Below are 87593 nucleotides of genomic sequence, written 5' to 3' on the forward strand. Positions count from 1 at the left end.
CGTGTCGTGTCGTGTCGTGTCGTGTCGTGTCGTGTCGTGTCGTGTCGTGTCGTGTCGTGTCGTGTCGTGTCGTGTCGTGTCGTGTCGTGTCGTGTCGTGTCGTGTCGTCCAAGTCTAAGCATCGTCAACCCTCCTGTCAAGCTCTTTATAATTAAAATTATTTTTTTCTAAATAAACTAATTCAATTTTAATATAAAACTCATTATAAAGCAATGATTATTAAAATGAAATTGAAGGTGAATTTGGAATTCTTTCCGTGAAACAATACCGTTTTCGCAATAAAGCCCCACCAAACACGTGAATTTGGTATTCTTTCCGTGAAACAATACCGTTTTCGCAATAAAACCCCACCAAACAAGTGAATTTGGTATTCTTTCCGTGAAACAATACCGTTTTCGCAATAAAACCCCACCAAACACGTGAATTTGGTATTGTTTCCAAGGGGCATAAGGTTAATAAAAAGATGATTTCAAATCCATGAAATGAAATCATCTTTTTAATATTATTATTAGTATATTCATCAATTCAAAATGAAAAATTAACTGATAAATATTTTAAAAATTATAGATTAACAACAATCAATTTTTCTCGTGTCATCGCATCAATTGTTTTACTGATACCATGCACACCCATGCCTGAATTTTTAATCCCTAGAAATGGAAAATGATCTGGTCCACGCTCAGTACGTCCATTAATTTGAACTGAACCCGCTTCAATTTTTCCAGCAATTTCGGCTGCGCGAGAAAAATTTTCGCTAAAAACTGATGCCTGCAAGCCATACTCAGATTCATTGGCAATACGGATTGCTTCATCATCTGATTTAACACGAATGATTGGCAAAACAGGTCCGAACGGTTCCTCCCAAGCAATTCGCATATCGGTTGTTACATGGTCAAATAAGGTAGGATAAATTAAGTTAGCTTCCCGTTTATTACCAGTTAATAAAGTAGCCCCATTATTAATACTATCTACAATCAAGCCTTCAACATAGTCCGCTGAGCCTTCATTGATTAAAGGCACAATTACTGGATTATCCTCTGGCATACCGACCGTTAATTTGTCGACCTCTGCCTTTAGACGCGCTGCCAATTCATCAGCAACAGCTTCATTAACTAAAACACGCTTAATCGCTGTACAACGCTGACCAGAATAGCTGAACGCACCACTCATAATTTCTGAAACTGCCTTATCTAAATTAGCATCCTCACAAACAACTGCGGGGTCCTTACCACCTAGTTCAAGCACCATTGGTTTCATCGTTGAAAAGCTAGATAAATGACGACCAGTGGTCGCCCCACCAGTAAATGAAATCATATCAATGCCTTCATGCTCTGATACATAGTCACCAATATCAGAGCCTTTACCTGTAATCAGCTGTAAAATGTTTGCAGGAAAACCAACCTTATCAAAGGCTTCGATAATCTTAACTGCTGAAATCGCACCTTGCGTCGCTGGCTTAAAAACCACTGCGTTACCAGAAATCAAGGCTGGCGCCAATTTGGCAACTGACAGGTTAACTGGATAATTAAAAGGTGAAATTGCTAAAACAGTCCCCATTGGTACACGCTTGACAAAGGCAATCTTATTCTTTGAGCCACCAGGATAATTTTCACCACTCATAGCCGAAGGATTTGAATGAATATATTCCTCAACTGTGTATTTGATAAACTCTGCTGTCCGAACAACCTCCTTTAGTGCATCGTTATGCGTTTTCCCTACTTCCTGCATGATAATATCTGCAATTGCTGCCTTATCTTTCACCAGCTCGTCTGCCCATTGATTTAATAAGGCTGCTCTTTCAAATAGATCACGGTCTGCCCATTCTTTTTGCGCTTTTTTCGTTGCTGCAATTGCCTTATCAGCTTCAGACTTTGAGATTGCTTGAACTTTCCCAATCACTTCATCCTTATATGGTGAGACAATTTCAATTGTATTGCCTGATTCTGAAACTTTAAAATCCCCACCAACATAATAAGGATATTCTTTAATACTAATTTGCTCTATCATAATGCCTCCGAAAAATTTTCTGAAAATTCAATTTTTTTATAAATTGATACTATCTTAACTTAAAAAAAACAGCCATGCAAGCTTTATTTTATTGGGTTTTTACGTTTTAAAGTTTGTGAATTTATTTTGATGTTCAAAATATTTTTTGTGATCGTTTACATTGTGATTAATTAAACAGTTTATCAGTTTAAAATAATTTATAAAAACAAAAAAACACAAACTTAAAAAACAAAAGTTATTTATAATTGTTCATAATATCACTTGGTTTATTAAAAAAGAAGCAGTGAATTTGAAGTATTCAATTCACTGCATTTACATTCATACAATTTAATACTGGTCTATTGCCAATAGGATGGTCGTTTTTTTTCATAAGCCGTAATCAAAGCTTCAGATTGAAGCGTGATGCCAATATCATCTAAGCCATGAACTAGCTTATGTTTCCAAATTGGGTCAATTTCAAATTCAAAAACACCTAACGAAGAAGTAATTGTTTGTTCAATCAAATTAATTTCTATTTCTTCTTCAGCTGGTAATGTTTCCAATGCTTGACGTTGTTCTAATGGTAGAATGATTGGCAACAGACCATTTTTTAAAGCATTATTGTAAAAAATATCTGAAAAGCTGCCTGCAATCACTGCTCGAAAGCCATAATCGGCAATCGCCCACGCTGCATGCTCACGAGATGAGCCAGAGCCAAAATTATCACCAGTTACCAAAAATGATGCATTTCGATATTCCGGGAAATTTAAAACAAAGGTTTCGTCTTCTGTCACACCATCATCCTGATAGCGCCACTCAAAAAACATATTTTTCCCAAAGCCTGTTTTTTCTGTACTTTTTAAAAATTGTTTAGGTATAATTTGATCGGTATCAATATTATCATTCATTAAGGGCACGGAAGTCCCTGAAACAATTGTAAATTTTTCCATTATGCCCCTACCTCACTTACTATTTCACGAACATCAACGAATTTACCAGCAATTGCTGCTGCCGCTGCCATCGCAGGACTACACAAATGCGTTCTGGCATTCTTACCTTGACGACCCTCAAAATTTCGATTACTTGTTGATGCGCAATGTACACCTTCAGGCACTTGGTCAGGATTCATACCTAAACACATTGAGCAGCCCGGCTCACGCCATTCAAAGCCTGCATCTTTAAAGATTTTATCTAAACCAATCGCTTCAGCCGCATGCTTTACAGGACGACTTCCAGGTACAACAATTGCTGTTAGCTTATCAGAAACTTTTTTACCTTTAACAAATTTGGCCGCAAGCTCTAGGTCTGAAAGACGTGCATTAGTACAAGAACCGATAAATACATAGCCTAAATCAATTTCCTCTGGTCTCTGACCAGGCGCCAAATCCATATAATGATACGCGCGTTCATCATTAAAATCCTTGATTTCAGGGAAGGTTTCGGTAAATTCAATCCCCATCTCAGGATTTGTACCCCAGGTTACCATCGGTGCCAATTTTGAAACATCAATTGTAATCACCTTATCATAGTTAGCATCTGGATCACTTGGCAAAGTGCGCCAGTCAGCTACAGCTGCATCAAAATCCTTGGGTGCAAACTCACGCCCCTTAACATAAGCATACGTTTTTTCATCAGGATTCATCAAGCCCATTTTAGCACCAAACTCAATTGACATATTACAAATCGTCATCCGTTCTTCCATTTCAAGCTCACTAATGGCTTCGCCTGTAAATTCAACCGCATAACCAACGCCTGCATCAACCCCATACTTAGAAATTAGCGCTAAAATGTAATCCTTGGCATAAACACCATGCTGCGGTTGACCAACAAATTCAACCTTCATCGTCTTAGGCTTACTTTGCCAAATCGTTTGTGTTGCAAAAACGTGTTCTACCTCACTTGTACCAATCCCAAAGGCAATGGCACCAAAGGCACCATGAGTCGCTGTATGTGAATCGCCACAAACAATGATTTTACCCGGTTGAGATTGCCCAATTTCTGGACCAACCATATGGACAATTCCTTGCTTTTCAGAGCCATGTGTTGCCACGGTCACGCCAAATTCCTTCGCGTTTCGACCCAATGTATCAATTTGATTTTTGGAAATGGCATCCGAAATATTAAAAATATCAACGGTTGGTGTATTATGATCCATCGTCCCATAGGTTAAATCGGTACGGCGTACCTTACGACCAGCAGCCCTCAGTCCTGAAAAGGCCTGTGGACTAGTTACTTCATGAATTAAATGTAAATCAACATAAAGCAGCTGTGGCTCGAAAGCCTCACCAGTTATCACATGTCGATCCCATAGTTTTTCAAAAATTGATTGTCCCATATTAACGCTCCGTTTCTTTTATCACATCAATCACCGCATCAACAAATTCTGTTGTTTTTGCTGTACCACCTAAATCACCAGTTAAAATACCTTGATTCATTACAGTATCGCAGGCATTTTCAATTAATTCAGCTGAACGAATCTCATTAAAGCTTTGTCTAAACATCATTGCAACAGATAACAGCATAGAAACTGGATTTGCAATATTCTTACCTGCAATATCTGGTGCTGATCCATGAATAGGTTCATATAAGGATGGTCCAGCTTCTGAATGACTAGCGCTTGGCATCACACCTAATGAGCCCGGTAAGACGCTTGCTTCATCCGATAAAATATCACCAAAAAGATTTTCAGTCACAATTACATCAAATTTTTTAGGATTAGTAATCATAACCATTGCACAAGAATCTACTAATTGATGTTCCAATTCAACATCAGGAAATTCAAGTGCGACTTCATCTGCAATTTTACGCCATAACTTGCTTGTAGCCAAAACATTTTGCTTATCAACTGAGGTTACTTTCTTCTGACGACCTTGCGCAATGACAAAAGCCTTGCGAATAATGCGACGAATTTCTTTAACATTATAATCATTGACATCACGAGCAGAATCAGAGTTTAATGTATGTTCACCAAAATAAATACCACCAGTTAATTCACGGACAACAATAAAATCAGCGCCAACAACAATTTCTGGTTTTAGTGGCGATAAGTGTGCCAAGGCTTTATTAACAGTAATTGGTCGTAAATTAGCAAATAAGCCGAGTGCTTTTCTGAGGGCTAATAAGCCTTGCTCAGGTCGAACCGCTGCTGTATCATATTGTGGTCCACCGATAGCTGCTAATAAAATGGCATCAGCTTTCTTTACAGCCGCCAAAGTATCATCTGGTAAAGGATGACCGACCGCATCAATCCCAGCACCACCAAATGGCTTTTCTTCAATGCTGTATTCAAAGCCTGTTTTTTTAGCAACAGCTTCTAAGACCCTTAAGCTTTGTACCATAATTTCTGGACCAATACCATCACCCGGTAAAGTAACAATTTTATACATTAATATCCCCATTCCATCATTCATTTATTAATTACTAATTATTAATTATTGATTACTAATTAGTAATCGTCAGTTTTAAATTCTCTTTTTGAACCACAATATTGGCATTCATATAAGCTAAGGCAGAGGCCTTTAAAATATCGTAATCAATTCCAACTGCATTAAAAATAGTACCGGTTTCTGGATTTTCAACTGAGACACGAACCTCAGCCTGCGCATCCACACCACTTGTAATAGCAGCAATTTCATATGAATTCAAAGCAACATTTTGACTGAATACCTCATCAATTGCTGCGAATATTGCTTCAACCGAGCCCTTACCTGTTGCCGATTTAGCTACCGTTTCACCATTCACATTGACAAGGTAGACCGTTGCTTCCTGCTCACCATTTGAATGATATGAAAGATCCAAGGTATTGAAAACAAAGGAATCTGTCTGCTGTACTGTTTGACCAGCTATCAAAGCTCTTAAGTCAGCATCTGAAATATCATTTTTCTTATCTGCCAAATCTTTAAAATCACTAAATGCTGCTTTCAAATCATTTTCTGATAATTCAAAGCCTAGCTCCTTCAATTTTTCATTAAACGCATGGCGCCCAGAAAGCTTACCTAGTGGTAGACTCGAATGTGCAACACCAACCATTTCAGGCGTAATAATTTCATAGGTGCTTGGATTTTTTAAAAAGCCATCTTGATGAATTCCTGACTCATGTGCAAAGGCATTGCCACCAACAACTGCCTTATTTTTAGGTACTGCAATTGCTGAAAAGCGTGAAATTAAGTCACTGGTGTTTTTAGTTTCTTTTAATACAATTCCCGATTCGACTTGATAATAGTCTTGACGTATTTTAAGTGCTACCGCTACTTCTTCTAAAGCAGTATTTCCTGCACGCTCACCAAGTCCATTGACCGTTCCTTCAACCCGTCTTGCACCATTTTTAATTGCCGCAAGTGAATTCGCAGTCGCCATTCCTAAATCATCATGACAATGCGGTGAATAAATAATCTCGCGATCAGTCTTAATGTTTTCAATTAAATATTTAAAGATAGCACCATATTCTTCAGGGTTTGAATAACCAACCGTGTCTGGTACATTAATTACACTAGCACCTGCGTCGACCGCTGCTTGAACTGCCTCAAGCAGGAAAGCTTTTTCTGAACGTGTTGCGTCCTCAGGTGAAAATTGCACAATTTCAAATTTTTCACGTGCATAGCTAACATGCTCTTTAATTGATGCCAATACCTGTTCAGGTGTCATCTTTAATTTATATTCCATATGTACTGGACTAGTTGCAATGAAAACATGAATTTGAGGATATCGTGCATCCTTTAATGCTTCGTAAGCCTTATCAATATCATTTTTGACTAATCTTGCAAGTCCAGTTACTGATAATTTAGTAGCTACTTTAGCAATTTCTTGAACCGCTTTAAAGCTTTCGTTTGAAGAGGCCGGAAAGCCTGCCTCAATCACATCTACGCCCCATTTTTCTAATTGTAAGGCAACAGCAACCTTTTCTTTCGTTGAAAAGCTAACACCCGGTGTTTGTTCCCCATCTCTAAGTGTTGTATCAAAAAATTGTACCTTCTCCATTTGTGATTGCCTCATACTTTCTTTTATTTTTTCCTACAAAAAAACATCCTATCGGCTAATAGGATGCTGTTTCTTTTCCATCCTATTAAGCAAACGCCAAACAGGACCCATAGACTAGAAAATTAAAAATCTAGCTTATGAGCCCTCCGTTAATAATAAATTATTATTAACAAGTGCGTTCATGTTTGCCTCCAAAGAATGTTTTATTCGTATTTAATTGTTTTCATTATACCCTTTCTCAAAATAATTGCAAGGAATTTTCTGAAAATTTATCGTTTTCATTAATTTCTATTTGAATGAAGCAGTTATCTCATTCTGATTATTTTGATAAAAGATTAATCAATGATAAACTAAATAAATAGGAGGTTTCAATTATGACTAAACTAACGATTCCGCAGGAAGAATTAATTATTTCTACCATTTCTGAAGCTGTCAGCCGTTCAATCACCTTAGCTGAGGTATTAACCGAAGTAAACAAAGCTGAGGATGCCCGAAATATTATTGCTTTGAATGAGATAAATAATTATTATTTAATTGCCAAAACTGGTTATTATTTAAAGGTTGATGAACCTTCAATGATTTATATTGATTTATTTAATATTTTTGATAAATTATATTTAGAACTAAGGCATGCATTGGCATATGATGGTGGTAAATTAAATCATCCAGAAGAATTTTCTGGATTGCTTAATGATGTTCGGCACTATTTTGAAGCGTTAAATACTGCCTTTATCGAAAGAAAAAATACTTATCTTAAAAAGGATTGAAAACAAATGACTAAAGATGAAGTAATTTTAAGAATCAAAGAAGAATTAAAAATGCCCGGTTTTAATGCTAATATCGAGGATAAGGAATATTCAGAAGCAGACTATCTTAAACTAAAGGCTGACCTGCTTAAATACTATCAGGACTATGTTGGTGGTATCGAAGCTGATTTTCAAGGTGGCCTAGATGGGCATATTGGTAGGTAACAAAAAAGCGCTCTTCTGGCGTAAACAGAGGTCAAATCGTGGCGCAATTAACAATCAATTGTAACCGCAAAAAAAAGTTTTAGCTTCTTAAAATTTAGAAGCTAAAACTTTTTTTAATAAATCAACAAATGATAATTATTAGTGAGCTGTAATCAAGATAATTACTGAAGCTATTCCCCAACGATTTCGTTAATCTCATGCTCTAGTACATCTAATTTAGCTTCTGCTGTCTCAAATGAATCCGACTGCGTTGCCAAATAGAATTTGATTTTAGGTTCAGTACCAGAAGGTCGAACGGCAACCCATGAACCATCAGCTAGTTGATATTTTAAAACATTTGATGGTGGTGTCGTTAGCTTTTCTACTTGACCGTCTACAATTTTAGTCAACTCTAAAAAGTCTTCCGTAATCACCACATTGGTATTATTTAATTTTTCAGGGGCAGATTTTCTAAACTTATCCATGATGTTTTTAATCTTAGCAGAGCCATCAATGCCTGACAGGGTCACTGAAATCGTTCTTTCGGCAAAATAACCATATTCTTTAAAAATATCCTGTAAGCCATCATATAAGGTTTTGCCCTGTGACTTATAAAAGGCAACTACTTCGGCAGTCAGTAAAGCTGCCTGAATTGCGTCTTTATCACGCACAAAAGGTTTGATTAGATAGCCATAGCTTTCTTCAAAGCCAAACATATAGGTATTTGAGCCGGTTTCTTCAAATTGTTCAATTTTTTCAGCAATAAATTTAAAACCAGTTAAAACATTTTGTGTTTCGACACCATAGCTATTGGCGATAACTGTTGGTAATTCACTGGAAACAATTGATTTAATAATAGTTGCATTATCTGGTAATGTGCCAGCTTGCTTATGCGCTTCTAAAATATACTTAGTTAGAATCGCACCAATTTGATTACCTGATAAAACTGTATAGTCTCCATCCTCAGTCCGAACAGCTACGCCTAAGCGGTCAGCATCTGGATCGGTCGCAATCAAAACATCAGCATCTTCTTTTTTACCTAATTCAATTGCCAAATTAAAAGCTGATTTCGCCTCTGGATTAGGTGATTTAACTGTTGGAAAATCACCATCCGGAATCGCTTGTGCCTCAACGACTTTAATTTGCTCAAAGCCGGCTTGCGCCAACGCCTTGCGACCAAGCATTTCACCAGTACCGTGCAACGGTGTAAAGACTAGCTTTAAGTCCTTACCGACCGTTTTAATTAATTCTGAATTAATCGTTACATCTTTAATTAATTCCAAGTATTTATTATCAATTACTTCACCGATAATTTGGATTAAACCGCTCGCTTTTGCTTCTGTCTCATCCGCCACTTCGATTGTTAATGGACTTTCGATGCCACGAATAAATTCAGTTAGGGCGTCTGCATCATGTGGCGGCATTTGCGCACCATCTTCACCATAGACCTTATAACCATTATACGGTGCTGGATTATGAGATGCAGTAATCATAATACCTGCTAGGGCATTTAATTCACGCACTGCAAATGAAAGCTCCGGCGTTGGTCTGAGGCTTTCAAAAATAAATGACGGAATATCATGCTTTGCAAGTACCTTACCCGCCTCCATTGCAAATTCAGGTGAAAAGTGACGAGAATCATAAGCGATTGCAACGCCACGTTTTTTTTCTGCTTCGCCCTTAGATGACATTAATAATGCTAAACCTTCGGTTGCCTGACGAACTGTGTAGATATTCATACGATTAATACCAACACCAATAAAGCCTCGCATTCCAGCGGTGCCGAATTCTAGCGGTGCGTAAAAAGCGTCTTCTAGTTTTTTTTCATCATTGGAAATTAAAGCAAGCTCCTCTTTTAAATTTGAAGCTAAATGATTAAATTGTTGCCATTCTTGATAATTATTTTCCCAAGACATAATACCCTCCTCTATTGATGTACTACAGGTCAATTATATACTTTTAGCTAATAATATTAAAGCGATTGCAGGGATAATCTAAAAATTACAAATACTTACTTGCTTCACGAATACTGAGTTTCGATAAACCCAAAGTATTTTGTATGATAAAATTACGAACCCAAGCTTTATCGGTTTTGGAATATTCACGTAAACTCCAGCCGATTGCTTTGTTAATAAAAAATTCCGTTTGATTTAAATTATTAATAATGATTTGGCTTAATAAATCGGTGTTTGTTCGTTCTTTCCTCAATAATTGATGATCAATTGCAATTCGTCTCAGCCAAATATCATCAGCAAGAGACCAGCTTAGCATCAATTGGTCAACGCGTGAGTCCTTTAAGCCAATGTTGCCAATCACTCGGTCAAAGCCGTCAATTGTATCCCACCATTGTTTATGCTTAACAAAATAAAATAAATAACTATCAATGTCCTCATACTTCAGATAGGCTTGCAGCCGTGCCAAATAATCGATTACAAAATATTGACATTCACGGTGCGGATTTTCAAATGCTGTCTGCAACAATTGCCAATCAATAATTTTATTTTTTTTAGCCTCCTTCAAGTCTGATTGATAAATTTTCTTTCGAATAGGTGTTTGAATCCCATAAAATTTAAATTGATGACGCATATATTTACTCATTTGTATAGCACGCTCAGAATTCGCCTGCTGTTCAAATTGATGAATTAATTCTTGATAAATCATAGCGCAGCCCTTACTTACTCACTTTTTGATAAACATTAACCACTAAAACAGTAATCACACCTGCACAGACAGCTTCAAAGACACCGTTTGTTAAAATAATCGCTAAAATCGCATTGTATAAAACATTCACATTTTTGCCAACCATTACTGCATAAGGCTCTTTAAAGATAAAAAAGATGAGATTCATTACAAGAATCGTATTGGTTAAAGAGCCTGCAACACCCGCAATTACACAAGCTAGCCTACCTCTTTTTTTAAATAACTGAAAAACATAATAGGCAACAATACCAATTAAAATTCGAGGCAGCAATGCAATGATAATCGCACGCCAATCACCATTCGCCGTCCCCGGTACAGCAACTAGTGGTGAAAAAATAAAATTACCCTGTAATGTTGCTCGAAACAGGCTAATCAAGCCAAAAATACCACCCAAAACGCCACCATAAACTGGACCTAACAAAATACCACCAACAATAACTGGAATATGCATAATAGTCGGATTCAATGGTGGAATTGGAATAAATCCTAATGGTGTAAATGCCAATAAAAAAAGCAGTGCCACTAAAATGGCTAAAGTCGTTGTTTTTCTCGTTTGTGTCATGTCAAAATCCCCTTCACGCTTTCAATAATTTTATCAACTTCAGCTAATGCGCCTTTGCCTAAATCACCACAGGCTAATAATGCCGTTCTTGGCTCAATTTCTGTATAACCGAAGACTTTCAGTCGTGAGATATTCTCTTGAGTTATCGGATTTTCATACATTTTAGTATTCATTGCAGGTGCGATGACCTTTTTAACGTCCCCCCCTAACGCTAAAGCAATACTCGTAATGCTGTTATCCGCGAAACCATAGGCAAGTTTTGCAATTGTATCTGCTGATGCAGGCGCCACTAAAAATAAATCCGCCTTTTTCGCTAATTCGATATGATTCACTTTCCCAGCTACCTTTTCAGCCATGACATCAATTGTCACAGAATGATTAGATAGAACTTCAAAAGTTAGTGGTGTAATAAAATGTGTGGCTGCTTCACTCATAACAACATGCACCTCAAAGCCCGCCTTGACCAGCTGGCTTGTGATATCTGCTGCCTTGTATGCCGAAATACTACCGGTTACTGCTAGAACAATCGTTTTCATAAGCTATATCTCCTATTTTTTGTAGAATTAATTCACTAATTTCTTGCTTTGTTTCCACTCGCTCAACCTGATCTTTGCCAACCATAAAACCGATATGTTGGTTTGGAGAAATTTGAGTCAAATCATTAGCTAGAATATAATCGGCATGATTTTTGATTATGGATTTTTGAGCAGCTTCAATCAATTCAGCATCTGAAACATCGACTAGCAGCTTAAAACCAATTAATAGAATTTGTGGCTGCCACGCTTTAATTTGTTGAATAATTTTTGGATTTTGATTTAATAAAATTACCTGCTGCTCGGCCTTTGATGAAACTTTTTTAGATTGATTTGCAATTGTTTTTAAATCAGCATTGTCACGAACTAGCTTGATAAAATCTTCAAGATCAATCATTGCCTGAGGTGCATAATCACTAACTGCCATTGCATGAACGATGGCCTGGCTCTTAGGTACTTCCTCAGCAAGACAGTGAGCAAGCTCGGCGGTTGTCTCAAGGATCATTGTTATTAAGTTTTTATGTTTATTGGGCTTAACAGCATTTATGGTCGTCACCAAAACAACTTCATGTCCCGCTGATAATAATTTTTCTGTAATTAATTTTCCTAGCGCACCTGTTGAATGATTGGTAATTTTACGAACCTGATCAATTGGTTCACTGGTGCCACCGCTTGTTACAATAACTCTCATCATACCTCCTTTAATCAATGCAAGATGCATATAAACTGAAACTTTATAATCCTCAGATTGAAAGAATACTTAATTTTATAATACTATTTTTGTTTTGCAAGATAAAGTTTATTCATCTTTTCAAATCTATCGCATTCATTATTTTTAATTAATAAAAAATAATTTTAAATCAATAAAAAAAGCAATCAATAAAATGACTACTTTTTAACAGATAGTTATAGCATAATTTATTTTCAAGCTTTATAATCAATCGACAAAAACAATCGATTCTGCAATTTTTATATTTGGAGCTAAGGACTGAATTACTGGACAATTTGGCGCAACCATTTTTAAACAGCGTTTAATACGTTCTTGCAAGTCTGCCGCTGCCTTGACATAAAAGGTAAGTTCAATTTTAGCAACCGGACTTGCACGTCGTGTTTCATCTCGATCATATGTCACTTCTATCCGTTCAAGGATAAATGGAATTTTAGAATTATTTAAAATGGAGGCTAGTACATAACCACCACAGCTCGCTGCTGCTGCTACTAGCATTTGGACCGGTGAATAGCCTGCGTCCTTCTTTAAAATCCACTTAACGCCTTCTTTTTTTAATAAAAGCTGCTCATTATCAGCCGAAACAACTATTTTTTCAATTGACATACTTATCTCTCCTTACAAAATGGTTCTCATTAATTTGCTGCCATTCAAATACATCAGCTAGACGAATTGTTTCTACAATTTCATTATCAAAAAGTGACAGACGGGCCAATTTTGGATCAGCAATGGGCGCTGCCGCTAATAGTTTTTTCGTATATGGATGCTGTGGATTATTAAATAGCTGCTCAGTCGAAGCTAATTCTACCAGTTGTCCTTGATACATGACAGCAATTCGATCAGAAATATGACGAATGACTGATAAATCATGTGAAATAAAGAGATAGGATAGCTTTAAATTTTTTTGAAGCTCCTGTAATAAATGAATAATTTGTGATTGAATTGAAACATCTAAAGCCGAGGTAGGTTCATCACATAAAATAAATTCAGGCTGATTGACAACAGCTCTAGCAATACCAATACGTTGTCTTTGCCCGCCACTAAAGGCCCGTGGAAACTTATTAACCGAATCTCCTGTAATGCCAACAATTTTTAATGTTTCAATTGCTTTTTGCCTTGCCTGCGACTTTGAAATTTGCATCAATGGTTCCATTACCAATTCCAAGGCAGTCATTCTTGGGTTCAAGGCTGAATATGGATCTTGAAAAATAATTTGCATCCGCTGATTTACTTTTTTGCGCTCGTTTTTATCAAGTGACGAAATTTCTTGATTGTTATAAAAAATCTGTCCTGAGCTGAGCGATTCTAAGTTTAAAATCATTCTACCTAAAGTCGTTTTGCCACTACCCGACTCACCGACTAATCCCAAGGTTTCTCCTTTATTAATTGTTAAATTAACCTCAGACACAGCTTCAACTTGTATTTTACGCCCTCTCCAGTCCTTGCTGGTAAAAGTCTTAGAGGCACTTACAACACGAATTAATTCAGACACTCAATCAGCTCCTTTTTCTAACCAAACACGATGAGTTGGCGATAGTTGATGTAAAACAAGCTTATCCGGCAAATTTTGCTGATAATTAAACACCTTTAATGCTTTAGTATTATCACCAAGCTGTGCTGCCGCCAAAAGCTGCTTCGTATAGGAATGAGCGGGCTGATAGAATATTTCCTCGGTTGAGCCTGCTTCAACAATTCGACCTTGATACATCACCTGAATAAAATCACACATTCCAGCAACAACCCCAAAATCATGAGTTACTAATATAACTGATAAATCTGCCTCATTTTTTAGAGAAAGGATCAGCCTTAAAATTTGCGCTTGAATCGTAACATCTAATGCCGTTGTAGGTTCATCAGCAATTAATAGCGTCGGCTTGGCGAGTAAAGCCATTGCAATTAAAACTCGCTGTCGCATGCCACCAGAAAGCTCATGCGGAAACTGTCTAAAGCGTTCTGTCGGGTTGGAAATACCAACTTTTTCTAATTCTGCTATCGCTAAAGCCTTGCCTTCTTTGCGTGTCACCTTTTGAAAGCGCTGAATAACTTCAATCAGATGATAACCAATGGTTCGAACTGGATCAAGTGCCGTCATCGGATCCTGAAAAATCATTGAAATCGGCAGCTTATCTTTCTGATTAACAGCTTCATCATTAAACTTATAGCTCGTAAAGCTAGCCGTTAGTCGATCAGGCAGGAGATTCATAAGACTTTTCATCACAATACTTTTACCGCTGCCAGATTCGCCAACAATGCCCACTATATGACCTCTAGGAATTGTTAAATCAATCCCCTTGACAAGAGGATAAGAAATATTTCGATGATGATAATCAATATTTAAATTATTAATTTCAATAAGATTATTAGCCATAGATAATTACGTCTCCTCTCGTTGAATGATTGATTTAATCATATCACCAATATTATTAAATGAGTAAATTGTAAGCACCACAAACAGTCCAGGTAAAATCGCCATATATGGTGCTCTTTGCAGGCTACTTTGCGCATTTTGTAGAAGGCTCCCCCACGAAGCCATCGGCTGTTGAATGCCCATACCTAAAAAGCTTAATGCCGATTCGGTCATAATCGCACTCGAAATGCTAGATGAGGCTGCAACAATCAAGGTTGGCAACGCTGAGGGCAAGATATGTTTGCTAAGGATACTAATCCAGCTTTCTCCTAAAAACTGAGAATAAACTACATACTCTCTCTCCTTTGCTGAAAGTGTTTCTCCTCGAATTAATCGTGCAATACGCATCCAAGAAAAACCACCAATCACAATAATAATCGTCGTTAAACCGGGCTTCAAAAAAACACTAAGTACAATTACCAGCACTAGCCAAGGGATAGAAGACAGAACATCAACCAAGCGCATCAAAAGACTATCAATAATTCCACCAAAATAGCCAGCAATTAAACCGACAAGCGTCCCGATTGTTGTCGCTGTAATCATTGCCAAAATACCAACCAATAAGGAAACGCGACCACCATAAAGCACTCGAATAAAATAGTCTCTGCCAATTTCATCTGTTCCGAATAAATGCTCCCAGCTTGGAGCTTGAGACATATTACTAACATCCGTTGCATTTGGATCAATTGGAATCAGCGGTGCTGCCAAAGTTAAAATAAACAATAGCGTAAGAAAGATGACTGACAATAAATAAATTGGTGAAGCTAAAATTGTGTTTTTAATTCGACTAATACCTTTCATTATTGCTGTCCTCCCCGTCTAATTCTTGGATCAACGACAGAATAAAGAATATCTGATAATAAATTTCCTAAAATCACTAGGGTCGCTGATAAAAGCAGCAATGCCATAATCACTGGATAATCTAAGCTTTTGGTAGCACTCATTAGGTAAGGACCAACACCGGGCCAACCAAAGATGGATTCCGTAATAATTGCACCGGTAACTAACATCGGTAACGCTAAGCCAATTTGAGTTACAATCGGAATCAAAATATTTCGACTAATGTGACGACTGAAAATTTGCCACTTACTTGCTTGAAATGCTGATTGAACAGTGACATAATCTTCTGTTACCTGCTCGTTAGCTGATGCACGGATATACCTTGTTAAGTCTGGGAAAAAGGCAACCGTCAAAGTAAGATATGGCAAAATAAAGTGAGCCAAAAAATCATTAAAATCATTCTCTCTACCCACCGTATGCATACCGATAATTGGAAATAGATTTAAGCGATAGCCAAAGTAATAAATTAAAATCATCGCAAACCAAAAGGTTGGTACTGCAATACCGATAGAAGCAATACCATCTACTAAGCGATCCAATAGCTTCCCTTTATTTGCAGCAGCAATCAAGCCTAAAATGATCGCTAAAAGTAGTGCTGTTATGTAAGCAGGCAATACTAAACGAATTGTATTTGGTATTTTAATAAGCAGCTCCGCAGTAATACTTCTTTGATTAACCAGTGAATAGCCAAAATCGCCATGAATAATTTGGTTCAGCCATTTAAAATATTGAACAAAAAAGGGATCATTTAAGCCATAGCGATCTCTGAGTAACTCGACTTGTTCACTGGACATATTTGGTGTCGTAATTGAATCAATCACATCATAGGGTGCGAGGTGTATTAAGGAAAATACAATAAATGATATAATCAATAGTAATGGAATTGCCTGAAAAATACGTTTAAATACGTAGCTAGCCAATATTTGTTCCTTTCTTTAAAAAATAAAGCGATAAGGTGACCGTCGTGAACAAGAAACAATTTTTTTAAGATTGCATCAGCCCGCTCAGCATAAAAAATACTTGACTTAAGCGCACAGGGTTCGTCACCGATTTTAGATGATTCATATAAATAAGCTGTGACTCTGTTTCTCATCACAGCTTATTTTCTTACTTAATTGTCAGTTTAGAAATATCTTCAAATGTATAGATAGGTACCAAGTTAGCATCCTTCACATTGGCAATTCGATTGTTAACTGCTAGAATCTTTTTGTTGTCGACAATTGGATAAATTCGAGCATCATCCGCAATCGCTTTTTGAAGCTCATCATAAATTGCCTCACGCTTTGTTTCATCAAGCTCAACTGCCCCCTCATCAAACAATTGATCCGTTTGTGCATTATCTGTTTGGAAATAGTTTGAGCTACCGCCGGTTCTAAACAGCGCACCGTATAAATCAGGATCATTACCCATGATATAGCCACCTAAGAATAGATTATACTTTGTGGAGCCGGGTGTTTTTAATTCTGAAAAAATCGCAGTACTATCGCCGCCCTCTAAAGTCACTGTCACCCCAACCTTTTGAAGTTGCTGCTGAATAAGAGTTGCTTGAACCGTTTGTGCTGGATCCGTTGAATTAAAAGCAATGTTTAATTTTAAGTCAGAAACCCCTGCTTCAGCCAGTAATGATTTACTCTTGTCAATGCTTGTTTCGTACTTTTCAACAGCGTCTGTTGCAAAAGGATTACTTGGCGGTAAGAATGAGTATGGCGTACTATAATATTCATCGCTTAGGTAAGCTGCCTGATTAAGCTCAGACTTATCTAAAGCATATAATATTGCCTGACGTACTTTTACATCCGTCAAAGCACCAGCTTTTGTATTTAATCCTAAATATCCAACTCGATTTTCAGAATAAGGATAGACCGTTACTTCACTATCATCTAAATCTGAAATATCACTCGGCAAGACAACGGCGGCATCGATTTCACCTTTTTGTAAAGCAACCTTTGCTGTATCAGTACTCTCAATAATTCGTAGAGTAAGATTTTTAATTGAGGGCTCGCCATCAAAGTAATTTTCATTGGCTTCAAAGGTTAAATATTCGCCAGTTTTATACTCCTTTAATTTATATGGTCCTGTTCCTACAGGATCAACCGGCAATTCGCTCACAGAAAAATCAGAAACATCTTTATAAATATGCTCTGGAATAATAAAGGTTTCAGTCGCAATATTATTAATTGCCGCTGCGCTTGCTTCAGGTAAGACAAATTTTACAGTATAGTCATCAACCTTTTCTACAGTAATAGCCTTATCACCAATCCACAATTGATCTGCGTTACCATTCTCCTTTTTAGCCTTCTGCGTATAGGTAAATACCACATCGGCTGCTGTGAAGCCTTCACCATCTGACCACTTTACATCCTGTTTTAATTTTACTGTAACAGATAAGCCATCATCGGCTGGTTCTACTGATTCAGCTAGAACATTTTTATGTGTACCATCTGTTTCAATCGCAACAAGTGGTGAATATATGATATTGCTCACAGTTAATCCCCAACGATCACTCGCATTAATTGGATTAGTTGATGCCGGATCACCACTGATTGCATAGGTAAATGATGAATCATTCTTGCTTGTCTCTGAATCGCTTGACGAGCTATTATTTGAACAAGCTACTAAGAATAATCCCACTATCGCAAATAAAAAGGTTGCGAACCCATATTTAAACTTTTTCATCTAAACACTCCTTAAAAATAATCAATCCTCTATAGCAATTAATTCTATTTAAAATAACAAATAAAGTATAAAAATAAACTAGATCATTAATTTAAAATTTAGAACTTAAAAAGATTTTATCATCAAAAAAAGATTATTAATAATAGTATTTGTTTATATAGGTGATAGATATCTCCTATCAACCATAAGATTTATAAAATAACAAAAAGCCTTGTTTAGATCCATTCAAAACAAGGGGGGGGCTATTTTTAAAATTTTTGCGGCAATTAAATTTAAAACTAACAAATTATAACGCTTATCTTCAATTTACACTAATTTAAGCGTCAAAGTCAATTGAATCGCTTACCAAAAAAACTCTCAAGCCAGCAGGAAAAACCTTGCAGTCAATTTAGTAAAAATAGGAATTATGATAAAATAAAAATTAGGTATAAATAATAGCAGAAAAGGATGAATTATGACATACAAAGCGATTATTTTTGACATGGACGGTGTTCTTGTAGATACAGAACATTTTTATTATCAACGCCGCGAAAATTTTTTAAGAGATTTTTATCAGCTCAATCTTGATCATTTACCACCTAAATTTTTTATTGGTGGCAATATGAAAAATACTTGGCAGGCAGTTCTTGGCGATAATTATCATAAATATGATATCGCAAAGCTATCAGATGAATATTTAGCATACAAAGAACAGCATCCTCTACCGTATCAGGAATTACTTTTTAAAGCTATTCCGTCTACTCTCCAAAAATTAAGTAAAGCTTATCCACTGGCCTTAGCATCAAGCTCGTCACAAAAAGATATCAAGCGTTGTCTCAAAGTTAACCAACTCAGCCAATATTTTAAATACCAGCTCAGCGGTGATGATTTTAAAGAATCAAAGCCTAACCCTGAAATCTATCTCAAGGCAGCTCAGCTGTTACAGGTTCAGCCTGAGGAATGCTTGGTAATTGAAGACAGTGAGAAGGGAATTGCTGCAGGAAAAAGCGCGGGGATGATCGTTTTCGCGATTAAAGATTATCACTATGGCTTAGATCAAACTGCGGCTGACCAGTTGATCGATTCTACCGACGAGATTTTTAGGTTAATTTAATTATAAAAAAGGGGGTGGACAAAAGTCCAACCCCCTTTCGCAATATTCGTAATTTACGGGCTAGATTACCCAAAAAGCGTAAACGGCTCGGTCTGAAATATGAGTACAAGGTAAAAATAATTATAGCGATGCCCTTTATCGCGAATTACTTTTTTCTTGTATCGAATATTTCAAGCCGCTGAAGCTAGATTACCTAAAACATCTCAAACAAATACTTTTCCCACTTGGGTAAAGCACGCCCGAATATGTTAAACGTAAAATTAGCTTGTCTCGACGAACTGTCTCTCTCAAAACTATTCAAATAGATACGTTATCTGGTCAGACAGAAAACGTCTGACTCGTCTATTTTTCACAGTTTTAATCAGGGAGAAAGCATCTTTTTCTACATCGCTAAACGTCTTTTGTCCCAACTCCTTTTTAATGTTATGCTTCGTATCGCTTAACACCATCTAAATAGGTTGCCACTAAATCCATATTTGGCTCTAGGACAATAAAGTCGGCATCACGGCCTGCTTTAATTTGACCACAGACATCGTCAATTTGACAGCTAATTGCTGGGATTAAGCTTGCCATTCTAATCGCTTCTTCAGCAGTTGCAATATTCCAATCAACCACATTTTTTACACAATTTTTCAATTCGGCAATACTACCCGCCAAAGAACCATTTTCAAGCTTTGCCTGTCCATCCTTAACTGTTACTGGAAACTCACCCAAGGTATATTGACCATCAGGCATTGCACCTGCGCGCATACAATCCGTGATTAAGGCAATATGATGACGGTCCTTAGCTGCCATTAATACCTCAGCAGCAACTGGATGAACATGATGACCATCACAGATTAATTCGGCATAGGTTTCCTTTAAATGCATTGCTGCACCAACCATTCCGGGCTCACGGTGGTTTAAGCCACGCATGCCGTTATAGGCATGAACCCAGACCTTTGCACCCGCATCAACCGCCCGCTCGGCCTGTTCATAGGTTGCATTAGAGTGACCCAAAGCAACCACAACACCCTCAGCTGTTACTTCTGAAATAAACGCCGCAACATTATCACGTTCAGGTGCTACCGCAATTTTTTTAATTAAACCGTGCGCTGCCTCTTGCCATTCTTTAAAAACCTCAATACTTGGATCACTCATATATGCTGGATTTTGAGCACCCTTATAAGTTTCAGTAAAAAATGGACCCTCGTAGTAAATACCTTGAATCTTCGCGCCCTTAGCCTCCTGATAATGCTCACCAATCCCCTTAGAAACAGCCTTTAATAAATCAGCCTGCGCTGTTAAAGTTGTCGGTAAAAAGCTCGTTACACCGCAAGCAAGCAAGCCTTCACTCATTACCTCAGTAACATCTTGATAATGATTGTCCATTACATCCTTACCCAATAAACCATGAATATGAGTATCTACCAAGCCTGGTGCAATCCAGCGACCTGTATAATCAATAATTTCAGCATCTACTGGTTTTTCAACCTGAAAATCACCAAATTTACCGTTATTAATTGCTAAAAAGCCAGCAGATTTAACCTCATTAGCATAAAAAAACTTATCAGCATAAATGTATTTTTTCATTTCTACTCCTTTATTATCAACTCTAGCTTCAACTGAATTCATTATAACACGTTTAATTGGTGTATACCAATATTTATTAGCAAATTGTGCTATAATTCTCTGGTGCTAGCTTATTTCAACAAGCTTGTCATTTTATATTATAAGGAGGTTAAAATGATACGTTCATATCAAAAAAATATTCCTTTAATCTGCGGCTATAATTTTCTTAATTATTTTGGCGTCACGATTCTCTGGATCATTTTCTTTAAACAAAAAGGGTTATCAATCATCGAAATTACTTTTTTAGAAAGTATTTATAACGCAACCTCTCTATTATTTGAACTACCTTCAGGCGCTTTGGCTGATCGCTTTAGTTACCGCCGTAATTTAGCTTTCAGTATTTGTGCAGTCATTATTTATAGTTTAATTTTTGTATCTACAGATATTTTTATTTTACTCGCCCTCGGAATGGTAATTCGTGGGATTGGGGATAACCTGGCGAGCGGCACTAGAGAAGCTTTATTATATGAATCAATGGCAGAAGATGGGCAAGCAAAGCGCTTTTTAAAGGTTAATTCTTTTATGTCCGCCATTTATGAGAGCGCACTTGCATCTGGTATGATTATTGCAAGCTTTTTAGTTCACAAGGGACTGTGGATAACTTATATCATTAAAATCATTGCCATGCTAATTGCTTTAGTCTTGATTTATGCCGTCAAGGAACCGCAAATGAAAAAAAGTCAGGATAACTCAAGTGTTAAACAGATTGCAGCGACTGTCCTTAATGAGCTGCGACAACAAAAGGGATTATTCCCATTAATGCTAGCAGTCCAGCTCCTTGGCGCCTTGATTACATTATATTATTTTCTCTATCAGACCAAGCTTGAAAATTTGCCAAGCCATCAGATTGCCCTAATTATGCTAATCAGTCTGATTATCCAAGTTTCAGCTGCAGGGATTGCGGGGATTCTAGGTGATAAATTTAAGTTTAAAGCAATCTTGTTAACTGGCTTTATTTTTTGTGGTGGGTTATTTCTTTTAAGCTTTTTTAATTTATCAATTATTTTCTTAATTATTTATTTATTTAGCAATGCTTTATGGGTATTTGTCATACCCGTTTTTTCAAACTATCTCAATCATCGCATTCCAAGTAGTGTCCGCGCGACCATGCTTAGTGTCTCCTCGATGACGTTCAGCCTTTTCTTGATGTTTCTCTTCCCCATCACCGGCTGGCTGATTGAAAAATTTAATTTTTCGCTAGCCTTTGGTGGTCTCGGTATTTTTGCTTTATTGACTTGTGTTTATTTATTTTTTGCCTTTAAACGTTTTGAAAAAAGAAAAAATATTGCTTAATTGATTGATTTCATGAGGTTGCAACAAATCTTAGCGCAAAATAAATTCAATAAATATTTAATTGCAACAACTCTTGTCTCGCCAAACCTTCAAATACTAATTAGGATGAAATAGAGGCAGGTGCCTCACTAAATTGAAACGGAGCGTATCAAATGAATATTGGTGACCGATTAAAATTGAAACGTACAGAATTAAAGCTAACTCAAGAAAAAATAGCAGATGAGCTTCACGTTTCAAGACAAACAATTTCAAGCTGGGAAACTGGACGCAGTTATCCTGATATTGAAAAATTAATCCAACTCAGTAATTATTTTGAAATCTCTCTTGATGAACTTTTGAAGGAGGATGTTGGCATGATCAACAATATTAAAGCTAAAACCGAGTTAAATGAGAATAAGAAAATTTATTATGCAAGCTACGCCCTTAACTTATTATTACTATGTTTAGTACTATTTAATTTATTTGAAGTTAAAGGATTCAAAATGCCAACCTTTGCAAGCCTTATTGTGAGTACAATGATTTTTGTTAATCTAATTGTAATCTCCGCAGCACGAAAAAAATATTCAGAATTGCTAGGTAAACCATTGTTTACTAAAAATCGACAACTATTACTAACGCTACTGTCAGCTGCCTTAATCCTGGCGATTGCTTCATTTTCATCAATAGCTTTTCTGCATCAATTAAAATTCAAATTGCTCGGCGCAAGTCTGGGCATGCTATTGGCTACAGCAATATTCTCAATACTGTTGCGAAGCAAAAAAGAAACAAAAGGAGGTGGGACAAAAGACGTTTAACGACGTAGAAAATATGCTAAATTGCCTCGTAAAAAAATCGTAAAACAAGCTAACTTCGCGTTTATTTACTCGGCGTACTTGGCCCGAGCGGGAAATCTAGCTTCAACGGCTTGAAAGTATCGGCATTAGCTGAGAAAATAATTTGTGGCAACAATTGAACTAAACTTTATAAGCTCTCCTTGGTCGCTTATAAAATTAAGTTCAATTGCATACCTTGCCGACTAACTGCCTCAAATTTCACTCTGAAATTCTCGGAGAGTAAGTCGTCATGGCAAAGAACGCCTTTACTATTTTTCAGTCTTATGCTCAACTTTCAGAACGAGCCGTTTACGCTTTTTAGATAATGTTCGGAAATTTGTCTGTTTTCCTATGGCATTGAAGTTGTCGCTTTAGCGACTTATGGAAAAGCTAGGGCAACGTGCCTTAGCAGATTTTCTGCTTAGGCGTTGACTAATCGTTGTCGCATTGTCCCCCGTAAATTACGAACAATTAAAAGGGAGTTAGGACTTTTGTCCCAACCCCTTTTAATAATAACTATTCCGACCGCAATGCTTCGATTGGATCTAAGCGGCTGGCTTTTCTTGATGGTAATGTACCGGCTAAGAAGGCAATCAGCATAATTACACCCATTACAATTAAACATGAGCTCAAATTGAATTTGATTAAATCAAAGGCTGGTAAATCCTTCAAGAATGTTTGACCTGCAATATTATTAATAACTGAGCCAATACCAAAGGCACCAAGCAAACCAAGCAATGAACCAAAGAAGCCAATCATGATTGCTTCAAAACTAAATAGAGCAAAAACCTTTCCTCTAGTTAGACCGAGTGCCTTCATCAAACCAATCTCTTGTTTGCGTTCTTGAACGGACATATAAAGCGTATTAATAATCCCAAAGGAAGCAGCAACTAGAGCGATCGCACCAAATAAGATTAATGCGCCTGTAATCCCATTAACAACACCGGTTACCTGACCTAGCGCTTCTTCAAAGCCTTGTACCTGATAGCCATCTTTTTCCATTTCTTTTTTCAGCTGATCAACATCATCCTGACCCTGATAGTCCTTAATTTTAGCACCAACGTACATATACTTTGCTTTCATCTCAGCTGGTGCGTTCTTTTGATTAATTTCATAAATCTTATCGTTTAAGCTTTTATTAATAATTGAGGCGCCGCCTGTATTTAATAATGATTTATTTGGCACAGCAACAACTGTTGCTTCTATATATTCAGTATTTTGATTCGTATAATCATTAACGGCAATTGTCAGTTTTTGACCGATGATATTTTTATTGCTATAACCAAGATATTTCACATAGCTTTCATTAACCATAATTTGATAGTCATCAGACTTATTATCTAATAGCTTACCACTAATCAAGCTCAAATTTGGTTTACCAGATAGATAGGTTAAGCTAGCTTGATATTTCTTAGCAGATTTTCCTTCAATATATTGAATGTTCGTCGCCAAAGAAGGCTCAACATCCTTTAATTGACTATTTTCTTTTAATTTTGCCACGTCAGCTTCATCAAGATAGTTAATCTCTGTACCATTCATATAGCCAGCACTCGCATTTTGTTCATTTTCAGCTGAATACTCATCTGGTTCATCGGCATCCTCTTTTTCAGCTGCCTTATTAACTTTCATAATATTAATTTCGTCTTTTGTACCTACTGAGGCCATTTGTTTATCCACAAAATCATTAACGCCGACATTTAGCCCCATCGTAAGACTAATCGCAAATGCGCCAATAAACACCGACAAAATAGTCAAAATTGTTCTTGCTTTACTGCGCATTAAATTAGAGGTTGCTGTTTTTATTAATTCAACTAAGTTCATGCTGAAACTACCTCCCCATCCTTAATCGTAATCTGACGACCAAATTTTTCCGCCAAATCATCATCATGGGTAACAGTAATCAACGTAATACCATGATTTTCATTTAAATCAAATAATATATTCTCAACAATCTCACTCGTTACTGAATCTAGGTTACCTGTTGGTTCATCCGCAAAAATTACCTGAGGATTATTGACCAAAGCTCTAGCAATACAAACCCGCTGTTTTTGACCACCTGATAAATCATTTGCTTTATTTTTAGCCTTGTCCTCTAGCTCAACCAGCTTTAAAACCTCCATTGCCTTTTCATTACGTTCACGTTTAGAAACACCAGCAATTTTCAAGGGTAATGCCACATTTTCTAAAACAGTTTGACTACCATTTAAGAAAAATTGCTGAAAAATAAAACCAAAGGTATCATTTCTAAGCTTTGACAATTCTTTTTCTTTAAACTTTGAAGTTTCTTGATCTGCAATTTTAAGACTACCCGAGGTCGGACGATCCATTAATGATAAAATATGCATTAGGGTTGATTTACCACTACCTGATTTACCAATAATTGCTACACTTTCACCACGTTTAATCGCAATATCGACACCCTTTAAAGCAAAGAATTCACTCTCACCCTTGCCGTATTGCCGCTTAATCCCTTTGGCATTAATTATCAAATTTGTCATTTTTTTCCTCCTTTAAATCTAAGCTTATCTTAATATAAGCGAGATAAAATCATTCTCAGGACCTACTTTTAAGTCAGCCTTTGTAGCTCTCTTTTGCGATTTAACAAATAGGTAATTACTAAATTAATCAATGAAATTGTTAAAAATGTGATTATTAATGGCATTACTCTAAGCTGACCATCTGCACTAAGACCAATGATATTCTTAATACTAGTGACCACTTGATGCTTGGCAGCACTACTAAGGGATGAATAAATTGTGCCAAGTAAAAATGGCGTTAGAACCACTGCTGCACCAATTAGTAATTTAATAAGATTGCTAAATCGATCAAAGAAAATACCAATTAATAGCCCTAAGCTACTAATCATAAAAATAATAACTAAGGTTAATAAATAACGCGCTAGCATATTAGTTGGCGCATACTGATCCACAATCACAAAAGAATAATTGAAATAATCTTTAAATAATAAATCAAATACCGCTTTAAATAAAAATGCCGAAATCACCACAACATTACTAATAATAAAATTAGTGATTAAATTGCCCAAAAAGATATTGAAACGACTGACACCATTTTGAATACAGAGTTTAAAATCTGACCGTGCACCAATAATTGCTAAAATCATCGTGAATATTAACGCAGGAAATAGTAAGTCTGATTGAACCATCGTCTCACTATTAATTGATTGCTTACTGATAAAGAAAATGGTGACACCCGGCAGAACAAATGAAAACCCCAAAAAATACAGATAATAAATGCCCAGAGAAATCAGTTGATACTTTAGACGATAAAAAATAGTTGCTTTTAATTTCATTAGTAAGTTCCTTTCCGCTTGGTTATCTGAACAAAATAATCTTGTAAATTAAGTGGACTGACTGTCAAACCATCTGGTACATTCTGCAATGGATAATCTTTGACATAATAAGTTACTAACCCACCAAGCTCATCCTGACCAATGATATCCATACCGTTTGTAAATTGAGTCACCATATCCTTTGCGCCACTAATTTTAACATTAGAGGTCTTAATTGCCTCTGCGCTTACTTGCTCAATAATTTGACCGCTTTCTATGATAACCACTTCTTCAATCAATTTAGCGATTTCTTCAATTAAATGTGTAGAAATCACAAAGGTTCTTGGTCGCTCGCTATAGGTTTCAATAAGTGTTCTATAAAATAAGTCTCGATGATTGGCATCCAAGCCAAGAACAGGCTCGTCTAAAAAAATATAATCAGCTGGAACTGATAATGCAACAATCAATTTTAAAATACTGCGGTAACCCGTTGATAATTTTCTAAAGGACAGCTTTTGCTTTAATTGAAAGGCAGTTGTCAAACGATTCGCCAAATCCCAATCAAAGTCACCATAAAACGATTCTGTAATTTTGAATATTTCCTTGACCTTGAGCGATTTAGTATATAAGTTATCCTCACTCATCAAGAAAATTCGATTTTGTAGGGTCTCGTTTTCAATCAGGTTTTGACCATCCAAGGTGACGCAGCCTTCATTAGCAAAAATTCGTGCACTGATTACATTTAAAAGTGTACTTTTCCCTGCACCATTACGACCTAGAAGACCATAGATTGTTTCTGGCTTGAAATCTACTCGAATATCCTTTAAAATCTGTTGCTTTCGATAAGATTTTTGAATATTTTGGACTGCTAAACTCATAATTGATACCCTCTTTCTATTTGTTTCACTAATTCTTCTAACGAAATATTTAAGCGTTTTGCCTCAAAAATTAATTGACTGATTTCTTGATTAAAAAAATATTCTCTCTTTTCTGCCTGTAAGATTTGTCTAGCACCCTGTTTCACAAACATTCCAATCCCTCGCTTTTTTTCAATTACTTGTTTTTCAACCAAAATATTCATACCCTTCAAAACAGTGGCCGGATTGATTTGAAATTGCTTGGAAATTTCGGTAGTTGACGGAATCTGCTGACCTTCCTTAAAAGCGCCACTTAATATTGCCTCTTCAATTTGCTCAGCAACCTGTTGAAATAATGGCAAGTGACTTGTTTCATCAAAATTCATATCTACCTCCTATCTTTTATTTTGACGTAGCATAGACATCACACCTATCTATAGTCTTTTCTAATATTTTTTCACAACCGCTTAATCGGTTAGTTACTTCACCAACTAACTATAAAACTAAAAATAAAATTTGTCAATGATAAATAAAAAAAAATAAATAAAATACAAAAAAGCATCCTTTAGAAGAAAAATACTTCTAAAAAATGCTTTAAGAATAATTGACTATTATATTTTAAAATTTTACCAAATAATAACCCGGTTTTCAGGTTTTCGGTACATGCCATCACTCGACTCTACGGCAAAGGTTTGATAAAATTCTTCAAAGTTTTGGGGCTGAATATTGGCCCGTAATTTTCCTGGCGCATGGACATCAACTGAAAGTAGCATTTGACCATACTCTTGACGCACCTTGATGCGCCAAATTTCAGCCCACTGCATAAAGAAGGCTTTTAAATCAACATCTGCCTCTGTCTTAGCAGCTGTCAATGCTGCATTCATTCCACCATTATCTGCAATATTTTCCGAAACAATCAGCTTACCATTCACCTTGCGGTCAAAGATTTCCAAACCATCAAATTCTTCAATCATCGCCGCTTGCTTTGCTTCAAAAGCAGCCTTATCTGCATCTGTCCACCAATTATTCATATTACCGTATTCATCAAATAGCGCACCATTATTATCAAAGGCATGCGAAATTTCATGGGCAATGACCGCACCAATCCCACCGTAATTCGCCGAAGTGGACTGTTCAATGCTGTAAAATGGTGCTTGTAAAATAGCAGCTGGAAAGACAATTTGATTTGAGGTTGGACTAAAGTAGGCATTCACCATATGTGCAGGCATATGCCATTCTTTACGATCAACCGGTTTGGTATATTTCGCATAATGCTCGGCAATCCGAATTTGAGAAATAGCGTCCGCATTTTCCAATAATGATAATTCTGACTTAACTGAAAATTGATGATAAATTTCTGGTAGCCGATCTGGAAAGCCTATCATCGGTTCCAGTTTATTTAATTTCAAAATGGCTTTGTCAATTGTCTCTTTAGTCAACCAATCATTCGCCGTTAAGCGTTCTTTGTAAACGGCTATCATTTTTTGAGTCATCCGCAATACGTCTTGCTTTGCTTCATTACCAAAATACTTTTGCCCATAATACAGACCGACAACCTGTGAAAAGGTACTAGTTGCTAAATCATAAGCATGCTTGTCCTGTGCACGCGCTTTTTCAACACCACTCAGGGCACGGCTAAATTCACCACCGATTTGACGATATTCGTCTGATAGATAGCTTGAAAACGATAAAACTTGATTGGCAAGCATCCATGACTTAATCAATTGCCAGTTATCAGCATTGATGATTTGATTAAACTGTTCATAAAAACGAATCTCCTCAGTAATCACAAATTCTGGCGTTGTTTGAATTAGTTCTGATACTAATTGAGTAATTGGCACAGTCTGAATAGCCTTTGTAAAAGCTTGCCACTTTTGTGGTCGGTATAAATCAGCATAGCGAGCATTTTCCTCAGAGGTATTCACTACAGGCACAAGCAAGGCATCAAATGCTAATGTTTCATCAATAATTCGGCTTGCTTCAGCCGCTGAGTAACCAAATTTAGGCAATAGCTTAGCCAGCATTTCACGATAGACCTTCAATAGCTCAGCCTTGTTTGGATGCGCCTCAGCATAATAGGTCGTATCTGGTAAAATCAAGCCTGGTGCACTAAAGTATAACGCATGAGTTAAAGTATTTTTCATATCCGGTTGCACAGAAAAGGTAAATGGGACTGGATAACCTTCTAAAGTTAATTCTTTTAAGCTTTCAGAAAAGCTTGACCAATCTAATGCTTCAATTCGTTCAACAAAAGGTTGGGCAGGCGTCACAGCATTCCGATCACGCGTTTCAAAATCTCCCGCCTGATGATAAAATTGCAAAAATGCTTTAAACGGTGCATCATCACTAGCTTCGGGTTCTAAATCTTTAAAATCAGACATCAACGTATCTTCTATATCAATCACTAATTGATCAAAGCTACCAATTCTTGGCTTATCTGCTGGTATTTCAGTCTCAGCAATCCACTCACCATTGACACTTTCAAATAAATCGTCTTGAATTCTAACCATATCTACACCTCAAATTCTAAAAAATTTATGCCTTCAAAACAGACATCTTAAAGATAATTGTAACACAGTCAGCAATAAAGACTGATTATTTAGTATGCAAAAAAACGGCAAAAATAAATAAGCTTAAGTAATCTAGCTTATTTATTTTTGCTAACTATTGACGTCAATTATTCCTATGATTGAAGCTCATCTAATAAGCGCTTGGCATTACTCACATAATATTCAACTGCAAAGGGCAACGCTGTATCATCTACCGTAAAATCGCTATGATGCCAGCCCGGTGCATTTTCAGCACCATTCGTACCAATAAAGGCAAAGACACCGGGGACTTGCTCTTGGAAGGTTGCAAAATCCTCACCTGCATTACTTGCTGGCGGTACAAAAACGTCGGCAAATTTTGAGGTTTCTTGGAAAACGATTTCAGTTAATTTTGGATCATTATTGGTGACATTTGGACCTAGAATCCAAGTAATCTCTGCTTCAACCTGATAAGCCTCAGCAAGATGTTCAACAATTTCATAAAAACGTTTTTTTACGAGTACGCGTGCTGCTTGATCAAAGCTTCTAACAGTTCCTTCAAAAAAGCCTTCATCCGGTAAAACATTCCATGTATTGCCAGCCTCAATGTGTGTCACACTTAAAACAACCGCATCACGCGGCGAAACATTTCGAGCAATAATCGTCTGCAATTGAGCAATAATTTGCGTTAAAGTAACAATCGTATCACGACCTAAATGCGGATCTGCCGCATGAGAGCCAACGCCTTTGATTTTAACGTAAAATTGATCAACAGCCGCCATAATGCCATTTGGCTTAATGCCAATCTCCCCTGCCTTAAACGCCGGATTATTATGAAAACCGATAATTGCTTGAACATCTGCTAAATGCCCATCTTCGATTACTTCTGCTGCACCCGTGTGAATTTCCTCAGCATGCTGAAAAATTAAACGAACCCGCCCATTTAATGACGCTTCTTGTGCCTTTAATATTTTTGCTGCACCAAGTAAGCTTGTTTGATGAAAATCATGACCACAGGCATGCATCACGCCTTGATTAACAGAAGCGTAGGGTAAATTAGTTTTTTCTTCAATTGGCAATGCATCAATATCAGCACGTAAAGCAATCGTCGGACCTTTGGTGTCATCACCAATTTCTGCAATCACACCTGTTGGAAGCTTAGTTTGAATAATTTTAATATCTAACGCCTTTAAAGCAGCAGTTAGGCGCTTGGTTGTTTCAAATTCTTGACCTGATAATTCTGGATTTTGATGAACCAGATGCCTAAAAGCAACTAATTCATTATATAACGCTTCAGAAACGAGTTGAGTCATATTAATAAATCTCCATTCTACTTATAAATGTTCAAGCTTTGTTTAGAAGCATTCTAACATAAATAAAATTAGTTAAGTGATAGATAAAGTCGAATATGTGATAGATAAAATGCATATCAGTCAATTAATAAACCTAAATGTGTATGTATAAACAATTGCAACGATGAATAATAAGAAAATAACCTAATTAATTAACTTTTGCTATCTGAATGATAGTCAATGACTATCAAAGAATAGAATACTGGTATTATTAAGAATTTTTGAATTCTGATAAGATTACGTGAAAATAATAATTATGAAAGTATGATTTATAATGACTGAAATTAAACGTTTAACACGTTACGATAGCCATGATTACTACAGCTTAATCCATTTGGCTTACCAATCAATCGATGCAAAAACAATTTCATTCGCTGCGGCTACTGAAAATGAAGCGGAGATGTCCCAATGGCTAGCTGAGCATTTAACCTATGGATTATTTGTACAAGATCAGCTTGTTTGTACGCTCTCAATTCGATTTCCATGGAGTAAGGCTAAAAGCATTACTGGCTACCCACATTTAGGGCGTTTTGCGACACATCCCGATTTTCAAGGTCATGGCTATGCCAAAAAATTACTAGCTTGGGTTGAAAAAAACATTATCCAGGATCTACTACACTCACCCTACTTAACGCTTGGTACAGCTGAAAATCATCCGTGGCTGCGGCAGTTTTATGAAGCTCAAGGATTTATCGTTTATGACCGCCAAAAGCTAGCAAATAATAAGCATGTCACACTTTACTTCAAAAAAGAAATGGAGCTTTAAATGATTGATTTAGGTTATTTAGTACAAGCAATTACCGAAATAATCCCCTTTATCCCAGTAACATTATTAATATCGATTAGCGCAATGTTTTTTGCCATTATCTTAGGCATTATTATGGCGTTGCTCCGCAGACAAAATAATAAAATTATCTCTTCTCTCGCTGGTCTTTATGTTTCGCTATTTCGTGGTTTTCCAACGGTTGTCCAGCTTTTCATTGTCTACTTCGGCTTGCCACAAATTTTTCCAGCCTTCAATTCGCTAAGTGCGATGTATGCGGTGATTATCACTTTCAGTTTTAAGGAATCTTCCTATCTAACCGAAATTTTCAGAGCAGGACTAGACTCTGTTGATCAAGGGCAAATTGAAGCTGGTCTGGCCATCGGTATGAAAAAATGGAAAATCTATCAAGAGGTGGTTTTTCCTCAAGCAATTATCAATGCGTTACCCGGTACCACAAACACTTTTGTATCATTAGTCAAGGAAAGCTCATTAGCATTTACCTTAGGTATAACTGAATTATTTGCTGAAGGTAAGCTGATTGCTAGCTCAAATCTCAGATATTTTGAAACTTATTTGGCGGTTGGTTTAATTTACTGGTTCATGATTATTATTATTGGACGATTGGAAAATCTAGTTGAAAAAAGAATGTCGAAGGCTTATCAACGCTAAATCCATCATATTTAATCCGAGGAGGAAATAATGATTAAAGTAGAAAATTTATCCAAAGCCTTTGGCAATAAAACAGTGCTTAAGGATGTCAATTTAGAAGTAAATGAAGGTGAGGTGGTCGCAATTATTGGACCAAGTGGGTCTGGCAAATCAACACTACTCCGCAGCCTAAACCTACTCGAAGAACCAGAAACAGGCATTATTAAAGTTGGTGATGCAAAGGTCAATGTAAGCGAGCTAACCTCAAAAAATCGTTATCAATTGAGACAACAATCAGCGATGGTTTTTCAGCATTTTAATCTTTTTAAAAATAAGACTGTTCTTGAAAATGTGACTTTATCATTGACTAGCAGCAAACGTAAAACAAAAAACGAGGCCATTAAAATTGCTAATGAGCTACTTGAGCAGGTTGGCTTATTAGAGCAAAGCAATCAATATCCGATTACGCTAAGTGGTGGTCAGCAGCAAAGAGTCAGTATTGCACGCGCATTAGCGGTTGAGCCGAAAGTGATTTTTATGGATGAGCCAACTTCTGCTCTTGACCCTGAGTTAGTTGGCGAGGTTCTTAAAACGATTGAACAATTATCCAAGAGAAATATAACTTTAGTTATTGTAACTCATGAAATGAAATTTGCTAAAAAAGTAGCTGATAAGATTATCTTCATGGACGGTGGTGTGATTGTTGAAAGTGGTACACCCGATAAATTATTTTCACAGCCTAGCTCAGAACGAACAAGACGTTTCTTGATGTCCACTACAGAAGATACATCACTGGATTTTGTGATTTAAAAAAGAAGAGGAGTCTTAATGAAAATCTCAAGTTATTTTCCACAAAAAATAATTGAGGAAGCTAATATATTATCTAGCCTTGCAGACTATCTACCTTCAAATATTCAAAGTATATTAATTATTACTGGTAAAAAAGCTTGGCAAGCAACCAAAGCATCTATTGAAAAAGCTTTAAACGACAATCAAATTAGTTTTCACAAACAAATACTTGAAGCCTATCCGACATCAGAAGTAATTCAATATTTCAGCGATTATGCGAAGCAGAAAAATATTGATGGCGTGATTGCAGTTGGTGGTGGTAAGGTTTGTGATGTTGGCAAAGCAGTCGCTGATAATCTAAATTGCTTCCTAATGACAATTCCAACCATTGCCGCAACTAACGCGGCTTTTAGAAAAAATTCAATTCTATACCAAGCAGATGGCGCCTATATCGGCGCAAAGCAAAACCAAAAATGTGCGGATGTTCTTTTGATTGATGCCACAATTATTGAAAAAGCGCCAAATCGCTATCTAAAAGCAGGATTAATTGATGCAGTCAGTCGAGCAGTTGATACGAAGCCTTATACTCTAGCCGATTCGTCCGACTTAACGGTTGCTTTTATTTATCAGAATGCCCAGCTTTCCGCTGATTTTTTATTAAAAATCGGAGAAATTATCGCTAGCAGGCAATTGACCTCAGATGAATTTGCCCAAACCATTGATGCTATTATAAATATCGTTGGTGTTGCTGGTGCCAAGAGCAAGGGGCGAATGTATCGAGGAGTCACACACCCTTTACACAACGAATTGACAAAGCTAATTGATCATCATGAGCTTTTGCATGGCGAAATCATTGCTTTAACTACCCTAGTTCAATTAATTCTTGAGCAAGACAATTACGATTGGTATCTTCAATTTCTAAAAAATATTGATTTTAAAGTAAAGATCAAAAATTTTGGATTGACGGATACAAAAATAATTACACAACTTTCAAATCATTTTATTTTGCATTTTACTGACGAGGTAAGCTTCTTTATTCCCAATCTTTCCGAGCCACTACTTAGTTCAGCAATTAATGAGGCATTCAAAATTATCGAGGAAGGGGGTCATGCCCTTGACTAAAGTCAAAAAAGCCTTTGTCGAACAGCATCGCACGCAACACTATCCAAAAATAAATGCCAAGCACAAATTAGCAATGGATCGTAATGAAAATCCCCTATTACCATCAAAACGTGTGCAAGATGCAATTTATCAAGAATTTAATCAGCTTTCACGTTATCCAGAAAATAGTGGTTTTAAGCTCAGAAATGCTCTGAGTGAACGATGGGATTTAAATCCTGACTATTTCTTAATTGGTAATGGCTCATTTGAAATTTTATCTTTACTCGCATTGGTCTTTTTAGATCAGGATAGTGAGGTAATCGTACCAGAGGGGACTTTCATTTGGCATAAACGCTTTAGTCAATTTAATGGCGCAAAGGTAATCAATGTGCCACTCAATCAAAATTTTCAAATTCATTTATCGCACATTGTTGATGCAATCACACCACAAACTAAAATTATATGGTTGACGAATCCATTTAATCCGACCGGAACGATTTTGAAAAAACAAGACCTACTTAATTTTTGTAGCAAGGTGTCCTCAGACATCATTATTGCGATTGACGAGGCGTATATTGAGTTTGCAAATCTTAAATCAGAAGCCACTTCAAAGCAATTTGTAATTGATTTTCCAAACGTAATTCTTCTAAGAACCTTTTCAAAGTTTTATCGTTTGGCAGCACTTAGAATCGGCTACGCCGTTGCTCAGCCTGAATTAATCCAGACTATTCTACCCTATCGGATTCCGCCAAATCATAATCGTTTAGGTGCTGTCGCAGCAATTGAGAGCTTGCACGATAAAACAAGTCAAAAAGAAACTTTTTCATATATTAAAAATGAAAAAGAATATTTAATTACCGAGCTTGAGGCACTTGATTTTAAGGTTATTCAAAGTGAAACAAATTTTTTATTTATTTCGCTAGAAAAGCATCCATCTGATTTTATCGAAAAATTAGCTGAAGAAGTGATTTTTAAGGATGGGCAATTCTTTGGCTTTCCAAATTATTTTAGAATAACTATTGGCAACACAGAACAAAATCGAGAATTAATTCGATTGATTAAAAAGATTATTAATTATTAATAATATATATATATATAAAAGGGAGATTTAATTATGAAAAAATGGACAAAACTATTTACAGCAGCAGGTCTACTGGTCATTTCAGCAAGTTTGGTTGCTTGTTCGTCAAGCAGCAAAAAGGAAACAGCAAAAAGTGATAGCGAGGAAAAAATCACGTTAAAAGTTGGTGCAACTGGGCAATCCTTTCCTAATTCTTATAAAGATGGCGATAAATTAGTCGGCTATGACGTTGAGGTGTTAGAGACAATTGCTGACAAATTGGGCTATGAGCTTGAGTGGACAACCGGCGCCTTTGATGGTCTTTTAGCTTCGTTAAATGCTAACAAATTAGATACAATTGCTAATAATTTTGCAATTACACCAGAGCGTTCAGAAACTGTCGATTTTACTGAGCCATATGCATACACAGCTTCTGGAATTGCAGTTTTAGAGGATAGTAAATACGAAAGCACTGAGGATTTAGCTGGCGAAACAGTTGGCGGTGTTGCCGGTAGTAATAAATTGACTGAGCTAGAAGCATATATCGAAAAAACAAAGCTTGACATTGATGTTCGTCAATACGATACACGTGAGGGACCACAAGAAGATACGATTAAAGGACAGGTAGCGGGTTATGTACAGGATAAGGCTGTCTTAGCCGCAACAATTAAAAAGGACAATTTAGCACTACGTGTTTTACCTGAAGATATTGCAACTGGTGAGGTTGCCTTTCCATTTGCTAAAAATGAGCGTGGTGAAAAGCTAAGAAAAGCATTTGATAAGGAATTAAAGGCTTTACTCGAGGATGGCACTATTAAGAAGCTTTCAGAAAAATACTACGGTATTGATGTAACCGAAAAAAATTAGTAGTAAATAATAAAGCGGATTAATGCTTGAGCTGACCACGCTTCACTTTAATTTGGTCAAACAGGTCAATCCGCTTCTTTATTTTAATTTAGGAGGAGATTTAAAAGTGGGTAGTCATGTAATTGATAATTTCGCACTACAAAATAATTTTGGCACAGCAGAAATGCGGGCTGTCTTCAATGATGTCACGAGACTTCAAAGACAATTGGATGTTGAAGCCGCACTTGCATTAGCTGAAGGTGAGCTTGATGTCATTCCCAGAGCTGCTGCAAAGCAAATTGCTGCCGTTTGTGATATTTCGCTCTACGATTTAGACGAAATATCAAAGGAGACAGCAATTGCCAAGCATTCATTAATGGGGCTGATTAATTCTGTTCAAAAAAAGGCTGACACTGCTGGGGAATACGTTCATTATGGTGCCACAACGCAGGATATTGTTGATACGGCAACAGTAATCCAATTAAAAGAGGCATTAGCTATTATCGAGCGTGACTTAACGGCGATTATTAAAAGGCTGGCTAAATTATCGAAAAAATACCAGCATACAGTCATGGTTGGTAGAACACATGCGATGCAGGCATTACCAATCACCTTTGGCTACAAGCTAGCAATATGGACAGCCGAATTTTCCAGACACGCAGCAAGGCTTACAGAGAGCAAGGCTCGCATTCTAACAGGAAATATTAATGGTGCAGTTGGTACATTTGCCTCACTTGGAGAAGCCGGTAAGGCTGTTGAAAAGCAGGCATTAGATTATCTAGAATTAAACGTGCCAATCGCCAGTCTACAATCATCCCGTGATAACTTTAGTGAGTATGCAAACCTCGTCGGTTTAATTAGCGCTACGCTTGGTAAAATCGGCAATGAATTTTACAATTTGATGCGCACTGAAATTGGGGAGATTGAAGAGGGCTTCAGTCAAGGGAAAATTGGCTCATCAACAATGCCTCATAAGCGTAATCCCGCAGCATTTGAAACCTTAGCCTCATTAACACCACCTGTTTTAAAAGGGGTTTCTTTAGTACACGAAAGCATGCACGTCGAACATGAAAGAGATGCGATGAGCTGGCGGCAAGAGTGGATCGCTTTACCAGAAATTAGTATCTACTTATCTGGTCAATTAACGAATTTATTGTCAATCTTGGACACATTTGTTGTTCGTGAAGATAAAATGCTTGAAAACTTGAATCGTCAATATGGATTGCTGCTTTCTGAAAAGGTCATGTTTGAGGTCGGTAAAAAGCTTGGCAAACAAACCGCTCATCACATTGTCTATGAAAAATCAATGATTGCTTTTGAAGAAAATCGCTCATTTGCCGATACACTCTTAGAATCTGAAGCCATCCAGCAATATTTTGATCGCCCAACGATTGACGAATGGCTTGATCCTGCAAAATATACAGGTCAATCAGTATCAGTTGTCGATGACGTTTATCAAGAAATTGAAAAAATTTATGGCAGATTATAATACTGAATTGCTACTCGATTGTATTGAAGCAGCAAATATTAAGTCCGATAGCGAACTTTTTTCAATCGCAAAGTTAGCTTTTATTGACTATCTAGCCTCCTACTTTCTGGCATTAGACGAGCCTGTAATCCAACAATTTGCACAAGTTTATCAACAGTCAGAGAAACATAATAAAGCCGTTGGCACAAGCTACCATTTTTCAAATGAAGAAATTGCTTTATTTTATGGCTTTACAGCACATTATCTTGATATTGATGATGTGCAGCCGAACATACAAGGGCATCCGAGTGCTGTTATTTTTTCAGCATTACTTGCCGTATCAAAGTCTGAGCATTCTTGGCAAGATTTTTTTGAAAGCTATATTCTTGGGCTTGAAGTCGAGGGCTGCTTGGGTAAATTAGTCAATCCACAGTTGAAAATTCAAGGCTGGCACGCGACTTCAGTCTTAGGTAATATTGGAGCAGCAGTTGCGATTGGGCATCTAAAGCAGTTAAGTCGAACCGATTTAACAAGGCTCATCTCGCTGGCAGCAACACAATCAATGGGAATGTCCTTTCAATTTGGTAGCGATATTAAGCCACTGCACGCTGGTCTAGCTGCGCAGGCGGCAGTTTTCAGCTATCAGCTTGTCACAAAGACACAAATCAAAACCGATATGGCACCCTTTAGAGAGAACGGCGGCTGGCTAAAAACCTTAAATGCGGAACAAGAAAGCTTTAAATCTGCTTTCGCTTCCTTTTTATCCCCTGGGGAAATTATTCAACCGGGCTTATGGTTCAAACGTTTTCCATTTTGCTCTGCCGCAATGACTGGCTATGATGCAGCCGAACAGCTTTGGCAAATGGGCATTCGAATTCAAAACCTTAAAGCAATTGAAATACATTTTTCACCTAATCAGGATCAGGCGCTACGCTTTAAAAAGCCTAAAAACGGGATTGAAGGTAAGTTTTCAATTGAATATATTATTTGGCAGGTCTTAAGCTTCGGTGAAGTCAAAAATGAATTTTTCTCACCTGCAGAGGTGCCAAGGCAGTTTATCATAGATTTACCGAAAATTAAAAGGTACTATGACCTGCCTCGGCAGAAAAAAACAAGCCGATTTGTCAAGCTATCAGTTATAACAAATAATGACCTAGCTCAATCAATGAGCGTTAAAATCCCAAAAGGTGCACCTGAAAATCCATTAAGCATCGAAGAAATTATTAATAAGCTAAAAGGACATCCACTTCAACAGTCATTGAATAATTTTCAACAAACAATGGCACTTGATGCAGCAATCAATCTTGACATTTGAAGATATTCGTATAACCCAAAAGGGGGTTGAGACAAAAGTCCTAACCCCTATTGTATTGTTCGTAATTTATGGGGGACAATGCGACAACGACTAGGAAAATAGACAAATTTCCGAACATTTTCAAGCAAATGCCATCAATTTCCTAATTTTCTACGTCGTTAAACGTCGTTTGTCCCACCTCCTTTTTATTACTTGCCGTTATTCATTCAATTATTTATTTAGTTTGCAACGATATTTACCAATTTATTTGGTACCACAATCACCTTACGAACAGTCTTTCCTGATAATAATTCAGCAATCGTTTCGTTTTCTAAGGCAATACGCTCAAGCTCGTCATTTGACAAATCACGCATCACCTTGGCTCTTGCCTTGACCTTACCAAGAATTTGGAAGACAACCTCAATTTCATCTTCAACCAATTCTTTTTCATCATAAGCTGGCCAAGGGACATAAGAAATATCAATATCATGCTCTAATTTAGACCAAAGCTCTTCTGCAATGTGTGGTGCAATTGGTGCCAAAAGCTGAACAAAGCCATTAATATACTCATAGGGTAAGACTTCTGCCTTGTTTGCCGCATTGACAAAGACCATCAATTGAGAAATTGCTGTGTTAAAATGCAGGGCTTCAAAGTCTTCGGTCACCTTCTTAACAGTCTGATGATAAACCTTGGTTAATTTGCCATCATTGAAAGTTGTGACATGGTCACGTAACCTGTTTTCGTCGTCAATAATTAGGCGCCAAACGCGATCCAAGAACTTACGACTGCCTTCTAGGCCATCCTCACTCCAAGCAATTGAAGCATCTAATGGTCCCATAAACATTTCATAGAGACGTAAGGTATCCGCACCATATTTAGCAACTACATCGTCCGGATTAACAACATTACCACGTGATTTAGACATTTTCGCTGGTACTTCTTTTAAAGTTTCACAAGTATCAATCTTATAATATTGACCATCACGCTTTTCAACCTCATCATTATTGACTAGCGCACCACGCGCATCCTCATAGCTCATTCCTAAAATCATGCCTTGATTAAAAAGCTTTTGGAAGGGCTCTTTCGTTGGTACAACACCGATATCATATAAAAACTTATGCCAAAAGCGTGCATATAATAAATGTAAAACAGCATGTTCAGCGCCACCAATATAGACGTCAACGGGCATCCAGCGTTTTAATTTATCATAATCAGCGAGTGCTTCTTTATTTTTGGGATCAATATAGCGCAAGAAATACCAAGAAGAACCCGCCCATTGTGGCATAGTATTAGTCTCACGGCGCCCCTTGCGACCATCTTCATCGACTACTTCTAACCAATCCGTTAGATTGGCAAGTGGACTTTCACCTGTACCACTTGGTTTAATGTCCTTCGTTTTCGGTAAAATCAATGGTAGCTCAGACTCAGCAACCGCCGTTGTTTCACCATCCTCCCAATGAATAATTGGAATCGGTTCACCCCAATAACGTTGACGTGAAAATAACCAATCACGGAGGCGATAATTAATCTGCTTTTGTCCAACCTCCTTGGCTTCAAGCCACTCAATCATTTGGCTAATTGCCGTCTCTTTATCTAGACCATCAAGAAAATCAGAATTAATATGCAAGCCATCACCAATAAAGGCTTCCTGACTGACATCGCCACCTTCTAAAACTGGAATAATTGGCAAGGCAAATTGCTTTGCAAATTCATAGTCCCGTTCATCGTGAGCAGGCACAGCCATAATTGCACCGGTACCATAGCTTGCTAAAACATAGTCGGCAATCCAGATTGGAATTAATTCCTGATTAACCGGATTAATTGCATAGGCACCTGTAAAGACACCTGTTTTTTCCTTTGCTAAATCCGTTCTTGCTAAATCAGATTTCAAAGAAGCTTCCTTGATATAAGCCTCAACTGCCGACTTTTGTTCAGCAGTGGTAATCTTTTCAACTAAATCATGCTCAGGTGCTAGGACCGCATAGGTCGCCCCGAAAAGCGTGTCTGGACGCGTTGTGAAGACAGTAAAATCAAAATCTGTTTTAGCAATCTTAAAGTTAACGTGTGCACCGACAGACTTACCAATCCAGTTGCGCTGCATTTCTTTAATCGATTCAGGCCAATCTACCAAGTCTAAATCATCTAATAATCGCTCTGCATACGCGGTAATCTTCAACATCCATTGACGCATTGGTTTACGTTCAACAGGATGACCACCACGTTCACTCGTACCGTCAGGCATTACTTCTTCATTGGCAATTACGGTACCTAATGCTGGCACCCAATTGACCGCCACCTCATCTTCGTAAGCTAAGCCCTTTTCATAGAGCTTCAAGAAAATCCACTGTGTCCATTTATAATAATTCGGATCAGTCGTATTGATTTCACGATCCCAGTCGTAGCTAAAGCCAAGCGAATTGATTTGTTTTCTGAAAGTTTCAATATTTTTTGCTGTAAATTCTGCCGGGTCATTACCTGTATCAATTGCATACTGTTCAGCAGGTAAACCAAAGGCATCCCAGCCCATTGGGTGTAAAACATTAAAGCCTTGTGCACGTTTAAAACGAGATAAGATATCCGTTGCTGTATAGCCTTCTGGGTGACCTACGTGCAAGCCTTGTCCAGATGGGTAAGGGAACATATCTAAAGCATAAAATTTCGGTTTATTCGCATCTTCAGTTGTTTTAAATGTATGATGTTTTTTCCAGTAATGTTGCCATTTTTTTTCTATTTCTTGGTGATTATAGCCCACGAAATTGCTCCTTTATAAGAATATTCATTTTGCCTTTCATTATAGCACAATGGCTAAGTTTCGACATAATCTCCTTTGATTTTTTTAAATATCGCAACTGATTATTCAATAAATACTATAGGTAAAGCGGGGTGAGCATTCATTAATTAGGACCGACTAGCTGTTATCTGATGATGGTGTTGTTTAAAAGAAAGAACCATCCAAAGCAGTAAACCAAAGCAGCTTAGAGCGCCACTTAAAATTGAATATACAATTAAATATTCTGAACTCGTTCCAGCAATCTCAAAGACGCCTGTTAAAAATTGTCCAAGCACATAGGTAAACATAGCCACCGTTAATGACCGTGTCACATATTTGATTTGCTGTTTTGACCATAGCTGGCGATTTAAAACAAATAAAATAACTAATATCGGAAGCAATACTAACGGATAAATCCAAATGCGATTCATTGCATCACTGGTTACGCCATGTCCAAAATAGTTATATACTGTCTTGACAATAAATAACAAAATTGAACTGATTATTAAAAAAATAATACTTTTTTTGATTTTCATAATAAACACCTCATTACTAATAGCCAATATAGATCATATCACTGACTGAACGTTCACTTCCAGACGAGCCTTGTGCACCTGCGACTGGATTATTAATCACTGTGCCATTAAAGACCATTGTAGATGAGCCACCGCCATCTAAATTATAAGCAATTGTAGCGCCCTTGGCTTGCATGACTTGTGCTAATTGATAGAGTGAAAAGCCTTCACTCTCATCAGTCCTACCATCAGATACAACAATAATATAGTGATTTTCACTAATTTGACCGATTGCTGTTCTCGGATTGCTAGACATCGATTGACCTACTTCATCATTAGTTGAAACAGCAATTTCTCCGTCCTCAACCAGTGTCGGTCCAAATGACAAGACCTGTGTCGCACCGTCTTCAAGCAAAGCTTCTGCTGTCACATCTGATTGATTGACTACTGAAAAATTACCGTCTGAATCAACGACTAGAGCATCTGTATCTGCCTCTGCAGTATCACGGTATAAGACGCCATTTCTAATGACATAACCGGTATCTCGAAAGCCATAATAATCACCATTAATCGCTAAAATCGCCGATTTGTCGCTTGCCATATCCGAAACAGTTTCCTTAATATTTCTACCATATGTATCGTTGGCTAAAGCTGTTTGAAGATAGCTTGGATCACTGACCTGGATGTCCGCTACATAATAAGTTGTCCCGCTAGACTCCTCAGTCGTAATTTGAATCTGAATATTATCATCGCTATAGCTCGTATCTGTGACAACTGCCTCGCTGCTGCCACTCGTGCTTGTACTGCTTGTATCAGTTCCTGTTTTTTCTGTACTCGCAGTTTCATTTGAAGCAATCGCCTGATAGGATTTCGGTAAAACAAAGGTATCCAATAAGACAAAGCCTGTAAAGCCTGTGATTAGCAATGAATAAATTGAGAAGAATGGAAAGCCATGTTTTTTTCGCTGCCTTTTAACCAAATTGAACACCTCTTGTCTCTTTAAAGATATAACGTTTTTGGATGTAATAACTCGCAATAAATAATGTTAGATCAACCATTATTTTCAGCAGGATCACCAGACTAGTTAAAGATGATAAGCTCCAAACAAGCAACCAGCTTAAGAAAAGCTGTATCAAAAATAAGATGATATACTTGATTGCCTCGATAGAATGATCCCCCTTTGAAAAGAAAACAAGCTGACGATTCAAAGTGAAATTAAGCATGCCACTAAAGATGCGTGCTGTCACGGTGGCCATCAGCAGAACATCTGCTGAGCTTTGAAAAACAAACTGATATAAGAAATAAAATAATAGTAAATCTACCATTGAACAGATTAACGAGCTAAATGTAAACTTTAAAAAGGATTGATAGATTAAAATTGAATCTTTAAATGCTCTAAAATGAGAATGCGCATTATTACCAAAATAAACCGTTTCAATTGGTATTTCCTCAATTTTCAAGCCGAGCTGATTGGCTGCCATTAAAACATTCATTTCATATTCAAAGCGGGCACCATTTATTTTGATCATCGCCTCCAAGCTAGATTGAGGAAGTCCACGTAAACCAGTTTGGGTATCATGTGCTGTTAAGCCAGTTGAAAAATGAAAAATCATCGAAGTTATTTTATTACCGTAATAGCTTTTAAATGGTGTATTTTTACCAAAATCTCTCGTTCCTAAAATCAATTTATCAGCAGCTTGGTCTAATCGTTCAGCAATTTTTAAAATATCGGTTGGTCGGTGCTGACCATCACAGTCAGCAGTTACCATTCCTTTAGCCTCTTTAAACTCATTTAATTGAAAGCGCATTGCTGTTTTTAAGGCAATCCCTTTACCTTTATTTTTAAATTGATGTATGACAATCGCACCTTTCGCCTCTACTTGTGAAAAAATAGGCTGAAAAGCATTGCCTGAGCCATCATCAATAACAATAATTCGACGTCTCGTTAAGGCTGTCAAATCATCAATCAATTGAATAAAGCGTTCCCCCGGCTCATAGGCAGGAATAACAATTGTTGCTTCCATTAAAATTACCCCCTTCCGAAGCCACCGCCACCACCTGCAGGGCCACCCATTGTACTTTCTGGAATTGAATCTACCTGCTCGCCATTAACAATAATGGTGCCACCGTTATAAGTTGCTGTACCATCATAGTCAAACGAAGAATTTGCTGAAATTGTAATCGTACCGCCATTAACTACGATATCACCATTTGAATCAATCCCATCGGTATCTCCAGAAGCCATCGTAATATCAATTGTACCGCCATTTATGGTTACAATTGGTGTAGCTGTAAAGTTTGAAGCCGAGCCATTGATACCATCATCTGAAGAGCTAATCGTAATTTCACCGTCATTTACTGTCACCAATGCCGCCTCTAAACCTTCAACACAGCTTTCAATATTAATCACGCCACCGTCAACAATTAATTTTTCCTCAGCGTGAATCGCATCATCACCGCTGTTAATTGTAAATGTGCCACCTGAAATATAGACAAATCCTTTCGTTTGATCAGTATCATTAGTTGATTTGATTGCATCTGCTGTCGCATTAATGGTAAATGTACCACCTGAAATATAGACGGAGTCCTTACCGCGAATCGCATCATCTACACTTGTAATATCATATGTACCACCACTAATTTTTAAATCATCCTTTGAAACAATACCATCCTGATAATTTGCCGTTAGTGTCAGCTTGCCACTACCTGTCAAAATCAAATCATCTTTTGAATAAATCGCACCATCTATTGTTTCATCACTTCGAGTTGAAGCATCTGAGATCGTATTCTCTGTGCCATCTGCCAATTCAATAACTGTATTTTCGGCACTTTCGACATAAATGGCAGCACTATCAGTGCTCTTAATCGTTGCCCCCTTTAAAATAATTCGGACATTACCAGTTGTATTGACGTGGATACCTGCCGTTGTTGTACCACTTAAAACATAAGTACCTGCCTCAGTAATATTTAAGGCTTCATTGCTAAGAGTCACTTCCGTTGTTGACAGCTCGTCCCAATTGATTGACTCGTCACCATTATCCAAATCTACTTCTGTCGTTTCAGCTGAGCTAGCGACCGTTGTCGAGCTAGTTGAGCCACTGCTACTAGACGAGCTACTAGTCGAAGTGCTTGAATTACTTGACTCAGAGCTTGTCTGACTGCAGCCGACCGTCGCTATCACCAATAGCGTTGATAAGCTTGTAAATATTATTTTTTTATATTTGTTCATTATTAATTCCTCCATTAAATTATAAACATATTATTTTGGAATGATCATCCAGCAAAAACCTAATATGATGACGATAATTAGTATCAACATCGCAAGCCCTTCTTTCGATTTTCAACTATAGCTCCTCTTTACCACTACCAGCTGGCTTAATTATAATTGGCAAATTACCGTTAACCGTTCTAATTTCATCTAAAAACTGCTTTTCATTATAAGGATTTTTTTCATGAACGGTATACGACACTTCGATTAAGCTACCTAGATTAGTCGTTTTAATAAAGTTTAAATGATAATGATCTGTGTATTGCTTAAAGGCTGAGTTAAAATCATTAACATAATTTAGCGTCTCAGGTACCGTAATCCGAACTTCTTTAACATTTTCAACAGAATCACCAAATTTAATGACGGTATAAACAACCATCGCCAAGCTAACTAAGATTGTAAAAAGGAAAGCATATAAAATATAGCCCATACCAATGGCTAAGCCGGTTGCCATTGCAAAAAAGATGGTTGAGATTTCTCTGGCGTTACCAGGAGCTGAGCGAAACCGAACCAAGCTAAAGGCACCTGCAACAGTTATTCCAGCACCTAGATTACCATTGACTACCATAATGACAGATGAGACTAAAACAGGTAACAAGGCAACTGTGAAAATAAAGTTTTTTGTATATGAATTTCTGAACATATGAATCTTAGCAATAATTAAGCCCAAGGCTAAACTCGAAATAATAACGATTAATAATTGAAGCGTTGTAACATTCATTTCACTCGTATTACTAGAAATGATACTGTTTAACATAATGCAATTCCTCCTGTGGATATTTCTTAATGGTCTGAGTTTCATCTGACAAATCATTTAACTTTTGTTTTTCCCATTCAGGATATAAAATCCATTGATAAACATTGCCATACTTGGTAAATTTATTCTGGAAAATCGCCAATTTGGAAAATAATTGACTAATTTCTAATGGGAAGGCACCTAAAATTTTGACCTCCATCAATATTTCATCCGACCTGACAAGCGGCGTTTCATATTCATCAGCAATTGCTGTCAAATCAAAGCTAGATAGTGAATAACGTATGTTCTGATCAAAGGTGATTCTAAAGTCCGGATCTGATAAGCCACTCAATGCCAAGCGATCGTAGCTAATTAATACCTTGGGCTTTAGCACCTGCTGTTGCATATAGTAGTCAATTTCTTTAAACACCTGATTCATCTGACTTGGCTTACGACCATATTTCAAATAATTTTGAGCCGTTTGATAATCTAATGCCACACGGCGTTTATAGGTAACACCCGCCACCTTTTTCTTAAGTTCAAGATAAACGGGCGAAGATTTTTCAGCCTGACCGTAGCTTCTTAGCCGAAGCTTTTCTTTAAATTTCGGCTTGCTAACTGAATGACGAATCACATCAAAATCATCTGTATCATAATAAACGGTATGAATTGTATGTAGACCATATTCATCAACGGTCATATATTTTTCTAATTCAGCCATTAATAGATTAAATTTTACTTTTGTTAGTAAATACTTTTTTTCGCGTCTTTCAAAAATTGTACCTGTTTTAACTTTAGCCTTTGCCATTTTGTACTCCTCTCTCAAATCCTATAAGCATAGTTTAAAGGTCAAAAATGAACACTATCTGAACAATTCCTGAACAATTCTGATTTTTTAGAATCAATATCAAAAAAAAACGCCTCGGCTTTTACAAATTGTAAAAACCAAAACGTTTTGTATATAGATATTTAATTGCCAAATGAAAGCCATCGGCAGAATTACTGGTATTAGGATTCAAAGACAAATTGTAACTCTTCCATTACTCATTATTAATCGGTAGAATAATTTTTGTCGTGTAATCAAAGTCGTTAGCTTCAGTAAAATAGTTTCCTTGATGTAAATTGGCAATCATTGAACCAATCTTTACACCTAGCGATTTGCCTGAGTTGGCTTCATCGTCTAGCAAAATTTTATTACGCACTTCCAAGCAAAATTGCTGATTATGTTCGTACACTTCAATTTGAACACTTTCGGTTAAATCACCATGCTGGCGAATGTTAGAAACTAAATTATCAAAGAGACGGTCAAGTAAAGATTGATCACCAACAATCAATACCTCTCCGATTAACCGATTATTTAAATGAACAGCTACAATCGGCTTTAATTCTTGCTCAAATTGACGAATCAAATTCGAAACATTGATTGTTGTCAAATTCAATGGTTGCTGCCCAGAAGAAATCGTTGCATAATCTAATAGCTCGTCAACCCGCAATCTAATTTGATTCGTTTTTTTCTGAATTAATTCCAAATACTGTCTTTGCTGCTTCGTTAATTCCGATTCTAATAATAACGGTAAATAGCCTGTCAAAATTGTTAAGGGTGTTCTGATATCATGACTTAGATCACCAATTAGCTCTCTTGATGCTTGAAGTGAATTTGCTTCTGAAGTAATCTTATCAGACAATGAAGCACTCATTTCGTTGATGCTAGAGGCAATTTGTGAAAGCTCATCATTGCCTAGCTCTGGAATCCGATATGATAGATCGCCAGATTCCAAAATCAAGGTTCCCTTTTCAATTTCATTCATATACCTTGCTTTTTGTAATAAAAGACGATAAAAATTTAAAATAATAATCGATAAAGCAATTATGATAACAACAATCGTTATTATATAAAATGGCCATTTGTTATTAACCACTAAAAATGTACTAACAACTTGTGCGTCAGAGTATTTTATTTTTGATTGACTTTCTGAACTTAGAGCTCTTTTTGAATCAACAGGCTGGTTATTTTTGGGAGGTGTTTGCGAGCCCGACTGATTGATTTTCGACTGATTTCTTAAATAAATTACGGTGCCATCACTAGACTGCCAGGAAAGCTGATCATTACTATCCACCTGATGCTCGGTAACATATGACTGAAATTCAGCAACAGCGGTCGCCAATAGCTTCGCTTCTCGATTGGGTTGAATTACCTGATTATATAAAAAATAACTACTAAAAAAAAGTAAAACAAAAGTTAAAATCCCTAAACCAGCGCTAAAAAATAAATAGTTTAATGTTTCTCTAGGAAAGGTTGTTCGTCCCTGATTACTTTTCAATCTTATACCCCACTCCCCAGATCGTTTGAATATACTTTGGTGTCTTTGGATTTTCCTCCAATTTTTGACGTAATTTTTTAATATGGGTCATAATAGTGCTGCTTGAATTATAGTAATAAGGCTCTTGCCAAACCTGCTCATATATCACTTCTGCCGAAAAAACCTGACCAGCTCTTGAGGCAAGTAGCTTCAATACATCAAATTCTTTACCTGTCAAATTAACTGGGCGATGAGCTACCCAAACCTCCCGACTAGAGATATTAATCACCAAATCTCTAACCTTGATTTCATTCGTATCCTGATTTGAATGACTATATTCTAATGAACGTCTAAGCATTGCTTGCACTTTTAGCTGTAATTCTTGAGGAGAGAACGGCTTTACTAAATAATCGTCACCACCTGCTGAATAGCCTGAAATCTTATCATATTCTTGACCTTTTGCCGAAACAAAAAGAATTGGCAATGGTGAGCTCTTCCGGATTTCTTTGACCGCATCGATACCACTCATTTTGGGCATCATATTATCCATGATCACAAGATTAATTGTTTCATCAATCGCTTCTATTGCTTCTTTGCCATTTTTAGCTTCAATAATTTCATCGACATAAGGTTCAAGTAAAACTCTTTGTAAATCCCGAATGTCTTTGTCATCATCTACCAATAATATCTTGACCATTGTTTTATCCCACCATTCTATTGGATAATAACACCCTTGCCTTAAAGCTGACTAAATTGAAAAATCAATAGCTGCACTAGATTATTCAAAAAAAATGATTGCTCAATTAGAACAATCACTTTTTTGTTTTCAATCTGCCGATTCCTTACTATGATCCAAGGACATTTGAATAAGGCGTTCAACGTGCTCATCGGCTAAACGGTAATACTTCATTCGCCCAACCTTATTAGCAACTACCAGATTTGCATCGCGCAAGGCAGCCAGCTGATGTGAAATCGCCGTCTGTGAAAGCCCAATCTGAGCTTCTAGCTCCTTAACATTTAATTCTTTTTCGATTAAACAAATGATAATTTTTAATCGTGTTTCATTGCTAAGCACGCGAAATGTTTGTTGCACCTTTTCAATTAGTTTCTGATCATCAATCATTGAAAGAACCCCTTTAATCAATTCGATTGATTTAAATGCTAGTCCTTAACCGGAATCAATAGGCGTAAGCCGTTAAAAATAACTAGTAATGTACTGCCCTCGTGTGCAAGCACACCAATTGATATATCCATTTTGCCAATAAAATTTAGTGTCACTAATAATATAATTATCAACAAAGAGAAAAAGATATTTTGATAAACAATTTGGTTTAATTTTTTGGATATCCGATGTGCATAACTAAGCTTAGATAAATCATTATTCATCAATACAACATCTGATACATCAATTGCAATATCCGTGCCATCACCCATCGCAATCCCAATATCAGCATTAACTAAGGCTGGGGCATCATTAATCCCGTCACCTACCATACCTACTATACCAAATTTTTGCTTTTGTGTATTGATAATTGCTGATTTATCTTCAGGCATGACATTCGTTATCACTTCAGTCAATCCAAGCTGTGAGCCAATTGCCTGTCCAGTCAGCTCAGAATCTCCAGTAATTAAGGTCGTATGAATCCTTTGGGCATTTAGATAGTCAATCACTTGCTTGGCCTTAGGATTAGCAATATCCATCAAAGCAATCAATCCAACTACCTCATGGTTAATGGCAAAATAAACAACCGTCTTACCTTGGCGTGCAAATTGTTCCTGCTTTTCTACAATTTTTTGATTAACTGTATTAAATATGCTTGGTTTACCCAGCTGATAATAGTTACCTTGATAATTACCATTTAACCCTGCACCAACTTGATTATTCACTTCAATTACAAGCCTTGTAGCTGCTGCTTCAGTAAATCGACTGACAATCGCTTCAGCTAAGGGATGGTTAGCTTGCCTTTCTAAAGCAACAATAATGGATAGCCATTGTGCCTTTTCGCGCTTTGAATCACTCATCAGATAATAATCTGTAACTTTAGGCTTGCCCTCGGTCAAAGTGCCGGTTTTATCAAAGGCAATTGCTTTGATTTCCGCTAAATTGGATAAATAAGAACCGCCCTTAAATAACACGCCACGCTTTGCCAAATTGGAGATTGCCGATAAAGTTGCTGGTACTGCACTTGCAGCTAAAGCACACGGTGATACCGAAATTAAAAATACCATGCCACGATAGATACTTTGTTCAAAAGACCAACCAATCAAGGTATAGCCAATGAGAATAAAAACTGGTAATAAAAGTAGGACCGTTTTAACATAAACTGGTTCAATTTTTTTAATTTTTGTCGCAGTAGGCGAGATATTTTGTTGTGATTGCGCTACTAGCTGTACAATCTTAGCAAATACCGTATCCCGACTATCCTTGGTGACGATGACAGTCAAAATGCCGTTTCCATTGATTGTACCACCAAAAACTAAATCACCAACCTGCTTCTCCTTGGGCATACTTTCACCATTAATCGCCGATTCATCAACTGTGGTCATTCCATCAATCACCTGGCCATCGGTCGGAATTTGATCGCCATTTAAAACTTGAATTTTATCACCAAGCTTTAGCTCTGACACTGGTACAATCTTGATTTGACCATCCTCATTAATCCGCCTGCCTTCAGTTGGATTCATTTTCAAAAGCTTGCTAATTTCGCGCTTACTTTTACCCTCAGCATATTCTTCTAAAAAATGCGCCCCTGCAAAAATAAGGATTAATAATGCGGCCTCCTGATAATTACCAATTAGCACTGCTCCAAGTGCAGCCAGAGACATTAATAAATGGATATTAGGTGTAAATTTTAGCTGTTTTTTACTATCAGAGATGGTAAGCTGAATCCCCTCCCAAATCACATGATAGCCAGAAATAATAATAACAATCACAAAAAGAATGGAACTGGAAATTGGCAATATATCTATCAAGCTTAGCACAAATAAAACGACACCAATTAAAAACGAGATAACTGGAAAAGAACTTTCCTCATGTTGATGTGCAACCTGTTGTTTTGATTTACTTTCAGTAACAATTTGATCCATTTTCATAATTTTCCACTCCTTACATGAAAATAATTTCATATGAACTATTGTTCATATGTTATTTTTATCATGTTTTATAAAAAAAAGCAAGAGCTTACATCAAAATATTTCATATTGTCAAAAAAAAGAATGCATGCTAACCTATGTCTATTAAGAAAAGGGAAGATTTATTATGATTAATTCATTAGAGATACTTAAAAAGTTTAAGCCGAATCAAAAAATTAACTATGATTATGTTTTAAAAAAAATGATTGATACTTGGCAAAAGGCGACTATTCGGCCCAAAATATTACTACACAGCTGTTGCGCACCATGCAGTACCTATACCTTAGAATATTTGACTCAATTTGCAGATATTACCATTTATTTCGCAAATTCCAATATCCATCCAAGAAGCGAATATCTTCGCCGCGAGACCGTTCAAAAGCAATTTATCAATGAATTTAATCAACAGACCGCACAAAACGTCCAATTTATTGCTGCGCCCTATGAGCCACAAAAATTTGTAAGAATGGTTAAGGAACGTGGACTCGAATCAGCACCTGAGGGTGGTGCACGCTGTCAAGCCTGCTTTCAAATGCGACTTGATTTAGTAGCTGAAAAGGCACAGGAGCTTGGTTATGACTATTTTGGTAGTGCCCTAACAATCTCACCCCATAAAAATAGCAAGGTAATCAACGAAGTAGGCATTGAGGTACAAGAATTTTATGATGTTAGCTATTTGCCAAGTGATTTTAAAAAGAATAATGGCTACCGTCGATCAATTGAAATGTGTGAGGCGTATCATATTTATCGGCAATGCTATTGCGGCTGTCTCTTCGCTGCGCAGCAAATGACGATTGATTTGAAGCAAATTGCTAAGGAAGCTGACCTATTTAATCAGCAGCTGCTGCAAACCAACTCAGAATCAAATAATGCACGTTAAGCTTATTTAAGGTGCCATTAGGAATACTATGTTAATTTAACGATAAGATAATAAGAAGATGAGGCAAAAGACGTTTAACGACCTAAAAAAGAAGCTAAATTGCATCTTCAAAAAATCGTAAGCCAAGGTGCTTACTCTCCCAAATTAAAACTGTGACCTCTTTATTTGAACAGTTTTGAGAGAGAAAACCTGTCAAACAAGCTAATTTCACATTTATATATTCGGTCATACTTTGCCTGAGCGGAAATGTACTTATTTGAAATTTTTAGGTAGTCTAGCTTCAACAGCTTAAAATGTTCGATACAAGAAAAAATAACTCGCGATAAAAAAACATCGCTATAATTATTTTTTAACTTGTACTCACATTTCAGAGCAAGCCGTTTACGCTTTTTAGGCAAGCTAGCTTCAACGGCTTAAAATGTTCGATACAAGAAAAAATAACTCGCGATAAAAAAACATCGCTATAATTATTTTTTAACTTGTACTCACATTTCAGAGCAAGCCGTTTACGCTTTTTAGGCAAGCTAACCCGTAAATTACGAACATTATGAAAAGGGTTTAGGACTTTTGTCCCAACCCCTTTTCATGTTATAATATTGGCATTTAATTTAATTCAATGCATCGCATTGTGAAAGGCATATATGAAAAATAAATCTACCTATCAATTAATTGGCAGCTTCTGTCTAGTGTTCTTTGTGATGTTGGGTTATCTCGTTAAATTTTATCCAGCGACACTCAACGGTGTAGACTCTACAATCCAAGCTGCGATTCGTTTTAATATTACCAATCAAGCAACAGTATTTTTTAAGGTGATCACCCAAATGGCAAGCCTACCCGCAATTATTTTACTGTGCTTAGTTTATATCATCTACCTATATCGAACTGATGAACGAAGTGCGGCAATTTGGCTACTCACTGGGACGATTCTTATTCCGGCCATCTTAGTGCCTTTATTTAAGCTTGTTTATAATCGAGAACGACCATTGCTAGAGCATTTAGTTAATGAAAGCTCCAATAGCTTCCCAAGCGGTCATAGTGCAACTGCGATTGTTTTTTTTGGAAGTATCGCCTTGATTTCTTGGCAAATTCTAAAAAACCGCACGCTTAAAATTACAATATCAATAATAGCTGCTCTAATCATTATTTTAGTCGGCGTTTCAAGAATTTATCTTGGTGTCCATTACCCGAGCGATGTGTTAGCTGGCTTTTTACTTGGTGGTGCCTGGCTTAATTTTAGCTACCCAATCTTCATAAAAAAACGCGTACAAAGTATTTTTAAACGAGTCAAATAGCAGCTCTTCAAGCAAGCTATTATAAAAGGAGGCTTCTTGTGAATCAAAAGCGTTACACAACATGGAATGAGCATTTAAGAAATTTATTTGATTCTAAAATTTTCAAGGTTCCAATCGATGGTGGCTTCGACTGTCCGAATCGTGATGGCACAGTTGCAAAAGGCGGTTGTACCTTCTGTTCTGTTTCGGGTAGTGGCGACTTTATCGTTGCACCACATGATCCATTGCCAATGCAGTTTCAAAAAGAAGTAGATTTTATGCACCGTAAATGGCCTAATGTTAATCAGTATATTGTCTATTTTCAAAATTATACTAATACCCATGCACCAGTCGCCGAGCTTAGAGAGAAATTTGAGCAGGTCATCCAGCTCCCCGGTGTAGTTGGCATTAATATTGCTACTCGACCAGACTGCTTACCACCAGAAACGATTGAATACTTAGCTGAAATCAACCAACGAATTCACTTATGGATTGAGCTTGGCTTACAAACAACCTATGAAGCAACTAGCCACTTGATTAATCGTGCTCATGACTATCAAACCTATCTAGATGCTGTTACTGATCTTAGACAGCACGACATTAAGGTTGTAACACATTTAATCAACGGCTTACCCGAAGAAACTGCCGAAATGATGCTTGAAAATGTGAAACGTGTCATTTGTGATTCAGATATTCAAGGCATTAAACTCCATCTGCTCCATCTAATGACCAATACGAAGATGCAGCGTGACTATCACCAAGGGAAATTAAAATTTCTATCAAAGGACGAATATGTTCAAATTATCTGTGACCAGCTTGAGCTAATTCCTAAGGAAATTGTTATCCATCGGTTAACTGGTGATGCACCTCGCGAGACAATTATTGGTCCAATGTGGAGTCTAAAAAAATGGGAGGTTTTAAATGCAATTGATCGTGAGCTTGAACAACGTAGTAGCTATCAAGGCAAGTATAATATTAGAGATAGAAAGCTGGTAGATCGTCATGCAACGTCCGCTTAATCAAGGTCATCTCTGGTTAAAAGAGGTGATTAAAGCTGGTGATTCGGTAATTGATGCCACAATGGGAAATGGTAATGATACCTGCTTTTTAGCTAAATTAGGTGCTGCTGTTACGGCATTTGATATCCAAGAAGTCGCGCTTATCAAAACTAAGCAGCGGCTTGAGGAGGCCAACCTTTCAGCTAACTTAATTTTGGATGGCCATCAAAATATTTATAAATATATTCAAAGGCCAATCAAAGCTGCCATTTTTAATCTCGGCTATCTACCAAGCTCGGATAAATCAATTATCACGCTCGCTGAAACAACGATTAGTGCACTTAAACAATGTCTGTCTTTACTTGAGGTCAATGGCCGCATAGCAATCATGATTTATTACGGTCACGCTGGTGGCCAGAGCGAAAAAAATGCAGTTATCGAATTTGTCAGTCAGCTACCACAGGAAAATTATCAGGTCTATCAGTATACAGCCCTTAATCAAATTAATCAGCCACCATTTTTAGTAATACTTGAAAAAAAGAAATAAACAAAGTAATTAAAAAAAGTGATTTAAGTTTCCCTACCTAAATCACTTTTTATTTATAATCATTTGCGATTATATATCATTTATTTTATTTAATTGAATGACTTGATTCGCAATTTTTTCAATAAACACCATATCATGTTCTACGAAAATCATTGGTGGCAGTTTGTTCAAGATTAATTGCTCAAGCTGTCGATAATTAAATACATCTAAATAGTTCAAGGGCTCATCCCAAACATAAAGATTTGCAGGCACTGTCAATGCTCTCGCTAATTCAATCTTCTTACGCTGTCCCATACTCATCGTTTCAATGCGCTGTTCAAAAACCGCTCTCTCCATACCCAGCTTTTTTAGCTGATTTAAAAATAGCGAATAATCTAAGTGATTAGCCCTTGCAAATTCTTTCAAATTCCCCTTATTATTTTCAAAATTCTGACTGATATATGAAATTTTTAAGCCAGAGGCAATTGAAACACAACCTGCTGCCTCACCTTTAAATTCATTCATCAAATATTTTAAAACACTGCTTTTCCCTGAACCGTTGATCCCTGTCAAAGCTAATCTTGAGAAGTTAGTTAGCTCAAAGCTAGTCGGTTGAAATAATAAATCATTTTGATCTTTATTAAATTGCAACGAAAAATTCTCTGCTTTAATCAAAACAGAATGTCTTGACTGCTGATAATTGATTGATAATTCATCAATTGTTTCAAGGTTTTTTAAAAGCCTACTCTTGGTTTCGATTTCATCATTCATACGTCTTTCAAGATTTTTAGCTTTTTTCATCACGCGAGCGCTTCTAGCACCAATAAAACCGGTATCATTAATGCTACCACTTCCCTTGATTTTGGCATGACCATATTTATCACCCTCTCGGTGCTTTGACCAGCTACTTTTTTCTTTTGCCGTTTTTTGCAAACGATCAATTTCATTTTTCAACCGTTCATTTTGATTGATTTCAAATTGATCCCTCAGTGCTTTTTCCTGCTCATATACCTCAAAGGCGCCCTGATATAAGACTAAATCTGTTTTTTCAATCGCAATAATATGGTCTGTCACTTCATTTAAAAAGGCACGGTCATGGCTTACCACAATATAACCCGACTTACTATTTAAATACTGTGCCACAACTTGACGACCAGTCATATCTAAATGATTGGTTGGCTCATCAATTAAAGGCAATTTATCATCTGCTAAAAATAACAATGCTAACAGTAATTTTGTCTGTTCTCCTCCCGAAAGCTGTTGGTATGGTCGCCATAAGATATCTGGGTTCACCTGGAGTAAACGTAATTCTCTTTCAAGCTGCCATTGTTCAAAATCAGCAATCGTTTCAGCCACCTGATAAGCTAGAAGTTCCGGACTCGTGACCGTTTGGGGAAAATAAACAAAATCAAAGGGCGCAAATACCTTACCAGAATACTCTAGCTGATTCAAAATAATTTTTAATAAGGTTGTTTTCCCACGTCCATTTCGCCCAACCAAGCCAAGCTGCCAGCTCTCATCGATAACTAACGAAACATTATTAAAGATTGCAGTTTGCCCCGGATAAGCAAATGATAATTTTTCAAATTCAATTTTTGACATAAAAAACCTCCAAAATCCACTAATGACTAGACTTTGGAGATTCAATTTTTTATACAAAAAATAGGCCAACAAAAAAGGTGCCTAGCAATACATAAAAAAGCGCAAAAAATCCAAAATCAGTCATATTTTTTATTAAAAAAACATTTATTTGATTTTGAAATTTTTCAATGCGCTTCACTTCTTTCTATCCAAGATAAGCTTACAATACAATCATTTAATCAAAAGGTCAAGTCTTTATTTTTCATCAATATTTAAAAGACAATAATAAATAAAATTTTAGTAATTTATTCGTGAATCGGGTCTTGCTTTATGATATAATTTTCATTGTATATTAACGAACATATTAATTATTCATTATATTAAATACTTTACAACAAGACAGGGGAATTCAGATGCCTAGAAGCTTAATATGGGTTATTGTTATCTTATTAATTATCATCGTTGCATTTTATATCGTTAGCTTGATTTTCAAAAAGAAGAGTCAGGATCGGTTGGACGCTTTAGAAGAACGTAAAAACACACTTTTTGAACTACCAGTTTCAGATGAAATCGAGCGAGTGAAGCAGATGCATCTAGTAGGTGAAAGTCAAAATACCTTCCGAGAGTGGAATCAAAAATGGACCGATATTTTAAACAACTCACTAGCAGATTTAGAATCACACATTTTTGAAGCAGAAAATTTAAATGAAACGCTTCGTTTTATCAAGGCTGGTCATATTATTGATACTGCAGAAAGCCAAATTGAGCTGATGGAAACCGATGTCCAATCCATTCGCAACGGCTTGAAAAATCTACGTGAAACCGAAGAAAAAAATTCAATTGCTGTTCAAGAGGCACTTGATGTCTATGAGGAATTAAGCAAGACCATTAAAGAGAGTAAATCGAAATTTGGTAATACTGTTTCCGAATTGGAAAAACGACTTTATAATATTGAGATTGAATTTACTCAATTTGTTGCCTTAAACACCTCTGGTGATCCAATTGAAGCAACTAAGGTCTTAAAAAAGGCGGAAGAGGACACCTATGATTTAAAATCGGCTGCAGACCGCATTCCACCAATCATTGAAGAGTTAAATGAAACATTCCCTGCGCAAATTGATGAACTCGAAAAAGGGTATCAAAAGCTAATCGATCAAAAATACGTCTTTTCAGAAAAAAATATTGAAGCACAAATATCAGAAATTAAAGGTAAAATTACTTCTGCTATTTCTGATATCGAGCGTTTTGAAATTGATGAAACTGAAAATAATAATGAAAATATCCAAAATGCAATAGACAGTCTTTATGATATTTTTGAAAATGAAATTGATGCCAAAGTATTTGTTACTAAAAACATTAAAACCATTAAAGATTATATCAATCATGCAAAAGAAAATAATAAAAAGCTGTTAATCGAAATTGATCATGTTTCGCAAAGCTACGCACTCAATCATAATGAACTTGGACGTGCTCGAAGCTACCAAAATGAAATTGAAGAAATTGAGCGTCAAACTAACGAGCTAATTCCTAAAATCGAAAACAATGAGAAGGTATATACCGAAGCAAAAAATTTCTTAGATGAATCATTTAGAGTGTTAGCAGATATTGAAAAAGAGCAAGTAACAATTTCAAACACTTTGGATACTTTACGTCAAGATGAAAAGATTGCCTTACAAAAAATTGATGATTTTGAGCTTGAGCTTAGAGCAATTAAACGTCATGTTGAAAAGCAACGCTTACCCGGTCTACCTCAAGAGTACACTGACTTCTTCTTTACCACAACTGAACAGGTCGAAGGTCTAATTGATGACTTAAACAAGGTTCGTATCAATATCGAAGAAATCAATCAAAAAATTAAAGCCTGTGGTGAAGAAATTAACCTACTCGGCAATCGTACTGAAGAACTGATTGATGCTGCTGGCTTGGCGGAACAATTGATGCAATATGCCAATCGCTGGCGCCATAACACGCCAATCATTACTCAGGCCTTTAATCGTTCATATCAGTTATTTGCTCAAGAATATGCTTATAAAGCATCGCTTGATGAAATTGGTTCTGCTTTGGAAAAAATTGAACCTGGTTCTTTTAAACGAATTGAACAGTATTACTTTAAAAATAAAGATAGCTTATTTGAAAATTAAAAAAAATACGTTTCGGCTCAAAGTCGAGACGTATTTTTTTAGTCTATCGACGAATGAAAAAGCCTAGAAGTTCTAGATTAAACTTCTAAGCTTATTAATTATCAATCATCAATAATTAATTATTAATTATTGTCCACTCTTGGCATAGTTCGCTTCGACTTCAGCTTTTTCCGCAGACCACCAAGATTGGTTATCCGTATACCACTTAATTGTATCAGCTAAGCCATCCTTAAAGTTGGTAAATTCTGGCGTCCAGCCTAATTCTTCACGTAATTTAGTTGAATCAATGGCATAGCGTAAATCATGTCCTGGGCGATCATTAACATGCTCGTAATCCTTTTTATCATGCCCCATTAATTCAAGAATTAATTCGATTACTTCTTTATTATTCTTTTCACCATCAGCACCGATTAAATAAGTTTCTCCAATCTGACCCTTAGTTAAAATCGTCCAAACAGCTGATGAATGATCGTTCGTATGTATCCAATCACGAACATTTTTACCATCACCATAAAGCTTCGGTTGAATACCACTTAAAATATTCGTAATCTGACGTGGAATAAATTTTTCGATATGCTGATATGGGCCATAGTTATTTGAACAGTTTGATATGGTTGCTGCTAAACCAAATGAACGAACCCATGCACGAACCAGTAAATCTGAACCAGCCTTAGTTGAAGAATATGGTGAGCTTGGATTATAAGGTGTTTTATCTGTGAATTTTTCACCTGCACCATCACCATGTCCAGGTAAATCCTCTCGCAATGGTAAATCGCCATAAACCTCATCTGTTGACACATGATGGAAGCGGGTTTGATATTTACGACAGGCTTCCAATAGGGTAAAAGTCCCTACTAAATTTGTTTGGATAAAAGGTGATGGATCCTTTAATGAATTGTCATTATGGCTTTCAGCAGCATAATGTACCACGGCATCGGCATCCTTGACTAATTGATCGACAATTTTTGCATCTGCAATATCACCCACAACTAATTCAACACGATCGCCTAAAATTTCGGAGATATTTGCTTTATTACCAGCATAGGTTAGTTTGTCTAAAACAATAATCTTCACTTCTGGATGGTTATTGTAAACATAGTGGACAAAATTGGAGCCGATAAAACCTGCGCCCCCAGTTACTATGATTTTCTTATATTCGCTCATCATAATTCCTTTCATATTGAAGCAGGCTAAAATTTTTATATGCTTAGCCTAAGCTTTTTCTATCTAACGCCTTAACATCTTTAAGCAGCGGATGATTTTTATCAGCATCACTGACTTCTGCATTTGCTAAATCATGCCATTTAATCCCTAACGCTTTATCCGCATAATTAACAAAGGCATATTTTGGTTTTAAATCAAGTGCCCAGTAGTCGTTTACAAGATACGAATAAGAAACAACGTCACTCAATACCTGAAAACCATTAGCAACACCACGCGGTACAAAAATACCAACACTCGCATCAATCTCAGTTTGATAAACATTACCAAAGGTGTCACCCTCACGTAAATCAACCCAGCTACCTAAAACACGACCTGCATCAGCAACTGAAATGTATTTATCCCAAGGCTCAGCGTGGAGCCCTCTTAAAACGTTTTTTCTAGAAAATGAAACATTATTTTGTAATTTACCATATTCAAAAAAGTGCTGTGGAAAGCCTAACGGTAACATTTTTTCCTTTTGAAAATTTTCCTTAAACCAACCACGATTATCGCCATGAACAGGTATATCAAATTCAAGCATACCGGGAATCGCTTCAATTTTTCTTGCTGCTAATGTTTTACCAAAAAAGTTATCTGTCATTATACCTCACCAATCAAGCGTAGTAGATATTGTCCATATTCATTCTTTTTCAAAGGCTGCGCTAATTCTTTCACCTGCGCCTTTGAAATATAGCCCATCCGGTAAGCAATTTCCTCTAAATTAGCAACCTGCATATTTTGCATTCTTTGGACTGTTTCAATATATTGAGCTGCTTCAAGCAGGCTTTCATGTGTACCTGTATCAAGCCAAGCGAAGCCTCTTCCCATCAATTCAACAGATAAATCGCCACGCTCCAAATAAGCCTTGTTGACATCCGTGATCTCTAATTCGCCACGAGGTGAAGGCTGAATATTTTTTGCAATTTCAACGACATCATTATCATAGAAATAAAGACCAGTCACAGCATAATTTGATTTTGGTTGTGCTGGTTTTTCCTCAATTGACACTGCAGTCATCTTATCATCAAACTCTACCACACCAAAGCGCTCTGGATCAGGCACATGATAACCGAATACCGTTGCACCCTTTTCTCTTGCAGCAGCAGTCTGTAGCATTTTAGACAAGCCCGGACCATGATAAATATTATCACCTAAGACAAGTGCCACCGAATCCTCACCAATGAAATCCTCACCAATAATAAAAGCTTGGGCTAAGCCATCTGGACTTGGCTGAACAGCATATTGTAAATTGATACCAAATTCTGAGCCGTCCTGTAGTAATTCTTTAAATCTTGGTGTATCTTGTGGGGTTGAAATAATTAATATATCCTTAATACCAGCTAACATCAAAGTAGACAATGGGTAATAAATCATTGGTTTATCATAAACCGGCATTAATTGCTTACTTACTGCACGGGTTACTGGGTATAAACGAGTACCACTACCACCCGCTAAGATAATTCCTTTCATAATTGACCTCCATTATAGATTTCCTTGTTAATTATCGCTTAAAATCACAATACCGTCAACTCTCTTTAGACTTTGTTACTATTTCTTAAGATTGTTGACATTCCTCCTATGATTGATTTACAAAACGATTGAGAGATGATAATTTTTAATAGATAAGGTAAAATTCAGATAGCAGTTCATTAAATCAAGAAGGTGCTTTATGTTTATTAATTTAAAAGATAACACTAAAATTTATCTCGAAATTTCCGGCGAAGGCTTTCCGCTAATCTTATTGCACGGCAATGCACAATCTAATACTTATTTTAAAAAACAGATTGAAGCCTTTCAAGAAAGCTATCAGGTCATCCGAATAGATTTTAGAGGGCACGGTAAAAGTACAAATCGGGGTAATCAATTTAGCTTAAAAAAATTTTCGGAGGATCTTAAAGAAATCGTAGATACCTTAAAAATTAAACGCTTTGATTTGCTAGGCTTTAGTGATGGTGCAAATGTTGCAATGTACTTTGCCGTCAATCATCCGCAAATGGTCAACTCATTAGTGCTCAATTCAGGTAATATCTCTATTAATGGTTTATTTTGGGTTTCAAAAGCTGCGACCGAAATATCGATTTTACTTGCTTATCTGTGTTTTTGGCAACCAGAATTACCTAAAATTAGAAAATTGATGCGTGAAAGCTTAACGATTTCCTTCGCTGATTTAGAACGAATAACAGCTAAAACATTAGTTTTAATCGGTCAATTTGACATTATTAAGCGGCAGCATTCGCAAAAAATTGCAAATTCAATTCCAAATGCGATACTTAAGGTTGTGCCTTGGGCACTCCATGATATTGCTTATTTACAGCCGCAAAAATTTAATCGTATCGTACTTAAGTTTTTAAAAGCATCTGTTTAGAGTTAAAGGAGTAGAAATGAAATTCTTAATTCAAAAGATTAAGGAACAATTCAAATTAATTAAGGGATTATTCTTTGTCACCGTCGTCGCAGTTGTCATTTATGAATCACTAGCCATTATTAAAACAATTCAACCCGATAAATTGAGGCATGCTTTCAATCAGATTACACCACTAGAAGTAATTGCGCTGATTTTACTCGGAGCACTAGCTGTTCTCCCCATGATTTATTATGATTTTATTTTTAATAAAGAATTACAAACAAACTTCTCAAAAAAATATATTGCTGAAAGCAGTTTATTAATTAATACCTTAAATAATCTAGTTGGCTTTGGAGGGCTAATTGGCACCAGCTTGAGAGCACACTTTTATGGTAAGGAAAAGACACCCAAAGATGTCCTTAAAGCACTCGGCAAGCTATTAATATTTGAAATTAGTGGTTTATCCATTTTAAGCGCTATTGCCCTCATACTTGCCTTCACACCTTGGACAAACAATTATTTCTATCAATATTGGCCATGGCTACTTGGTGGTACCTTATATTTTCCAGTTATTTTAATTGTCAGCTTTTTGGCAAAAGACAAGGCTTTATTGAGTATCCCTCGTCGCTTAAAATATGAGTTAACCTTGACCTCAATTTTAGAATGGTTAGCAGTAAGCTGCTTTTTCATTTTTGTGGGGCTCACAATTGGTGAAAATTTTGCCATTAGTAATCTATTCGTACTCTATATTGCTGCAACAATCATTGGCTTTGTTTCGCTAATTCCGGGTGGTCTCGGCTCATTTGATATTATGATGATTCTAGGGTTGCAAAACATCGGTATCTCAACTGAGCAAGCGGCAGTTTGGCTACTGATTTATCGAATTGGCTATTATTTAATTCCAGTTATCATCGCCGTCATTTTATTTCTCAAAACAAGCTTTAATGAGATTAATCAGCACTACGATGGACTACCTAAAATACTTATCTCTGATTTTGCACACCACGCCTCAGTATTTTTACTCTATACGCTGGGCATTTTAATGGTATTATCGGCCGCAATTCCGGTCGCATTTGAAAAGAATCATTTCTTACATCAATTTTCACCCTGGGGTGCTCAAACCATTCTAACAGTGCCAAAATTAACAGTGGGCTTTTTACTCTTAATTGTTGCACACTCTATCTTGGTCAAGGTGAAGCGGGCTTTTGTACCATCCTTAATTTTATTGATTGGCACTTTGGTTTATATCATCGTAAAATCATCTTCCCTCATTCCAGCGTTAAATGGGAATGCTTTGTTTTTCTCATATTATCGTTCAAGTATGATCACGGGAATTATTATCGGTATCGCCATCGTATTAATTATACTTTCAAAAAAATCATTACATCGTAAGCAATTAGTATTATCCAATGAATTATTCTTTAAAGACGGGCTAATTTTTATTGTGCTATCAATCGCTTATATTTTAATTGGTGTTTATAATCATCCAAATCGCCACCATCATCGACCAAGAGTCAACTTTCTACTCTTTCCTTCGGAAAAGCTCTGGTTGTCTGGGTTTTTGATGATGATAATTATCTCTGTCTTTATGGCAATATTAATTCATTATCTACAGGGTAAAAAAGAGACAATAGGACAAGCATTTGATAATCAAAAGGTACAAGCCGTGCTTGAGCAATTTGGAGGCAATCAGCAAAGTCATCTTGCCTTTTTAAAAGACAAAGAGCTGTTCTTTTATCAAGCTGAGGGCGTAAATCAAGCATTTTTGCAATTTAAGCAAATTCAAGATAAGCTGATTGTAATGGGTGATCCGTCTGGTAATCCAGCGTATTTTCAAAAGCTGATTGAGGATTTTGTCAATCAAGCCGATATTTTGGGATATTCGCCAATTTTTTATGAGGTGACAAAAAATCAAACGATGTTCTTACACGAACTAGGCTTTAGGTTCTTTAAAATGGGCGAGGAGGGGCACGTCGATTTACAAAGCTTTTCCATCTCTGGCAAGAAAAATAGAACGAAGCGTTCACTGGTCAATCAAGTTGAAAAGGCTGGTTTTACAATGGCAATTATTACCCCGCCCTTCGATAGAGAATTGATGGAGCGACTCAAAGCAATTTCTGATGAATGGCTGGCAGGCCGTGAAGAAAAAGGTTTTTCACTTGGCTTTTTCAGTGAAGATTATTGCCAACGCGCACCAATTGCTGTTGTCAAGGGTCAAAATGGACAGATCGAAGCCTTTGCAACAATCATGCCCTGCTATCAGGAAAAGCGCATTATCTCAATTGACTTAATGCGTTACTCAAAAGAAGCACCAAAGGGTGTAATGGATTTCTTATTTATTTCAATTTTTGAGCATTATCAAGCCGAAGGCTATCAATACTTTGATTTAGGTATGGCACCGCTATCTAATGTTGGTGTTTCTTCAAAAAGCTACGCTTTTGAAAGAATTGCTCACTTAATTTATCAATTTGGTACTAAAATATACAGTTTTCAGGGCTTACGTGCCTACAAAGACAAATATGCTGATTTTTGGGTCAGCCGTTACACCCTATATAGTCGTGATAAAAATGTCATTTTTACAATTTTAGCCTTACTTTCTGCTGATAAAAGATGACTAAAAAGCGTTAATTACAAACTGCAGCGACCGATAAAATGGTCTTACAGTCATTGAATTAACGCTTTTTACTTTAAATTAATGCTTGAAATTCCTGATAAGTCGCAGCTTGTAACGCCTGTAATAGCTGTTCATTTCTACCACCTACCCCTTTACCATCAATTTCAGTAACTTGTGAACAAAAATGGCTAGAGCTCGTAATAATAACTTCTTCTGCATTAAATAATTCATCTAGATTAAAGGCTGTTTCATCACAAGGGATACCTAGCCTTTTTGCAGCCATTAATAAATGCTTTCGAGCAATCCCCGGCAAAATCCAGTGATCCGTAGGTGCAGTTTTTAAGCGACCTTTTTGGATAATATGAACATTACTATGTGCACATTCCGTCACACGTCCCTGACGATGATAAATCGTTTCATCCAGCCCTTTTTGCTGTGCGCGTTGAGTCGACATGACGTTGGGTAAAAGATTTAATGTTTTAATATGGCATAATTCAAAACGAATATCTGGCTCTGTTTGCACCTTCAATGATTGGGTCAAAATCGTTTTAGGACTGGTTGATGGCGTAATATAAACAGTCAGATTCGGCTTAATATTTAAATCATAGGCATGATTTCTAATCGCAGTACCTCGAGAAACCTGAAAATAAACAAACTGCTCAGATGAGTCAACCTTTAATGCAAGCTCTGCTAGTAATTCGGCAAGCCACGCTTTACTAAAATCAGGCTGAATATTAACTAGACTCATACTATTGAAAAAGCGATTGATATGGTCCTCTAAAAGATAAATTCGATGTTGACTCGCAATCGTCGCATCATAGACCCCATCGCCAAAATAATGTGATCGATCATTTAGAGGAATACTCATATCCTCAATTGTCGAAATCTTACCGTTATAATATGCAATATTTTTCATTCAATCCGCCTCCTAAATAAAAAATGCACAAAGCTAATGATAGTCTTGTACATTATAAAGATAAAGTCCCGTGTTACTTCAGCGCTTTTTCCTTCTTTTTCCTTGATGCTTTGGCACTAGTAAAATGGCAAAGCAAATAAATATCAGACTAATAATTGCTGATACAATGGCAATTTTACCAGCCAAACCAATCAGTGTTAAATGTTCGGCAGCCCAATAATAATATAAAATATAACAATTAATGATAATAATCACCAATCGTACAGCATTACCAATTGTCAACGCCTTAATAATACGAATCGTCTTATTTTTATTTTTCATTTTAATTTCCAAAAATAGCTTGATACTGCGCCTCTTTAAAGCCTACAGCTAGGAGCTGACCATCCTTAACAAGCAACGGTCGTTTAATCAGCATCCCATCACTCGCAAGTAGCTTAGCGCGTGCAGCATCATCCAGCATTGCTAGCTGATCCTTTAAGCCAAGCTCGCGGTACTTCTGACCTGAGGTATTAAATAATTGTTTCGATTGAAAACGCCCCTGCTTCAACCATTCTAATATTTGTTTTTTTGATGGCGTATCCTGACGAATATCATAATCGTTAAAGCTAATTTGGTGATTTTCTAGCCAATGCTTTGCCTTCTTACAGGTAGAACAGCCTGGGTGTTCAATAAAGTCCATTTTATGCCTCCTTATTTAGCAATCACTTTATTTTATTATTATTAAGCTATTACGTCAAAATATTAAATTTTTAAAATGCTACTAAATCAGCGGCCTCAGAAAATTTCAACCTAAGACAGCTCTGCGCTCAGACGATTTTCGCCTGAGCGCAGCTTACCATAAAATATACTTATGTGAAAATTGCTAGCTGATTTAACCCAACCGCAGCGTCAAACAAATTAAGCTGCAAGCACACCTTTAGCCTTTAAACTAGGACGCTTATCCTGAGTATGATACTTCATTGACAGAATTAAGCCAACACCGATTAGATTACTTACCATTGCAGAGCCCCCAGCCGAAATGAAGGGAAGCGGAATACCTGTTAATGGCAACAGTCCAATATTTGCCCCAATATTTTCAACAACATGGAATAAAATCATCATAATGATACCAGCCGAAATATAACTATAAAATTCATTATTTGAATCATAAGTCACCTGAATCATTCGGTAAATCAACATAAAATAAAGGAAAATCACTACCGCTGAGCCAACGAAGCCAAAATTTTCAGCAATAACCGTAAAAATCATATCACTTTCACGCACAGGAACACTAACATCAGTTACATTAAAGCCCTTACCCAATAGACCAGCTGAGCCAATTGCCATTAAGGCCTGACTTTGTTGGTAAGCTGAGCTCGAATCCGAATTAAAGGGATGGAGCCAGTCATCAAACCGGCTGAGCTGATATTTTTGGATACCAAGCTTTAATAAAATCTCCCGTCCAGTATCATTTTGTACCATAAATAAGATTAAAGCGACAAAGCCAACTGCGAGAATCGCTAACGGCAGGATGATTTTCCAAGAAACACCTGAGATAACAATTACACCAGCTAAAATGGCAAAGAAGACGAGCATCGTACCCAAGTCATCCTGAAATTTTAACAAAATAGCAACAGGTAAGGTAATCAGTATTTGCTTACCGAGTAGCACAAAATCACTTTTAATCGTTCGCTTTTGATGTTCAGCATTATGCCTGACCGAAATAAAGGCAAGCATTAGAACAAAAACAATTTTCATAAATTCGGACGGTTGAAAAAGGGTATGTCCACCAAATGAAACCCAGTTTTTCGCCCCCGTTGAAGCAACCAAGCTCGAATCATAAAAAAATATCGGTAGCAGCATTAGAACAAGCCCCATCCCATAAAGATAAGGTGTTAATTTCCATAAGAGCTTAGAACTAAAATGAATCACAATAATAGCCATCACAATTCCAAAGATAATCCACCCACCCTGCCGCAATAATTGTGCGGTGATATTTCTTTTGGCCTCATGATAGTAAGCAACATAAAGTGAAAGCATTCCAATAATAGTTAATAAAAATACGGGTAAAATCAATCCGTAATCAATTCGTGAATCACGCTGTAGATTTCTTCGTTGCATCGTTCTCCCTTTCCAAATTCAAAATAACGATTTATCTAGCAAAGCTAATAATTATTATACAATACCCAATTATATAATAATTCAAAAGAAATAGCTCAAATTATTTAGTTTGTTTAATAAAAATTAGAAACGAATATTACTAATTTTATTTAAAGCAAAGCCAATATCTAATTGCACAGGCTTGCAGTTGAGTGTAAAATAAGAGGGTAGTCTTAAAATAATTTTTAAATACTTAACGTGAGTTAAAATTAAAGGAGAATATAACATGGCATCAGTAGTTGTTGTTGGTACGCAATGGGGAGACGAAGGTAAAGGCAAAATCACCGACTTTTTAAGTGAAAATGCTGAAGTAATCGCACGTTATCAAGGTGGCGATAATGCTGGACACACGATTCAATTTGATGGTACAAAGTATAAATTACACTTAATTCCTTCTGGTATTTTTTATAAGGAAAAAATTTCAGTTATTGGAAACGGTGTGGTTGTCAATCCCAAATCACTCGTAGAAGAGCTTGCTTATTTACATCAACATGATGTTAATACTGATAATTTAAGAATTTCTGATCGTGCTCATGTGATTTTACCTTACCATATCACTTTGGATCAATTACAAGAAGACGCTAAAGGCGACAATAAAATTGGCACAACGATCAAGGGTATTGGACCTGCTTATATGGATAAAGCCGCTCGTGTTGGCATTCGAATCGCTGATTTACTAGATAAGGAAATCTTTGCTGAACGTTTAAAAATTAACCTCGAAGAAAAAAACCGCATGATTACCAAAATGTATCACGGTGAGGCGCTAAGCTTCGATGATATTTTTGAAGCCTATTACGAATTCGGTCAACAGATTAAGCATTACGTTACTGATACTTCTGTTATTTTAAATGATGCACTTGATCATGGAAAACGAGTTTTATTTGAAGGTGCGCAAGGTGTCATGCTTGATATTGACCAAGGTACTTATCCTTTTGTAACCTCATCAAACCCTGTTGCCGGCGGTGTGACGATTGGTAGCGGTGTTGGTCCTTCAAAAATCAATAAGGTTGTGGGTGTTTGTAAAGCTTATACTTCCCGTGTTGGCGATGGTCCATTCCCAACAGAATTATTTGATGAGGTTGGAAACCAAATTCGCGAGGTTGGACGTGAATATGGTACGACAACCGGTCGACCTCGCCGTGTGGGTTGGTTTGATACAGTCGTGATGCGCCATTCTAAACGTGTTTCTGGTCTGACTAACCTATCTTTAAATTCAATTGATGTTTTAACTGGATTAAAAACGGTCAAGATTTGTACAGCCTATGACTTAGATGGCAAGACAATCACTCATTATCCTGCTAGTCTTAAAGAATTAGAACGTTGTCAACCAATCTATGAAGAGCTTCCTGGTTGGGATGAAGATATTACCACTGTACGTGATATTGCTGACTTACCTGAGAATGCACGCAATTATGTGCATCGTGTTTCTGAATTAGTTGGCGTAAAAATCTCGACCTTCTCAGTTGGTCCAGATCGTGAGCAAACCAATGTCTTAGAAAGTGTTTGGGCACAAGCCTAATTCACCAATTTTAAAATAGTAACCTAATTAAAACAGCCAGATTGCATTTTTAATAAATGCCTCTGACTGTTTTTTGAATACACATCGATCAATCTTTGAACTAAGCTTTTAACGCCCTTTGTCGCTTGAATTGAAGTACCTCACAAAAATGAAAGATTTCGCTACTTTAGAGAAATACCATTTTTGTGAGAAGAGGCGGAAGAACGGAGTGAACAAAAAATTAGAAGTCTTTTAACTAATTGATTATCACAACACTAACAATTTTCAGCCATGCTGCAGCGATAAGTAGATAACACCTCTAATTCTGGTGAACGAAGTTGCTTCCGACGATGCCACTAATCTAGCTTCAATGACCAACACCTAGCAAACTAGAGAAAAAGTACGCACGAGCAATAGCTCGTTTACGTCTTTTTCCTAAGTTTGTACGGTGCTAACCGGACATTTCAGCTTTTTTAATAGCTGCCTCAAATTTCATTCTGAAATCCTCGGAGAGTAAGTCGTCATGGCAAAAAAACAGTGCTAGGGATGGTAGCACTGTTTTAATCTATTTTTTTATATATTAATTTTAGATTGTTTTAAAAATTTTGCCTGTAATACTCTAGGTAAGACAAAGTAAACGATAATTACCTGAATCGGAATTGCGATTAAAACCTTGATTAATCTAGCAGGCATCAACGACCAAAATGGCACCTGATACATAATTGTCAACCAAATCGGTGTTAAAAAAAGGGTATCCAGCAAGGTAATCGTGATATTTGCCATGATAATTCGTTTTAAGGTCAGCTCTTTACGATAATAAAAAAGACTGTATAAAACACCTGTAATTGCGGCCGAGAGCGTAAAGCCCGGAAAATACGGACCAGTCGGCTTTAGCATAAAACCGATAATGTCTGAAATACCAAAGGCAGTTGCTGAGGTAATTGGTCCAAATAAGGCACCAATTGCGGTGTGTGTGATAAATGCGCCATCGATTCGCATAAATTGTGTATCAATACCTAAAACACGCTTTAGGATAATGCCTAAAGCCACTAAAACTGCGAGAAGCGTAATTGTTCTCACATTAAATCTTGTTTTTGTTGCCATTTTTACCACTCCTATTTTAGAGTAGCCACTTTTAAGCAGCGAATGCGAAAATATTACCGCGGTTTCCCTTCGTCCATAGGCGACATCCCATCCTTATGACACTTAACGCAATATTTTCTACTCTGTTGATTTGAACACCTTAGTGTCCGCTACCAATTATAGCATCATTTATCTAAAATCGCTCATTTGTCTTTCATATTTTCTCATATAACGATTAACTATGGCTGAGAGCGACGATAAGAAAAATATTTTCAATTTATTCTGAAATTTCTCACATTTTGTTTTATACTAGGAAGAAATAGGTAAGACACATTGCTTCAAATCATTCTTGCTTCATTATTTGCTTTGATTACAACATCATTTTATTAAGGGAGTCAATTTAATTGGAAATAAAATATGAAAATTATATTTGGGATTTAGGTGGTACTTTAATCGATAGCTATGCGGTAAGCGTCAATGTCTTTAAAAAGATACTCGCTGAATTTGGGATTTTAACGGCGGAGGACATGATCTACCGACGAATGAAAAAGAGCTCAACTGAGGAGGCTGCAAAGTTTTTTGGCGTTGGAGACATTCATCACTTTATGACACGGTACCGTGCAATGGAAAAGCCAATGCAAGAAAAACCAGTCTTATTTCCCGGTGCCAAAGAAACCTTGGAAGCAATTTGCAACCAAGGCGGTCAAAATTTTGTAATCAGTCATCGCGACCATTCTGTCAATCAACTATTAGAAAATGCTGGTATTAAGAGCTTATTTACTGAAATTGTAACTAGCGACAATCAGCTACCGCGCAAACCCAATCCAAGCTCCATTAACTATTTAATCGACAAATATCATTTAGAAAAATCAAAAACCATATTAATTGGAGACCGTGCTTTAGATATAGAAGCTGGTGAAAATGCTGAAATCTCAACTGCGCTTTTCAAATCAGACATAATTATTGCCCAAGTCAAACCTACTTATACCATCACTGAATTGAAAGAGCTATTAACCATTTAAAAACGGGCGATTTCTCGGTCTTGAAGCGGCTGTATCTTACGATTATTATTAGGATAATCCTTTTGATACAGCTCTAGCTGTGCCTGTGACACCTGAATAGGCGTATCCAAAACAATCCAGGTCACATCACTACTTAAAGGTGGCGTTGTTAATGAGCCTGTATATTTGTAACCTGACATTTGATTTGGTAGGAATTGGTCAATTGCTAAATAATCTGCTTTTTGTTCAATTAAGGCATTAAGGGCAGAACATTCTGCTCCAAGCTGAAGAAAAATCGCAATAACCATTAATTCACCATAATCATTCCAATGAACTAGGTGCAGCTCACCCGGATACCCCTTACCGTCAATTTGATGCTCGCTTGTCGTATGGATATGAAATTGCTTAAAATAAAAAATCTTTTTATTCAAAGTAACCAAACCATCCCCAAAAACATAGGCATTTATTTCGTCAGTAATCATTGCTTCTATTTTAGACTGATAATCAAAGGTCAACCGAACAATCCGCTTTTCTGCAATTTCGGAATCAATATTGATTGGTGATTGATGATAACATTCTTCCTCACTCCATTTTTGCTCTTTATAATCTAGTCGTAATTTCATGCCAACCCCTATTCACTATAATATATAAAAAAGTTTATAAAAAATATTTTATTTTATATTATTATTAATCTTTTTAAAGTGCAAAGAAATGAACTACTTTTTTCCAAATGATTACATTTCAATAACGTTTTCGCAAAATTAATCTTTTCAACTATTTTTCTTGTATAATAAATATATTAAAAATACAAAGGAATTATCATGTCCAAAAAAATCTTGCACCTATTTATTTTGGTTGCTTGCTTCTTTCAATTTGAAAATGTCGTAAGTACCACTAACGCAACTCAGGATAATATTCAAGACTACTACCAGAAGCTAGTTGGCAAAACAGCAGTCAAGACAGACTATGGCGTTTTAGGCGTCGTTAAAACCGTAACAACCACTAATGATCAGGTAATTGTGGTTTTAAATACAGGTGATGAAATCCCAGCAACTGATCAAACTGTCAAATATAATCAGCTTGATTCCGATTTTAAATTTAAGTTTTCCACTGGTGATAATATTTGGCTATCTGAAGCCAGCCAAGCTTACTCTGACAGTAGCCTTGCACAACAGTCAGGTAATTTAGCGAGCAATCAAAAAATAACCATTCAAGCAAGTGGCTACAATCAGCTTGGTGAACCCTATTATCAAACTGACAAAGGGTACCTTTCAGCACAAGGTCAGTTTCAACTGATTCAAGCAAGTGAAGCTGATTATTATTTTGATAATCCAAATCAAGTACTCGTAGCTGGCGACACAGCGATTTATCGAGATAGTCTTCGCTTACAAAAAGATGAAACCATAACGACTCAAGCTGTCCTTGAAATTGCCAAGGTAACGCTAGCAAAGGATGGTATTCCTGTTCTGCAGCTTTCAGATGGTCGATTTATCAGCGCTAACCGAAAAAACGCTCAATTTATTACTAATCAATATCAAAATTATTGGACAACCTTGCCAGAAGCGGTTATCAATTTAACAGCTGAAACAAAAACGGTGAGTCAGCTCAATCAAAATACAACAGACGCTGAAGCACCAATCAAAAAGGGAACAATTATTCCAATTTCCGAATTAAGTGTTGACAAGCAAGGTATCCCTTACTTTAAAACAGTAGCCGGCGACTATATTAAAGCCGAAAAAAATTTAGAAGCGATTAAATCAAACGCAACGGATAACTTTACAATTAATCCTAATTATTTACAAACAGCGAAAAAAATAATGGCTTACTCAGATGAAAATTTGAGTCAAAATGCAAAAGAAATTAATAAAAATAGCTTAGTAGAAATTGAAGCAATCGTCATTAATCAAAATCAGCGACCTGTTTTAAAGACTAAGGATAATTTATATTTAAGTGCTGAAACTAAATCTTATAAAATCATTACTGATTATAAAATTTATCAGGTTCAGCAATTGTTAAATCAGAAATATAATGATGCAAATCTTGGTGTTTATGTACAACGCGCAAGTGGCGGTGAAATCGCCTCAATCAATTCAAGTCAAGAAGTTCATGCAGCAAGCACTGGCAAATTACCAGAAATTTATTATACACAAAAATTGATTAATGAAGGACAATTAAAGTTATCAGACCAGTGGCTTTATACAGCTGACGTCAATAGCTGGCAGGGCGCCTATGAAACAGCAGGTGCAGGTGTTATTAGTAAAACAGCCGATAATAAGCAATATTCAGTCCAATCAATCCTAGAAAAAACATGCCAAAGCTCAGATAATGTTGGCGCCAACTTTTTAGGCTATTATGCCACTCAAAAATATAATACCGACTTTCAAAATACTATTAATCAAATTGTTGGCTTTAAATGGGAGGTCGCAGCTAAAAAAACAACGGCTGAACGTAATGCAAAAATAATGTTAGCACTATATCAATTAGGTGGCGAAGCAATTGATTATTTAAGCCATACCGACTTTGATAATCAACGGATTTCTAAAAATATTGATGTTCAGGTCGCTCATAAAATTGGTGATGCCTATGACTATCGCCATGATGTCGGTATCATATATGCTAATCAGCCTTTTGTCCTTTCAATCACAACGACTAATAACACTGATTATGATGTTATTTCTAACATCGCAGACGATATTTATTCAATTATGAAATAATTAATTAATTGTTTCAGCGTGACGACAGCAAACCAATTATTATATAATAGAGCTATTAATAAAAAATTGGAGTTATTTATGAATATCATCGTAATTATTTTAGTCTTATATTTTATCAAGGAGCAGTTTAGCTTTAATCGACTACAAAAATTGAATTATCTATTCTTACCAGTGCTATCAATCTACCAAGTTGCAACAAATTTCAAATTAAATCAGTTAAACATCATTTTATTAATAGTGACGATCCTAATCGGAATAGTAGTTGGTTATTATCAATCACGCTATGCGCAAATTAAGCGTGAGCTAAAGCCAGTTTATATCTATTATGATGATGAGCATAACGAAAGAAAAATTTATAAAAGAGGCATTTTAGTAAAGGGTGGTCGCTCGTATATCGTTGGCTGGATAATCATTTTTGCAATTCAAATCATGATTCAATATCTTGTATTAGTTGATAAAGGGCCTATTCAAAATGAGCTTTACCATGAATTATTAGCAGATTTCTTTTCAATTTATCGCCTTAAATCCCTAGGAGAATCAGCCGATCACTGGTATGTTTGGGCACTGTATGGGACATCTAATCTTTTTTACTTGAATTTTCTATGCAGACGACACCCAACGGTTAGAGAAGCACTCTTCAATTCTGACAAAGAGATACTGGAATCCTAACTGATTTACAAAGGTGATTTAACGACGTAAGCAAAGGGGCTAAATCAGCTTACTTGGAAGGTTACATCTAGTTTTAGTATTTAAACTAAGTTTTTTAAAGCGCTCTTTACTTGCTTGTAAAAGCAAGTTTTAAATGTCTACCTTGCCGACTAACAGACAATTTTTGAAAATCATAAGAATTGTCTGAGCGCAGAGCGTACTTATATGAAACTTTCTAGCAGATTTAGCCCTTAATGCGACACTGTGAACTTATGTCTAAATTTATCATGCTGGACAGACTACTATTTTAAATCATTCTTTACTTGCAAATATCCAGAAATTTATCTATTTTTCTATGGCATTGAAGTTGTCAATTTAGCAACTTACGTAAAAGCTAAGTGTGATTGCTTACCAAACTCTAATCTGGCCAAAAAAATAGAAAGTTACACATAAATATACACATAGTACCTCTTATGTTTCACCTTCTACTCGAATTCTTTTAGAGCTATGATGAACAGTAAACAATAAATTTAAGACATCTGAAGCTTAACGCTTTAGCATTCTAGTTGCATTGTTGAAAAATTTTATTGTTTCGGTAAAGCACAGGTGCTAGATAAACAAGGTGCTTTATCTATTTGAACAGGTTTGAGAGATAAAGTCCGTCAATTACGAACATTATGAAAGCGACAAGGGCTTATGTCATAGGTCCCTTATAAAAACATTAAAAAAAGCTTAGAAACAAAGCTAACGCTCGGCTTCTAAGCTATATCTTACAATATTCATCTATGCTAATGTTTGCTTCTTAAGTGCTGATAGAAATGTTTACTAACCTTCACGGTCATAAAACTGACAGCAGCAGCCAAAAAAATTGCGATAAAAACAGGTAAAGAGGTAAAAAATAATAATAGCATATAACTGAGCAAAACAGTTAAAATACCTTCAATTGCTACTTGTGCAAAAAAGAACAAATCGTCGATATCCTTCTGCTCCGGGGCAACAATTAATGGAATCTTATCAATCGCTGGAGTCTGTATTGATTCTTGTATGATTTCTTGTGAATCGACCCATTCAACCGATTCAAATTCTACTTTTCGAGCTTCCAAACACTCTCTCCTCACCATTAATTCAATCATTTAATCTATTACTCATTTTATCACTAATTTCGAATAGATAATATAGATTTTTTTATTACTTTCTTTGCAATTTTGTTACATTTATGTACCAATTAATTCATCTCGGCTTTCTGAAATTATTATTAAGGACTTATCAAAGTTTTTTATAAGTGTTAAACTATAAGTTATGTATTGTTCTGATTAATCTTCAATAAGCAAGGGAGTAACCATGTTTTCAATAGAAATTACAGCAACCTGTGAATCAATTTCCCAGGCAAAACAGCTGCTTACAACAGAAATTGACTATCTCTACTTTGGTGATGAAAAATTCGCACTAAGAATGCCAAATGCTTTTTCATGGTCTGAAATTGAATTATTGACACAGCTCGCTCATCAAGCAAATAAAAAAGTCACAGTCGCTGTTAATGCCATTATGCATCCGGATAAAATGAAAGCAATTCCTGAATATCTCAGCTTTCTGGCTCAAATCGGCGTTGATCGCATCACAGTCGGTGATACTGGCGTAATATTTGTGATTAATCGTGACCAGCTTAAATTGCCATTTATTTACGATGCCTCAACCATGGTAACAAGTGCTAGACAAATCAATTTTTGGGCAGGACATGGGGCAATCGGTGCGGTACTGGCAAGAGAAATTCCTAAATTAGAGCTCGAAAATCTTTCACAAAAGCTAACCGTTTTTGGACAAATTCAAGTTTATGGTGCAAGCGTCATTCACCAATCAAAGCGACCATTATTACAAAATTATTATAATTTTATTGGCTCTGATGAGGCGAAGTCTAAAGAACGAAATCTTTTTTTATCCGAACCTAAAAAGCAAGAAACCCACTATTCAATTTATGAGGATAGCCATGGCACACATATTTTTGCTAATAATGATTTAAATTTAATGCCAGTTTTAAATGAATTAGCAGCGATGCAATTAAATCATTGGCTGTTGGATGGTATCTATACCTCTGGCGAAGCATTCGTCGAAATCACTAAATTATTTTCACAGGCCAAAATTGCGCTTGAAAATCAAAACTGGGATTTAACACAGGCGAGCTTGTTAGCAGAAAAAGTGCGTGAGTTACATCCTAAATCACGGGGCTTAGATACAGGCTTCTATCAAATTGACCCTGAATCAATAAAATAATCGTGAAATGATATAAACATTAAAGGAAGGCTTAACATGAAACAATTAAAAAGACCAGAGGTTTTGGCACCCGCAGGCACCTTAGAAAAATTAAAAACGGCAATTCACTATGGCGCTGATGCGGTTTATATTGGTGGCAATGCCTATGGCTTACGTAGTCGCGCCGGAAACTTCTCACTTGAAGAAATGGCTGAGGGGGTAGCCTACGCTAGAGCACATGATGCAAAGGTTTATGTTGCGGCAAATATGGTCACCCACGAGGGTAATGAAATTGGGGCAGGGGATTTTTTTAGAGAGCTACGTGATGTAGGTATCTCAGCCGTTATCGTATCCGATCCTGCGTTAATCGAAATCTGTGCAACTGAAGCACCCGGCTTACCAATTCATTTATCTACCCAAGCAAGTGCAACTAATTATGAAACCTTAGAATTTTGGAAATCACTAGGCTTAGAGCGAGTCGTCTTGGCACGTGAAGTTTCAATGAGCGAATTAGCTGAAATTAGAGAACATACCGACATTGAAATTGAGGCATTTATTCATGGGGCAATGTGTATTTCTTACTCAGGTCGTTGTGTCTTGAGTAATCATATGTCAATGCGCGATGCCAATCGTGGTGGCTGCTCACAATCCTGTCGCTGGAAATATGACCTTTATGATTTACCTTTCGGCGAAGAACGACGGAGCATTCAAGGTGAAATTCCAGAAGAATTTTCAATGAGTGCGGTGGATATGTCGATGATTGAGCATATCCCTGACCTAATCGAAAATGGGGTTGACTCCTTCAAAATTGAGGGTCGAATGAAATCAATTCATTATGTTTCAACCGTTTCTAATGTCTATAAGGCTGCAGTTGATAGCTATATCGCTGATCCGGAGCATTATCAGCTCAAACAAGAATGGGTTGATGAGCTTTGGAAGGTTGCACAGCGTGAATTAGCAACTGGCTTTTATTATCAAACGCCCTCTGAAAAGGAACAGCTGTTTGGTGCACGCCGAAAAATTCCTGAATATAAATTTGTTGGTGAGGTGCTGAGCTATGATGAAATCACTGGTCTGGCAACCATTCGCCAACGTAATGTGATTACTCTTGGTGACGAAATTGAGTTTTATGGACCACATTTCAAACACTTCGAAACAACAGTCTGTGATTTGCGTAATGAAGAAGGCGAGCTGATTGAACGCGCACCGAATCCAATGGCAGTATTGACTATTCCAGTGCCAGAGGCAGTGACACCCGGTGATATGATTCGACGTAAGGCCGAAGGCTTAATTAACCTTTACCAAAAAGATGGTACCAGTAAAACTGTTCGTGCCTAAGCCATCGATTACTATGCTTGATTTATTTTTCCACCCTATATTTATCTACCATTGAATAGAGTTCATCTAAAATATTGCTTATTTTGGGTGAACTTATATTTTTTTACAGATAATTTTCAGAATTTTCTTTCATCACTTACTATAATTTGCTAAAATTAAAGCAATATTATTTTTATGGTTAAAAGGAGCCGATTAATGAAAGTAGCTAAATTTGGTGGTAGTTCTCTCGCCAGCACAAAACAATTAAAAAAAGTATTAGACATCGTCAAAAGCGATTCCAAAAGAAAATTTATCGTGGTCTCTGCCCCCGGCAAACGTTCAGGCAAAGACGTCAAGGTTACGGATTCTTTAATTGCTTATTACAACGCTTATCGCAAGGGTGAGGATTATGATTATGTGCAAAAACTAATTATTAAACGCTATGAAGATATGGCGAGTGAACTTGGTTTAAATACACCAGTCATGTTTGATATTGCACAAAATATTCGCGATTTAGCAACACAACCAATTGAAAACAACCGCCATCTATATGATACTTTTCTAGCTGCTGGCGAAAATAATAACGCTAAGCTAATTGCTGCTTATTTCCAAGCTGAGGGCTTAGAAGCTCAGTATTTACATCCAAAAGACGCTGGAATCATTGTATCTGATGAGCCGGGTAATGCGCGTATCTTGCAGGAGGCTTACGATCAAATCAATTACTTAAATCATATTGAGGGCATCGTTGTTATTCCCGGTTTCTTTGGTGTTACTAAAGAAGGCAATATTTGTACCTTCTCACGTGGCGGTTCTGATATTACTGGTTCAATCGTCGCGGCTGGTGTTAAGGCAAGTCTTTATGAAAACTTTACTGATGTTGATGGCATTTTTGCAGCTCACCCAGGTATTGTCGATAATCCACACTCAATTTCTGAGCTAACTTATCGTGAAATGCGTGAATTAGCCTATTCTGGCTTTTCAGTATTGCATGATGAAGCATTAATTCCCGCTTATCGTGCTCAGGTACCCGTTGTCATTAAAAATACGAACAATCCGAGTCACCCAGGTACCAAGATTAATTTGAAGCATACCGAAAAGGTCGGTGCAGTCGTTGGGATTGCAAGTGATGATGGTTTTGCCAGTATTAATATTACAAAATATTTAATGAACCGTGAAATTGGCTTTGGGCGCAAAATTTTAAGCGAGCTTGAAAAATTAGGCATTCGCTTTGAGCATATGCCATCTGGCATTGATGACCTATCGGTTGTAGTCAGAGAACGTGAATTGTCACCAGAAATCGAAAGTACGCTAATTGAGCGCTTAACAGCAATTTTAGATCCTGATGATATCCATATCGAGCATGGCTTATCCATTATTATGATTGTTGGCGAAGGCATGAAGCGTCATATTGGCGTAACTGCCGTTGGTACAACTGCTCTTTCTAAAAAAGGCATTAATCTCGAAATCATTAATCAAGGCTCATCAGAGGTTTCAGTTATGTTCGGTATTAAAAAAGAAAATGAGCATGATGCCGTTGAAGCACTTTATGATGCCTATTATAGAAGCTAAGCAATCGTTTATCTAAAAAGGGGGATAAAAATGAGGCGGAAGGACAGAGAAGTATCTGATTTTTCACAAATTAAACAGCTCGTTAAAAATTGCCATGTCGTTAGAATTGCTTTATTTGATGAAGAATACCCGTATATTGTTCCAGTTAATTTTGGCAATATATGGGAGGGTGAGCAGCTCAAGCTTTACGTGCACGGTGCTCGGCAAGGAAAAAAAATTAGTTTAATTAATGTCAATTCTGCCGTTGCAATTGAGATGGACGATAAGCATCAACTGATTGAAACAGGAGATATCGCCGAGGATTATAGTTATGCATATCAGAGTTTAATCGGCTTTGGACACGCTAAAATAATAACTGATTTAGAACAGAAGAAAATCGCATTGAACGCTCTAATGGAACATGAAACTGGTCGCTCATTACCAGATTTCAATCCAGTTCCCGAGCGAGTAATTAAAGCAACCGCAATTATTGAAATCACTCTTGATCGCTATACAATGAAGGCACATGAAATGCCGAAAATGTAAGGTATTAATCGATCCTTTGAAATAAGTTTTTCAAGCGCCTCTTGGTTGCTTGAATTAAAGTACCTCACAAAAAAGGTGTTTTGCAAAAAATGCAAAACACCTTTTTTGCGAGAAGCGGCAAAAAAACGTAGTAAACAAAGAATTAGAAGTCCTTTTACCTCATTTATTATCGCAACACTCATAACTCTCAGCCATGCTGTAGCGATAAATAGATAACACCTCTTCTTCTAATTCTGTGGAACGAAGCTGCTTCTGACGATGTCACTAATCTAGCTTCAAAGGCTTGACAACATTCATATTGACTAATTGACTTGACATATCCGTGTAACGTGTCCCAGCCTCATCATAAAAATAAATACCCTCCGCTTTAGATACGACAATTGGGTCAAGACCCTTTTGTTTACTCCACGTTGTTAAAATATAGTCTTTCTGATATTCTTTGATTTGTTCATCTGAAATTGTCATCTTAAGCCTCCATTATTTATAATAAATTAATTATAAATTCAATCATCAAAGCTCAGTATCATCATCTCGATAAATTTTTTTAGTCTGGAGCACAAAGTTAAAATTTAAGATAGAAATATCACAAATAAGCAACTCTCAAATATTAATAATATATTTTGTTAATATTTAATTTATTTTTGCTATAATAATATAGGTTAAATTGTATATTTAGGAGTGTAATGTGAAAATATTAAAATTATGGCAAAAATTATCGTTGATTCAGCAAATTAGTATTGGTATTTTAATCGGCATAATATTAGGAATCGTTGTCCCAAAATGGACCGTTATCTCAATCTTGGGAGACTTATTTATCGGGGCACTTAAAGCAATCGCACCATTACTCGTTTTCTTCTTAATTATTGCATCGTTAGCAAAGCATCAAAAGGGTAGCAAAACACATATGAAAAGTGTCATTATTCTATACGGCTTAGCGACCTTTGTTGCTGCCTTAGTCGCTGTTTTGGCGTGCTATATCTTTCCCGTCAATCTTGTTTTACCCAATGCGGTTACCGGACAGCAAGCACCTGATAATTTGAAAGATATTTTAACTGGTATTTTAACCGATGCCGTCAGTAATCCCTTACAGGCAATTATGGAGGGAAGCTATCTTTCAATTCTATTCTGGGGCTGCTTAATTGGCCTATGCCTGAGAGCAGCTAGTGAAACAACCAAAAAGGTCATTTCAGATTTATCGGACACTATCTCAAATGTTGTTCAAATCATCATTCAATTTGCACCACTTGGTATTACAGGACTTGTTTACAATTCACTTGTCGAGGTTGGTATCAAAGGAATGGCAGAGTATTTTAAAATTATTTTATTGGTGGTCGGCACGATGCTCTTTGTATCTTTTGTTATCTATCCGCTGATGGTTTTTATCCTATTACGGCAAAATCCATTTCCATTAACCTTTTACACAATGAAGGAAAGCGGCATCCCTGCTTTCTTTACGCGTAGCTCGGCAGTTAATATTCCAATCAATATGGAGCTTTGTGCAAAGCTAGGCTTAAATAAAGAATCCTATGCCATCTCAATTCCCTTGGGAGCGACGGCGAATAGTGGTGGGGCGGCGATGACAATCTCTATCATGACCTTATCAACTGCTCACACACTTGGTATGGAGATTCCATTCACACTCGCCTTTTTACTATGCTTACTTTCGGCAATTTCGGCCACAGGTGTGTCAGGCATCGCTGGGGGTAGCTTATTATTAATTCCACTCGCTTGTAGTCTATTTAATATTTCAAACGATGTTGCGATGCAGGTCGTAGGTGTCGGTTTTGTAATTGGTGTGATTCAAGACTCAGTTGAAACTGCTGTTAATTCGGCAAGTGATTTGCTATTTGCAGCAACAGCAGAATTTTATGACCTGAAAAAAGAAGGTCGACCAGTTAATATTAATGAGCGTGTCAAAATTGCTAAACAAAAACGTTAAAAATCACAAGGCAAATCTGACATAGAAATGTTAGATTTGCCTTGCTTGTTTATACCTAAAAATTAAACAAAAAAGGACAACATTCAAAAATGTCATCCTTTAATAAAGTTAGCTTAAAATTTAGTTCTGATTGAGTAATCAAATGCCCCTAAGGCTGCAGTTGCGCCAGAGCCCATCGAAATAATAATCTGTTTATAAGCACTATCTGTGCAATCACCCGCTGCAAAAACGCCTTCAAGACTAGTTGTACCACGCTTGTCAACGATGATTTCACCACGTTCGTTCCGTTCAACCGTTTCTGGTAGCCATTCTGTATTTGGAACCAAACCAATCAAAATAAAGACACCCTCTAAATCCAAATGATGCGTTTCATTACTTTCACGATCTGTATAGGTAATACCATTAACTTGATCAGTTCCAGTAATCTCCTGAGTTGCAACATTCGTTAAAACAGTCACATTAGGCAGCTCTTTTAAGCGATCTTGCAAGACCTGATCTGCTTTTAATTCTGGTAAAAATTCAAGGACATAAACATGATTGGTCATGTTCGCCAAGTCAATCGCCGCTTCAATACCTGAATTACCACCACCTATTACAGCTACTGATTTCCCTGCAAATAATGGACCATCACAATGCGGACAATAGGCTACACCTTTATTTTTGAATTCCTTCTCGCCGGGTACATTGATATTGCGCCATCTTGCACCTGTAGAAATAACTGCTGTTTTGGCTTTTAAGACTGCCCCATTTTCAAGCTCAACCTCAATCAGACCATTCCGGCGAATATCCTTGGCACGCTGACCTTTCATCACATCAACTTGATATTGTGCAACATGATCTTCAACTTGACGCATCAGCTGTGGGCCTTCCGTATAAGGTGTCCCAATCATATTTTCAATCCCCAAAGTTTCAAGGACCTGACCACCAAAGGTATCAACAACCATGCCGGTCTTAATTCCTTTACGGGCAGAATAAATTGCTGCACTACCGCCAGCAGGCCCACCACCAATAATTAAGGCATCAAAGACTGGTTTTTCTTCAAATTCTTCTGCACCCTTGGCACCAGCTACAGCTTCTACTAATTGATCAACCGTCATTCGACCGCTTGAAAATTCCTCACCATTTAAGAAGACTGTCGGTACTGCCATGATTTTTTTATCATCAATTTCATTTTGGAACATGCCACCTTCAACCATAGTATGACTGATTTTAGGATTGATAATTGAAAAAATATTCAAGGCTTGGACAACATCAGGACAGTTATGACAAGTCAAGCTAACATATGTCTCAAAATTTAATGCCTTATCGACTGCTTGAATTCGTTTGATGACTTCATCGTCAACCTTCGGTGCACGCCCGCTCACCTGAAGCAACGCAAGAATAAACGAAGTAAATTCATGCCCCATTGGTAAGCCCGCAAAAACAACACCACTTTGCTTAGCTGGTTGATTCACTTCAAAGCTAGGTGTTCTAGCTAAGCTTGATTTTTCAAGTGATAGACGTGGACTCATTGCAACTACTTCTTCCAAAAAGTCAGCCACCTTCTTTGAGCTATCACTATCATCCAAGCTTGCCTTAAAAACAATATCTGACTCCAATAGCTCTAAATACTGTGCTAATTGTACCTTTGTATCTGAATCAAACAAAATAAAACTCCTTTCCAAAAAGCTAAAACAACCACGTGATTACGTGCTAAAATACTTTAGAAAAACTAATAGCAGCGTACCTAAACAATGGTCCTTAAAGCAATCTTCCCTAAGAGAAAGGAACACAATGACTGATTTTCCGATAATCATAAACAAGTGTCCCTCTCATTGATATTAAATTAAGTAATTATTAATTAGAATTAGCGATTAAATTTTTCCTACTAAATCAAAGCTAGGTTTTAAGGTTTCGCCATCCTCTTTCCATTTCGCAGGACAAACTTCACCTGGATGTGTACGGACGTATTGTCCAGCACGAATTTTATCAATTAGCGTGCTTGCATCACGTCCAATACCATCTGCATTGATTTCAAGTGCCTGAACCACGCCATCAGGATCGATGATAAATGTGCCACGTTGCGCCAATCCTGCTTCTTCATCTAAAACCTCAAAAATACGCGAGATATGATGAGATGGGTCACCAATCATTGTGTACTCAATTTTACCAATGGCATCTGAAGTATCATGCCAAGCTTTATGAGTAAAGTGTGTATCCGTTGAAACAGAATAAACTTCAACATCTAAGCCCTTTAATGTTGCATATTGCTCTTGTAAGTCTTCTAGCTCTGTTGGACAAACAAAAGTAAAGTCAGCAGGATAAAAGCAAACAATACTCCATTTTCCTTTTAAATCTTCATTTGTTACAGTTTTAAATTCACCTTTATGGTATGCTTCTGCTGTAAATTCTTCAACCGTTTTTCCAATTAATGACATAATTTTCCTCCATAATTTTAATTTTATATAAACATTGAAATTGGATAATTCATAAAATTTAATTATTAGTAGTTAATCCAACCTAGTTTTAGTATATGACAAATTGATGTCATTGTTAATCAAAATGCTTATAAAATAACTAAGGATATTAATATAATGAGCTAATTGCAGTTTTATTTTCAAGAAATACTTTATTATTAAAAATTCTGGTAAAATGATAGATAGATGGTTAATTATTTAGAAAGGAATTTAACGCATGGCTTTTGTCTTCTTTGACCTAGATGGCACCTTAACAAATTCACAAGAAGGTATTATTAATTCAATTATCTATAGCTTAAAAAAATTAAATCGAGAAATTCCAAACGAGAAGATACTTAAAGAAATGATTGGTCCACCATTAATTAATGGTTTTGCCGATATTTTACAAATTCCCGATGATGAGCTAGAAGCGGCTGTTGCTTTTTATCGAGAATATTTTTCTGAGAAAGGGTTATTTGAAAATCAAGTCTATGCCGGCATTATCGACCTACTCAAACAACTAACAAAAGAAAATCATGTTTTAGCGGTTGCTACAAGTAAGCCAGAAATTTTTGCTAAAAAAATTTTAAAACATTTTCAATTAGAACAATATTTCTCGACTATCGTTGGTGCGACACTTGATGGTAGCCAATCACAAAAGGATGAGATTTTAGCTCAGGCAATTTTAAATACTCGGGCAAATAAGAAACAGTCGGTGATGATTGGTGATCGCAGGCACGATGCGATTGGTGCTAATCATAATCACATTCCATGTATCGGTGTTACTTGGGGGTTTGGCAGTGTTGAAGAGCTTAAGGAAAATGGTGTCTATCAAATTGCTAATCACCCAAATGAAATCTGGAAATATATTCAGTCAATTTAAATTAAAACCATTCAATTGGATTGGATGGTTTTTTAACATCCAATTGGGTGTGTTACTTTTTTATTATTTTGGTATATTAATAAAAAAAAGAATCGAGGCAAACGAATGAGCAACGAATTTATTCAAGTCGCAACAATCGCAGGTAGCGATTCAGATGGCTCAGCAGGCGCACAAGCAGATTTACATAGCTTTTTTAAAAGAGGTGTCTATGGTACAAGTATTTTAGTTGCTGCGGTTGCAGGAAACAGCTACGCAATTCACGATGCCCACCCTTTCCCAGTCAGCTTTATCGACTCTGAATTTAAAGCACTAGCTGATGATTACCAAATTAGAGCAGTCAAAACAGGGATGCTTGCAAATACAGAAATTATTAATTGCGTCGCCGATAACTTAGAAAAATATCAATTTGGCCCATTAATTTTAGATCCTGTAATTATGACTAAATTCGGTGATGAGCTTTTAGAATCAGTTGCTTACGAAACATTAAAAAGTCGCTTAATTCCGATGGCAGAGGTTATCACACCTAATTTTTTTGAGCAGCAAAAGCTTGCTGAATTAGAAATCAAAACAGATGAGGACGTCATCCAAGCAGCTCGAAAAATAAAAAAACTTGGCGCAAAAAATGTTGTTGCTAAAGGTAGAAAGCATGAGGAAAAACAGAAAGTAATCCGTGATTTTATTATTTTAGCGGACGGTTCTGAATTCTGGCTAGAAGCCCCCTTTTACCAAACGAATCGGATTAACGGTACAGGTGACACCCTGTCTGCAATTATCACTGCTGAAATCGCAAAGGGTGAAAGCATCGAGCAGGCTATCCGCACAGCCAAAAAACAAGTCACAAACGCAATTGCCCATCCCATTGCTGTTGGTCATCAATTTGGGCCAATTAATCATTGGCAAATAGAAAGCTAGCTAGTAGTAAAAAAAGAGCTTGGGACAATAGGGGAAGTGCAACTACTTTTTGATACAAAATAAAAAGAGCGACTCAATTTAATCTTGCTGATCGGTATTCGACGGGCGAAAGATACCCTAATTTGGATAAAATTCTATTATGATTCCAAAAATAGATGTATTTTTCTACAATATCGATTACTCTAGTATTAGAGCCTATCGGCTCTTTTGAGATGTAGAACGTTTCTGACTTTAGTGAGGCATGAAACGACTCTATTGGAGCGTTATCTGAAGGTGTACCCTTACGGGACATACTTTGGATAACGTTTTTCTGTTTTAC

At 36.7% G+C, this 87593-nt stretch carries 81 protein-coding genes and 1 riboswitch; of the genes, 31 read left to right on the forward strand and 50 right to left on the reverse strand.

The genetic code is table 11. From position 1 onward, the window contains the following. Window positions 1-561 precede the first annotated feature (561 nt). The 5 genes from HOY35_RS11095 to HOY35_RS11115 all read right to left on the reverse strand — a co-directional run bounded on the left by HOY35_RS11095 (window position 562) and on the right by HOY35_RS11115 (window position 6963). Entirely contained in the window at window positions 562-1989 is a 1428-nt protein-coding gene (locus HOY35_RS11095; RefSeq protein WP_349627511.1) for an NADP-dependent glyceraldehyde-3-phosphate dehydrogenase, read from the reverse strand. Between the two features lie 356 nt (window positions 1990-2345). After that, on the reverse strand, window positions 2346-2936 hold the full coding sequence (gene leuD, locus HOY35_RS11100; RefSeq protein WP_172213701.1) for a 3-isopropylmalate dehydratase small subunit: 591 nt from the start codon (window positions 2934-2936) through the stop codon (window positions 2346-2348). Next, the gene (leuC, locus tag HOY35_RS11105; protein WP_172213703.1) at window positions 2936-4321 is read right to left on the reverse strand and encodes a 3-isopropylmalate dehydratase large subunit; all 1386 of its coding nucleotides are present in this window, start codon (window positions 4319-4321) and stop codon (window positions 2936-2938) included. The genes leuD and leuC overlap by 1 nt, the downstream gene beginning before the upstream one ends. A gap of 1 nt (window position 4322) precedes the next feature. After that, on the reverse strand, window positions 4323-5372 hold the full coding sequence (leuB, locus tag HOY35_RS11110) for a 3-isopropylmalate dehydrogenase (protein WP_172213705.1): 1050 nt from the start codon (window positions 5370-5372) through the stop codon (window positions 4323-4325). A gap of 55 nt (window positions 5373-5427) precedes the next feature. Further along, the gene (locus tag HOY35_RS11115; protein WP_172213707.1) at window positions 5428-6963 is read right to left on the reverse strand and encodes a 2-isopropylmalate synthase; all 1536 of its coding nucleotides are present in this window, start codon (window positions 6961-6963) and stop codon (window positions 5428-5430) included. Window positions 6964-7337: 374 nt separating this feature from the next. Here HOY35_RS11115 and HOY35_RS11120 point away from each other — a divergent pair, with 374 nt between their 5' ends. After that, the gene (locus HOY35_RS11120; RefSeq protein ID WP_172213709.1) at window positions 7338-7730 is read left to right on the forward strand and encodes a hypothetical protein; all 393 of its coding nucleotides are present in this window, start codon (window positions 7338-7340) and stop codon (window positions 7728-7730) included. A 6-nt stretch (window positions 7731-7736) separates the two neighbouring features. After that, the gene (locus tag HOY35_RS11125; RefSeq protein ID WP_172213711.1) at window positions 7737-7934 is read left to right on the forward strand and encodes a hypothetical protein; all 198 of its coding nucleotides are present in this window, start codon (window positions 7737-7739) and stop codon (window positions 7932-7934) included. Between the two features lie 170 nt (window positions 7935-8104). Here HOY35_RS11125 and HOY35_RS11130 read toward each other — a convergent pair whose 3' ends face one another. The 11 genes from HOY35_RS11130 to HOY35_RS11180 form a co-directional block, all read right to left on the reverse strand. After that, window positions 8105-9829: a phospho-sugar mutase gene (locus HOY35_RS11130; RefSeq protein WP_172213713.1), complete on the reverse strand. Its 1725-nt coding sequence runs from the start codon at window positions 9827-9829 to the stop codon at window positions 8105-8107. Window positions 9830-9914: 85 nt separating this feature from the next. Beyond that, the gene (locus tag HOY35_RS11135) at window positions 9915-10574 is read right to left on the reverse strand and encodes a DNA alkylation repair protein (RefSeq protein ID WP_172213715.1); all 660 of its coding nucleotides are present in this window, start codon (window positions 10572-10574) and stop codon (window positions 9915-9917) included. 10 nt (window positions 10575-10584) lie between these two features. Continuing rightward, window positions 10585-11175, reverse strand: a complete 591-nt coding sequence (locus HOY35_RS11140; protein WP_172213717.1) for an ECF transporter S component — start codon at window positions 11173-11175, stop codon at window positions 10585-10587. Further along, window positions 11172-11711 (reverse strand): phosphopantothenoylcysteine decarboxylase, encoded by a 540-nt coding sequence (coaC, locus tag HOY35_RS11145; protein ID WP_172213719.1) that lies wholly within the window; start codon window positions 11709-11711, stop codon window positions 11172-11174. Before coaC ends, HOY35_RS11140 begins: the two co-directional genes overlap by 4 nt. Continuing rightward, window positions 11680-12399 (reverse strand): phosphopantothenate--cysteine ligase, encoded by a 720-nt coding sequence (locus HOY35_RS11150; RefSeq protein ID WP_172213721.1) that lies wholly within the window; start codon window positions 12397-12399, stop codon window positions 11680-11682. Before HOY35_RS11150 ends, coaC begins: the two co-directional genes overlap by 32 nt. 246 nt (window positions 12400-12645) lie before the next feature. Then, window positions 12646-13041, reverse strand: a complete 396-nt coding sequence (locus HOY35_RS11155; RefSeq protein ID WP_172213723.1) for an OsmC family protein — start codon at window positions 13039-13041, stop codon at window positions 12646-12648. Then, window positions 13031-13927: an ATP-binding cassette domain-containing protein gene (locus tag HOY35_RS11160; protein ID WP_172213725.1), complete on the reverse strand. Its 897-nt coding sequence runs from the start codon at window positions 13925-13927 to the stop codon at window positions 13031-13033. The genes HOY35_RS11155 and HOY35_RS11160 overlap by 11 nt, the downstream gene beginning before the upstream one ends. Beyond that, entirely contained in the window at window positions 13928-14803 is an 876-nt protein-coding gene (locus HOY35_RS11165; RefSeq protein ID WP_172213727.1) for an ABC transporter ATP-binding protein, read from the reverse strand. Window positions 14804-14809: 6 nt separating this feature from the next. After that, entirely contained in the window at window positions 14810-15643 is an 834-nt protein-coding gene (locus HOY35_RS11170) for an ABC transporter permease (protein ID WP_172213729.1), read from the reverse strand. Further along, entirely contained in the window at window positions 15643-16602 is a 960-nt protein-coding gene (locus HOY35_RS11175; protein WP_172213731.1) for an ABC transporter permease, read from the reverse strand. Before HOY35_RS11175 ends, HOY35_RS11170 begins: the two co-directional genes overlap by 1 nt. Window positions 16603-16789: 187 nt before the next feature. Beyond that, window positions 16790-18358, reverse strand: a complete 1569-nt coding sequence (locus HOY35_RS11180) for an ABC transporter substrate-binding protein (protein WP_172213733.1) — start codon at window positions 18356-18358, stop codon at window positions 16790-16792. A 454-nt stretch (window positions 18359-18812) separates the two neighbouring features. Between HOY35_RS11180 and HOY35_RS11185 the strand changes: the two genes are divergently transcribed. Beyond that, the gene (locus HOY35_RS11185; protein ID WP_172213735.1) at window positions 18813-19451 is read left to right on the forward strand and encodes an HAD family phosphatase; all 639 of its coding nucleotides are present in this window, start codon (window positions 18813-18815) and stop codon (window positions 19449-19451) included. 423 nt (window positions 19452-19874) lie between these two features. Here the strand turns inward: HOY35_RS11185 and nagA are convergent, their stop codons facing one another. Continuing rightward, window positions 19875-21023, reverse strand: a complete 1149-nt coding sequence (gene nagA, locus HOY35_RS11190; RefSeq protein ID WP_172213737.1) for an N-acetylglucosamine-6-phosphate deacetylase — start codon at window positions 21021-21023, stop codon at window positions 19875-19877. A 153-nt stretch (window positions 21024-21176) separates the two neighbouring features. On the opposite strand from nagA, the gene HOY35_RS11195 reads away from it, so the two are divergent. Together HOY35_RS11195 and HOY35_RS11200 are read left to right on the forward strand one after the other, a co-directional pair. Next, window positions 21177-22355 carry an MFS transporter gene (locus HOY35_RS11195; protein ID WP_172213739.1) on the forward strand — a complete coding sequence of 393 codons (1179 nt, stop codon included), beginning with the start codon at window positions 21177-21179 and terminating at the stop codon, window positions 22353-22355. Between the two features lie 152 nt (window positions 22356-22507). After that, entirely contained in the window at window positions 22508-23149 is a 642-nt protein-coding gene (locus tag HOY35_RS11200) for a helix-turn-helix domain-containing protein (RefSeq protein WP_172213741.1), read from the forward strand. 534 nt (window positions 23150-23683) lie between these two features. Here HOY35_RS11200 and HOY35_RS11205 read toward each other — a convergent pair. The 7 genes from HOY35_RS11205 to HOY35_RS11235 all read right to left on the reverse strand — a co-directional run bounded on the left by HOY35_RS11205 (window position 23684) and on the right by HOY35_RS11235 (window position 31157). Further along, entirely contained in the window at window positions 23684-24988 is a 1305-nt protein-coding gene (locus HOY35_RS11205; protein ID WP_172213743.1) for an ABC transporter permease, read from the reverse strand. Then, entirely contained in the window at window positions 24985-25665 is a 681-nt protein-coding gene (locus HOY35_RS11210) for an ABC transporter ATP-binding protein (protein ID WP_172213745.1), read from the reverse strand. Before HOY35_RS11210 ends, HOY35_RS11205 begins: the two co-directional genes overlap by 4 nt. A gap of 68 nt (window positions 25666-25733) precedes the next feature. Beyond that, window positions 25734-26480 carry a hypothetical protein gene (locus tag HOY35_RS11215; RefSeq protein WP_172213747.1) on the reverse strand — a complete coding sequence of 249 codons (747 nt, stop codon included), beginning with the start codon at window positions 26478-26480 and terminating at the stop codon, window positions 25734-25736. Continuing rightward, complete coding sequence (locus HOY35_RS11220; protein ID WP_172213749.1) at window positions 26480-27337, reverse strand: ABC transporter ATP-binding protein; 858 nt, start codon at window positions 27335-27337, stop codon at window positions 26480-26482. Before HOY35_RS11220 ends, HOY35_RS11215 begins: the two co-directional genes overlap by 1 nt. Further along, complete coding sequence (locus HOY35_RS11225) at window positions 27334-27702, reverse strand: GntR family transcriptional regulator (protein WP_172213751.1); 369 nt, start codon at window positions 27700-27702, stop codon at window positions 27334-27336. The genes HOY35_RS11220 and HOY35_RS11225 overlap by 4 nt, the downstream gene beginning before the upstream one ends. 240 nt (window positions 27703-27942) lie before the next feature. Next, window positions 27943-29826, reverse strand: a complete 1884-nt coding sequence (locus tag HOY35_RS11230; RefSeq protein ID WP_172213753.1) for a M13 family metallopeptidase — start codon at window positions 29824-29826, stop codon at window positions 27943-27945. Between the two features lie 173 nt (window positions 29827-29999). Further along, window positions 30000-31157, reverse strand: a complete 1158-nt coding sequence (locus HOY35_RS11235) for an amidohydrolase (RefSeq protein ID WP_172213755.1) — start codon at window positions 31155-31157, stop codon at window positions 30000-30002. 313 nt (window positions 31158-31470) lie between these two features. On the opposite strand from HOY35_RS11235, the gene HOY35_RS11240 reads away from it, so the two are divergent. From HOY35_RS11240 to HOY35_RS11275, 8 genes are all read left to right on the forward strand, one after another. Continuing rightward, a complete protein-coding gene (locus HOY35_RS11240; RefSeq protein WP_172213757.1) occupies window positions 31471-31962 on the forward strand; it encodes a GNAT family N-acetyltransferase in 492 nt (163 codons plus the stop codon). Beyond that, the gene (locus HOY35_RS11245; protein WP_172213759.1) at window positions 31963-32631 is read left to right on the forward strand and encodes an amino acid ABC transporter permease; all 669 of its coding nucleotides are present in this window, start codon (window positions 31963-31965) and stop codon (window positions 32629-32631) included. A gap of 30 nt (window positions 32632-32661) precedes the next feature. Further along, window positions 32662-33420 carry an amino acid ABC transporter ATP-binding protein gene (locus HOY35_RS11250; protein ID WP_172213761.1) on the forward strand — a complete coding sequence of 253 codons (759 nt, stop codon included), beginning with the start codon at window positions 32662-32664 and terminating at the stop codon, window positions 33418-33420. A gap of 18 nt (window positions 33421-33438) precedes the next feature. Beyond that, complete coding sequence (locus tag HOY35_RS11255) at window positions 33439-34521, forward strand: iron-containing alcohol dehydrogenase (protein ID WP_172213763.1); 1083 nt, start codon at window positions 33439-33441, stop codon at window positions 34519-34521. Further along, window positions 34514-35581, forward strand: a complete 1068-nt coding sequence (locus tag HOY35_RS11260) for a histidinol-phosphate transaminase (protein WP_172213765.1) — start codon at window positions 34514-34516, stop codon at window positions 35579-35581. The genes HOY35_RS11255 and HOY35_RS11260 overlap by 8 nt, the downstream gene beginning before the upstream one ends. A gap of 33 nt (window positions 35582-35614) precedes the next feature. Further along, window positions 35615-36427, forward strand: a complete 813-nt coding sequence (locus HOY35_RS11265; RefSeq protein WP_172213767.1) for a transporter substrate-binding domain-containing protein — start codon at window positions 35615-35617, stop codon at window positions 36425-36427. Window positions 36428-36533: 106 nt separating this feature from the next. Next, window positions 36534-37895: an adenylosuccinate lyase gene (gene purB, locus HOY35_RS11270; RefSeq protein ID WP_172213769.1), complete on the forward strand. Its 1362-nt coding sequence runs from the start codon at window positions 36534-36536 to the stop codon at window positions 37893-37895. After that, window positions 37882-39189: an MmgE/PrpD family protein gene (locus HOY35_RS11275; protein ID WP_172213771.1), complete on the forward strand. Its 1308-nt coding sequence runs from the start codon at window positions 37882-37884 to the stop codon at window positions 39187-39189. Before purB ends, HOY35_RS11275 begins: the two co-directional genes overlap by 14 nt. Window positions 39190-39407: 218 nt before the next feature. Here the strand turns inward: HOY35_RS11275 and leuS are convergent, their stop codons facing one another. From leuS to HOY35_RS11330, 11 genes are all read right to left on the reverse strand, one after another. Beyond that, window positions 39408-41921 carry a leucine--tRNA ligase gene (leuS, locus tag HOY35_RS11280; protein WP_172213780.1) on the reverse strand — a complete coding sequence of 838 codons (2514 nt, stop codon included), beginning with the start codon at window positions 41919-41921 and terminating at the stop codon, window positions 39408-39410. A gap of 146 nt (window positions 41922-42067) precedes the next feature. Next, window positions 42068-42475, reverse strand: a complete 408-nt coding sequence (locus tag HOY35_RS11285; RefSeq protein WP_172213782.1) for a hypothetical protein — start codon at window positions 42473-42475, stop codon at window positions 42068-42070. A 16-nt stretch (window positions 42476-42491) separates the two neighbouring features. After that, complete coding sequence (locus HOY35_RS11290) at window positions 42492-43433, reverse strand: phosphodiester glycosidase family protein (RefSeq protein ID WP_172213784.1); 942 nt, start codon at window positions 43431-43433, stop codon at window positions 42492-42494. Then, window positions 43426-44478, reverse strand: a complete 1053-nt coding sequence (locus HOY35_RS11295; RefSeq protein ID WP_172213786.1) for a bifunctional glycosyltransferase family 2/GtrA family protein — start codon at window positions 44476-44478, stop codon at window positions 43426-43428. Before HOY35_RS11295 ends, HOY35_RS11290 begins: the two co-directional genes overlap by 8 nt. Before the next feature lie 5 nt (window positions 44479-44483). After that, window positions 44484-45683: a carbohydrate-binding domain-containing protein gene (locus HOY35_RS11300; protein WP_172213788.1), complete on the reverse strand. Its 1200-nt coding sequence runs from the start codon at window positions 45681-45683 to the stop codon at window positions 44484-44486. A 115-nt stretch (window positions 45684-45798) separates the two neighbouring features. Further along, the gene (locus HOY35_RS11305) at window positions 45799-46479 is read right to left on the reverse strand and encodes a DUF4956 domain-containing protein (RefSeq protein WP_172213790.1); all 681 of its coding nucleotides are present in this window, start codon (window positions 46477-46479) and stop codon (window positions 45799-45801) included. Continuing rightward, window positions 46457-47266, reverse strand: a complete 810-nt coding sequence (locus HOY35_RS11310; protein ID WP_172213792.1) for a polyphosphate polymerase domain-containing protein — start codon at window positions 47264-47266, stop codon at window positions 46457-46459. Before HOY35_RS11310 ends, HOY35_RS11305 begins: the two co-directional genes overlap by 23 nt. 232 nt (window positions 47267-47498) lie before the next feature. Then, entirely contained in the window at window positions 47499-48779 is a 1281-nt protein-coding gene (locus HOY35_RS11315) for a HAMP domain-containing sensor histidine kinase (protein ID WP_172213794.1), read from the reverse strand. Then, window positions 48769-49455 carry a response regulator transcription factor gene (locus HOY35_RS11320; RefSeq protein WP_172213796.1) on the reverse strand — a complete coding sequence of 229 codons (687 nt, stop codon included), beginning with the start codon at window positions 49453-49455 and terminating at the stop codon, window positions 48769-48771. Before HOY35_RS11320 ends, HOY35_RS11315 begins: the two co-directional genes overlap by 11 nt. Before the next feature lie 129 nt (window positions 49456-49584). Further along, window positions 49585-49881: a helix-turn-helix transcriptional regulator gene (locus tag HOY35_RS11325; protein WP_172213798.1), complete on the reverse strand. Its 297-nt coding sequence runs from the start codon at window positions 49879-49881 to the stop codon at window positions 49585-49587. Between the two features lie 38 nt (window positions 49882-49919). Continuing rightward, entirely contained in the window at window positions 49920-51845 is a 1926-nt protein-coding gene (locus HOY35_RS11330; protein ID WP_172213875.1) for a heavy metal translocating P-type ATPase, read from the reverse strand. 172 nt (window positions 51846-52017) lie between these two features. Here HOY35_RS11330 and HOY35_RS11335 point away from each other — a divergent pair, with 172 nt between their 5' ends. The 4 genes from HOY35_RS11335 (at window position 52018) to HOY35_RS11350 (ending at window position 55586) form a co-directional block, all read left to right on the forward strand. Further along, window positions 52018-52770, forward strand: a complete 753-nt coding sequence (locus HOY35_RS11335; RefSeq protein ID WP_172213800.1) for an epoxyqueuosine reductase QueH — start codon at window positions 52018-52020, stop codon at window positions 52768-52770. Between the two features lie 641 nt (window positions 52771-53411). After that, a complete protein-coding gene (locus tag HOY35_RS11340; RefSeq protein WP_172213802.1) occupies window positions 53412-54062 on the forward strand; it encodes a phosphatase PAP2 family protein in 651 nt (216 codons plus the stop codon). Between the two features lie 38 nt (window positions 54063-54100). Beyond that, window positions 54101-55060 carry a TIGR01212 family radical SAM protein gene (locus tag HOY35_RS11345; RefSeq protein ID WP_172213804.1) on the forward strand — a complete coding sequence of 320 codons (960 nt, stop codon included), beginning with the start codon at window positions 54101-54103 and terminating at the stop codon, window positions 55058-55060. Beyond that, window positions 55044-55586 (forward strand): class I SAM-dependent methyltransferase, encoded by a 543-nt coding sequence (locus tag HOY35_RS11350; protein WP_172213806.1) that lies wholly within the window; start codon window positions 55044-55046, stop codon window positions 55584-55586. The genes HOY35_RS11345 and HOY35_RS11350 overlap by 17 nt, the downstream gene beginning before the upstream one ends. A 69-nt stretch (window positions 55587-55655) precedes the next feature. On the opposite strand, the gene abc-f is transcribed toward HOY35_RS11350, so the two are convergent. Continuing rightward, the gene (gene abc-f / locus HOY35_RS11355; protein ID WP_172213808.1) at window positions 55656-57167 is read right to left on the reverse strand and encodes a ribosomal protection-like ABC-F family protein; all 1512 of its coding nucleotides are present in this window, start codon (window positions 57165-57167) and stop codon (window positions 55656-55658) included. A gap of 392 nt (window positions 57168-57559) precedes the next feature. On the opposite strand from abc-f, the gene HOY35_RS11360 reads away from it, so the two are divergent. Then, complete coding sequence (locus HOY35_RS11360) at window positions 57560-59287, forward strand: septation ring formation regulator EzrA (RefSeq protein ID WP_172213809.1); 1728 nt, start codon at window positions 57560-57562, stop codon at window positions 59285-59287. Window positions 59288-59413: 126 nt separating this feature from the next. Here the strand turns inward: HOY35_RS11360 and rfbB are convergent, their stop codons facing one another. Genes rfbB through rfbA form a run of 3 tightly spaced genes read right to left on the reverse strand, consistent with a single transcriptional unit; the run spans window position 59414 to window position 61960 of the window. Further along, window positions 59414-60451 (reverse strand): dTDP-glucose 4,6-dehydratase, encoded by a 1038-nt coding sequence (gene rfbB, locus HOY35_RS11365; protein ID WP_172213811.1) that lies wholly within the window; start codon window positions 60449-60451, stop codon window positions 59414-59416. Between the two features lie 43 nt (window positions 60452-60494). Next, complete coding sequence (locus tag HOY35_RS11370; RefSeq protein ID WP_172213813.1) at window positions 60495-61091, reverse strand: dTDP-4-dehydrorhamnose 3,5-epimerase family protein; 597 nt, start codon at window positions 61089-61091, stop codon at window positions 60495-60497. Continuing rightward, on the reverse strand, window positions 61091-61960 hold the full coding sequence (rfbA, locus tag HOY35_RS11375) for a glucose-1-phosphate thymidylyltransferase RfbA (protein ID WP_172213815.1): 870 nt from the start codon (window positions 61958-61960) through the stop codon (window positions 61091-61093). The genes HOY35_RS11370 and rfbA overlap by 1 nt, the downstream gene beginning before the upstream one ends. A 199-nt stretch (window positions 61961-62159) precedes the next feature. On the opposite strand from rfbA, the gene HOY35_RS11380 reads away from it, so the two are divergent. Both HOY35_RS11380 and mprF read left to right on the forward strand, forming a co-directional pair. Continuing rightward, a complete protein-coding gene (locus HOY35_RS11380) occupies window positions 62160-62855 on the forward strand; it encodes an alpha/beta fold hydrolase (protein WP_172213817.1) in 696 nt (231 codons plus the stop codon). Between the two features lie 16 nt (window positions 62856-62871). Continuing rightward, window positions 62872-65448: a bifunctional lysylphosphatidylglycerol flippase/synthetase MprF gene (gene mprF, locus HOY35_RS11385; RefSeq protein WP_172213819.1), complete on the forward strand. Its 2577-nt coding sequence runs from the start codon at window positions 62872-62874 to the stop codon at window positions 65446-65448. Between the two features lie 73 nt (window positions 65449-65521). Here the strand turns inward: mprF and HOY35_RS11390 are convergent, their stop codons facing one another. The 4 genes from HOY35_RS11390 to HOY35_RS11405 all read right to left on the reverse strand — a co-directional run bounded on the left by HOY35_RS11390 (window position 65522) and on the right by HOY35_RS11405 (window position 68464). Beyond that, window positions 65522-66364, reverse strand: coding sequence for an aminotransferase class IV (locus HOY35_RS11390; RefSeq protein WP_172213821.1), 843 nt, complete (start codon window positions 66362-66364; stop codon window positions 65522-65524). A gap of 78 nt (window positions 66365-66442) precedes the next feature. After that, window positions 66443-66685 carry a hypothetical protein gene (locus HOY35_RS11395; RefSeq protein WP_172213823.1) on the reverse strand — a complete coding sequence of 81 codons (243 nt, stop codon included), beginning with the start codon at window positions 66683-66685 and terminating at the stop codon, window positions 66443-66445. 1 nt (window position 66686) lies between these two features. Further along, on the reverse strand, window positions 66687-67043 hold the full coding sequence (locus HOY35_RS11400) for an arsenate reductase family protein (protein WP_172213825.1): 357 nt from the start codon (window positions 67041-67043) through the stop codon (window positions 66687-66689). Between the two features lie 218 nt (window positions 67044-67261). Next, entirely contained in the window at window positions 67262-68464 is a 1203-nt protein-coding gene (locus HOY35_RS11405; protein ID WP_172213826.1) for an FtsW/RodA/SpoVE family cell cycle protein, read from the reverse strand. Window positions 68465-68729: 265 nt separating this feature from the next. Between HOY35_RS11405 and HOY35_RS11410 the strand changes: the two genes are divergently transcribed. Next, a complete protein-coding gene (locus HOY35_RS11410) occupies window positions 68730-70022 on the forward strand; it encodes an adenylosuccinate synthase (RefSeq protein WP_172213828.1) in 1293 nt (430 codons plus the stop codon). A 552-nt stretch (window positions 70023-70574) separates the two neighbouring features. Here HOY35_RS11410 and HOY35_RS11415 read toward each other — a convergent pair. Further along, entirely contained in the window at window positions 70575-71105 is a 531-nt protein-coding gene (locus HOY35_RS11415) for a folate family ECF transporter S component (RefSeq protein ID WP_172213830.1), read from the reverse strand. 34 nt (window positions 71106-71139) lie between these two features. Continuing rightward, a riboswitch (THF riboswitch) is annotated at window positions 71140-71232 on the reverse strand. A 256-nt stretch (window positions 71233-71488) separates the two neighbouring features. Here HOY35_RS11415 and HOY35_RS11420 point away from each other — a divergent pair. Continuing rightward, window positions 71489-72106 carry an HAD-IA family hydrolase gene (locus HOY35_RS11420; protein WP_216656377.1) on the forward strand — a complete coding sequence of 206 codons (618 nt, stop codon included), beginning with the start codon at window positions 71489-71491 and terminating at the stop codon, window positions 72104-72106. Here the strand turns inward: HOY35_RS11420 and HOY35_RS11425 are convergent. Further along, complete coding sequence (locus HOY35_RS11425) at window positions 72103-72708, reverse strand: carbonic anhydrase family protein (RefSeq protein WP_172213832.1); 606 nt, start codon at window positions 72706-72708, stop codon at window positions 72103-72105. The genes HOY35_RS11420 and HOY35_RS11425 overlap by 4 nt on opposite strands. Before the next feature lie 198 nt (window positions 72709-72906). Between HOY35_RS11425 and HOY35_RS11430 the strand changes: the two genes are divergently transcribed. Together HOY35_RS11430 and HOY35_RS11435 are read left to right on the forward strand one after the other, a co-directional pair. Then, window positions 72907-74799 (forward strand): serine hydrolase, encoded by a 1893-nt coding sequence (locus tag HOY35_RS11430; protein WP_172213834.1) that lies wholly within the window; start codon window positions 72907-72909, stop codon window positions 74797-74799. 78 nt (window positions 74800-74877) lie between these two features. Beyond that, entirely contained in the window at window positions 74878-75468 is a 591-nt protein-coding gene (locus HOY35_RS11435; protein WP_172213836.1) for a hypothetical protein, read from the forward strand. 767 nt (window positions 75469-76235) lie between these two features. On the opposite strand, the gene HOY35_RS11440 is transcribed toward HOY35_RS11435, so the two are convergent. Next, window positions 76236-76550: a DUF3270 family protein gene (locus HOY35_RS11440; protein ID WP_172213838.1), complete on the reverse strand. Its 315-nt coding sequence runs from the start codon at window positions 76548-76550 to the stop codon at window positions 76236-76238. Window positions 76551-76788: 238 nt separating this feature from the next. On the opposite strand from HOY35_RS11440, the gene HOY35_RS11445 reads away from it, so the two are divergent. From HOY35_RS11445 to HOY35_RS11460, 4 genes are all read left to right on the forward strand, one after another. Next, a complete protein-coding gene (locus HOY35_RS11445) occupies window positions 76789-77715 on the forward strand; it encodes a peptidase U32 family protein (RefSeq protein WP_172213840.1) in 927 nt (308 codons plus the stop codon). Between the two features lie 36 nt (window positions 77716-77751). Continuing rightward, complete coding sequence (locus HOY35_RS11450; RefSeq protein ID WP_172213842.1) at window positions 77752-79032, forward strand: U32 family peptidase; 1281 nt, start codon at window positions 77752-77754, stop codon at window positions 79030-79032. A 195-nt stretch (window positions 79033-79227) separates the two neighbouring features. Beyond that, a complete protein-coding gene (locus HOY35_RS11455; RefSeq protein ID WP_172213860.1) occupies window positions 79228-80580 on the forward strand; it encodes an aspartate kinase in 1353 nt (450 codons plus the stop codon). 30 nt (window positions 80581-80610) lie between these two features. Then, complete coding sequence (locus HOY35_RS11460) at window positions 80611-81105, forward strand: pyridoxamine 5'-phosphate oxidase family protein (RefSeq protein ID WP_172213862.1); 495 nt, start codon at window positions 80611-80613, stop codon at window positions 81103-81105. A 264-nt stretch (window positions 81106-81369) separates the two neighbouring features. Here the strand turns inward: HOY35_RS11460 and HOY35_RS11465 are convergent, their stop codons facing one another. Beyond that, entirely contained in the window at window positions 81370-81570 is a 201-nt protein-coding gene (locus tag HOY35_RS11465; RefSeq protein WP_172213864.1) for a hypothetical protein, read from the reverse strand. Window positions 81571-81796: 226 nt separating this feature from the next. On the opposite strand from HOY35_RS11465, the gene sstT reads away from it, so the two are divergent. Then, complete coding sequence (sstT, locus tag HOY35_RS11470) at window positions 81797-83044, forward strand: serine/threonine transporter SstT (RefSeq protein ID WP_172213879.1); 1248 nt, start codon at window positions 81797-81799, stop codon at window positions 83042-83044. A 113-nt stretch (window positions 83045-83157) separates the two neighbouring features. Here the strand turns inward: sstT and ahpF are convergent, their stop codons facing one another. Next, window positions 83158-84693, reverse strand: coding sequence for an alkyl hydroperoxide reductase subunit F (ahpF, locus tag HOY35_RS11475; RefSeq protein WP_172213881.1), 1536 nt, complete (start codon window positions 84691-84693; stop codon window positions 83158-83160). Window positions 84694-84897: 204 nt separating this feature from the next. Beyond that, complete coding sequence (ahpC, locus tag HOY35_RS11480; RefSeq protein ID WP_172213866.1) at window positions 84898-85461, reverse strand: alkyl hydroperoxide reductase subunit C; 564 nt, start codon at window positions 85459-85461, stop codon at window positions 84898-84900. 256 nt (window positions 85462-85717) lie between these two features. Between ahpC and HOY35_RS11485 the strand changes: the two genes are divergently transcribed. Together HOY35_RS11485 and thiD are read left to right on the forward strand one after the other, a co-directional pair. After that, window positions 85718-86362, forward strand: a complete 645-nt coding sequence (locus tag HOY35_RS11485) for an HAD family hydrolase (RefSeq protein ID WP_172213869.1) — start codon at window positions 85718-85720, stop codon at window positions 86360-86362. Window positions 86363-86467: 105 nt separating this feature from the next. Continuing rightward, the gene (thiD, locus tag HOY35_RS11490) at window positions 86468-87274 is read left to right on the forward strand and encodes a bifunctional hydroxymethylpyrimidine kinase/phosphomethylpyrimidine kinase (RefSeq protein WP_172213871.1); all 807 of its coding nucleotides are present in this window, start codon (window positions 86468-86470) and stop codon (window positions 87272-87274) included. Between the two features lie 73 nt (window positions 87275-87347). Here the strand turns inward: thiD and HOY35_RS11495 are convergent. Beyond that, window positions 87348-87593: IS3 family transposase (locus HOY35_RS11495; protein WP_172285821.1), on the reverse strand; the 246-nt coding region annotated here is incomplete at its 5' end.

Source organism: Enterococcus sp. MMGLQ5-1, assembly GCF_013155265.1.
Taxonomy (GTDB): Bacteria; Bacillota; Bacilli; order Lactobacillales; family Streptococcaceae; genus MMGLQ5-1.

What these genes read in the sequence shown, in the direction of transcription:
- HOY35_RS11405 (WP_172213826.1), bottom strand. Translation starts at nt 68,464, where the DNA reads ATGCAACGAAGAAATCTACAGCGTGATTCACGAATTGATTACGGATTG.
- HOY35_RS11335 (WP_172213800.1), top strand. Translation starts at nt 52,018, where the DNA reads ATGATTAATTCATTAGAGATACTTAAAAAGTTTAAGCCGAATCAAAAA.
- HOY35_RS11400 (WP_172213825.1), bottom strand. Translation starts at nt 67,043, where the DNA reads ATGGACTTTATTGAACACCCAGGCTGTTCTACCTGTAAGAAGGCAAAG.
- HOY35_RS11125 (WP_172213711.1), top strand. Translation starts at nt 7,737, where the DNA reads ATGACTAAAGATGAAGTAATTTTAAGAATCAAAGAAGAATTAAAAATG.
- coaC (WP_172213719.1), bottom strand. Translation starts at nt 11,711, where the DNA reads ATGAAAACGATTGTTCTAGCAGTAACCGGTAGTATTTCGGCATACAAG.
- HOY35_RS11180 (WP_172213733.1), bottom strand. Translation starts at nt 18,358, where the DNA reads ATGAAAAAGTTTAAATATGGGTTCGCAACCTTTTTATTTGCGATAGTG.
- nagA (WP_172213737.1), bottom strand. Translation starts at nt 21,023, where the DNA reads ATGAAAAAATACATTTATGCTGATAAGTTTTTTTATGCTAATGAGGTT.
- leuD (WP_172213701.1), bottom strand. Translation starts at nt 2,936, where the DNA reads ATGGAAAAATTTACAATTGTTTCAGGGACTTCCGTGCCCTTAATGAAT.
- thiD (WP_172213871.1), top strand. Translation starts at nt 86,468, where the DNA reads ATGAGCAACGAATTTATTCAAGTCGCAACAATCGCAGGTAGCGATTCA.
- HOY35_RS11120 (WP_172213709.1), top strand. Translation starts at nt 7,338, where the DNA reads ATGACTAAACTAACGATTCCGCAGGAAGAATTAATTATTTCTACCATT.
- HOY35_RS11300 (WP_172213788.1), bottom strand. Translation starts at nt 45,683, where the DNA reads ATGAACAAATATAAAAAAATAATATTTACAAGCTTATCAACGCTATTG.
- HOY35_RS11390 (WP_172213821.1), bottom strand. Translation starts at nt 66,364, where the DNA reads ATGAAAAATATTGCATATTATAACGGTAAGATTTCGACAATTGAGGAT.
- HOY35_RS11360 (WP_172213809.1), top strand. Translation starts at nt 57,560, where the DNA reads ATGCCTAGAAGCTTAATATGGGTTATTGTTATCTTATTAATTATCATC.
- HOY35_RS11410 (WP_172213828.1), top strand. Translation starts at nt 68,730, where the DNA reads ATGGCATCAGTAGTTGTTGTTGGTACGCAATGGGGAGACGAAGGTAAA.
- HOY35_RS11225 (WP_172213751.1), bottom strand. Translation starts at nt 27,702, where the DNA reads ATGAATTTTGATGAAACAAGTCACTTGCCATTATTTCAACAGGTTGCT.
- HOY35_RS11415 (WP_172213830.1), bottom strand. Translation starts at nt 71,105, where the DNA reads ATGGCAACAAAAACAAGATTTAATGTGAGAACAATTACGCTTCTCGCA.
- HOY35_RS11255 (WP_172213763.1), top strand. Translation starts at nt 33,439, where the DNA reads ATGAAAATCTCAAGTTATTTTCCACAAAAAATAATTGAGGAAGCTAAT.
- HOY35_RS11150 (WP_172213721.1), bottom strand. Translation starts at nt 12,399, where the DNA reads ATGAGAGTTATTGTAACAAGCGGTGGCACCAGTGAACCAATTGATCAG.
- mprF (WP_172213819.1), top strand. Translation starts at nt 62,872, where the DNA reads ATGAAATTCTTAATTCAAAAGATTAAGGAACAATTCAAATTAATTAAG.
- HOY35_RS11245 (WP_172213759.1), top strand. Translation starts at nt 31,963, where the DNA reads ATGATTGATTTAGGTTATTTAGTACAAGCAATTACCGAAATAATCCCC.
- HOY35_RS11275 (WP_172213771.1), top strand. Translation starts at nt 37,882, where the DNA reads ATGGCAGATTATAATACTGAATTGCTACTCGATTGTATTGAAGCAGCA.
- HOY35_RS11340 (WP_172213802.1), top strand. Translation starts at nt 53,412, where the DNA reads ATGAAAAATAAATCTACCTATCAATTAATTGGCAGCTTCTGTCTAGTG.
- HOY35_RS11165 (WP_172213727.1), bottom strand. Translation starts at nt 14,803, where the DNA reads ATGGCTAATAATCTTATTGAAATTAATAATTTAAATATTGATTATCAT.
- HOY35_RS11140 (WP_172213717.1), bottom strand. Translation starts at nt 11,175, where the DNA reads ATGACACAAACGAGAAAAACAACGACTTTAGCCATTTTAGTGGCACTG.
- HOY35_RS11370 (WP_172213813.1), bottom strand. Translation starts at nt 61,091, where the DNA reads ATGACAGATAACTTTTTTGGTAAAACATTAGCAGCAAGAAAAATTGAA.
- leuB (WP_172213705.1), bottom strand. Translation starts at nt 5,372, where the DNA reads ATGTATAAAATTGTTACTTTACCGGGTGATGGTATTGGTCCAGAAATT.
- HOY35_RS11170 (WP_172213729.1), bottom strand. Translation starts at nt 15,643, where the DNA reads ATGAAAGGTATTAGTCGAATTAAAAACACAATTTTAGCTTCACCAATT.
- HOY35_RS11135 (WP_172213715.1), bottom strand. Translation starts at nt 10,574, where the DNA reads ATGATTTATCAAGAATTAATTCATCAATTTGAACAGCAGGCGAATTCT.
- HOY35_RS11250 (WP_172213761.1), top strand. Translation starts at nt 32,662, where the DNA reads ATGATTAAAGTAGAAAATTTATCCAAAGCCTTTGGCAATAAAACAGTG.
- HOY35_RS11205 (WP_172213743.1), bottom strand. Translation starts at nt 24,988, where the DNA reads ATGAACTTAGTTGAATTAATAAAAACAGCAACCTCTAATTTAATGCGC.
- HOY35_RS11215 (WP_172213747.1), bottom strand. Translation starts at nt 26,480, where the DNA reads ATGAAATTAAAAGCAACTATTTTTTATCGTCTAAAGTATCAACTGATT.
- leuC (WP_172213703.1), bottom strand. Translation starts at nt 4,321, where the DNA reads ATGGGACAATCAATTTTTGAAAAACTATGGGATCGACATGTGATAACT.
- HOY35_RS11485 (WP_172213869.1), top strand. Translation starts at nt 85,718, where the DNA reads ATGGCTTTTGTCTTCTTTGACCTAGATGGCACCTTAACAAATTCACAA.
- HOY35_RS11425 (WP_172213832.1), bottom strand. Translation starts at nt 72,708, where the DNA reads ATGAAATTACGACTAGATTATAAAGAGCAAAAATGGAGTGAGGAAGAA.
- HOY35_RS11240 (WP_172213757.1), top strand. Translation starts at nt 31,471, where the DNA reads ATGACTGAAATTAAACGTTTAACACGTTACGATAGCCATGATTACTAC.
- HOY35_RS11320 (WP_172213796.1), bottom strand. Translation starts at nt 49,455, where the DNA reads ATGGTCAAGATATTATTGGTAGATGATGACAAAGACATTCGGGATTTA.
- HOY35_RS11220 (WP_172213749.1), bottom strand. Translation starts at nt 27,337, where the DNA reads ATGAGTTTAGCAGTCCAAAATATTCAAAAATCTTATCGAAAGCAACAG.
- HOY35_RS11155 (WP_172213723.1), bottom strand. Translation starts at nt 13,041, where the DNA reads ATGTCAATTGAAAAAATAGTTGTTTCGGCTGATAATGAGCAGCTTTTA.
- HOY35_RS11265 (WP_172213767.1), top strand. Translation starts at nt 35,615, where the DNA reads ATGAAAAAATGGACAAAACTATTTACAGCAGCAGGTCTACTGGTCATT.
- HOY35_RS11455 (WP_172213860.1), top strand. Translation starts at nt 79,228, where the DNA reads ATGAAAGTAGCTAAATTTGGTGGTAGTTCTCTCGCCAGCACAAAACAA.
- HOY35_RS11185 (WP_172213735.1), top strand. Translation starts at nt 18,813, where the DNA reads ATGACATACAAAGCGATTATTTTTGACATGGACGGTGTTCTTGTAGAT.
- HOY35_RS11305 (WP_172213790.1), bottom strand. Translation starts at nt 46,479, where the DNA reads ATGTTAAACAGTATCATTTCTAGTAATACGAGTGAAATGAATGTTACA.
- HOY35_RS11450 (WP_172213842.1), top strand. Translation starts at nt 77,752, where the DNA reads ATGAAACAATTAAAAAGACCAGAGGTTTTGGCACCCGCAGGCACCTTA.
- HOY35_RS11200 (WP_172213741.1), top strand. Translation starts at nt 22,508, where the DNA reads ATGAATATTGGTGACCGATTAAAATTGAAACGTACAGAATTAAAGCTA.
- rfbB (WP_172213811.1), bottom strand. Translation starts at nt 60,451, where the DNA reads ATGAGCGAATATAAGAAAATCATAGTAACTGGGGGCGCAGGTTTTATC.
- HOY35_RS11395 (WP_172213823.1), bottom strand. Translation starts at nt 66,685, where the DNA reads ATGAAAAATAAAAATAAGACGATTCGTATTATTAAGGCGTTGACAATT.
- HOY35_RS11445 (WP_172213840.1), top strand. Translation starts at nt 76,789, where the DNA reads ATGTTTTCAATAGAAATTACAGCAACCTGTGAATCAATTTCCCAGGCA.
- HOY35_RS11350 (WP_172213806.1), top strand. Translation starts at nt 55,044, where the DNA reads ATGCAACGTCCGCTTAATCAAGGTCATCTCTGGTTAAAAGAGGTGATT.
- HOY35_RS11330 (WP_172213875.1), bottom strand. Translation starts at nt 51,845, where the DNA reads ATGGATCAAATTGTTACTGAAAGTAAATCAAAACAACAGGTTGCACAT.
- HOY35_RS11285 (WP_172213782.1), bottom strand. Translation starts at nt 42,475, where the DNA reads ATGAAAATCAAAAAAAGTATTATTTTTTTAATAATCAGTTCAATTTTG.
- HOY35_RS11210 (WP_172213745.1), bottom strand. Translation starts at nt 25,665, where the DNA reads ATGACAAATTTGATAATTAATGCCAAAGGGATTAAGCGGCAATACGGC.
- HOY35_RS11235 (WP_172213755.1), bottom strand. Translation starts at nt 31,157, where the DNA reads ATGACTCAACTCGTTTCTGAAGCGTTATATAATGAATTAGTTGCTTTT.
- HOY35_RS11115 (WP_172213707.1), bottom strand. Translation starts at nt 6,963, where the DNA reads ATGGAGAAGGTACAATTTTTTGATACAACACTTAGAGATGGGGAACAA.
- HOY35_RS11465 (WP_172213864.1), bottom strand. Translation starts at nt 81,570, where the DNA reads ATGACAATTTCAGATGAACAAATCAAAGAATATCAGAAAGACTATATT.
- HOY35_RS11130 (WP_172213713.1), bottom strand. Translation starts at nt 9,829, where the DNA reads ATGTCTTGGGAAAATAATTATCAAGAATGGCAACAATTTAATCATTTA.
- HOY35_RS11380 (WP_172213817.1), top strand. Translation starts at nt 62,160, where the DNA reads ATGTTTATTAATTTAAAAGATAACACTAAAATTTATCTCGAAATTTCC.
- HOY35_RS11230 (WP_172213753.1), bottom strand. Translation starts at nt 29,826, where the DNA reads ATGGTTAGAATTCAAGACGATTTATTTGAAAGTGTCAATGGTGAGTGG.
- HOY35_RS11460 (WP_172213862.1), top strand. Translation starts at nt 80,611, where the DNA reads ATGAGGCGGAAGGACAGAGAAGTATCTGATTTTTCACAAATTAAACAG.
- ahpC (WP_172213866.1), bottom strand. Translation starts at nt 85,461, where the DNA reads ATGTCATTAATTGGAAAAACGGTTGAAGAATTTACAGCAGAAGCATAC.
- HOY35_RS11195 (WP_172213739.1), top strand. Translation starts at nt 21,177, where the DNA reads ATGATACGTTCATATCAAAAAAATATTCCTTTAATCTGCGGCTATAAT.
- HOY35_RS11430 (WP_172213834.1), top strand. Translation starts at nt 72,907, where the DNA reads ATGTCCAAAAAAATCTTGCACCTATTTATTTTGGTTGCTTGCTTCTTT.
- HOY35_RS11295 (WP_172213786.1), bottom strand. Translation starts at nt 44,478, where the DNA reads ATGGAAGCAACAATTGTTATTCCTGCCTATGAGCCGGGGGAACGCTTT.
- HOY35_RS11325 (WP_172213798.1), bottom strand. Translation starts at nt 49,881, where the DNA reads ATGATTGATGATCAGAAACTAATTGAAAAGGTGCAACAAACATTTCGC.
- rfbA (WP_172213815.1), bottom strand. Translation starts at nt 61,960, where the DNA reads ATGAAAGGAATTATCTTAGCGGGTGGTAGTGGTACTCGTTTATACCCA.
- abc-f (WP_172213808.1), bottom strand. Translation starts at nt 57,167, where the DNA reads ATGTCAAAAATTGAATTTGAAAAATTATCATTTGCTTATCCGGGGCAA.
- HOY35_RS11435 (WP_172213836.1), top strand. Translation starts at nt 74,878, where the DNA reads ATGAATATCATCGTAATTATTTTAGTCTTATATTTTATCAAGGAGCAG.
- HOY35_RS11310 (WP_172213792.1), bottom strand. Translation starts at nt 47,266, where the DNA reads ATGGCAAAGGCTAAAGTTAAAACAGGTACAATTTTTGAAAGACGCGAA.